Source organism: Pseudoclavibacter soli DSM 23366, from assembly GCF_000423505.1.
GTDB classification, from domain to species: Bacteria; Actinomycetota; Actinomycetes; order Actinomycetales; family Microbacteriaceae; genus Pseudoclavibacter_A; species Pseudoclavibacter_A soli.
Window position 1 is genome coordinate 343913 of sequence record NZ_AUIC01000004.1, and the last position, 112493, is coordinate 456405.

A 112493-nucleotide genomic window follows, 5' to 3' on the forward strand; every position below is an offset into this window, starting at 1 on the left:
GCCGGACTTGCGCACGATCTCGTGTTCGACGCCGAAGTCGAGCAGAGACCCTTCACGAGAGATGCCCTCGCCATAGAGAATGTCGAACTCGGCCTGCTTGAATGGCGGAGCCATCTTGTTTTTGACAACTTTGACACGAGTACGGTTGCCCACAGCATTGCCACTGTCTTTGAGGGTCTCGATGCGCCGGATGTCGAGTCGCACAGAGGCGTAGAACTTCAGCGCTTTGCCACCAGAGGTGGTCTCCGGGCTGCCGAAGAACACCCCGACCTTCTCGCGCAGCTGATTGATGAAGATCGCAGTGGTCTTGGATTGAGCCAAAGCGCCGGTGAGCTTACGCAACGCCTGGCTCATCAGACGAGCCTGAAGCCCAACGTGCGAATCGCCCATGTCGCCTTCGAGTTCTGCGCGCGGTACCAAGGCTGCGACCGAGTCGATGACGATCACGTCGATGGAGCCGGAGCGGATCAGCATGTCGGCGATCTCGAGTGCCTGCTCACCGGTGTCAGGCTGAGCGACCAGCAGCTGATCGATATCGACACCCAGCTTGCGTGCATACTCAGGGTCGAGTGCGTGCTCGGCATCGACGAATGCGGCGATGCCGCCAGCCTTCTGCGCATTGGCCAGAGCATGCAGCGCAACGGTGGTCTTGCCTGATGACTCGGGGCCGTAGATCTCGACGATGCGCCCTCGCGGGAGACCTCCGATGCCCAATGCTGCATCGAGTGCGATCGAACCAGTCGGGATCACCTCGACAGGCGCGCGCTCATCACTGCCCAGTCGCATGACTGAGCCTTTGCCGAACTGGCGGTCGATCTGCGCCAGCGCCGTCTCGAGGGATTTCTCACGGTCGTTCACTGCCATTGCTCTTCCTCACCGTAGATGGAACATGTGTTGCTCATCACGCTAGAGCCAACCACCGACACACACCTGAGATTCGTGCTGCCTGTGGAGAAATTTGCGTCTCTTCTCGGCTCTGTAGAAACAGTAGCAGAGCATTCGAACATTTGTTCGATCAGTGACGGGTGTGTTTGATCTGCGGCTTGCCGTTCCAACGCTCTCGCGGAACCTCGACCGCCTCGCAGATCGCCAGCCACACCTCTCGCGGATCGTCACCGCGGCGCAGAGCCTCTGAACCTGTAACGTCGCCTCGGGCAGTGAGTACAAGGTCATCGACCAACACTCGCCCATAGGCGTCGCCAAACTCATCAGCCACAAACTGCCAAAACTGGCTCAGGCGCACAAATGCCTCAGCGTACGGTGCGAGACAGCGGAGCGACGGTCTTGAGCAGATCATCGGGAATGGTGTCGGGAATGCCGGAGACCTCATCGAACGGCGTCTCGGCCATACCCTCGAGTGTGGCCATACGATCGCTCACCTGGCGCATGATGCGCGAGACCGGCACATCGAGCGCCTCAGCGACTGACGCGAGAATTTCGCTCGATGCCTCTTTCTGCCCGCGCTCAACCTCTGAGAGATACCCCAAGGCAACACTGGCGCGACCGGCAACCTGACGGAGCGTGTGACCGCGCTGCTGACGGAGATCACGAAGCACGTCGCCAAGCTCCTGACGAAGCAACACCATTCAGATCTCCTCTCTGGCCGGATACCCGACCTGAACGACACTCCCCACACGAGAGCGCTGCTCTCAGCGTAGTCGAAGACGCCTGTGCGAAGACTGTGCCGCTCTTGTGGCGTCACATCTGCCCATCGCGTCTCACAAGAGTGCAACGACCGATACCGTGACGCTATTCCCGAAGCGTCAGTGACGGTGTTCGGCTGCAGTCTGGAAAGCGATGCGCCCGTGTGCGAACGCGCCTCCAGCTCGCAGCGCCGCCGCAATCCATGCAGTCTCAGCAAGCTCCTGATCGCTTGCACCCGCATCAACAGCCAGTGCCGTGTGCCCTTCGATGCAGAACTGGCACTGCGTGGTCAGCCCCACCGCCAAAGCGATCAGCTCTTGATATTTGCGCGGAATCTCACGATCTTTCGAGAACACCGCATCGTTGAAGGCACCGAACGCCTTGAGTACGTCGGCGGTCTGCTCACGGTAGACCTTGCCATAGGCCTTGCTGGGATGCTGTTCTGCCATCATCTGCCTCTCTGATCGAATTCGTCTCAGTGTAGACAGAATCAGAGATTCAGATGAGGGTACAACCTTTGGCGCCGAGTCTCAGGGCCGATCACCGGTGGCTACTGGCAGCTCTCGGTGATTCGACCACTGGCTCCACGAGCCGGGGAACAACGTTGGCGAGAAGCCCGCCTGTGTCAGGGCGAAGACGGTGTGCGTGGCTGTCACCCCGGACCCGCAGTATGCCGCAACCGGAGCATCCGGCGCAGCCCCGAGCGCTTCGAACCGCGCACGAAGCTCGGCAGGCGAGCGAAAGAGCCCCTGCTCATCGAGGTTCGCACCCGTTGGCGCACTCACCGCACCGGGCACATGCCCTGCTCGCGGGTCAACTGGTTCATGCTCGCCGCGATAGCGGTCGGGTGTGCGGATGTCGAACAGCGTGTGATCTCGCGCAAACGATGCGACCTCTTCAAGGGAAAGCCTGGGAAGATGCCCGAATTCCACGGCGAAGTCGCCATCGCCTGGCGCCGCTGTCTCACCTGTCTCAAGCGCACCGCCGGCCCGCTGCCAAGCCGCAATACCGCCGTCGAGCAGACGCACGTCTTCGAAGCCGGCATCGCGCAGCAGCCACCACGCTCGCGTGGCGACCACTCCCCCGACCCCGTCGTAGACCACGACGGTGTCGCCCTGGTGCAAACCCCAGCGACGCACCGCGGCGCCAAAGAGCTCAGCTGAGGGCAGCGGATGCCGACCGAGCGCAGGGGCGGGCAGATCGGCCAACTCAGCGTCGAGGTCGACAAAGATCGCGCCTGGCAGATGACCGCTGAGATAGTCGTCATGGGTGTGGTCATTCCCCAGCTCCCACCGCACGTCAAGCAGCCGAAGCCCGGGCTCGTCGCTGCGTGCGGCCAGCTCTGCCGCACTGATCAGATCACTCATCTGCTCTCTGCTCTCTGCTCATCACCGGTCAATGGATGCCCGCGCCGTCAGCGCAGGTGCAGATCGACGTGTTCCCACAGGTGCTCGAGCGCCGCTGCGACCGTGGCCTCTCTGATGGCCTGACGCCCGCCACCGAAGTGGTGCGCGAAGTGCGTCACCCCCGACTGCGAGGCGAGCCCGATGAACACGGTGCCCGGCGGCTGATCGTCTTGCCAGTCGGGGCCTGCAACACCGGTCGTCGATATGCCGACCGTCGACACCAACGGGCCTTGAGCCAGACGCTCGCGAACGCCCAATGCCATCTCTTCAGCCACCTGCCCGTCGACCGCGCCGCGTTCTTCGAGCAGCGCCTTGCTCACGCCGAGCAGCCGGTGCTTCAGCGGCGTCTGGTAGGCCACAATGCCGCCCGCCAGCACTTTGGAGGCACCCGGAACATCGGCGATGGCCGCGGTGACGAGCCCTGCAGTGAGCGACTCGGCCACGGCGATGCTCAGCCCAGACCGCGCATACCGGTCGACGATGATGCTCTGCCGGGTGACCCGGGGTTCTTCTGCCATCATGAGTGGCTCCCTTCAGTGAGCGTACGGGCGCGGTGCTCTCGCACGCCGTCGACGACATACGCCGCCCCGCTGTAGACCGTCAGCACCAGTGCCAGCCCGATCAGCACCCACGTGGTCACGGCGAACCAGTGCAGCTGCAACACCAATGGCGCCAGCGCACAGGCGATGGCCACAGACTGCACCACCGTTTTGATTTTGCCGGCACGGCCGGCTGGCAGCACGAGGTGATGCCGCAACGCCACGAATCGATAAACGGTGATACCAACTTCGCGCAGCAGAATCAGTGCGGTGACCCACCACCAGATTTCACCCAGCAGACTCAGGCCGATGAGTGCGAGGCCAGTCATGCCTTTATCGGCGATGGGATCGGCCAGCTTACCGAAGTCGGTGATCTGCCCCCAGGCTCGAGCCAGGTGCCCGTCGATGCCGTCGGAGGCCATTGCAACAATGAACAGCACCGTGGCCCACCAGCGTGCGGCTCCGCCCTGCGAGGCGTCGGCCAGCAGCAGCCACAGCACAGCAGGTGCGAAAAGTATGCGCACTACGGTGATTGCGTTGGGCAGGTTCCAAGGTGAGGGCTCGTTCATCGGCCGGTCAGCTGCCATGCGTCCTCTCCGCTCTCGCCACGGCCGTCGTCGAGATCGTCGAGGTCGTTGGGGATCACCGGCGTGCGCGGGTCGACCCCGCGCTCGTCGGAGGAGTCATGCCCGATGACGGGCTCATGGAACCCCGACGTGGCCGGCACCGACTGATCGTCGGAGGCCGACGTTGCTGGGGCATCCTCAGTGTCATCGTAGATGCCCGCGCGTTCACCGCGCAGGAAGGCCAGCACATTGGGCAGTTGATCGGCTGGCACCAGCACGTCACGGGCTTTGGCACCCTCAGATGGCCCCACAATGTCGCGCGACTCGAGCAGGTCCATGAGTCGACCGGCTTTGGCAAACCCCACTCGCAGCTTGCGCTGCAGCATCGAGGTGGAGCCGAATTGATTCGACACCACAAGCTCAGCTGCCGCGAGCAGGTCTTCGAGATCGTTGCCGATATCGGCATCTATCTGCTTCTTCTCGGGTGCAGCGGTGACGTCTTCGCGATACTGCGGATTGGCCTGCTGGCGCACGTGCTCGACGATCGCATGAATCTCGCTTTCTTCGACCCACGCGCCCTGCACACGTGCGGGCTTATTCGAGCCCATCGGCGAGAAGAGCGCATCGCCCTGACCGATGAGCTTGTCGGCACCAGCCTGGTCGAGAATGACTCGCGAGTCGGTGACGCTGGTCACCGCGAAGGCCAGGCGCGAGGGCACGTTCGCCTTGATGAGACCGGTGACCACGTCGACGCTCGGGCGCTGCGTGGCCAGTACCAGATGGATGCCGCTAGCACGAGCCAGCTGCGTGATGCGCACGATCGAGTCTTCGACGTCTTTGGGCGCAACCATCATCAGATCGGCGAGCTCATCGACCACCACGAGCAGATACGGGTAGGGGCGCAGCACCCGTTTTGAGCCAGCCGGAGGCTGCACCTCACCGGCGACGACCGCGCGGTTGAAGTCATCGATGTGCTTGTACCCGAAGCCGGCCAGGTCGTCGTAGCGCTGGTCCATTTCTTTGACCACCCATTGCAGCGCGTCGGCGGCTCGCTTGGGGTTGGTGATGATGGGAGTGATCAGATGCGGCACACCGGCATAGTTGGAAAGCTCAACGCGTTTGGGGTCGACCAGCACCAGACGCACCTGCTCGGGCGTGGCCCGTAACAGAATCGAGGTGATCATCGAGTTGACGAAGCTCGATTTACCCGAGCCGGTAGAACCGGCCACCAGCAGGTGCGGCATCTTGGCCAGGTTCGCCAGCACAAACCCGCCCTCGACGTCTTTGCCCACCCCGATCGTCAGTGGGTGGTGACTCTTCTGAGCGGCGGGCGAGCGCAGAATGTCGCCCAGATGCACGGTCTCGCGATCCCGGTTGGGAATCTCGACGCCGATGGCTGACTTTCCGGGAATGGGTGAGAGGATGCGCACGTCGGCACTGGCCACCTGATAGGCGATGTTCTTGCTCAGCGCCGTGAACCGCTCGACCTTGACCCCCGGCCCGAGCTCGATCTCGTAACGAGTGACCGTTGGGCCGCGGCTGAAGCCGGTGACCTTGCCATCAACACCGAACTGCTGCATCACGTCGGTCAGCTGCGCGATGACCTCGTCGTTGACCGGTGTGCGCGCCTGCGCGGGGGCACCGTGGCTCAACAGCTCTGGGCTCGGCAGCACATACGGGTGCTCAGGGTCATGCGCCGCCTGCGGCTGAGGCACGAAGTCGTCGGGCTCGTCCGGGTCGGCGGCCACCTCGGTCACGCCTTCGCTGAGCACCTCAGTGTGCGAGGCATCGGCTGCGTGCACCGTGGCCGCGGGTTCGTCAGGAATATCGAACAGTGCAGCCACGTCGGCAGCAGTGCTCTGCTCGTCATCGCGTGCACGGCGGGATGCTCGGGCTGGTTTGGCAGCCTTCGTCTTCGGCTGGCGTTCAGCGCGCGTGGTCGGCACCACACGAGTCTGCCCATCGTGCTCGCCGGTGGGTTCGACCCCGAACATATACCCGTAAAAGCCCCGCAGCCGTTCAAGGATCTTGGTCGGCGGAGTCTTGGTCATAATCAACAGAGCCAAGCCGACCAGTGCAATGAGCACCGGTACAGCAAACCATGCCGTGAGCAGCATGGGCAGATACGCCATGGTGTAGCCGATGACCCCACCGGCCGACGCGAGCGCCTGCAGCCCGTCTTGTGCCGGGCTCGGGTTGCCACCGAATACCTGCCAGACACCGGCCAGTGCGGCCATGAGCAGCGCGAGACCGATGCCGATGCGCCCCGAGTCGCTTCCGCGAGCGGGGTGGTGAAAGAGCCAGAGGCTCAACAGGCCAAAGATGATCGGCAGCACAACGGCGCTGCCGCCGAAAGCTGCACCAAAGGTGAAAGTGTGCAGCCTCTGCCCCACCGTATTCGTGGGCAGAAACCACTCGACGACGATACCTGCGATGGCCAGCACGAACAGCGCGAACGGAAACCCATCGCGACGATCTTCTGCGGCCACCTTATCGGGTGCGAACGCTCGCGCGGCCGCACCGACCCCATGCGCACACGCGGTGAGCAGCCGAACCATTCCCGGGCCGAACCCTTGGGCAGTGTCGTCGACTCGCTTCGGCGTCGTTTTCGACGACGTGCCTTTGGGCGTGCTGGAGGACTGACGAGCCATGCAGTCCACGCTACCGGCGGCAGCCGCTCAGCGCACGCGCACACACGGAGGTGACGATTATTGCTCGCGGTCAGTCGCTCTCGATGGCGCGTTCGACGTCATCAACGGTTTCTGCCGGCAGCACGATGGGCACGATCATCGGCTTGCGACGCAGACGCTGACTGACCCAACGCCCAAGTGTGCGGCGCACGATCTGCTGCAGGGTATGAGTGTTGCGCTCTCCGTCGGCATAGGCATCGGCGATAGCACGCTCAATCTTCGGCACCACGTCGTCGAACACGTTGTCGTCTTCAGCCAGACCGCGAGCTTGCAGCTCCGGACCAACCACGAGCTTGCCGTTGGCCAGGTCAATGCCGACGATCGCCGTAATGAACCCTTCGTTGCTCAGCGTGCGGCGGTCGCGCAGATCGTCTTCGGTGATCTCTCCAACAGACTGTCCGTCGACGAAGATGTGGTCGTTGCGGTACTGCCCGGTGACTTTGACCCCGTTCTTCGACAGATCGACGACGGTGCCGCATTTGGCCACCACGACTTCGGCCGGGTCGACGCCGGTGTCGATGGCCAACTGCGCGTTGGCACTCAAGTGACGGAACTCGCCGTGCACCGGCATGGCGCGCTCGGGCAACACCACGTTGTAGAACTGCAGCAGCTCGCCAGAGTTGCCGTGGCCGCTGACGTGCACGTGGGCGTTGCCCTTGTGCACCACATGCGCGCCTTTCTCAGAGAGGCGGTTGATCAGCTGGAAGACCGAGGCCTCATTGCCTGGAATCAGCGAGGAGGCCAACAGCACGGTATCTCCCTCACCCACCTCGATCTGCGGGTGGGCACCGTTGGCGATGCGCGACAACGCGGCCAGTGACTCGCCCTGCGAGCCGGTGCAGACGTAGAGCACGCGATCACGCGGCAGCGAGCCGGCTTTCTTGAGGTCGACGAGGGTGTTGCGCGGAATGTGCAGATAGCCGAGCTCTTCGGCAATGCCCAAGTTGCGCACCATTGAGCGCCCCACGAACACCACCTTGCGCTTGGCTTTGACCGCCGCGTTGACAATCTGCTGCACACGATGCACGTGTGACGAGAAGGTCGAGACGATGACCTGACCGGTGGCGGCGAGCACTGTCTGCTCGATGGCCGGACCGACGCTGCGCTCTGACTCGGAGTGCCCGGGCACGTCGGCATTGGTCGAATCCATCAGCAGCAGGTCGACGCCTTCGGCACCGAGTCGACCCAACCCTTGGAAGTCGGTGACCCGACCGTCGATCGGTGTCTGGTCGACCTTGATATCACCGGTGTGCAATACCGTGCCGGCCGGGGTATGGATGGCCACAGCCAGGCAGTCGGGAATCGAATGCGTCACGGTGAAGAATTCGAGTACGAACTCACCGACAGTGAGGCGGTCACGAGCCTCCACCACGATTGACTCCGGTTTGATGCGGTGTTCTTTGAGCTTGGCCTCGGTGAGCCCCAACGTCAGGCGTGAGCCGATCAACGGAATATCGTCGCGCAACTTCAGCAGGTAGGGCACGGCACCAATGTGGTCTTCGTGACCATGGGTGAGCACGAGCGCCTCGACATCGTCGAGTCGATCGGCGATAGCTGAGAAATCGGGCAGGATCAGATCGACACCGGGCTGCGAGTCTTCGGGAAAGAGCACGCCACAGTCGACGATGAGGATGCGGCCGTTGAGCTCGAACGCCGTCATATTGCGCCCCACCTCGCCCAGCCCGCCCAGCGGGATGATGCGCAGTGTGTCTTTGGCGAGTTTGGGTGGCTGCTGAATCACAATTGCAGACATAGATCACCTTCCATGAGGTCTCTTCACAGACCTCTGATTGCGCAGGCGCCCAGGCGCCCGCTTTCTTCTCTCGATCATCCGCCGGGGATGATCTGTACAGCTGAGTCGCCTGTTGTGCGTCGGTGCGCGGTGCGCGCCCGGCGCTCAGGCGTTTCGTCGCGCAGCTCCGGGGATGCGCGGCAGCGCGCCGCCGGCCGCGGCGTTGCGGTCGGGGCGGAAGTCGCTGAAGTCAACACCTGGAATGGCAGTGACCGCGTCGATGTCGCGCTCGATCAGCGCAGCCTCGGCGTCTTCGGGGCCGACCAGCGGCAGACGCACCCGCGGACTGCCAATGCGACCGAGCCCATGCAAGATGTATTTGGTCGAGACGGTGCCCGGAATGTGCGTCATGGTGGCCCGCACTAGCGGCTCGAGTGCTCGATGGACAGCAAGTGCTCGGGCGAAGTCGTTGTCATTGACTGCGTCGAACAGTTCGCGGTAGGCCGCCGCAGCGATATTCGCGGTCACACTCACCACACCGGTGGCACCGATGGCGGCATGCGCCAGCGCATGTGTGTCATCACCGGAGTAGTAGGCCAAATCGGTCTCGTTGAGCACGCGTGATGCCTGCGCGAAGTCGCCCTTGGCATCTTTGACTGCCACGACGTTAGGGTGCTTGGCTGCGCGCAGAATGGTCTCGTAGGCCAGCGGGATGCCCGCGCGGCCCGGGATGTCATAGAGCATGACTGGCAGGTCGGTTGCGTCGGCCACCAGACGAATGTGTGTCAGCACACCCGCCTGTGTCGGCTTGAGATAGTACGGAGTGACCAGCAGGATGCCGTCGGCTCCGGCTTGTGCCGAGAGCTGCGCCAGTTGGATCGCGTGCGCGGTCTCATTGCTCGGCCCGCCAGAGATGATCTTGGCACGACCGCCAGCGACCTGTTTGGCGACGCGCACCAGCTGGATTTTCTCGTCGTCGGTGAGCGTCGAGGTCTCGCCGGTGGTGCCGCTGACCACGATGCCGTCGGCGCCCTGACTCACGCAGTCGTCGATGAGTGATTCGACTCCAGCCCAGTCGACTTCGCCGTCGGCGCGCATAGGAGTGACCACGGCGACGAGCACCTGGCCCAAACGATCGATGATCTGAGTATCTGGCATCGCCTTAGCTTACCTCAGCCCTGCTCGGCCCGGGCCATGCGAATCGCGCCAGTGATCGCCCGCCGCCCGTCAGAACGATGCCCGGCGGCGTCTTGCATGAGCCCCAGTCGCAGCAGCGACCGCCAGTTGGGGTCGGCCTCGGCTGCCTCGATCAGTCCAGGCACTCGCTGCTCGGCGACGTCTCGATCGGCTCGGCCGCTCGGGCGCACCGGGAGATCGTCGGTGGGCAGGCCTTCTTCGGCGGCCAGCTGCCCGATGAGCTTGTTCGCACCTCGCGCAAACGACACTTCCGCCCAGATCGTGTAGAGCCCCAGCAGCGGAAACAGCAGCAGCACGATGCCCATGACGCGGGCCACCCAGTCGTCGAGCGAGACCAGCACGATCGCATGCTGAAACAGGCTGAAAATGTAGACGAGCAGAAAGGCGATGATCACCAGCGCCCAGATCAGCGACCGCCGCTGCAGCTTTGCATCCATGTTCTAGAGGCCGATCACGTCGGCTAACCCGACGGTCAGCCCGGTGTGCTCACGAGCGAAGAGCACCGAGCGCACGATGCCATCGCGATAGGCGTCAATGCTGATGGTGTCGTGACGAATGGTGAGCGTCTCGGCGGTGCCACCGAAAATCACCGATTGCCAGGCGTCAAGCCCCTGCAGACGCAGCGCGTGCACCGGAATACCCTCGACCACTTGACCGCGGGCAGTCTGGTCGGTGTTGGGCTGATCGTACGGGCCGTGCGCCGCAGCGATCAGCTCGGCGGTGCGCACGGCAGTGCCCGATGGCGAGTCTTTTTTGCGCGCCGGATGCGCCTCGACCACCTCGACCGAGTCGAACAGCGGTGCGGCCAGCTCAGCGAGCTTGGTGCCGAGCGCCGACCCCACCGAGAAGTTGGGAATGATCACCAGTGCAGAACGGTCTGCCAGCGGCGCGACCTCAGCGATGCGCTCGGCGTTCCAGCCGGAGGTGCCCACCAACACGTCGATGCCTGCGGCGAGCGCATGACGAACGATGCGCGCACTGGGCTCATAGTGAGTGAAGTCAACAACGACGTCGGCACCGTCGAGATCGGTCAGTGGGCTGTGTGAGTCGAGTGCTGCGTGCAGCGCGAAACGCTCGTCGTTGTTGATGATGTCTTGCACCAGGCGGCCCATTCGGCCGGTGGCGCCGGTCACTGCGATCTTCACGGTCATGCAGTCAGTCTAGCGACGACCTCTGACAGCTAGCGCAGTGGGTCGACTCGAGCGATCACATCGTCGAGCAGACTCGATGCGCCGAAGCGCAGGTGGTCGGCATCTGCTCGCTGCGTCCCGTTGAGTGCTCTGGCCAAGTGCAGGTACTGCGCCGCCTGCGCCACCGTGCGCACTCCTCCCGAGATTTTGACACCCACATCGAGCCCGGTTTCGTCTCGCCAGTGGGCCACAGCTTGCAGCAGGATGGCCGCAGCCGCCGGCGTCGCACCGTGGCGACCCTTGCCAGTCGAGGTCTTCAGCATGTCGGCACCGCCCAGCAGTGCGATGATCGCAGCACGAAACACCAGATCGTAGGAGGGCAGGTCGCCGCTCTCGAGAATCACTTTGAGACGTGCACGAGTGCCATCTGGGCGCTGAACAAGCCTGCGGGCCAGCGCCACCCAGTCGTAGACCTCAGCCCATCGCCCGGCGAGCAGCGCTCCCCGATCAATCACGATATCGACTTCGTCGGCACCGGCAGTCACCACATGAGACATCTCGGCGGCACGCACGGCGAGCGGCGACCTGCCGTGCGGAAAGGCTCCGGCGACTGCAGCGAGAGCCACCTGCCCGGCGTCGGGCAGCGTCGCCAACTCGCCCTGTGCATCCAGCGCCTGACGCGCAGTCGACACGAGGTCGGCATGCACACACACCGCTGCCGTCGACGGCAGACCGTGCCCAGGGGCAACGGCTTTGGCGACAAGCGCCTGCACTGACTCTGGAGTGTCTTCGGGACTGAGCGAGGTGAGGTCGATGAGTGCGGCGATCACGGCAAGGTCTTGCGGGCAGAGATCGTCACTAACTTCGGCAATACGTGCGGCGACCCACGGATCGAGCTCAGCCGCACGTACCTTCGGCAGGGTGTCGAGCAATGCCCCGATGTGGGCATCGTCTGCCGGGCCGTCGAGCAGCCGCAGCGCGATCGCGGCGGGGTCATGAGGGATGTCCGAGGCAGGCGCTTGGGTGAACATGCCGTCAGTCTATCGACCTCACCCCGGTACCATTGAGGGCATGCCCAGCTCATCAGTGCCGCTCAAGTACGAGCGCATCGCCCGCGCCCTGGCCGCTGACATCGCCAACGGCGTGTTTCCCATCGACGAACCGCTGCCCAGCGAGGCCGCGCTCGTGCAGCGTTTCTCGGCCAGCCGCAATACCGTCAGGCAAGCACTTGCGGCCCTGGCCGACCAAGGCCTGATCGTGACCAGACCCGGCGTAGGGTCGTTCGTCGCCTTTCAAGCTGTTGAAGTCGAAGACGAGCTCGGCTGGGCTCAGGCGATTCAGCAGCATGGTGTAGTCAACCGAGTGCGCCTGCTCGGCATCACCCAGGCGCCAATCGAGTCGCTCCCCGCTGAGATCCGTGCCACCACACGCACCGAGTCGTCACATCTGTGGCTGATCGAGCGGGTGCGCCAAGTCGTCGGTGACCGAGTCATCTCCCTCGAACGGTCGCTGGTGCCCGCGGTGCCCACCCTCGGCGATCTGCCTTTGCGGGGCTTACGCGATGATTCCATCCTGCGCACGCTCGACGACGCTGGTCTCGCGGCCGCCGAGGGCGAGCAGTGGGTTGAAGTCGGGCAGCTTGCCGCCGCTGATGCCGAGGTGTTCGGCCAGCCCGCCGGCGATACAGTGCTGGTGTCACGATGCGTGACGCACACCAGCGAGGGAACGCTCGCTGAATATGCCGTCTCGGTGATGGATCCAGGCTTCTTCAGGCTGCATCTGACGTTCTGATCAGCGCCCCCCGCCCGGCACGCAGCAGCGCGGCTGCCTGCGCAGCGGTCTCGCGAAGCCTCTGCGCAGCGGTGTCGCGAAGCTGATCAAGCGTCGCTGGCCCGCCCGCGATTGACAGCGCCGCAGTCAACCCCGATCGTCGCACTGCCGCAGCGTCGAGCTCGACGCTGCCGGCCAACGCGATGACCGGGGTGCCGACGTCTACGGTGCGCGTCACATAGTCAATAACTTTGCCATCGAGCGACTGAGCGTCGAGACGGCCTTCACCGGTAAAGACGAGATCTGCTCGGGCGAGCGAACTGTCGAGACCAATGATCTGAGCCACCAGTTGCGCGCCGGGCTGCAGCTCGGCCGCACGCACGCTCACCAGAGCCAGTGGCAGCCCGCCGGCAGCGCCCAGTCCTGGACGCTCGCCGAAGGTGTCGTCAGCAGAGAGCAGTGCAGCTGCTCGGCGCAGCCCGGCATCAAGCTGCCGAATGTCTGACGCGTTAGCACCTTTCTGCGGCCCGAAGACCGCGGCCGCGCCCTGTGGGCCGGCCAGGGGATTCGTCACATCGACGGCGGCCACCCATTCGGCGGCCAGCGCACGCTCGTCAAGCCCGGAAAGGTCGACCGTGGCGAGATGCTGCAGCGCGCCGCCGCCCTCAGGCAGCGTGTTGCCAGCTGCATCGAAGAATCGCGCGCCGAGCGCACGCAGCAGCCCCACACCCCCATCGGTGGTTGCCGAGCCACCGAGGGTGAGCACGATGCGGTGCACACCGCGGGCCAGTGCATCCAACGCGAGCGTGCCCACGCCGGCAGTGGTCGCCTCAAGCGGACGAAGAGCGACATCGCTGACTGCCGGCAGGCCGTTAGCCTGCGCCGCTTCGATAAGCGCAGTCTGGCCGTCGGCACTGATGGCATATTGTGCCTCGCAGGGCCGCCCAATCGCGTCGGTGTTCTTGACCCGAATCGGCTCGACCTGCCACTGATCGAGCACCGCGTCGAGTGTGCCCTCACCGCCGTCGGCGAATGCGAACGAGTCGATCACGAGATCTGCGTCAGCCGCACCCCACCCGGCACGCACTCCGGCAGCAATGGCCTGCGCAGCCTCGCGGGCGCTCAGACTGCCCTTGAATGAGTCTGGTGCGATCACAATGCGTGTCATGCGGATACCCTACCTGCTTACCCTCGAACAGCCTGCGGCTGCTCGTCTGACACCAACCAACCCGCAACTTCACCACGTAGACTGCCAGATATGAGCACTCCATTCCCAGACCAGCCCCCGACCAACCCGCAGACGAACGGTTCCCCGTACTCCACCAGTCAGTCCGCCAGCGGCCCACAGTATGGCAATGGCAGCTATGGCAATGGCCAGTATCCGCCAAACGGGTATCCGCAGCAGCAGCCCTACGGTGGCCCTGGTGCGACCGACCAGCGCAGCCGAGTCGCCGCAGGTGTGCTGGGCATCCTCCTCGGCTCGCTCGGCGTGCACAATTTCTACCTTGGCAAGATCGGCATCGCCGTCGCGCAGTTGCTGATCACTGTGCTCTCGCTAGGAGTGCTCTCATTCGTGTCGGGCGTCTGGGGCCTGATCGAGGGCATCCTGATTCTCACCGGCTCGCCAAACTATCGCACTGATGGGCGGGGCATCCCGCTGCGCGACTGAGCCTGCGTCGTGGCGGCGCCTACACTGGAACAGTGTGAGGCGGGTCGACCGATCCGCAGCTGTGCGGGAACCGTTGAAGGCCTGCGTGCGTGCTGGGGTGAGCCGGGCTCATTCACCGCTGAGACGCTCACTTCGTCGAAGAACGCCACGGTGCAGCAGGTCAAAGTCGTCAAGGCGTACATTCCGGCCAGCCCCACCGACCCCGACGCCCAGCCCTGAGCCCTCAGGCCTGCAGCGCGGCAACCCGATCGATGGCTACCGCGTCGAGGCGCTGCGTGGTCCATTCACTCATCGGCTGTGCCCCCATCGCCCGGTAGAAGCGAATCGACGGCTCATTCCAGTCGAGCACCGTCCATTCCAGACGCCCATACCCATTGAGCTGGGCAACGCGTGCCAGCGACACCAGCAGAGCGCGCCCGTAGCCACTGCCTCGATGTTCAGGCAGCACGAAGAGGTCTTCGAGCCAGATGCCGGTCAGCCCCGTCCAAGTGGAATACGACCGAAACCAGAGCGCAATGCCGACCACCGCATCCTGCTGCTCGACCACATGGCAGAACGCGACGCTGTCGTCGGCGAACAGCGCCTGTTCGAGCAGTTCGGGGGTGTTCTCGACGGCGTCGGGCTCGCGCTCGTAGTCAGCCAACGCCTGAATCAGCGCAAGGATGGCCGGGATGTCTTGGTCGGTCGCCGTGCGCACCAGCGCGCCGTCGGCCAGAGTCAGTGGCTCGAGTGTGTGCATAGTGCGAGCGTAGCGACGTTGTCGCCTGCTGGCGAACTCAAGACCGCAGCGTGCGGTTGACTGAGGCCTCGGTGCCCGGCTCGACCGTCACAAACTGCCCCATCATGCCCTCGTCTTCGTGACGCAGCATGTGGCAGTGGTACATGTACGGATGCTCCGCGTCGGCCTCGTCGACCAGCTGCACGGCCAGGCGAACGCTCGTGCCCTGGGCGACCAAAACAGTGTCTTTAGGCCCCTGCTGCCAAGCCGGCGGCTGCTTGCCGTTGATCTCGAGCACACGAAACGAACAGCCGTGGGCATGAAAGTTGTGCGGCATCACCGTATTCGTCACCCGCCACTCTTCTACCGCACCGGCGGCCATCACCTCGTCGATACGCGACATGTCCATCATGACGCCGTTGATCGACATATCGTTGCCGAATTGGAAATCACGCACTGTCGGCGGCGACGGCAGCACTGGGGCCGCCGACCCGGGCAGCGTCTGCGCCACCTCGGGCGAGGTGGCCAGCGATGATGCCGCGCGCAATCGCAGAATATTCATCTCTTGGTTGTCGAGCACATCGTTGGTGCCCTTGGCGCTGCGCAGCATGATCTGCTCGTCGGCGCTCATGCGCACCACGATCTCGATGCGCTCACCGTTGCTCAGAGTGACCGTGTTGGCGGTCACTGGCGCACTGAGCGCCCCGGTGTCGGTCGCAATCACTTGGAACTCGCGTTGATCGTCGAACTCAAGGTGCAGAATACGCGCGTTGCAGGCATTGAGCAGGCGCAGATGCACTGCCTCGGTGGTGACGTCGAGGGCCGCGAGCGCTCGGCCGTTGACCACCATGGTGTCGCCAAGGATGCCGTATGTCGCGTTGAGACCCGCCAGATCGAGATCGCCGCTGCCAGTGAGATTGCGGTCCTGCATGATCACCGGGATGTCGTCGACGCCATAGGTGGAGGGCACACCGGCTTCGGTCAGCGCGGCGTCGTCGATGAGGAAGAGGCCGCCCAGCCCTCGGTAGACCTGCTCAGCGGTCTGCCCCATCACGTGCGGGTGGTACCAGAGCGTGGCAGCGGGCTGCACAATCTCCCACTCCGGGTTCCAGGTGTTACCCGGCTCGACCGTCTGGTGCGGGCCCCCGTCGTACTTCGCTGGCAGCAGCATGCCGTGCCAGTGCAGCGTGGTCACCTCGTCGAGTGCGTTGGTGAATTCGACGCGCACTCGGTCACCCTGCCGGGCACGCAGGGTCGGCCCAAGATAGGCCCCGTTGTAGCCGAAGCCGTTGGCCGTTTGCCCGGGAATCAGCTCTGTGGTGCCGGCCTGAGCGCTCAGGGTGAATACCAGGGTGTCTCCGTCAACCCGAGGAGACAGCTCTGGGGGAATGGGCAGTGCATTGACGAAGCTGTCGGGGTCGGCTGGCTGCGTGGTGCAGCCGGCGAGCGCAAGACCGACACCACTCACCCCCACTGCGGTCAGCAGCGCCCGTCGTGAGATCTGCCTGGCGTGAAGAGGTTCGAGTGCTCCGCTCACGTCAGCGCTCCAGATCATCGATGCGCACGATCTGCTTGCCGAGTGGTGCCAGCGAGACCGGCACCATTTTGAAATCGGCGATACCCATCGGAATGCCGATGATGGTGATGCACAGCGCCAGCCCGGAGACGACGTGCCCGATGGCCAGCCAGAGCCCGGCCAGCAAGAACCAGATCACGTTGCCCAGAAACGAGCCGACGCCGGCCGTGGGTTTGGCGACCACGGTGTACCCGAACGGCCACAGCGCATAGCTCGCTATGCGGAAAGAGGCGATGCCCCAGGGAATACCGATGATGGTCACAGACAGCAGCAGCCCGGCGATCATGTACCCCAGCCAGAGCCAGAGCCCGGCGAAGAACAACCAGATGATGTTCAGCAGTGTGCGCATGCCTTCATTGTCTCGCACGTGCTCAGGCCGCGCAGCGCATCAACCGTGAAGTGCCTCCTCGTCAACCGGCCCGACGGCAGCCACATGCTGGGGTGAGGTCGCGAACAGCTGTGCCAGCTGCTGCACGTCAGATGCGCTCACCTGCCGCAACCGGGCAATGCTGGCCGGCAGATCCCACAGCTCGCCCAGACCGATCTCAGACTTGCCAAGACGTGTCATATGCTGCGACGAGTCTTCGAACCCCAAAGTGATCGCACCCGAAAGCTGGCCGTGGGCGCGGGCGAGCTCGGCATCCGTCGGCCCCTCGTCAGCGAACCTGGCAAGCACATCGCGCAGCAGGCCGGCAACTTGACCAGCCGTCTCGGGCCGGGTGCCCGCATACATGCCGAATGTGCCGGCATCGGCATATGTGCCACCGAATGAGTACACCGAATATGCCAAGCCGCGCTTCTCACGCACTTCTTGGAACAACCTGGAGCTCATGCCACCACCGAGAATGGCGTTGAGCACGCTGAGTGAGAATCGGCGATCGTCAGAGGCGGGAATTCCTCGCGTGCCGATAATCAGATTCACCTGCTCTGCGTCGCGGCTCACCACCTGCGCCGACTGCTGTGCCGGAGTGGGCAGCAACTCGTGTGAACGGCGAGCATGTAATGGGCCGTGGCTCGCCGCATCCCAGCCCTGTTGCGCGAACGCGTGGTGCAGCTGCTCGAGCAGGCGACTGTGATCAACCGCTCCGGCAACCGCAACCACGATGTCTTCGGGACGATAGTTGGCCCGGTAGTGCTCCCAGACCGCATCGCGCTGCACCGCACCGATCGACTCGCGGGTACCGCCGATGGGTCGGCCGAGCGCCTGACCGGCATATGCCAACGAGCCGAACAGCTCGTGCACCACGTCGGTGGGGTCGTCTTCGCTCATGGCCAGCTCTTCGAGGATCACCTGGCGCTCGCGGTCGAACTCCTCGGTATCGAGCAGCGAACCGACGACCATGTCGGTGAGCACCTCAGTTGCCATGGGAAGGTCGGCGTCGCGCACCTTGGCGTAGTAGCAGGTGTACTCTTTGCCGGTCAGCGCGTTCGATTCTCCGCCGACTTCGTCGAAAGCAATGGCGATGTCGAGTGCCGTACGTGCGGCCGTGCCTTTGAACAGCAGGTGTTCGAGAAAGTGCGTGGAGCCAAACTGACCCTCATGTTCGTCACGCGAGCCCACCGGCACCCAGAACCCGATCGATGCCGAGTGGGCACCGGGAATGTGCTCGCTGATCACGCGCACACCGTTGGGCAGCACGGTGCGGTGAACCTGCGCGCCTCCGTCGAGTTCGAGGGTGAGGTCATCGACCTCGAGCGGCAGCGGCAGCGGAGAGGTCGTGGGTGATGCAGTGCTCATTCGCTCAACTGTAGTGCACCTGCACACGGTGGCACGGTCGAGTTCGGCGACTCAGGCTGACGCGGAATAGCACTCTCAGCGCCCCCGTTGCATCAGGTGTGACTCAGAACACCTCAACGCTGCCCGGGCACGTTCCCGTGGCGGTCATCGGCGCCGGTCAGGCCGGTCTCGCCGTCGCCTATCACCTCAAGCATTCTGGGCTGCGCCCCGGTGTCGATTTCGTTGTGCTCGACCGCGATCCGGATGCCGGTGGCGCCTGGCAGCATCGCTGGCACTCACTGCGGCTCGATGACGCCCATCGCGTAAGTGATCTGCCCGGCATGCGTCGCGACCTCGGCATCAGCTTCGAGACAGCGCCCGGCGATCAGCCCGCCGGCGAGGTGGTGAGCGACTACTACCGTCGCTATGAGCGCTTTCACAACCTGCAGGTGCACCATCGACATGCCGTCACCGCAGTCTCTCGAGTTGAGGCTGCCGACACCGCCGAAGGCAGGTACCGGCTCGATGCGCAGACTCCGGGTGGTGCAAAGACGCTGTTCGCCGACGTGGTGATCAATGCGTCCGGCACGTGGGGTGCGCCCAATGTCCCTTATCTGCCGGGCATCGAGCGCTTCGCCGGTCGCCAGTTGCATACCCAGCAGTATGTGCGAGCCGATGAGTTCGCCGGGCAGCGAGTCGCGATCGTCGGCGGCGGCACCTCGGCGATCGGCTTCGTCGTCGAGCTGCACGACGTGGCGCGCAGCGTGCACTGGTTCACCCGGCGACCGGTGCACTTCATCGATCAGCCTTCGCTGGGCTTCGAGGGCGGTCGAGCCTCCGTTGCCGCACAAGACGCCGCCGCTCGGGCAGGGCTGCCCCTGCCCAGCATTGTGAGCACAACGGATGTTCCAGTCACGAACAACATGCGCGCCCTGTACCAGCGTGGTGAGCTGGTGCGCCAGCCGATGTTTTCGCGCATCGACACGTCGGGCGTGGTGCTCGCCGATGGCTCGCACCTCGACCTCGACGCCATCATCTGGGCCACCGGCTTTCGCCCAGACGTCGCACATCTGCAGCCGTTGGGCCTGCGCGAACCAGCCGGGGGCATTGCCGTCGTCGACGGGGTCGCCCAACGCGACCCGCACATCCTGCTGGCCGGCTATGGGCCCCAGGCGAGCACCATCAGCTCAGCCCGTGGTGCTCGCTTGGTCGCGCGACACGCGATTGACGCGCTGGCGCGGCACACATCGGCCAGTTAACTGCGAAAGCGGGGAGCCCAAGACACTGTCTCGGACTCCCCGCTTGTGCTGGAGCTGAATGACTACTCGGCAGACTCGCCTTCAGCGGCCGCAGCCTCGTCTTCTTCGATGACCGGCACCAGCGACAGCTTGCCGCGGTCATCGACCTTCGAGATCTCGACCTGGATCTTCTGACCCACGCTCACGACCTCGCTGACTTCGCTGACGCGCTTGCCACCGTTGAGCTTGCGCAGCTCAGAGATGTGCAGCAGGCCATCGCGACCGGGCACCAGCGAGACGAAGGCGCCGAAGTCGGCCAGCTTCACCACGGTGCCGAGGTAGCGCTCGCCCACCTCGGGCACGGTCGGGTTGGCGATGGCGTTGACCGCCGCACGAGCTGCCTCAGCCGAAGGACCATCGGCGCTGGCGATGTAGACGGTGCCATCGTCTTCGATCGAGATGTCGGCACCGGTCTCTTCTTGGATCTGGTTGATGATCTTGCCCTTGGGGCCGATGACCTCACCGATCTTCGACACCGGCACCTGCACCGTGATGATGCGCGGGGCGGTGTCTGCCAGCGGGTCGGGGCCCGAGATGGCCTGGTTGAGCACGCCCAGAATCGTGAGGCGCGCCTCTTTGGCCTGTGTCAGTGCGCCGGCCAGCACCGAAGCAGGAATGCCATCGAGCTTGGTGTCGAGCTGAATCGCGGTGATGAACTCGGCAGTGCCGGCCACCTTGAAGTCCATGTCGCCGAGCGCATCTTCAGCACCCAGGATGTCGGTGAGCACGGCGTACTCAGTGCGATCGCCCTCTTTGTGGCTGATCAGGCCCGAGGCGATGCCAGCGACCGGAGCGCGCAGCGGCACACCGGCGTTCTGCAACGCCAGGGTCGAGGCGCAGACCGAACCCATTGACGTTGAACCGTTCGAGCCCAGTGCCTCAGAGACCTCGCGAATTGCGTAGGGGAACTCTTCGACGCTCGGCAGCACCGGCACCAGAGCGCGCTCGGCGAGTGCACCATGACCGATCTCACGACGCTTCGGGCTACCCACGCGGCCGGTCTCACCAGTCGAGTAGGGCGGGAAGTTGTAGTGGTGGATGTAGCGCTTGCTCTTGACCGGCGACAGCGAGTCGATCTGCTGCTCCATCTTGAGCGTGTTCAGCGTGGTCACACCCAGAATCTGAGTCTCACCGCGCTGGAACAGTGCCGAGCCATGCACGCGCGGCAGCACGCCCACCTCGGCGTCGAGGGCACGGATCTCGCGCGGGCCACGGCCGTCGATGCGGATGCCCTCGGAGATGATGCGACCACGGACGATCTTCTTGGTGACCGACTTGTAGGCGGCACCGATCTGGTTGTACTCGTCTTCGGTGAGCACCGCAGCCAGCGACTCCTTCACGCGTGCCTTCAGCGCATCGTCAGCGTCTTGACGCTCAAGCTTGTCGGCGATCTGGTAGACCGACTTGAGCTCTTCTTCGGCCAGCTCGGCAACCTTGTCGTACACGTTTGCGGTGTAGGGCGGGAAGAGCGTGAACTCGGCAACCGGCTTGGCCGACTGGCGAGCCAGCTCTTCTTGAGCCTCGATCAGCTGACGGATGAACGGCTTCGCCGCTTCGAGGCCGCCAGCGACAACCTCTTCGTCGGGCTTGATGGCGCCAGCATGGATCAGATCCCAGCTGTTCTCGCCAGCCTCAGCCTCGACCATCATGATCGCGATGTCGGGCTCGCCAGCCTCGTTGATGACCTTGCGGCCGGCCACGGCGATGTCGAAGACCGCCTTCTCGAGCTGGCTCTGCGTGGGGAATGCCACCCACTGGCCGTCGATGAGCGCGATGCGCACGCCGCCGATAGGCCCCGAGAACGGCAGGCCGCCGATCTGGGTGGATGCGCTGGCTGCGTTGATCGCGACGGTGTCGTAGCGCACATCGGGAGCGATGGTCAGCACGGTGATGACCACCTGCACCTCGTTACGCAGGCCCTCGGCGAACGACGGGCGCAGCGGGCGGTCGATCAGACGCGCGGTGAGGATGGCGTCAGTTGAGGGGCGCCCCTCACGACGGAAGAACGAGCCGGGGATGCGGCCCGCGGCGTACATGCGCTCTTCGACGTCAACAGTCAGTGGGAAGAAGTCGAAGTCTTCCTTCGGCTTCTTCGACACGGCAGTGGTCGACAGCAGCGTGGTCTCGTCATCGAGCGTGACGAGCACTGCGCCGGCGGCCTGCTGGGCGAGGCGGCCGGTCTCGAAGCGGATCTTGCGCGTGCCGAAAGCACCGTTGTCGAGAACGGTCTCGGCGTATTTGATCTCTGGACCCTCCAAGGGGTTCTCCTTTACCTGATTCGTGCAGGCAGGCAGAGCGGGCATGAGCAACATATGGAGCTGATCAACAGTAGAAAACCTCGGACCTCACGCAAACACGCGGCTTCCGAAACTCACCACCGAAGATCAGCGCCTGAACGGCTCACCTGCACGGTTTTCATTTGTGAGTGGTTCATGATGAACCGTTCCACAGTCTAGCAGAGGGCAACCCTGTCGCCTCAGAGACTCGGCCCTGCTGAGCGGCGTGCAGCAGCAGGTCACGACGAGAGTCGTGGCCTGCTCCCGATCTGGCAGGCCCGGACCGTATGTGGGAATCACCACCGTGGTGCGCATGCGGGTCGCCCTAGTCGCGCAGTGGCAACAGCACGTCAGAGATGCCGGGAACCTCTTCGCGTAGCACTCTGAGCGCCACAGCGATGGCGAACTCGTTCAGCGGCTCGGTCTGAGTCTCATCGATGGCATACCCGGGTTCAACAGCCCCCTGGGGGTCTGCGCTACACACGCGGCTGGCGAAGCTGACGCCCTCGCCATCGTCATAGAGCAGCACGTTCACCAAACGCTCTTGCGCCGTCGCCGACACAGACTCGTCGAGGTCATGCTCCGCACCAGGGAGCGGCTTGATGCGTGCTTCGATGAAGAGGTCGCCCTCTTCGACGACGCCAGCATCGTGCAGAGCATCGGATGCAGGCTCATCGCCGGGGCGCAGGATCGTCACTTCGCTCAGTGATTCACGTCGTGCTGCGGCGACGAAGAGGTCTTGCGGGGCCTGCCCCACGACAATGCCCGCGAGGTATTGCAGGAGGACTGATCTTGGTGGTGATGTCTTCATGCTCTTCACTCTGCCGCACCGTTCGACGGTGCACCGAGCCATCGCAGCGAAAATCGATTTCTGTGGATAACTCGTCCCGTAGCGGGTTCGCGGCAGCAGCATCGCTGCGAGATTCCGGGGCTATAGGCCAGATTCTGCGTCGAAAACGGTGCCAAATCTCAACGATGCCTACCGATACGACGCTCAAACGCCACAAATGCCACGGTAAAAGACGGGCACCCACAAAAACCACCGTACAGGCAACGCCGCGCCGCGCCCAGACAGCAAAAAGCCCCGCCGAAGCGGGGCTTTTCAGCACAGTGGTCGAGATTATCGGCGCAGGCCGAGGCGCTCAATGAGCTTGCGGTAGCGCTCAATATCAACATCTTGCAGGTAGCCGAGCAGGCGACGACGCTGGCCGACGAGCAGCAGCAGGCCACGACGTGAGTGGTGATCGTGCTTGTGCTCTTTCAGGTGCTCGGTGAGATCGGCGATGCGGCGGCTGAGCAGCGCGACCTGCACCTCGGGTGAGCCGGTGTCGCCCTCGTGGGTGGCGTATTCGTTGATAATCTGCTGCTTGACGTCGGTGGGCAGTGCCATGGGCGTGTTCCTCTCACTCATTGCGCGGTGCTGCACTCCTGGTGAATACAGCGCTCTGGATCCGCGGCCGATCGAACGGCGAACGATCTATAGTAGCACGCACGCGCTGCCCACCGTCACCTCAGCTCAGTAGCCGAGCACCTCAGTTGGGTTGGTGCGAATGCTCTGCTCGATCTCATCAGCCGAGAGCTCTTTAGTGCAGTAGAACCAGTCGACGCACTCAACTCCCTCGACCTCGCCGTCCATGCGCTCTTTGGCAACGCCGCAGGAGCCAGCGGTGGGCACGATCACGCGCTCACCAGGCACCCAGTCGGCGGGCGTCGCCACATTGAACTGGTCGGCGGTTTGCAGCGCCTTGAGAATGCGCAGAATCTCCTGCATGTTGCGCCCGGTGCTCATGGGGTAATACATGATCGTGCGAAGAATGCCCTTGGGGTCGACGATGAACACCGCGCGCACCGCCTGGGTGTCGCCTTCGCCGGGCTGCACCATGCCGTACTTGTGTGCGATCTCCATCTTGATGTCTTCGATCAACGGGAACTTGACCTCGACATCCTTCCATCCCCGGAACTCCATGCGGTCTTTGATCAGACGCAGCCACGCGATGTGGCCATACAAGCTGTCGATCGACAGGCCGAGCAGCTTGGTGTTGTACTCGGCGAACTCCTTCTCCATATGCGCGAAGGTCATGAATTCGCTGGTGCACACAGGCGTGAAATCGGCCGGATGGCTGAAGAACACAACCCAATGCCCCGCGAAGTCAGCCGGGAAGTTCACCTCGCCCTGAGTGGTGACGGCAGTGAACGCGGGCGCGGGCTCATTCAGGCGCGGCAATGATGTGACCTCCTTCGGCGACTGCTCTGTGGTAACGACATCGACGTTCTGTGCGGCCATGACTGTGCTTCCCTTCTGATGCGATTATTACCCTTGGGGGTATATAAGAATCACACTAGTCTTGATCCATTCAAATTGCCAGTGTCTGCGCTGCCGGGGCGCGAATCAGCGCCGGGGTGCTGACGGCGAAGCAGCATCGTGCTGCAGCGCCTCACGAGCGTCATCGACATCTTGACGCATCTGTTCAATGAGCGGCTCGAGCCCGGTATAGGCCACCATGCCGCGCAGGCGTTGCACGAACACGACCCGCGCCCAGTGCCCGTACAGGTCAAAATGCGTGACATCATCATCGTCACGATCGATCACATGTGCCTCGACCGTGCGCGGTACACCGTCAAATGTGGGGTTGGTGCCCACTGAGATCGCGGCAGGATGCCGTCGCACAGCCCCAGCCTCAACCCCCGTTGCATCACCCGCATACACATCGAGCCAGCCGGCGTACACGCCGTCTGCCGGTACGAACCCCTCCACCTCGCGGTGCTCACCAGTGACCGGGTCGTCGCCCGGGCCCAGGTTCGCCGTGGGAAACCCCAGCTCGCGGCCACGCTTGGCGCCGTGCACCACGAACCCGCTGACATCGTGGTGGCGCCCGAGCACCGCCTCGACGGTGTCGAGATCACCGCGGGCAAGCGCGTCACGCACCGTCGATGATGAGAACTTCGGGGCGTTGTCGTCTGGTCGCAGGGTCGGTGCCACAACCACCTCGATCCCTGTTTTGGCTCCGAGCTCGCGCAGCGTGTCGATGGTGCCCGCACCCCGGTGTCCAAAAGTGAAGTCTTCTCCCACGAGCACCAGTTTGGCCTGCAGCTGCCCGACAAGCACGTCTGTGACAAACTCCTGCGGTGTCAGGGAGGCGAAGTCTCGCGTAAAGGCCAGCACGGCAACGGCATCGACACCGGTCGCCTCAAACAGCTCGGTCTGACGCCGCGGGCTGACCAAAGGCTGCGGGCAGTGGGCCGGAGCGAGCACCGACAGCGGGTGTCGGTCGAACGTCGCCACCACCGACACCAGCCCGCGTTGGTCGGCCAGCTCGCGCAGACGTTCGATCACCCCTTGGTGCCCGAGATGCAGCCCGCCGAACTTGCCGATGGCCACCGCTGACGGGCCCAAGTCATAGTGCTCGTGTTCGAGCCGAAACACCCGCATCAGCGCGCCTCGCCGCTCGCCGCGGTCTCCACTGCCTGTGTTCCCGGGCGATGCTTGGCCAGCCACCACAGACCGAGCAGCGGCAGCACGAGCGGCACAAAGCCGTAGTCGCGACCGAACAGCGCCCACACCGTGCTCTCGGGGCGGCCACCAGGCGTGTCGGCCGAGACGAACAGCTCGGGCGCGAACAGGGTCAGCGCCCCGACGACGAGCACGCCGACCAATTCGAAGCCGATGGCCCACACCGCGACCCGGTGCCATCCTTTGTGATGGTGCCGCACCAGCGCGACCGTCGCCAGGATGTACACCACAGCGGCGAGCGCACTGAGGCCGTATGCGAGGGGGGCATGCGAGAACTTCATGCCGATCTGAAAGACTGATCGGCCGGTCGCGGCGAGCGCGAGAATGGCGTAGACCACGACCAACAGGCGGCCCGGACCGCTCAGGCGCGGCGATTCGTCATCGCTGGCCTGCGCATCGTGCGTGCTCAGCGGAGTCTTGGGTGCGAACGAGTTCATGACGCAATAATCCTAGTTGGCGCAGGCGTGTCAAGCGGTCAGAAACCAGATCTGATCCATGCGCCAGATCAGCACCGCATTGGTGAGTGCCGCAGCGCCCAGAATGATCGTCGACCACTTGCTGCGTTCGAGCAGCCCCCAAAGCCCCGCTGCCGGCGGCACGATCAGAGCGGTGAACAGGTAGCCCGCGAATTCGAGCCCGTCACCCCGCGAGCCATGGCCAGACACTGCCAGCACGATGCTCACGACCAGCTGCACCACCAGCAGCGCCTCGACCACGATGAGCGAGCCCACCGACAGATCATCGGGCGCCCGCCCGATTGCTGCAAGCACGAAGCAGAACAGCGCCGCTCCGAGGCTCATGGTGATCTGGGTCCAGGTCAGCCAGTCGAGCATCTCAGCCCTCTCTTTTGTTGCCGCGCGGAGCGTCATCGATGGGCAGCACCAGCACAGACCGCGCCTGGCCGGCACGGTTCGTCAGGATGCCACGCAGGCGACCAGCCGCATCTACCGCAGCGGTGAGCCCCGGTTGTGCACTCGCGCGAAGTCGTTTGCCGTGACCGAGATCAATCACCTCTTGATCGTCGAGCGCACGCACCGGAAAGACCCGACCGGCCGCGTCGGCGAGTGTCAGCGTAGGGGGTGCCACGATCTGGTCGACGGGCACCTCACGACCCGGCAGCGTGCCAGCCTCGTCAACCGAGAACGGCCCCACCGAGATGCGGCGCAGTGCGGTCAGATGTCCGCCGACGCCGGCAAGCTGCCCAAGATCGCGTGCCAGCGCACGAATGTAGGTGCCAGAGCTGCAGTGCACCCGAGCCTCGACGTCGAGAAACCCCGCTGGGGTGCGTCGCACCGCCGTAATCTCGAACGTGTAAATCGTGATTGCGCGGGCCTTCAGCTCGACCTGCTGCCCCGAACGCACTCGAGCGTAAGAGCGCACCCCATCGACCTTGATCGCGCTGACCGCGGAGGGCACCTGATCGATCTCACCGGTCAGATGTGCGTCGACCAGCTCGCGGACACGCTGCTCGTCGAGCGCTGCAAGTGCCTCAGCCGAAGCTGTCTCAGTCACCTCGCCCTCGGCGTCATCAGTGATCGTGGTTTGCCCGAGGCGAATAGTCGCGCTATACACCTTGTCGAGACCGACCAAGTGTGTGAGCAGCTTGGTGCCCCGCTCAATGCCCAGAATAAGCAGCCCTGTGGCCATCGGGTCGAGGGTGCCGGCATGTCCGACTCGGCGGGTGCCGAAGACCCGCCGGGCGCGGGCGACCACGTCGTGACTCGTCCAGTGGGCGGGCTTGTCGACAAGCACGATCGCGTCGTCGGGCACGCTGCGACCGGCGGCGTTCGTGGGTTCGGGCATGGGCTCCATTCTGCCACAGCGCATAGAATCTCAGCATGCACGACGACGTCACTGAAGACTCCTCCCCCGCCTTGAACTCGGCCGCTCGCCTCGAGTCTGACCCCATCGACATCGCGGTCATCGGCGCAGGAGCCATCGGCGGCTCAATCGCAGCTCGACTCGACGCCGTGGGCCACCATGTGACCATCACCGCACGTGGGGCGCATCTCGAGGCGATTCGGGCATCCGGTCTGCGCCTGACTGGTGCGCTCGGCGAACATACCGCACGGGTGACTGCCGAGCTCACGCTGCATCGGCGCCCCACGCTGGCGATCGTCACGACAAAGGCGCAGGATGCCCCGGCCGCGATCGCGGCAAACGAACGTTGGCTGCGTGACACCACGGTACTCGTGGTGCAGAACGGCTTGAATGGCGCTCGTGACGCGCAGGTCGCGCTGCCGCACGCACATGTGCTCAGCGGCACCACCTCGATCGGGGCGAATGTGCCTGAGCCCGGGCACATTGAGGTGACCACTCCCGGCGCCACCTTGGTGGGTGCACTCAACGGCGCCGAGCAGAGCACGGCAGCAGCGCTGGTATCTCTGCTGCAGCCGGCTGTGCCGGCCGAGCTCTGCCCTGATACACAGGGCGTACTGTGGAGCAAACTGATGGTCAACCAAGTCAATGCGCTGCCGGCGATCACGGGGCTGCCCATCCAGGCGACCATCGCCGATCCGCGGCTGCGCCGGGTGCTCACCCTGTCGCTGCGCGAGGGCGTGCAGGTAGCTCGCGCACACGGGGTGCATTTCGCCGCAGTGCAGGCGCTCAACGATGCGCTGCTGAGTGTGCTCGCCGAGGCGTCGCTGGCCACGGCAGAGTTCGTACCGCTGCTAATGGCACACAATATGGGTGACACTCCGAACACAGGGTCGACGCTACAGTCGGTGCGCACCGGGCGGCCGACCGAAATCGACTACCTCAATGGGGCAGTTGTTCAGGCCGCTGAAGAAGTTGGGCTGCAGGCACCGGTCAACGCAGCGCTCGTGCAGATGGTGCATGAGGTGGAGCGTTCAGCTGAAACGTCGGCGCCAGCGTTTCAGAGCCCAGAGGCAGTGGTCAGCGATGCAAGGCTGGCCCCTTACGTGCAGCTCTAGCGCACAGTTTGCGGGCACTCGCCAAGATGCGCGAAACCGAACTCAGTCTTGTGGCGCCTCGCCAATGGCTTCGTCAGCGTCTTCATCTTCGTCTTCGGCACGGCGGTACGGGTCGGCGTCGCCGGCGAAGGTTGCTGACTCGGCTGCCTTCTGCGCCTCTTTGTCACGCCGCCGAGCTGTAGCCAACAGGTCTTCGATATGCGCTGCGTTCTCGGGAATCGCATCGAGAATGAACTCGAGCGACGGGGTCAGACGTGCCGAGATATTGCGACCGACCTCGGTGCGCAGCAGCCCCGTGGCGCTCTTCAGCGCAGCGGCGGTGTCTGCCCGCTCTTCGTCGGCGCCCAACACCGTATAGAAGATGCTGGCGTGCTGCAGGTCACCCGTCACCTTGACGTCGGTGATGGTGACGAAACCGAGGCGGGGGTCGCGCAGCCCGCGTTCGAGCCGCTTGGCCACAATGACCTTGATGCGGTCGGCCAGTCGGGCCGCGCGTCCTCCGTTGTCAGCCATAGCTGATGCCTCGTCTTTCGTCAGTGCCTGTGGCACATGCCGGCGCTAGTCGCGCGGCTTCTCTCGGATCTCGTAGGTCTCGATCTCGTCGCCGACCTGGATGTCGTTGTACGAGCCCAGACCGATACCACATTCGTAGCCCTGCTTGACCTCGGTGACGTCGTCTTTGAAGCGACGCAGCGACTCGATCGAGAGATTGTCGCCGTGCACCACGCCGTTGCGCAGCACGCGAGCCTTCGAGTTACGGGTCACACCGCCCGACTTGACCAGTGCACCGGCGATGTTGCCGAACTTCGAGGAGCGGAACACCTCGCGCACCTCGGCGGTGCCAGTGTGCACCTCTTCGTACTCGGGCTTGAGCAGACCCTTGAGCGCGTTCTCGATGTCGTCGATCGCGTCGTAGATCACCGAATAGAACCGGATATCGATGCCCTCGCGCTGTGCCGCCTCACGAGCCTTGCCGTCGGGGCGCACGTTGAAGCCGATCACGATGGCGTTGTCGACCGTAGCCAGGTTCACGTCAGACTCGGTGATGGCGCCCACACCACGGTGAATGATGCGCAGCTGCACCGAATCGTCGATCTCGATCTTGAGCAGGGACTCTTCGAGAGCCTCGACGGCACCAGACACATCGCCCTTGATAACCAAGTTGAGCGTTTCGACCTTGCCCTCTTCGAGTGCCTTGGTGAAGTCTTCGAGGCTGATGCGCTTGCGGCTCTTGGCCAGCAAGGCGTTGCGCTGTGCAGCCTCGCGCTTCTCAGCGATCTGACGCGCAGTGCGATCGTCTTCGGTGACCAAGATGTTATCGCCAGCGCGAGGCACCGACGTCAGACCGAGCACCTGCACCGGACGCGACGGACCAGCCGCCTCCACGTTCTCGCCGTTCTCGTCGAACATAGCGCGAACACGACCGTACGCGGTGCCCGCCACGATGGCGTCGCCGACGTGCAGGGTGCCGTTCTGCACCAGCACAGTGGCAACCGCACCACGACCCTTATCGAGGTTGGCTTCGATGGCCACACCGCGAGCGTCGCGATCAGGGTTCGCCACCAGCTCGAGCCCGGCATCTGCCGTCAGCAGAATCGCCTCGAGCAGCTTGTCGATGCCGATGTTGTTCTTCGCCGACACGTCGACGAACATCGTGTCGCCGCCATACTCTTCGGCGACCAGGCCGAACTCGGTCAGCTGCTGACGGATCTTCGCCGGATTGGCGTCGGGCTTGTCTACCTTGTTGACCGCCACCACGATCGGCACACCAGCAGCCTGGGCGTGGTTCAAGGCCTCAATCGTCTGCGGCATCACACCGTCATCGGCGGCAACCACAAGCACGGCGATATCGGTGACCTTCGCACCACGAGCACGCATGGCGGTGAACGCCTCGTGACCCGGGGTGTCGATGAAGGTGATGGCGCGTTCGACGCCTTCGTGCTCTGCCTGCACCTGGTAGGCACCGATGTGCTGGGTGATGCCACCGGCCTCACCGGCGACCACCTTGGTGTGTCGAATGGCATCGAGCAGTCGAGTCTTACCGTGATCGACGTGACCCATGACGGTGACCACCGGAGGACGAACTACGAGTGCATCGGGATCGTCTTCATCTTCGAGGTCGATGTCGAACTGCTCGAGCAGCTCTTTGTCTTCGTCTTCGGGGCTGACGATCTGGATCTTGAAGCCCAGCTCGGCGCCGAGCAGCTGGAAGGTGTCTTCGTCGAGCGACTCGGTGGCCGTGGCCATCTCGCCGAGGTGGAAGAGCACCGTCACCAGTGATGCCGGGTTGGCGCCGATCTTGTCGGCGAAATCGGTGAGCGAAGCACCACGGCGCAGACGGATAACGCTCTCGCCGTTGCCGCGGGGTACCGAGACACCGCCGAGGGTCGGAGCCTCCATCTGCTCGAACTCTTGACGTTTCGCCCGCTTCGACTTGCGCGACTTGCCACGGCCTCCACCGCGCCCGAAGGCGCCTGCTGTGCCGCCGCGTCCGCGGCCGCCGGGGCCCGGACGACCACCGCCGCCCGCGAAACCACCGCGCTGACCGCCAGGACCGCCAGCAGCACCTTGGCCGCCGAAGCCGCCGGGTCGCTGGAACCCGCCGCCCTGACCTGGACGAGGCCGAGCGCCACCGCCCTGACCGACACGGTTGGGACCGCCTGCGCGACCGCCGTGCGAGCCGGGGCCGGGCCGGGCGCCACCGGGGCGCGGCGTGAAGGGGTTGTTCGCCACACGTGGTGCGTGCGGGCGCGGGCCATTGTGCTTGGGCGAGAAGGGATTGTTCGCCGGGCGCGGTGCGCGCGGACGCGGAATCATGCTGGCCGGCGACGGATGCGCCGCACCACCGTCAGCAGGCTTCGGCGTGGGCGTTGCACCGGGCTTCGGTGTCGCCGACTCGGCGGGTTTGCTGGGCGCGGGTGCGCTGGGTGCCGACTCGCTCGCAGCGGCCTTGGCCGCGGCGGGTTTGGGCGCAGCAGGCTTGGTCTCGGCGGGTTTCGGTGTTGCAGCGCCGGATGCGGCACCCGGCTTGGGTGCGCCCGGCACGGGTGCGCTGGGGGTCGCCGTGCTCTTCGGCGCGGCCTTCTTGGGTGCTGCGGCCTCAGCAGGCTTCTGGGCCGGGATGGCCTCTTTCAGCTTGCGAATGACTGGCGGCTCGAGGGTTGACGATGGGCCCTTGACGAATTCGCCCATGTCGTTGAGCTTCGCCAGCAGCTCTTTGCTCGTGAGGCCAAGCTCCTTGGCCACTTCGTGTACGCGTGGTTTCGCCACAATTCTCCTGTCTCAGGCCTGCACCCGAGCATGGGAGCAGGCGTTACTTCTGACGTCTCATTTCGAGCCGTTCATTATGCGTCCATCAGCCGATCAACCTGTTCTGTCGGAAGAGATGCATGCGCGTCGAAGCACATGCCTCAGCCATCTTAGCGCGTCAGCTCGGTCAGGGCGACCGGCCAACCCGCGAGTCTGCCTATGCCCGGTCGGGCTGGATGTCGATCTTGGCACCAGTGAGCTTGGCCGCCAAGCGAGCGTTCTGCCCTTCTTTGCCGATCGCCAGGGAGAGCTGCGACTCGGGCACGAATGCACGCACAGCCTTAAGCTCTTCGCTAACCACCTCGGTGCGAGTCACCTTGGCCGGTGACAGCGCACTGGCCACGAACGTCGCCAAGTCTTCGCTGTAGTCGACGATGTCGATCTTCTCGTCGCCGAGTTCAGACGTGACGGCGCGAACACGCGAGCCCAGCTCACCGATGGCCGCACCCTTGGCGTTGATGCCCGGCTGCAGCGCACGCACGGCGATCTTGGTGCGATGACCCGCTTCACGGGCGGTCGAGGCGATCTCGACCAAGTGATTGTGAATCTCGGGAACCTCGAGCTCGAACAGCCCGCGCACCAGCCCTGGGTGCGTACGGCTGACGATCACGCTCGGCCCCTTGTTGCCGCGTTCAACCTTGGTGATGAACACTCGCAGGCGATCACCATGACGGTACTGCTCGCCCGGAGTCTGCTCTTCTGGCGGCAGCACTGCCTCAATGGTGCCCAGATCAACCTGCACCAGACGCGGGTCGGTGCCCTGCTGAATGACACCGGCGGCGATCGTGCCCTCGCGGTCTTTGTACTCACCGAGCAACGTGTCATCGGCGAGCGCGCGCAGCCGCTGGTTGATCACCTGTCGAGCCGCCAGCGCAGCAACACGACCGAAGTCGTCGGGAGTGACGTCGGCCTCACCGAGCTCGTTGCCCTCGTCGTCAGTCTCGACTTCGAGAATGTTGAGCTCGCCGGTCTTGCGGTTGATCTGCGCGCGGGCCTCGGAGTCGTGCCCGACGTGCTTGTGGTAGGCGGTGAGAATGGCCTGCTCGATGATCACGACGAGTTCGTCGAAGGGAATCTCGCGTTCGCTCTCGAGAAGACGCAGCGCACCCAGATCGATTTTCATGCCGTCTCCTGTATTCACATGTGGCCTCGGCGCTGGCTCGCACCGAGCGTCTTCAACTCGAACAACTGCGTCTAGGGTAGCACCCGGCGGCGCCGCCGCCCCGGGGCCTCGGCTGATCAGTCGAGATCGAGACGATGCAGCAGCGTACGCGTGGCGTCTTGGCGCGCGATCTGGTCTTTGGCCCCCGCACGACGATCCCACAGCTCAACTTGGCCGTCGGCGAGCCCCTTGCCAACCACCAGCACATGCGGCACGCCGATCAGCTCGGCATCTTTGAACTTCACCCCGGGTGAGACCTTCTGACGGTCGTCGAAGAGTACCTCGACGCCTCGAGCCTCAAGCTCGTCAGCGATCTCGGCTCCCACCTCGTAGACCTGCTCGTCTTTGCCCGTCGCCACCACGTGCACCTGGAACGGAGCGACCTCGTCGGGCCAGAGCAGTCCGCGGTCGTCGCGGTAGGCCTCGGCGAGCACTGCGATCAGGCGGGTGACGCCAATGCCGTATGAGCCCATAGTCACCGTGGCGAGCTTGCCGTTGCGATCGAGCACCTTGAGGTCGAGTGCCTCGGCGTATTTGCGGCCGAGCTGGAAGACGTGGCCGATCTCGATGCCACGTGCCGTGCGCAGCGGCCCTGAGCCGTCGGGAGCCGGGTCGCCCTCACGCACCTCGGCGATGTCAGCCAAGCCGTCGGCGACGAAGTCGCGGCCAGCGACCACACCCAGTGCGTGACGCTGTGGCTGATTGGCACCAGTGACCCACACCGTGCCGTCGCCCACGCGGGGGTCGACGAGATAGCGGATACCCGAGGCTGACTGCTCGCCGAGCAGCTGCGGCTGCCCTGCCGCGCCCTGCGGGCCGATGTAGCCTTTGACCAGTTCAGGATGCGCGGCGAAGTCGGCCTCAGTCGCCGGCTCTACCTCGGCGGGCGCGAAGGCCACCTCAGCGCGTTTGAGATCGACTTCGCGGTCTCCGGGTACGCCCACGATCACCAGCTCGGTCTCGCCGTCGAGATGCGTCAGGCGCAGCACGACATTCTTGAGCGTGTCGGCCGCACTCCACTGCCCCTCGCGGCGATCGGCGAAGCCCTCGTTGAGCACCGCGACCAGCGCCTCGATAGTGGTCGCAGACGGAGTGTCGACAACCTCAGCTGGGCCAGCCGCAGCGGCATCGATTGGCGCGGCCGGCGCGGTGGTCACCGCTTCGACGTTGGCCGCGTACCCGGCATCGGTGTAGACGAACGTGTCTTCGCCGATCGGTGAGGGTGAGAGAAACTCTTCTGACTTCGACCCGCCCATTGCGCCGGCGTCGGCCTTCACAATGACGTACTCGACGCCGAGCCGCTCGAAAATGCGCTCGTAAGCGTCACGCATCAGCTGGTAGCTCACGTCGAGGCCGGCATCGTCGATGTCGAACGAATAGGCGTCTTTCATCACGAACTCGCGCCCGCGCAGCAGACCGGCGCGGGGCCTCGCCTCATCGCGGTATTTGGTCTGCACCTGGTAGAGCGTGACCGGAAGATCTTTGTACGACGAATAGAGATCTTTGACCAGCAGGGTGAAGACCTCTTCGTGGGTGGGCGCCAGCAGATAGTCGGCGTCTTTGCGATCTTTCAGCGTGAAGAGGTTGTCGCCGTACTCCTCCCAGCGACCGGTGGCCTCATAGGGCTCACGCGGCAGTAGCCCGGGAAAGTGCACCTCTTGAGCGCCGGCCGCCTCCATCTCGGCACGCACGACCGCCTCGACCTTGCGCAGCACCCGCAGCCCGAGCGGCAGCCAGGCGAAGATACCGGGCGCCTCACGGCGGATGTACCCGGCGCGCACCAGCAGACGGTGGCCGGCAACTTCGGCGTCGTTGGGGTCTTCGCGAAGCGTACGCAGAAACAGGGTCGACATGCGGGTGGGCACAGGTTCATCCTTCACAGATTCGGGTGAGACCATCGTATACCGCACACCGCGCTGCGCTGATCAGAGAAAGCGGTCGGGCAGATTGTCTGGGTCGGGCTCAGGGGGCGGCCCGGCGAATCGCCAGGCAGCCGCGAGCAGCGCCACGATTGAAATGCCGTCAACAACCCACCACAGCACCTGGTTGACGTCGTACCAGATCGGCAGAAATACCACAGCGACAGCAGCCAGCAGGATGCCCCAGCCCCGCTGCGAGATTCTGAAGCAGTTGACGGCCAGAAACACCGCCGCCGCAGCAACACCCACAGTCAGCAGACGTCGCCAGACGAGACCGGCTCCCTCGAAATCGACGAACAGCAGCACCACCGCGGCCAGCGCTGAGACGATGGCGATGGGACGAAACGCGCGCATCGCATCCGGCAGCTGCGGTTCGTTTGATGAGGTGCTCATGCGGTGATCACCTCGACGTGGGCATCGTCGCTGGCGGGCAGATCTGCGGCCAGCCGGTTGGCCTCGGCGATGAGCGTCGCCACGATCTCGCTTTCGGGCACGGTCTTGACGACCTCGCCCTTGACGAAGATCTGCCCCTTGCCGTTGCCGCTGGCCACGCCGAGATCTGCATCGCGAGCTTCGCCAGGCCCATTGACCACACAGCCCATCACGGCCACTCGCAGCGGCACCTTCATGCCCTCGAGCCCTGCGGTGACGTCTTCGGCCAAGGTGTACACATCGACCTGGGCGCGGCCGCACGACGGGCATGAGACGATCTCAAGCTTGCGTTCGCGCAGGTTCAACGATTCGAGAATCTTCAGCCCAACACGCACCTCTTCGATGGGTGGAGCCGAGAGTGACACACGGATGGTGTCGCCGATGCCCTCGGCCAGCAGCACGCCGAAGGCCACCGAAGACTTGATGGTGCCCTGAAAGGCAGGGCCGGCTTCGGTGACGCCCAGGTGCAGCGGCCAGTCACCTCGCGCCGAGAGCTGGCGGTAGGTCTCGATCATCACCACCGGGTCGTGGTGTTTGACCGAGATCGCGAAATCGTGAAAGCCGACGTCTTCGAACAGCGAGGCCTCCCAGACGGCCGACTCGACCATCGCCTCGGGAGTGGCTCGGCCGTATTTCTCGAGCAGGCGCTTATCGAGCGAGCCGGCGTTGACACCGATGCGCAGCGCCACACCGTGGTCGGAGGCGGCCTTCGCGATATCGGCGATCTGATCGTCAAACTTGCGGATATTTCCGGGGTTGACGCGCACGCCAGCGCATCCGGCTTCGATGGCCTGAAACACGTAGCGCGGCTGAAAGTGAATGTCTGCGACAACGGGGATGTTCGAGTGGCTGGCGATCGCCGGCAGCGCGTCGGCATCGTCTTGGCTCGGCACCGCCACACGCACGATATCGCAGCCCGCGGCGGTGAGTTCGGCAATCTGCTGCAACGTGGCACCGATGTCGGTGGTCTTGGTGGTGCACATCGACTGCACACTCACCGGAGCGTCGCCGCCGACCGCGACGCTGCCAACCTGGATCTGCCTGGTCTTGCGCCGCGGCGCGAGCACCTGCTGCGGTGCCTGCGGCATGCCGAGATTCACTGCTGCCACGATGTCTCCTCTGTGCCCTTGTACTGGGCGCTCAGCGGTGCTGCGATGCACCGCGCAACTCAAGTCTAGTGACGCCGACCTCAGCCGAAGATTTGGATCGGTTTGACCAGATCGGCGTAGATGAGCATGCCGCCGGTTGCCAGCAGCACTGCGAACACCACCACCGTCAGCGGCATCAGACGTGCGGCGTCGAACGGGCCTGGATCTCTGCGGCCGGTCATGCGGGCAACCGCGCGGCGCAGCCCCTCCCAGAGTGCGCCGAAGATGTGCCCGCCGTCGAGGGGCATCAGCGGGATCATGTTGAAGGCGAACAGCGCCACGTTCAGCGAAGCGGCCAGACCGATCAGTGACGCCACCTTCTCGCTCAATGAGATCTGGTCACTCGCCGTGAGCTCACCGGCCACTCGCCCGACACCGACCACGCTCATCGGCCCATCGGGGTCGCGAGCCTGATCGCTGAATGCGGCCTGTGTGGCGGCCACCACTTTCTGCGGCAGGCTGATGATGCCCTCGGCCGCCAGCTGCAGGTTGTCTCCGACGGCAGTGAATGCCGCAGTGATGGGTTGCCGCACGCGCGTCGAGGTCGGCGAGATGCCGATGAACCCTACCGTCTCGGTCTGCTTTGTGCCATCGGCGTTGGTTTGCACCCGCCCGAACTTGTCGTAGACATAGCGCGTGCTGGCCTGCGGGGTGAGATCGAGTGAGACCACCGCGTTGTCGCGCAGCACCTGCACCGTCACCGTCTGACCTGCCAGCGGCTGCACGATGGTCTGCACATCGCTCCACTGGTTGACGTCTTCGCCGCCGATCGACAGCACCTGGTCACCCGGCAGAAGCCCCGCTGCAGCCCCCGGCGACAGTGGGTCAGAGTCGGTGCACTCGGTCTGCGTGCTGTCGGCCGCAATCACGCACTGCGACACCGTGGCCAGCGTGGTCGTGGACTGCACCGTTCCGAAGCCCATGACGAGCACGGCATAGCAGACCAGCGCGATCAGCAGGTTCATCACCGGGCCGCCGAGCATCACGAGCAGACGCTTCCAGACCGGCTGCCGGTAGAAGGTGCGGTGCTCGTCGCCCGGGGCGATCGTGTCAGCACTCGCGCGCCGAGCGTTGCGCACCATCTGCGCCAGGCGGCGGCGCGATACGGTGATCAGCCCCGGCTTGGTGCCGTCTTTCTGCGCAGACTCCTCACTGGCGTCAACCGCCTCATCAGGCGGAAACATGCCGATCATCGAGATGTAGCCGCCCAGCGGAAAGGCCTTGAACCCGTATTCAGTCTCACCGCGGCGCCAAGAGATCAGGGTGGGGCCGAACCCGATCATGTACTGCTCGACTTTGATGCCGAAACGCTTAGCCCAAAACAGGTGCCCCAGCTCATGCAGGGCGATCGAGACCGCGATGACAAACGCGATCGCGATGATGCCGACGATGTACCAGAGGATGTCCATGATCTCCGATGCTATTCCGTAATGCTGTGTGCTGCCTGATCGGCTGCTGTCCGAGCCCATTGGTCGGCGGCGAGCACACCACGCAACGTCACGGGCTGCTGCGACCGCTCGTCGGCCGCCCAAAGGTCGAGCGTCGCCCGAATTCCGGCGACGATGTCAGCGAAGGCGATATTACCGGCATGAAACAGCGCCACCAGGCGTTCGTTGGCACCGTTGAACACCGCCGGCCAGCTCCCCGCTCGCGTGCCGGCTTCGCGCGCGAGCGCCACCGCACCGAACACTGACTCATCGATGGGTTCGAACTGCCACTGCCATGCGCGGCTCCAGTCGACCGCAGCCGTGGCCTTCGGCACTCGGTTCGGCCAGTCGAGAGCCAAGCTGATCGGCAGACGCATGTCGGGCGGCGACACTTGGGCGATCGTGCTGCCGTCGACGAATTGCACCATCGAATGCACCATCGACTGCGGATGCACGACCGCGTCGATGCGATCGTAGGGCACATCGAACAGATAGTGCGCCTCGATGATCTCGAGCCCCTTATTGACCAAGGTGGCCGAATTCGTGGTGACCAGCGGCCCCATCTGCCAAGTCGGGTGGTTCAGCGCCTCGGCTGGTGTCACAGCGGCCAGACGCTCTTTCGTATACCCGCGAAACGGCCCGCCCGACGCCGTCAACACTAGGCGATCTACCTCAGCGCGCTGCCCGGAGGCGAGGCACTGCGCAATGGCCGAGTGCTCTGAGTCAACCGGCACGATTTGACCGGGAGCTGCCAGTGCGCGCACCAAGTCTCCGCCGATCACCAGGCTCTCTTTATTGGCCAGAGCCAAGGATGCCCCACTTTCGAGGGCCGCAACGGTCGCCTCGAGACCCGCCGAGCCGCTGATCGCATTGAGCACGACATCCGCTGAGGTGGTGCGCACCAGCTCGGCCGCAGCGCTGGCACCCAGCGCAAGTTGAGCATCCGGCACGCCGAATCGAGCCGCCTGTGCTCGCAGCTGGGCTTGGTCAGAGCCAGCAGCCAAGCCGACGACCGCAAAACGATCGGGATTGCGCGCGATGATGTCAAGGGCCTGCGTGCCGATAGAGCCGGTGCTGCCCAGCACGATCACCCGACGAGTCAATGCGACTCCTCGGCAGCGTTTTCTGCCGTCTCGACCTCGGTGTCGACGACAATGACGCTGACGTTGTCGCGGCCGCCGTGCTCGAGGGCACGCGTCACCAGCTCACGAGCGGCCTCGAATGCGCCGGGATGCTCGCTGAGCACCTGTTCGATCTCGCTGTCGTGCAGCTCTTTGGTCAGGCCGTCAGAGCACACGAGCAGTCGCAGCGGCCAAGCCAGGCCGATGTGCCACAGGTCGGGCCGTGGATCCATATTGAAGCCGACCGCACGAGTGATCGAGTTGCGCGCGGGATGAATCTCGGCGTCTTCGGGTGCCAACTGCCCAGAGTCGATCAGATCTTGCACCACGGAATGGTCTCTGGTGATCTGCCGCAGGGCCAAGTCGTAGTAGGCATAGACCCGCGAATCGCCGATGTTGAACACCAGCCACCCGACATCGTCGTGCTCTGCGCTGAACGCCACGCCCGTGATGGTCGACCCCGACTGCCCATGTGCCTGGGCAGAGATCTCTTCGACTTCACGGCTGGCCGACACCAGCGCATCATAGAGCTGGCGACCGGTGAAGTCTTCGCTGAGGTGGCTGAGCCCGGTCACGATTGCCGATGATGCACGATCGCCCGCCTCGTGACCACCCATGCCGTCGGCCACGGCGAACAGTGCTGGCGTGGCAATGAGGCTGTCTTCGTTGCGCTCACGACGGTGCCCGGTGTCGCTGAGCGCGCCCCATTCGATCACCACGTTGCGGCCGTCATCAAGCTCACGCCGCAGACTGCCTCGGTCTGTTCCGATCACGGTCATGTGGTGTTCCGCCCTTTCAGATGCACCTCCCGGTGAATGCCCGGTCGTCTTCGGCGCATGACTGGTCACAAGTCTACGGCCCGAGAGCGGTACACCCATCACGGCGCGCGCCGCGAAGGCAGACATTCAGGCTGTACTTTTCAGGGTCGCCTAACTTAGACTGGATGAACTATGAACATCGAGTACTCAGCCAGTGCTTGGCATCCGTCGCAGTCCCGGCGTTTCATGATGGCCGGTGACGAAACCGACCTCCCCATGATCCAGCTCATGCTTTCCGCGCTGCCCGAGCGCGCACATGGCCAGGTGTTCATCGAGTATCGCCCTGAGCAGACCACTCCGGTGGCCCTCCATGCTCCAACGCGGGTGAGCGTACATTGGCTGCCCACCATTGAAGAGCATCACGGCGAGGTGTTGGCTCAGGCCATCGATCTGTGGCGCAGCGAGTTCCTCACCGCTCCCGACTTCGACGACCCCGGCGAGTTCCAAGTCTGGATCGGCTGCGCCTCATGCCCCATCGTCGCTGAGCTCAATCGCACCATCGCGTCACAGGCACAGCCTCTGTAGCACTCCCCCTCATTTGAGCCTCATAGAGCTCAAATGATCAGCTGCGCAGACCCCGGTGCGCCAAGCTCGAATTCTGCACCGAACGTCGCAGCCGCAGCACGCACATCGCTCCAGACATCGCCGTTGGCCGGCGCATCCTTGTCACCGTGCTCGGCCAAGGCCCGCACCAACTGCCCCTTGGCCTGTTTGTTGAAGTGGTTGAGCGCTCGAGTGGCACCATCAGCACTGCGAGTGACCACCTCGACCCACACGGCATGCTCGTGGTGCGGCAACGGAGCCAGCGCTGCGTAGGCCTTCGACCGCAGATCGAGCACACCGCGACCAGCTGCAAGTGAGTCAGCCAGTACCGCGCTACCGACCTCATGCCACACTGCGCCAAGGTCGAGTGCCGATTTTTTGAGCCCGGCAGACAAGCGGTACTCCGGAATGCTGTCGCCCACCGAGATGATGCCCCAAAGCGCTGATTGCACGTAGACATGCGCTGCGCTCCATGAGCGTGCGGTGGCAGACAGGTCATCAGCATGCAGTGCCGAGTAAAGCACGCCGGTATACCGCTCGAGCGCGAGCATCGTGCGTGCATCGGTCAGCTCAGCGTTCGCATGGATGGCCTCAGCCTGTTTCGCTGTCAGCCCAAGCACCTGCCGGGCTCGGTCGTGGTTTTTGCACAGCGTTTCGAGCCAGGTGGTCACCTGCTCGCGTGCTGCGCGCTGTTGGTCGGCAAATGCCAGATCGTCGAGATCAACGGGCGGCAGTTCGCCACCGCGAGTTTTGGTCTCAGAGGGTGGCAACAGCACCATCAGGTCACTCATAGACTTATCCAATCGTGTTTCACGGTGCGTGAAGGCAGCTGATTTGCTGCAGCAACGCGACAAGGCGCCCACCCGAAGGTGGACGCCTTGTCGACACAGAGAAGAACACGCCGAAGCGCGTCGTGGAGACTACGCAGCCAGTTCGGCCTGCCGAGCGACGACACGCACGGCATCACGCTCGACCGACAGGAAGCCGTCTGCAGCGGTCAGTGCGAGCACCGACCCGTCGGCCAGCGTGACCCGCACTGGGCCATCGCCAAGCACGGCGAGCAGCGGCTCGTGACCGGCGAGCACGCCGATCTCACCGTCGACGGTGCGAGCAACCACCTGGGTGGCCTTGCCCGACCAGACGAGCTGTTCTGCCGAGACGATCTCGACGTCGAAAGGCTGTGCCATGACTTACTCCCCGAGGCTCTTCTTGATCTCGGCCCACTTCTTGAACACATCGTCGAGCGGCCCGACGTTGTAGAAGGCCTGCACCGGGATGTTGTCGACCTCGCCATCGCAGATGGCCTTGAAGCCTTCGATAGTGTCTTTGATCGACACCGTCGAGCCCTCGACGCCAGTGAACTTCACGGCGGTGTAGGTGTTCTGCGAGAGGAACTGCTCGATACGTCGAGCGCGCTCGACGACGATCTTGTCTTCTTCGGAGAGCTCGTCCACACCGAGGATCGCGATGATCTCTTGCAGCTCTTTGTTCTTCTGCAGAATCTGCTTGACGCGAATCGCAGTGTCGTAGTGATCCTGGCCCACATACTGCGCATCAAGGATGCGCGAGGTCGAGGCCAGCGGATCAACGGCCGGATACAGACCACGGCTGGCGAGGTCACGAGTCAGGTTCGTGGTCGCATCGAGGTGCGCGAACGTCGTGGCCGGAGCCGGGTCGGTGTAGTCATCGGCGGGCACATAAATGGCCTGCAGCGAGGTGATCGAGTGACCGCGTGTCGAGGTGATGCGCTCCTGCAGCTGCCCCATCTCGTCGGCCAGGTTGGGCTGGTAGCCCACGGCTGAAGGCATACGACCCAGCAGGGTCGAGACCTCAGAGCCGGCCTGGGTGAAACGGAAAATGTTGTCGATGAACAACAGCACGTCTTGCTGCTGCTCATCGCGGAAGTACTCCGCCATGGTCAGCGCAGACAGTGCCACACGAAGGCGCACGCCCGGCGGCTCGTCCATCTGGCCGAACACCAAGGCGGTCTTGTCGAGCACCCCAGCGTCGTCCATCTCGTGGATCAGGTCGTTACCCTCACGGGTGCGCTCGCCGACGCCAGCGAACACTGACACGCCATCGTGGTCTTTGGCCACACGGGCGATCATCTCTTGAATAAGAACCGTCTTGCCCACACCAGCACCACCGAACAGGCCGATCTTGCCGCCCTGCACGTACGGGGTGAGAAGGTCGATGACCTTGATGCCGGTCTGGAACTGCGTGGTCTTCGACTCGAGCTGGTCGAAGCGCGGCGGCTCGCGGTGGATCGACCACCGGGTGTCGAAGGTGACCTCTTCGCCTTCAGGAGCGTTGAGCACGTCACCAGTCACGTTGAACACGCGGCCCTTGGTGGCGTCGCCGACCGGCACCGTGATGGGTGAGCCGGTGTCAGTGACCGCCTGACCGCGCACGAGGCCGTCAGTCGGCTTCAGCGCGATGGCGCGCACAAGGTCGTCACCGAGGTGCTGAGCAACCTCGAAGGTGATCTTGAGCGAGCTGCCGGCGACCGTGACCTCGGTCTCCAGAGCATTGTTGATTGGCGGCAGTGCGTCGTGTGCGAACTCGATGTCCACGACAGGACCGGTCACGCGCACGATGCGGCCGACGTTGGTGGTCGCCGTGTCGGCGGCCTCCGTCTTGGTTGCAGTAGCCATGTCTCTCTTCTCTTCTGTGTCGTCGTCTAGTTGGCGAGTGCGTCGGCGCCACCGACGATCTCGCTGATCTGCTGGGTGATCTCGGCCTGACGGGCGTTGTTCATCAACGTCGAGTAGGTCTTGATCAGCTTGTCGGCATTGTCGGAGGCAGCCTTCATCGCGCGCTGGCGGCTGGCCTGCTCACTGGCAGCTGACTCCAGACGCGAGTGGTAGATGCGCGATTCGATGTACCGCGGCAGCAGCAGATCGAGCACCTCGTCGGTCTCCGGCTCAAACTCGTAGAGCGGAGTGGCATCGGATGCCGGGGCAGCTTGGCCTTCGACCACCTGCAACGGCAGCAGACGCAGCACGTCGGGCTTCTGGGTGACACGATTGACGAACTTGGTGTAAACGAGATGAATCTCGTCAACACCGCCGTCTGCGCCACCCTTCAGGTACGACTCCACGACCTTCTCGCCGATTTCGTGAGCAACCTCGGCACTGGGCTTCTCGGTGTCACCAGTCCAGCTGGCCACGAAGGGCCGATTGCGGAACTGGTAGTAGTTCACCGCCTTGCGGCCCACCAGGTAGAAGTCGACTTCTCCTCCGCGGTCACGCAGCAGGTTGGCCAGCTGGTCAGCCTCTTTAAGCACGGCAGACGAGAACGCACCCGCCAGACCGCGATCCGAGGCGAACACCACGATCGCCGAGCGACGAACCTGATCACGCTCCCGCAGCAGCGGGTGATCGATGTTCGTTGACAGCGCCGAGACCGCGGCGACGGCGCGAGTGATCGCTTCGTCGTATGGTTTCGCGGCTGCGGTGCGCTGCTGTGCCTTCTGGATGCGTGAGGCGGCGATCAGCTCCATGGCGCGGGTGATCTTCTTGGTCGTCTGAGCAGACTTAATCTTCTGCTTATAGACGCGAAGTTGCGCTCCCATGTCTGTTCCTCCTTATCGTCTCAGGCTTACTTGCTGTTCTTAACGAGCTTGGCCTGATCGATCTTGTCGGCATCAAGAGCGGAGTCGTCTTCGGCGCCCGGCTCGGCGAGGCCCTTGACCTCTTTCTCGACGAAGTTCTTCTTGAACTCAGCGACCGAGGATTCGAGCTTGGCGACGGTTTCGTCTTCGAGCTTGCCCGAGTCACGCAGCACATCGAGCACGTCGGTGTTGCGCTTCAGGTAGTCGAGGAACTCGTGCTCGAAACGCAGCACGTTGTCGACGGCGACATCGTCGAGTTTGCCGGTGGTGCCCAGCCAGATCGAGACGACCTGATCCTCGACGGGGTACGGGCTGTACTGCGGCTGCTTGAGCAGCTCAGTCAGACGAGCACCGCGCTGCAGCTGCTGCTTCGACGCCGCGTCCAGGTCTGAGGCAAACATGGCGAATGCTTCGAGCGAGCGGTACGAGGCAAGTTCGAGCTTGAGCGTGCCAGACACCTTCTTGATGTGCTTGCGCTGCGCGTCGCCGCCCACACGCGAAACCGAGATGCCCACGTCGATGGCGGGGCGCTGGTTGGCGTTGAACAAGTCGGACTGCAGGAAGATCTGACCGTCAGTGATCGAGATCACGTTGGTCGGGATGAAGGCCGAGACGTCGTTTGCCTTGGTCTCGATGATCGGCAGAGCGGTCACCGAACCGCCGCCCAGCTCGTCAGAGAGCTTGGCCGCACGCTCCAGCAGGCGGGAGTGTAAGTAGAACACGTCGCCGGGGTAAGCTTCGCGGCCCGGCGGACGACGCAGCAGCAGCGACACGGCACGGTAGGCCTCAGCCTGCTTTGACAGGTCGTCATAGACGATGACGGTGTGCTTACCCTGGTACATCCAGTGCTGGCTGAGCGCCGAGCCGGTGTACGCCGACAGGTACTTGAAGCCAGCCGGATCTGATGCCGGCGAAGCCACGATGGTGGTGTATTCGAGAGCGCCGGCCTCTTCAAGAGCAGCCTTCACGCTGGCGATGGTCGAGCCCTTCTGGCCGATGGCGACATAGATCGCACGCACCTGCTGCTTCGGGTCGCCGGTCTCCCAGTTCTTGCGCTGGTTGATGATGGTGTCGATGGCAATGGCGGTCTTGCCTGTCTGGCGGTCACCAATGATCAGCTGGCGCTGCCCGCGACCGACGGGGATCATGGCGTCGATTGCCTTGATACCGGTCTGGAGTGGCTCATCGACGCTCTTGCGGCTCATCACGTTGGGGGCCTGCAGCTCGAGCTCACGACGGGTCTCAGCCTCGATCGGGCCCAAGCCGTCGATCGGATTGCCGAGCGGGTCGATCACACGGCCGAGGAAGGCGTCGCCGACAGGCACCGAGAGAATCTCGCCGGTGCGCTCGACGCGCTGGCCTTCGGCGATGCCGACGTACTCACCGAGCACGACAACGCCGATCTCGTGCTCTTCGAGGTTCTGAGCCATGCCCAGCACGCCGTTCTCGAAGCGAACCAGCTCGTTGGCCTGCACACTGGGGAGGCCTTCGACATGCGCGATGCCGTCAGCCGCGCTGATCACATACCCCACCTCGGCCTTCGTCGAGGAAGCCGGCTGATACTCATCAGCGAACTCCTTCAGGGCACCCCGGATGTCTTCGGGGCTGATTGTCACTTCTGCCATCATGTTCCTTCGATTTGTTGGGGCATGCACCCCGATGTACACCTGTTCAGTTCTCGCGAGAGCGGCTAGGCGATGGCCTGGCGCAGCTGCTCGAGTTTCGTCTTTGCGGATGAGTCGATGAGCGTGTCACCGAGGCGCACCACGACGCCGCCGATGAGGGTGGGATCGACTGCGACGTTCACATGCACCGGGCCGCCGGCCTCGGTGGTGAGCGCCTTGGCCAGAGCTGACCGCTGCTGGTCGGTGAGCGCAGTCGCCGAGCGCACCTGGGCGACTTTGCGCCCTACGAACCCGGAGACGACCGCGGCGATCTCGTCGAGACGACGAGACACCTTGGAGCCACGCACCTGCGCGACTGCACGCTCGGTCAGTGCGATCGCCTCGGGGCTGACCTGTGTGCCGAACAGCCGCTGAATCAGCGCTGACTCGGCCTCGCGGTGCTCACCGGGGTTGGTGAGCGTGAGCTGCAGCTCGCGGGAGCCGCTGAAGACCTGGGCAATTTCGAACAATTCACGCTCGAGCTGCTCGATCGTGTTGTTCTTGGATGCCGTCTTGGCCACCGAGAGCACGCCCAGCGTGTCGACGGAGGACACCAGCTCGTCGGGAGTAGACCACCGCAGCGCGGCGATCTTTTCGACGAACGTGAGCACAGCGGCCGGCACATGACCGCTGAAGATCTTGGTGATCACCGCCGAACGCTCGGCTGGTTCGGTGGAGGGGTCGGCGACGACACCACGCAGCTGGGCGCTCTCACCGAGTGTGTCGGCGACGGTGAACAGTGCCGAGGCGTAGTCGAGAGTGCCCGAGACCGTGCTGCGCGTGAGCGTGGCCCGTGCCTCTTTGAATGACTGTGTGGTGGCGTTGCCCATGCTTACTTCGCCCCTGCCTGGTTGTCGCTGTCGGACTTCTCAAGGTCGGCCAGGAAGCGATCGACCACAGCCTTGGCCTGATCGTCAGCGCTGAGCGACTGACCGACGACCTGCCCGGCGAGATCGACTGAAAGCACGCCGATCTCGCTCTTGAGCTGCTGGAAGGCCGACGTGCGGTCTGCCTCGATCTGGGCCTGAGCCTGCTCTGAAATGCGCTGCGCCTCAGCCGTAGCCTGAGCCTTCAGCTCTGCAACGATCTGCGCACCCTCGGCACGAGCATCGTCACGGATCTGCTGGGCCTCGACACGAGCCTCTGCCAGCTGTGCGTTATAAGACTCGAGCGCAGCAGATGCCTCCGCCTGTGCCTTCTGAGCCTGCTCGATGCCACCTTCGATCTTCTCTGAGCGCTCGTCGAGTGTCTTCTGCAGTTTAGGAACCACAGACTTCCATACGAATACGAGCAGCACCAAGAAGATGATGAGTGACAGCAACCAGTCATAGATGGCCGGTGCGAGGATGTTGTGCTCCTCCTCGGCGGCCACAGTGACCGCTGACAGAGCTGCGAATTGCGCCATGTGTGTGCCTTACGTCTGGAGAGAACGGTTTAGGAGAAGATGAAGCCTGCAGCCAGACCGATCAGAGCCAGGGCCTCGGTGAAGGCCACAGCGAGGAAGAAGGTGGTCTGGAGACGGCCAGCGAGCTCAGGCTGGCGAGCGATAGCCTCGACGGTCTTGCCACCGGCGATGCCGATGCCGATGCCGGGGCCGATAGCAGCCAGGCCGTAACCGATGGTGTTGAGGTTGCCGCTGATGTCAGCAAGTGAGTTGATGTCCACGGTATGTGTTTCCTTCCATAGTGTGACCGGAGGTTTCCGGTCGCTTAGTGCTCTTCTGCCAGTGACGACTGAATGTAGGCGGTTGTCAGAAGAGTGAAGATGTATGCCTGCAGCACTGCGACCAGCAGCTCGAACAGGGTGAAAGCGAAGCCGAAGGCGAACGTGACCGGGGCGATCAGCGTGAACAGGCCGCCGGCACTGAACAGGAAGAACCAGGTTGCGCTGAAGCAGAGCACCAAGATGAGGTGACCGGCCACCATGTTCATCAGCAGTCGGAGGGTCAGCGAAACGGGACGGATGATGAAGGTCGAGAGGAACTCGATGGGGGTGACCAGCACGTACATCAGCTTGGGCACGCCGGCGGGGAACAGCGCGGCTTTGAAGTAGCCGAGGCCGTTCTTTTTGATGCCTGCGTAGATGAAGACGATGTAGGCGACCACGGCCAACACGAGCGGGAAGCCGATCGTGGAGGAAACCGCGATGTTGAAGCCCGGGATGATACCGGTGATGTTGAACCCGAGGGTGACCACGAAGATAGTGAACAGCAGCGGCACGAAGCGCTGGCCGTCTTTCTTGCCCAGCATGTCTTCGGCGATGTTCACGCGGATGAAGTCGTAGAGCAGCTCGAGCAGGCTCTGCCCGCGACCCGGCACCAGCTTGAGCTTGCGGGTGCCCAGCCACAGCACCAGAACGATGGCGATGGCCACCACGATGCGGATGAGGCCGATGCGGTTGAGTTCGAAGGGAGTGCCGGCGAAGAACACGGCATCAGGGAAGAACTCGCTGATGCTCGGCGCGTGGAATTCCCCGTCTGCCGCTACGAACGATGTGGTCAGCGGTGTCAGCGCGTGAGTCAAAAGATCATTCTCCTGAACGATGGCCGCAGTGAGCACTACGGAGCGTAACGGATGCTTTGGCGATCATGGTACTTCTGAACCGCCACGTAGCATTGTAGCAATGATCCCACGCTGTGAGCGAACCGAACGGCGATTGGTCGCTCATTCGTGTGCAGAATCGTCGTCAACGTATGGCACACGGGTGCGCATCGCTGCGTAGGTGTCGGCAGCGAGTGAGCCCAAGATCGCCGCCACGATGCTGCCGAAGAGCACCGGTTTCACCACGAATGAGGCCTGTGCGACCAGCGCGAGCAGCCCCATGAACACCACGATCTTCACAAGCCATCCGCCCATCACGATGCCCAAGAATGAGACTCCGCCGAAACGCGACCCCAGCCAGAGACTGAGCGCGGTGATCACCGCGAACACGACGGCCAAGCCCGCACCGACCAGGGCGCTGAGCAGGCCATCCACCGACCGATCGGGAGCACCGACGAACCAGCCGATCACTCCCCCGACCACGGCGACGACGGCGCCGAGAATCACGGTGAGCGTGGCGGATTTGCGCACGACTGCGGTGAGCGCGGGATTCGCGCGTCGAACCACGGGTACGGGCTGTTGGGGTGCGTCGATCATTGGGCGTCCTCGTTTCGGGGTGGGAATCGTCGGGCGGCGAGCTGCAATTCGTTGGGGATGCGGGGCCCCCACCCCAGCGCTGGCTGCAGCACCGGCCAAAAAGTCAGCAGCGTACACACCAGCACGCCGATGACAAAGAAACCGACCACCCACCACCAGCTCCAGAGCATGAACAGGAAGCAGGAAAGCGAGAGCACGAGCGTCCAGCTGTAGAAGACCAAGACGGCGGTATAGGTGTTATGACCGAGGTTCAGCAGCCGGTGGTGCAGGTGCCGCCGATCTGGGCTGAACGGAGATTTGCCTGCTGCGACTCGGCGCACGACCGCGAGCATGAAGTCGATGAACGGCAGGGTGAACACGACAACGGGCACCAGCAGTGGCAGCCAGACACTCGAATCGGCCATGATCTCGGGGTCGATCTGCCCGGTGACCGAGACCGCAGATGCGGCCAACAGCATACCGAGTAGCAGCGCACCGGAGTCACCCATGAAGATGCGCGCCGGATGCCAGTTCCAAGGCAGAAACCCGATACAGCCACCGATGATCAGTGAGGTGACCAGCGTTGCGGTATTGAAGTAGTCGGTCGGCGATGTGCGGATGGTGAGCAGATACACGTAGAAGAAAAAGACTGTGGCTGCGATGAGCATCACCCCAGAGACCAGCCCGTCGAGACCGTCGATGAAGTTCACCGCGTTCATGGCCGCGACGATAAACAGCGTGGTGACTATTGCGCTGACCAGACCCGAGCCGATGAGTGTGCCGCCGATCGGCAGCGACACGATTTGAAACCCCTGCCAGACCAGGATGCCGGCCGCGAGAAACTGCCCGGCCAGCTTCGAATACCACTCCATGTCCCAGAGGTCGTCGAACACCCCGATGAACACAATGAGCAGGCTGGCCAGGGCAAGCGCGGCAATGGATCCGCGGTGCCGAAATACCTCGTCGAACCAGCTGAGGCGCCCGGCTGCTGCGAGGCCCAACATGATGCCGCCGAAGATGGCGATGCCGCCGATACGCGGCGTGGGTCTGGTGTGCACGTCTCGCGCACGGATGGCCGGGTAGATATGAAAACGCAGTGCGACGCGCAGCACCACCCAAGTCAGGCAGTACGTTGACAACGCCGCGATGAATGCGACGAGAAAGTACCCTCTCACGCCACCGTGACCTTGTCTGCGCCGATGACCTCGGCGAGCTGCTCGACCGTGACCCCGCCCTGGCGCACCACGCTCACCGAGCCGGTGGTCTTGAGCAGGGTGGTGTCGACAATGGTCGATGAGACTCCGCTGGCACTGGTGCCGTTGTCGAGGTAGACCAACACGTCGTTGCCCAGCTGCTCTTGGGCCTCGGCAGCCGTGGTAGCTGCCGGTTGACCGTGTTTGTTGGCGCTGGAGACCGCGAGCGGCCCGTTGTCGTCGAGCACAGCACGCGCCACCGCTTCGTCGGGCACACGCACGGCAACGGTGCCCTGCGTGTCACCGAGATCCCAGTTCAGGCTGCCCCGTGCGTTGACAATGAGCGTGAGCGCTCCGGGCCAGAAGGCCTTGGCGAGTCGTTCGACCTCGTCGGGTACCTCTTCGGCCAGCGCGTTGAGGCCGGCAATCGAGCCGATGAGCACCGGCGGCGGCGACTGCCGGGTGCGGCCTTTCGCCTTGAGCAGCTCGTTGACCGCACTGGGCGAAAACGCATCTGCGGCGATGCCATACACCGTGTCGGTGGGCAGCACAACCAAGCCGTCACGTTTGAGCGCGACCTTGGTGCGACGCAGCCCCTCGAGCAGCTGTGACGCGTCGTGACAGTCGAATACTTCACTCATCGCGGTCTGATCCCATCGCTCGGTCGTGCGCTCTCACCCGAGTCAGTCTAGTCGGCGCTTGGTCGAGCCGTGGTGAATCGAACTCTGCCGGTCAGGTCTCGGTGGGTGCACACGCTGTGCCATCCGGCGGCGCGCAGGATGCCCGCGACAGCTTCACCCTGCTGCTCGCCGTGTTCGAGTGCGAGCAGCCCGTCTGAGGCGATGGCAGCGCGGGCCGGCTGCGCAACGGCTCGAATGAAGTCGAGCCCGTCGTCACCAGAGAACAATGCAATCGCCGGGTCGTGCAGGGCATCGCTGTCGATCAGAGGTTGTGCGAGAGGCACATAAGGCGGGTTCGAGACGATGATCGACCACTGCTCGCCGGCCTGGTCACGCAGGTCGTCCAGCGCGTCACCGGCGATCAGAGTGACCCGAGATCTCGGCTCGAGCGGCGCCAGCGCCGCGATGTTGCGCTCGGCCCAAGCCAAGGCCTGCGGGTCGCGCTCGACAGTTCGCACCTGCGCGCCGGGATGTTCGAGTGCCACGGAGAGGGCAATGGCCGCGCTGCCCGTGCACGCCTCGTATACCCGCACCGGTGCATCGAGCTCTGAGACTGCGCTCAGATGCTCGAGCACGAGCTGCACGAGCAGTTCGGTTTCGGGGCGGGGCACGAAGACTCCGGGGCCAACCGCCAGGGTGTGCCCGCGAAAGTCAGCCTGGCCCAACACGTGCTGCAGAGGCTGCCCGCCGGCACGCTGAGAGGTGAGAGCGTGGACTGTGGCGACCACGGCATCCGTCGTCTCATCACCCAGCAGAGCGTGCAGATCGAGCCAGGCGAGATCGCAGTCTGCGGCGTGCGCCACGATGAGCCTGGCCTCGGCTTGCGGTGACTTCACCTCAGCCGCGCTCAGCGTGGCGGCAGTTTGAGCGAGCAGGTCGCTGAGCCGCATGGGCTCAGTCGTCGCTTTCGGCCAGCGCCGCCAGTCGGTGTGCTTCGTCGGCTTGGATGGCCGAGTCGATCACCGGGTCGAGGTCGCCGCCAAGCACGTGGTCGAGGTTGTAGGCCTTGAACCCAGTGCGGTGGTCGGCGATGCGGTTCTCTGGGAAGTTGTAGGTACGGATGCGCTCAGAGCGATCCATGGTGCGGATCTGGCTCTTGCGTGCAGCTGACGCCGCCTCATCGAGCTCTTCTTGCTGCTTGGCGAGCAGACGCGCACGCAGCACGCGCATCGCGGCTTCGCGGTTCTGAATCTGCGACTTCTCGTTCTGCATCGACACCACGATGCCCGTGGGAATATGCGTGATGCGCACGGCAGAGTCGGTGGTGTTGACCGACTGACCGCCCGGCCCTGATGAGCGATAGACGTCGATGCGCAGATCGTTCTGATTGATCTCGACCTCTTCGGGCTCGTCAACTTCAGGGAACACCAGCACGCCAGTGGTCGACGTATGGATGCGCCCCTGGCTTTCGGTCACCGGCACACGCTGCACGCGGTGCACGCCACCCTCGTACTTCAGGTGTGCCCACACGCCATCAGCTGGGTTGTTCGAACGCCCCTTGATGGCCACAGACACATCTTTGTAGCCGCCCAGATCAGACTCGGTCTTGTCGAGCAGCTCGACTTTCCACCCCTTCGACTCGGCATAGTGGGTGTACATGCGCAGCAGGTCAGCGGCGAACAGCGCTGACTCCTCGCCGCCTTCACCGCCCTTGATCTCGAGGATGACATCGCGGCCGTCGTCGGGATCACGCGGAATCAGCAGACGGCGCAGCTTCTCGGCCGCCTCGTCGTGCGAGGCCTCGAGCGCAGGCACCTCGGCTGCGAATGACTCGTCTTCGTGCGCAAGCTCACGCGCAGCCTCGAGGTCTTCACCCGTGCTCTGAAACTGCTCGTAGGCCACCTTGATGGCGTTGAGCTCGTTGTAGCGACGGTTGAGTTTCTTGGACAGCGCCGGATTGGTCACGACATCAGGGTCGGCCAGGCGAGACTGCAGCTCGGTGTGCTCGTCGAGCAGACGGCCGACCGAGTCGAACGTGGAACTCACTGCGGTGACGGCTTACTTGTCGTGACCGGTGACCGGCGACTTCTGCATGCGCATCAAGAACTCGACGTTCGACTTGGTCTCTTTGAGGCCGTTGAACACGATTTCGATGGCCTGCTGGGCCTCGAGGCCAGCCAGCGCGCGGCGCAGCTTCCAGACGATCTTGAGTTCGTCTGCCGGCAGCAGCAGCTCTTCGCGACGAGTGCCCGAGGCGTTGATGTCAACCGCCGGGAAGATGCGCTTGTCGGCCAGCTGGCGTGACAGGCGAAGCTCCATGTTGCCCGTGCCCTTGAACTCCTCGAAAATGACTTCGTCCATCTTGGAGCCGGTCTCGACCAGCGCCGAGGCAATGATCGTCAGCGAGCCACCGTTCTCGATATTGCGAGCCGCACCGAAGAAGCGCTTCGGCGGGTAGAGCGCCGAGGCGTCGACACCACCTGAGAGAATGCGCCCCGATGCCGGAGTGGAGAGGTTGTAGGCGCGCCCCAGACGAGTGATCGAGTCGAGCAGCACCACCACGTCGTGCCCGAGCTCAACCAGACGCTTTGCACGCTCGATGGCGAGCTCGGCAACCGTGGTGTGGTCATCGGCCGGGCGGTCGAAGGTCGAGGCGATGACCTCACCCTTGACCGTGCGCTGCATGTCGGTGACCTCTTCGGGACGCTCGTCGACGAGCACGACCATGAGGTGCACCTCGGGGTTGTTTGTGGTGATCGCGTTGGCGATCTGCTGCATGATGATGGTCTTGCCGGCCTTCGGCGGGGCCACGATCAGGCCGCGCTGCCCCTTGCCAATCGGCGACACCAGGTCAATGACACGACCGGTGATCTTCTGCGGTTCGGTCTCGAGGCGCAGGCGCTCCTGGGGGTAGAGCGGGGTCAGCTTCGAGAACTCGACGCGCTTGAGTGCCTCTTCAACGGTCTGGCCGTTGACCGAATCGACGCGCACCAGCGCGTTGTACTTCTGACGTGAGCTACCGTTGTCGCCGTCTTTGGGCTCTTTGATGGCGCCAACCACGGCGTCGCCCTTGCGCAGACCATACCGCTTGACCTGACCGAGCGAGACGTAGACATCGCTGGGGCCGGGCAGGTAGCCGCTGGTGCGCACGAATGCGTAGTTGTCGAGCACCTCGAGCACGCCAGCGACGGGCAGCAGGGTGTCGTTTTCGTTGATCTCGGGCTCTTCGTCACGGCCACCGCGACGCTTGTTGCGATCACGGTTGCGGTTGCGGTTGCGGTTGCGCCCGCGACGCCCCTCGCCCTCGCCCTGACCGTCGTCGTGCTGGTGACCGCGGTCGCCGCCTTCGTGGCGATCGCCCTTGTCTGACTTCTCGTTTTTGTCGGCTTTGTCAGACTTCTCAGACTTGTCGTTCTTGCTCGACTGCTCGCCCTGCTCGTCGTGCTCGTCGGTGTTGCCGTTGCCGTTGCCGTTGCCGCGCCCACCGCGGCCTCGACCGCGGTTGCGACGCCCCTCAGAGCGGTTCGCCTCGCTCTGTTCGTCGGTGCCGGCCTCACCCTGCCCTGCAGGTGCAGCCTCAACGGCTGCGGTCTGTGCTTCGCCAGACTGGGCTTCGGCAGATTCAGTGTTGGTCTGCTCTGCGGCACGACGCGGAGCACGAGTGCTCTTGGGCTGCTCGGCAGCAGCCTCAGCGGCTGGCTCCGTCGTCGACTGCGTGGCGGCCGGCGCCTCAGCGGCAGCTTCGGCCACATCGGTGGTGGGAAGGGTTGCGCGACGCGAGCGGCGCGGCGCGGAGGCTGCGGGCTCTTCGGTGTTCGCAGCCGCGCTCGGGGTGCTGGCGGCGGTACCGGCACGATGGGCGGTGATCGCCTCGACCAGTTCGCTCTTGCGCAGCTTGACACCCGAGATGCCCAGCTCGGCGGCCAGGCTCTGCAGCTCGGCGACGCGCAGCGAGCTCAGCTTCGGGGATTCGTTGGTGTTGTTGACGTCAGTCACAGAGATTTTCCTCTCGCCCTGCCAAATGGCCAAGGAGATTCGATGATCGACATTCGATCGTCATATCAGATGGACACACGAGAAAGTGAGCTTCGGTGCCACAGGGGTAGATGACCGAGAGGATCACCTCTCAAAGTCACAACTCCACCCTAGCACCTTGTGTCGCGATCGGCAGCCGATGCATGCTCCAGTGCACGCCGGGAGTGTCGAGCGGGTACTGCTGCACAGCGTCGGCCTCAGCAGCGTCGCGGGCCAGCACCAGTACTGTAGGTCCGGCTCCGCTGAGCACTGCGGCGTGCCCGCGCGAGCGCAGACCGGAGATGAGCTTGGCCGTGGCAGGCATCGCCTCAGCTCGATAGGGCTGATGCAGGCGGTCTTCGGTGGCCTCGAACAAGTTCTCGGGTGCTCCCTGCAGCGCCTGCACGAGCAGCGCCGCGCGAGAGACGTTGAACACCGCATCGGCCAAGGGCACCTGGTCAGGTTGCAACAGCCGGATGGCGTTGGTCGCGGCGGCATAGTCGGGTACGAAGATGACCGGGGTGATGTCTGCAGCGATCTCGATGCGAGCCGCGGCTGGAGCACCGGCCGCGTCAAGGTACGCCACTGTCGCACCGCCGTAGACCGCAGGAGCAGCATTGTCGGGGTGCCCTTCGATGCGAGCCGCGTGAGCGAACACCTCATCGGGGTTCGGCACCCTTCCGGTGGCCAGAGCCAGTGCCGCCGCCAGTGAGGCGATCACCGCTGATGCTGACGACCCCAGCCCGCCCGACTGCGGGATATCGTTGATCGCCCGCACTCGCAGCCCGCCAGGCCGCACGCCCAGATGCTCGAGCGTGTCAAGCAGCACACGCACCACCAGATTGGTCTCGTCGCGAGGCAGCTCGTCTGCTCCCGTGCCCTCGATCTCGAGGGTGACTCCTTGGCCGTCGACCGGGGTGACCTCGACGGTGTTCCAACGGTCGAGCGCCAACCCCAACGTGTCGAAGCCCGGCCCCAGATTGGCCGCAGTTGCGGGCACCGACACGCTCACGCGTGAGATCGAAGTGCGCATGTCGTCAGGCATCAGTGTGCTCCCCTGTCTCAGATTCCCTCGACGCGGATGACCCCCGCGACCTCATGCACAGCGGCGATCGAGCCGAGCTCGGCGACCGTGCGCTGCAGACGACCCTCATGAGCGGGGTGAGTGATGATGATCAGACGCGCGGTGCCGGTGGCTGCCTCGCGGGCATCCGGGCCGGCTGCAACCTGGCTGAGATCGCGCACCGAGACCTCGTTGCGACTGAGTACTGCGGCAACCTGCTCGAGCACCCCGGGCAGATCAGCCACATGCAGCGTGATCTGCCAGCTCGAGGTGACCTCGCTGATGTCTGCCACGCGCAGGTTGGCGTCAAAGGTGACGTATTCAGCGGGAGCCCCGCGCACAATGCGGCGTGCGGCCAGAACGAAGTCGCTCAGCACCGTCGATGAGGTCTCGACACCGCCGGCACCTGCCCCATAAAACATGAGATCACCGGCGTCGAGCGCCTCGACGAAGATGGCGTTCTTGCCGCCATGCACGGCTGCGAGCGGATGACTGACCGGCACCAGCGCCGGATAGACCCGGACGTTGACAGCCTCGGACTCGCCCGGCTCGACCTGCAGCCGCTCGGCGATGGCCAGCAGCTTGACGACAAATCCGCCCTCTTTGGCCGCGGTGAGCTGTTCGGTCGTGAGCTTGGTGATGCCCTCGGTGTACACGGCATCGCGCGGCACGTGGGTGTGGAAGGCGAGCCCGGCCAGAATGGTCGCCTTAGCGGCCGCGTCATGCCCTTCGACATCGGCGGTGGGGTCGGCTTCGAGATAGCCCAGATCGCTCGCCTCTTTGAGCGCTTCGTCGAGGGTGATCCCAGCCTGATCGATGCGATCGAGCACGTAGTTGGTGCTGCCGTTGACGATACCCAGCACCCGGTTGATGCGGTCGCCCACCAGCGAGTCCTGCAACGGCCGGATGATCGGGATCGCTGCGGCAGCTGCGGCCTCATAGTAGGTCTCTGCTCCGCCGGCCCGCCCGACCTCGAAGAGCTCAACCTGGTGCGCAGCAAGCAGCGCCTTATTCGCGGTGACCACGTCTTTGCCCTGACGCAGCGCTCGTTCGATGTAGGTGCGTGCCGGCTCGATGCCGCCGATCAGCTCGATGACGATGTCGGCACGGTCGATGAGCCCCTCGGCATCGGTGGTGAACAGTTCGGCGGGCAACTCGACGTCACGCCGCCCGGCCGGGTTGCGCACGGCAATGCCGATCAGTTCGAAGTCTGCGCCGATGCGCTGCGCGAGCTCGGCACGTCGCTCGATCAGCTGCCGCGCGGTCTGCGCCCCAACCGATCCGGCGCCCAGCAGCGCGACCTTCAATGTGCGTTCAGTCATCTTCTTTGCTCCAGCTCTCCGGCCAGCTGACCGGGTGTTCACAATACGTTTCGATCAGGGTCAGATACCGGTGAGGCCGGCATCGCGAGCAAGCAGGGTCTCGATACTCTCGCCGTGCACCAGCACCCGCGCCTCGCCGTCTTCGACGGCCACGATGGCCGGTCGCGGCAGCATGTTGTAGTTCGACGACAGCGAGAAGCAGTATGCCCCGGTGTCGGCCACCGCAAGCAGGTCGCCACGGCGCACGTCGGCGGGCAGGTAGTCGTCGTTGACGACGATGTCGCCTGATTCACAGTGCTTGCCCACCACTCGCACCAGCTGCGAGTCAGCTTCACTGCGGCGCGACACCAACGCGGCGTGGTAGTCGGCACCGTAAAGCTCTGGGCGCGGGTTGTCACTCATGCCGCCGTCGACTGACACGTACCGACGCACATTGTCGACACCCTCACCCACCTGCACGTCTTTGAGTGTGCCCACTTCGTAGAGGGTGACCCCTGAACGACCCACGATGAGCCGACCGGGCTCGATCGCGATGCGCGGCACCGGCACCCCGAACCGAGCCGCTGCACTCGCCAGCGCCTGAGCGATATCGGTGGCGATGGTCTCGATAGAACGGGGCTGGTCGGCCTCGGTGTAGGCGATGCCGAAGCCACCGCCGATGTTCAGCTCTGGCACCGGCCCAGTCTCGGCGAGCCGCGCATGCACCTCGAGCAGACGCCCGATGGCCTGATCGAACCCGGCGGCATCAAAGATCTGCGAGCCGATATGTGAGTGCAGCCCCACGAACTCGAGGTGTTCTTCAGCGCGAATGGCCGCCACTGCCTCGTCGACGTCGGCGAGCGCAACACCGAACTTCTGATCTTCACGTGCCGTGGCCAGAAACTCATGCGTGGAGGCGTGCACGCCGGTGGTCACGCGCAGGCGCACTCGCTGGCGATCGGCGATGGGATGCAGGGCATCGGCTTCAGCGTGGGCGTCGGTGAGTGCCGCTGAGAGCAGTCGCAGCTCGTCGAGTGAGTCGACGACGATAGTGCCGACCCCGATGCCGATGGCCGCACGCAGCTCGGCGTAAGACTTGTTGTTGCCGTGCAGGCCGATGCGCGCGGGATCGATGCCCGCCGCAATGGCGATCGCGAGCTCCCCACCAGTCGAGACGTCGATGTTGTACCCGGCGTCACGCATCCAGCGCACCACATCTGCAGTGAGCAGGGCTTTGCTCGCGTAATACGGAGTGAGCTCGGCATCCACCGTGGCCAAAGCCTGGCTGAAGGCCTCGCGCACCCGGCGCGCCTGCGCAACCACTGTGGCACGGTCGATCACATACAGCGGAGTGCCATACTGCTCGGCAAGCTCGAGCACTGAAACTCCCCCGATGCGCACCGCGCCATCGTCTTCTCGGGCAGTGGTGTCGGGCCAAAGCGCCACGTCGAGAGCATTGACGTCTTGAGGCGGCAGCAACCAGTCGGGGGCAAGAGGATTCGCGCGGGTGTTCACCGCATCAGTCTAACCGGCTGGCCCGGGTGTAGCCTTGTGCGCAACGACGACCGCCCCTCCCCCTGAGGCACGGCCGCATCGCACCCGTGATTATCAATGGCGATAGCGAAAGGTTGTTCCGTCATGTCCTCCCCCAACTCCACATCTGGCCCCTCGGCGAATACCGGCCGCCACCCGTCGGTCGCCGGCAACGTGATCCGCGGCTCGCTCGGCAACCTGATCGAGTGGTACGACTGGTACATCTACACCGCCTTCAGTGTGTACTTCTCCGCCTCGTTCTTTCCCGACTCTGACCCCACGGTCGAGCTGCTGCAGACCATGGCGGTCTTCTCACTGGGCTTCATCATGCGCCCGATCGGCGGTTGGTTCTTCGGGCGCTACGCCGACCGCCACGGCCGACGCTCCGCACTGACGCTCAGCGTCGTGCTGATGGCCGGCGGCTCGCTGATCATCACGATCACCCCCGACTATCAGACGATCGGCGTGGTTGCGCCGATTCTGCTGCTATTGGCTCGCGTGGCACAGGGCTTTTCGGTGGGCGGCGAATACGGCACCTCGGCCACGTATCTCTCTGAGGTTGCCACCCCGGGGCGCCGCGGCTACTACTCGAGTTTCGCCTACGTCACGCTGATCTCAGGCCAGCTGATCGCTCTGCTGGTGCAGATCGTGCTGCAGCAGTTGATCAGTGAGGATGCGATGCACACGTGGGGTTGGCGGGTGCCGTTTGCGATCGGCGCGCTTGGTGCGATCGCCGTGATGCTGTTGCGTCGTGGCATGAGTGAGACCATTGCAGTAGCCGACGCTGCCACCGAAAAGAAGGGTGAGAAGGCTGGGTCGCTGGCCTTGCTGTTCAAGTACCCCAAGCAGTTCTTCATCGTGCTGGGGCTCACCTTCGGCGGCACGATCGCCTTTTACACCTACACCACCTACATGCAGCAGTTCATGGTGAACACCTCGAAGATCGACAAGCCGACGGTGACGTTGATCAACTTCTTCGCGCTGCTGATCTTCGTGGTGCTGCAGCCGGTCTATGGCTGGATCTCTGACCACATCGGCCGCAAACCCCTGCTGATTTTCTTCGGCGTGGGCGGCACGCTGTTCACGGTGCCGATTCTGTCGACGCTGGCCGGCGTGCACGACCCGTTCGGCGCCTTTGCCCTGATGCTCGGCGCGCTGGTGATCGTCGGCGGCTACACCTCGATCAACGCAGTGGTCAAGGCAGAACTGTTCCCGGCAAAGGTGCGCGCGCTCGGTGTGGGGCTGCCCTATGCGCTGGCCAATGCCCTGTTCGGCGGCACGGCCCCCACTGTGGCGCTGTGGCTGAAGAGCATCGGCCATGAGAACTGGTTCTACTGGTACGTCACCGTTGCGATCTTCGTGTCGCTGCTGGTCTACGTGTGGGGTCTCACCGATCACCGCAAGGTGGCCACCGAGCTCGATCGGGATCAGGCCGAACGCGACGCGCAGATTCGAGCCGGGGCCTGAAGGCCTCCGCTCAGCTGTTGAGCTCTTCGTACACGGCGCTCGACAGCTGAGCGATCTCGCTCTCGAGCGCGCCCTCAGAGCCCAGCACTGTGATGATGTAGGTGCTCGACTCCCCCCAGACCAGGGCGGCGTCGCTCTGTGTCCAGCCGCTCTCGATCTCAAGCCATCCCGGCTTGTCGGCGACCACCACACCATCTGGCAGGCCGGCTGGCACACGAGTGCGCCATACCTGCGCCTTCATGTGGTCAAGCAGCAGCGTGGTGGATGCGTCAGACAGCGCCGTGCCCGCATACAGACGCTGCAGCAGCGCAGCCTGATCGTTCGTGCTGGTCTGTTTGCCGTCGTAGCCGCCCGACGAGTCGAGTAGCACCTCGGTGTTGGTGTACCCGGCTTCGGCCCACATCGAGTTGATGCGGTCGTTGCCGACGACCAGACGCAGATACACCGAGCAGTCGTTGTCAGACTGCTCGATCATCTTCGTCAGACACCCCGAGACCGTCTGCCCAGTGCTGAGAGTTTTGTTCAACGAGATCACGCCCTCGTCGACTAGCTGCAGGGTGGCCCAGGCGATGAACAGTTTGATGGTGCGCCACATCTGGCGCACAGGCGCCATGTGTCACATGCGCTGCGGCGCCGAGACTCCCAACAGTTCGAGGCCGTTGCGCAGCACCTGGCCAGCCGCATTGTTGAGCACCAGCCGGCTGGCGTGCACGGGTTCGACCTCTTCGCCGCGCAGTGGGATGACGCGGCAGTTGTCGTACCACCGGTGGAAGTCTGCGGCGAGCTCTTCAAGGTAGCGCGCCACACGATGCGGTTCGCGCAGTTCGGCGGCCAGCGCCACCATCTGCGGGAACTGCGTGATGCGAGCGATCAGCTGAGTCTCGGTAGCATGCGTGAGTGTTGCCGGGTCGAAGCCGTCGGTGGTGATGCCTGCCTGCGCGGCGTTGGCCGCCACGTTGTGCGTGCGTGCGTGCGCGTACTGCACGTAGAACACCGGGTTGTCGTTGGTGCGGCTGCGCAGCTTCTCGCCGTCGAGGTTCAGCGGCGAATCGGCCGGGTAGCGGGCCAGCCAGTAACGCAGCGCGTCAGAGCCGAGCCACTCGAGCAGGTCGTCGAGCTCGATGATGTTGCCGGCGCGCTTCGAGAGCTTGGCACCATTGAGGTTGACCAGCTGCCCGATGAGCACGCTGATGTTGGTCTCCGGGTCGTCACCTGCGGCAGCCACAATCGCCTTCAGGCGATTCACGTAGCCGTGGTGGTCGGCGCCCAAGAAGTAGATGGCCTGCTCGTAGCCGCGAGCGCGCTTGTCGAGATAATAGGCGGCGTCGGCAGCGAAGTACGTCTGCTCACCGTTACTGCGCACGACCACACGGTCTTTGTCGTCACCGAAGTCAGAGGTGCGCACCCACGTGGCGCCCTCGTGCTCGAACACGCGACCTTGATCGCGCAAATGGGCCACGGCATCCTCAATGGCGCTCGTGCCAGTCGAGGGGTCGACTGCGTGCAGCTGACGCTCTGAGAACCACACGTCGAAGTGCACGTTGAACGCGTCGAGCGAGTGCTTGATCTCGTCGAGCTGCTTAGCGTATGCGAGTTCGCGGGCGGTGGCCAGCTGCTCGTCGGCCGGCAGGTCGAGAATGTCGGGGCGCTCGGCCTTGACGTAGCCGGCGAGGTCTTGAATGTACTGCCCCGGGTAGCCTCCCTCGGGCGTGGGCTCGCCCTTGATTGCGGCGAGCACTGATGCTGCGAAGCGATCCATCTGGGTGCCGGCATCGTTGATGTAGTACTCGCTGACCACGGTAGCGCCGGATGCGCGCAGCAGTCGCGCGATTGAGTCGCCCAGTGCCGCCCAGCGTGTGTGACCGATGTGCAGCGGTCCGGTGGGGTTGGCCGACACGAACTCGAGGTTGATCGAGTGGCCGGCGAGCGTGGCGTTGTCGCCGTAATGCGCGCCCTGCTCGAGCACGGCGGGCAGAATGCTCGCGCCGGCAGCTGCATCGAGGGTGACGTTGATGAAGCCGGGGCCAGCCACATCGACCACGGCGATGCCGTCGACGTCGCGCAGACGCCCAGCGATGTGCTCGGCGAGTTCGCGGGGGTTGAGACCGACCCGTTTGGCGTGCTGCAGGGCGACGTTGGTGGCCCAGTCTCCGTGGTCGCGGCTCTTGGGGCGTTCGATGCGCGGGGCGTCGATCTCGGCAAGCTCAGCGGGCACCGTGCCATCGGCCGCCAGGCCAGCGAGCACGTCGACGATTTTCTGGGAGAGGTCTTCTGGAGTCACGGATGCAATCCTAGCCGTTTGGGCACTGGTCAACCTGCGGCAGGACTGATGTCTGGTCGCCGTGATCTTCGTGCACGTGGCGCGGAGCGTCTCACGCGAAGCGCATGATGCGCAGCATGCCCTGCGGTATGGGGTGATGCTTGGGGTGGTACTCTTGAGATCGCGCTTTCGCGCACTGCGCCCGTAGCTCAGCTGGATAGAGCGTTGGTTTCCGGTATCAAAGGCCGGGGGTTCGAATCCCCCCGGGCGCACCACTCATCCGTCCGCACGCGAGATACACTTCTGCGCACCACACAGGTGTCACGAAAAGCGAGTTTCACCCCACACACACGCAAGGCACGCGCAGCACGCAACACAGGTGTCACGAGATGCGAGTTGCCTTGTGAGCGCACCACACGTGTCACGAGATGCGAGTTTCACTCCGCATAACCACACTTCGCGACACCTGTGCGGTGGGCAAAGCGCATCTGGAGATACCTGAAACGTAAGAATCGAGCATCCTGCGACTGCCCGCGCAACGACCACGCGCATCCGCACCTCGAACAACACGCCGCGAACTCGCCAAAGCACGCAGACAGATCTGCTTCGCGATGCGGCCCGCCACCGGCTACCATGGGTCGCAGCGCCTCTGCGGCATCCAGCCGACGTGAGCAGAGGCAAGACAGAAGGCAGCAGCGCAATGATCGCAACAGGTTCCAGCATTTACTGCTGACCTTGTTCCGAGCGCTCGCGCACCGGTCTCGTGTCAGCCCCACTGACATTTGGAGACCTCTATGCGCACCTCACACCCCAACACACCACATTCCGCCGACCCGTCGGTCACGCTGCACGACGTGAGTTTTACCTGGCCAGACGGCCGCAGCATCCTTGTGCATGCGAATGCCGCGTTCGGCCGCACGCGAACTGGGCTCGTGGGCGACAACGGGGTGGGCAAATCCACCGTGCTCGCGCTGCTCGCCGGGCAGTTGCAGCCAACGGATGGCCGAATCACCCGAGCCGGAACCATCGTGTTGTTGCCGCAGCGGCTCGATGTCACTCGATCCGTCGCTGATCTGCTGGGTGTTCGCGGCGTGCTCGACGCCATCAGTGAAGTGGAGTCTGGAGCACTCGACCCGGCCCTGTTCGAACGCATCGGGAATGACTGGGATATCGAGGCCCGTGCGGTCGCCGCGCTCGTCGGCGTGCAGCTAGCCGCGGCCGACATCACTCTGCTCGACGAGCCCACGAACAATCTCGACGCGGAGGCCCGCACCCAAGTGCTGCGCCTGATCGACAACTGGCGAGGCGCACTCGTGGTGGTCAGCCACGATCGCGAGCTGCTCGAGCACGTCGATGCGATCGCCGAGCTGCGCGCCGGCACGCTTACCATCTTCGGCGGCGCGTTCAGCGAGCATGAGGCCCAGGTCGAGCGCGAGCAGCTGGCGGCAGAACGAGCGCTACGTGGTGCTGAGCAGACCCTGCGCACAGAGCGTCGACAGCGGGCGCAGGCGGAGCAGCGCATCGCGCACTCCGAGCGACAAGGGCGCACTGATGTGGCGAATCGAAAGTACGTCAAGGCCGTGGTCAACGACCGCCGGAACTCAGCGCAGAAGGCGCAGGCGAGCCGACGGCATCAGCTCGATGACCGGCTCGCCACTGCGCAGCGCAGTATTGATGCCGCGGATGCGCGCGTGCGAGACGACGAACACATCGTGATCGATCTGCCCGCCCCTGCGGTACCCGCGGGGCGCCGCATCGCACGCTTTGTGGGGGCAGACGGTCGCGAGTTCGTGGTGAACGGTGCCGAGCGGGTGGCGATCACCGGGCGCAACGGCGTCGGCAAGTCGACACTGCTCGCGCAGCTGCTGCGCGGGGCCGACTCTGAGATGCGGCCCGGCGTGCTGCCCGACCCGCCACGGCGAGCGAGCGGCGAGCTGTTCGTTGGGCACGTGGGGTATCTGTCGCAGAGCCTCGACAACTTGCACGACGAAGAGACGGTCTTCGAGAACGTGGCGCGCACAGCCTCCGGGCTTGAAGACCGAGTGCTGCGCAATCAGCTTGCTCGACTGCTGTTGCGTGGGCGCATGATGGATGCTCCGGTCGCCTCCCTCTCTGGAGGCCAGCGCTTTCGTGTCGCACTGGCGCAACTGCTGCTGGCCACTCCCCCGGTGCAGGCGCTCGTGCTCGACGAGCCGACGAACAGCCTCGATATGGCGAGCGTCGACCAGCTCGTCGAGGCGCTGAGCGCATATCGGGGTGCGGTGATCGTGGTGAGCCACGATCACGATTTCTTGAGCCGGGTGAGCCCTGATCTCGAGTTGCACCTCGAACCGGATGGAGTGCTGACGCAGCGCTGATGGGGGCGCGCTACGTGCACCACGGGTGTCACGGGGTGCGGGGTTGCCTCAAGGCACGCCACAGGTGTCACGAAAAGCGAGTTTCACCCCACACACACGCAAGGCACGCGCAGCACGCAACACAGGTGTCACGAGATGCGGATTAGACCCCGCATACCCACATTCCGCGACACCTGAACGTCGAGCCGGGCGCATCCATCACCCCCACGCATGCCACGTGCACCACAGGTGTCACGAAGTGCGGGTTTCACCTCGCATAACAACATTCCGCGACACCTCTGTGGCGGCAAAGCGCATTCCGCGACACCTGAACGGCGAGCCGGGCCAATCCTTCACCCCACGCGGACGCATTCTTCATCGCCCCGCGCCAAAGAGTGCATCGTTACCATGAGATTCATGCACGAGAACGATCTGCCCGCGCAGCCCGCGCCAGAGGTGAGCGCGCTGGCGGTGAATGTGGTGATTCCGGTCGAGCTGCGCTGGATCGACACTCGACGTAGTCAAGACTTTGAGATGCAGACGCTCAACATCCGTCTGCTGCCCGACGGCACGCTGGCCACCAAGGCGTATGGACGCCCCGTGGCCGGCGGACGCGGCGGATACACCCCATTCACCGTGCCCGATCGCCCCGAGCTGCACGCGCTCATCGCCGCAGCAGCCGACCGAGCGGGGCAGCTATGGAGCACCCGAACGCAACAGTGACGTGTCCCAAGCCAGTCAGGCTCGACGCCAGCCGAGCGGCTGCAAGACGGCCTCGATGCGGTCGAACACGGCACCTGTGTCGAATTTGACTGAGACGATGCCGTCCCAGGTCAGGTGTTTGCCCCACTCCTTGCGGCGGTAGATGCCTCGGAAGGTCTCGGCCTGCATCGAGAACCCGCTGGTCTCGAACGATCTGCCGCTGAATCGGTAGGTTGCTGAGGTCTGGTCAAGACTCACGAACACCTCGACCTCGAGGGCGAACGTCAGCGGCAGCAGCATCACGCCGCGCTTCGCTTTCACACTGAAGACCTCAAATCGCACCGTGTTCGCGTTCGCACGCTCGACGCGCAGGCCCGGCCCCGCCAGCTGCAACAGCGCCTGCACTGCCTGTTCAGTGAACATCGTGGCCTCCCCATGGTCACCAGAGCCGCCCGGCGCAGTCATCAACAATGATGACCCGCACCGCACGATTCATGAGCATTCGCCCACATGACTGATCGCGCGCCTGTGCACCTGTGCGCCGCCGGAGGCTCGTCCCTATTCTTCAGCGACTCTACCCGAAGCGTGTGCGCTCTGAGTGTGTCTTGGCGCGGGTGTTCGGGGGCGCGGCACCAGCTACTCAGGCATCCTCATGGCAGCGTTGGTCAGGCGTCATCCCGGCGGTTCGAGGCCAGGTTGACGAAGCGCTCGACGAACGCCTCGAGGCGCTGAAGCACCCGCTCCTTCATGCGACGGCGCTGCCCGTCAGGCGTGAACCGTGAGACCGAGGGCAGTACACCGATGATGGCGGTGCCGAACTCGTTGACCTCGCCGTCGCGAAACGCGGTCTCGACGAAGGCACGAGTCGCCTCGGCATGAAGGTTCTCAGACGAGATGATGGCCTCGAGCTCAGCCTCGCGCCTCTGCGCGATATATGCCTGCCACTCCTCGTCGATTCTGCCGTCTGCCGTCACGGAGTCGACGAACCCCTCGATCAGATCTCGCTTGTCGTGCAGGCTCGGGCTGGCGTTGACCGCACGGGTGATCTCCGCGCGAATCTCCTTGTCATCACCATCGCCATGGTCGGAGCGATATTTCTCGACAAGCATGAGAATGTAGTCCACATTGATCTCGACCTGCTTGACCAGTTCGATCTCGAAGACCACGTCATCGTTGATCTGCTCTTTGTCGGCGGTCCGCTCTTTCTTGAACTCCTCGTACAGCCCGACGTAGATGCCCAGGTAGTCCTGGCTCTGGCGTGCGGTGAGAATCTCATTGCCAGCGAAGTCGTCGAACGACGCCAGGATGTTCTGCAGCCGCAGGATCGCCCCGAACTGCGCGATGAAGTCTTTCTGTGCCTGCTCCCCCTCAATGCGCCGCCCGATCGGGAAGCGCTCGAGCAGTTCCTGAACCTTCTCGCTGTATTCGCTGTGGTACTCGCCATAGGGTTTGAGCAGCACAATGCCCTTGGCGTCTTTGTTGCCGAAGCGGGCGATGGCCTCGTTTGTCTCGTCTTCAAGATTTCTGAATGAGACGATGTTGCCGTAGGTCTTCACCGAGTTCAGGATGCGGTTGGTGCGGGAGAAGGCCTGGATCAGCCCGTGCATCCGCAGTCGTTTGTCGACCCACAGCGTGTTGAGAGTCGTCGCATCGAACCCGGTCAAGAACATGTTCACCACGATGACCATGTCGAGCTCGCGGTTCTTCATGCGCAGCGACAGGTCTTTGTAATAGTTCTGAAATCGGTCGGCGCTGGTGTCGTAGCTCGTGCCGAACATGTCGTTGTAATCCTGGATGGCCTCTTCGAGGAATCCCCGGGCATCGTTGCTCAGCGCATCCGTGTCGAACGACTCCTCGTCGATGATGCCGTCCGGAGCGGCATCATTCGCCCCATACGAATAGATGAGGCCGATCTTGAGCCGTTGTGCAGCAGGCACGTGCTGCTGCTGACGTTGAAACTGCGAGTAGTAGCGCCTCGCGGCATCAATCGAGGCAGTTGCGAAGATCGAGTTGAAGCCGTTGACGCGGCGCCCGACCTTCTCCTCCTCAACCTTGTTGCGGCCGGCGGCCACCTGCGACACGTTGGTGATCACACCGTGTACATAGCTGTCTGAACGTCGGGTCTTCTGATCGAAATGCTCCAAGATATAGGCCACGACCTGCTTGATGCGTTCGGGGGCGAGCAGCACCTTCTCGGTGTCGATGCCCGAGACCTGCTTGTCGGCAACGGCACCGACCTTGATCGTGTTCACATAGTCCACGCGGAAAGGCAGCACGTTCTTGTCGCTGATGGCATCGACGATCGTGTAGCTATGCAATTGATCGCCGAAGGCCTGTTCCGTGGTCTTCAGCGCGGGGTTGCCGCCCGAGCCGGCGTTGTCGGCGAAGATCGGCGTGCCGGTGAACCCGAAGAGGTTGTATCGCTTGAAAGCCTTGGTGATCGCCGTGTGCATATCGCCGAACTGCGATCGATGGCACTCGTCGAAGATGATGACCACGTGCCCGTCATAGATGCGGTGCCCCTGGTTGCCGGCGATGAACGTCGAGAGCTTCTGGATCGTGGTGATGATGATTCGAGCACTCGGGTCTTCGAGCTGCCGTTTGAGCACTCTCGTGGAGGTGTTCGAGTTCGCAGCACCCTTCTCGAACCGGTCGTACTCGCGCATCGTCTGGTAGTCGAGGTCTTTGCGGTCGACGACGAACAGCACCTTGTCGACGTCCTCAAGCCTTGCCGCCAGCTGAGCGACTTTGAAGCTCGTGAGCGTCTTGCCCGAGCCTGTCGTGTGCCAGACGTATCCGCCGGCTGCCAGCGTGCCCAGCTGCCGATAGTTGGTCGAGACCTCGATGCGCTGCAGGATGCGCTCAGCCGCGACGATCTGGTACGGGCGCATCACCAGCAGCAGGCGGTCTGCGGTCAGCACGCAATACCTCGTGAGGATGTTCAACAGCGTGTGTTTCGCGAAGAACGTCTTGGCGAAGGCCGTCAGATCTTGAATGGGCCGGTTCTCGGCGTCTGCCCACCACGAGGTGAACTCGAAGCTATTGGAGGTCTTGCTCTGCCGCCTCTTCCTGGTGCCAGCATTGACATGAGCGTTACGCGTGGTGTTCGAGTAGTACTTGGTATGGGTGCCGTTGCTGATAACGAACAGCTGCACGTATTCGAACAGTCCGTTTGCCGACCAGAAGGAATCACGCTGATATCGGTCGATCTGGTTGAAGGCCTCGCGGATGTCGACTCCGCGACGCTTCAGCTCGATGTGCACCATGGGCAGGCCGTTGACCAGCACGGTCACGTCGTACCTGTTGGAGTACCGGGCATCGCCACCTTCTGCTGCGCCCGGCGCCTCGTATTGGTTGATCACCTGCAGCCGGTTGTTGTGGATGTTCGTCTTGTCGAGCAGCGTGATGTTCTTGGTCGTGCCATCATCTCGTTTCAACAGCTGCACGTGATCTTCTTGAATGCGCACGGTCTTCTCGACGATGCCGTCATTCGCCCCAGCGATGCAGTCGGAGAAGAATCGCTGCCACTCTGCATCAGAGAAGGTGACGTGGTTCACGATCTCGAGCTGGGCACGCAGGTTTGCCACCAACTGGGCTACCGATGTGATCGGCAGGTATTCGTACGCCTGCGACTGCAGGCGTTCGATGAACTCCCGCTCCAGCTGAGCCTCAGACTGATAGCTCTCGTCTGTCGCCGCATCTGCCACGTACTCGGCGACGACCGTGCTCTCAGACGACACTGCGATCGGGTCGTACTTACGTGGAGTCATATCACTCATGCCGGCAGCTCCTTGAAGGTCAAGAGTTTGTCGCGGTAGTACTCGTACTGTTTGCGGCGTGCGTTGAGCTCGGCAGGAAGGCCGACGCTCAAGTCGTTCACCAGAGCATCGAACTTATCGAGAGCGGCCGCAATATCCCGTTGGCGATCACGTGCTGGAATCGGCACCAAAACCTTCGCAAGCCGTGACTTCGACACGTTGAACCGCGTCACACCAGACGCCGTTGCGACCAGTTGCTTACGCAACTCGCTTGACCGGAACAAGTGTTTGGAGAACTCAGGATCGAGTAACGCGGCATCTGTCGGTCGGAAACCGATACTGAAACTATTCAGATAGGTCGGCTCTTCAGGCTCCGACGTCACGACGGACGACATCGCCACTTCACCCACAGTCTCGGACGACCCTGTGAAAAGGATGTCCCCGCGCGCCAATGCTCGCTGCTTCTCGCCACGATCAACGCGAACACGATCATCGCGATGCAGATCGACAGCGATGTTGTTGAACACGTTGGTGTATGCAATAAATCGCGCGTTCCCGTCGGTGAAATCAGCCTTCGACTTACCAGTGAGACCACCAAAGACCGTGCCGAACTCACCCATTGGAATCCACCGGACCCCCCCCGCTTCGCGGAAGGTCAAGAGTTGATCACGATAGTACTCATACTGGCGGCGTCGGGCTTCCAGCTCCGCTTCCAGCTCCGCTTCCAGCTGAGTGAACTGGTCCAATATTCTCACGATCTCCCGCTGCACCTCGAGAGGCGGCACTGGAATCCGAATTGTTGACAACTGCTTCGCCGAGACATCAATCACTTTTGTACCCGTTGCAAGCTTTCGCTTCTGTATAGAAAAGTTCACCGATGCGAACCAGTAGGCAAGGTACTTCGGATTCTGACTGTGCTTGATGACGGTGGCATGGCCACCCGTGACGATCGTCTCAGCACCGAGCCAAGCAACTGCCTTTCCAACATCTTCGATGTTTTCACTCGTGTTCGTGATGATGATGTCGCCCGGATCTACCTTGGCGAGCTTTGCTGCCTTCTCCGAGGTGACGAATGACAGCGTCTCGGTCGCCCAAACCCCGTAGCGCGTATATATCTGCCCGTAGTGAATTGCACCCACACCTTCACTAACAAGATCAGCCTTCGGCATACCGTTGCCACGGACAAGCGAGGCAAATTCGCCCAGCGTCTTAAACTCAACGCCTTTCGGGCAGTACTGCGTGATCAGCTCGTCGATACGGCTCACTTTGTGCCCTCCAGGTCAGCGACGATCGCGTCGATCGAGGTGCGGAGTTCTTGCTGACGTGCGACGATGCGTGCGATCTCAGCGTTGAGCTCGTGGATGTCGACCTGCTCGCGGGTATCTTCTTTCTCGACGTAGCTGGACACGGCGATGTTGTACTCGTTCTGCCCGATCTGCTCGTTGGGCACCAGCGTTGCGAAGTACTGCTGGTCTGCACGCGCGGTGAACGCGTCGAGCACGTGCTGCTGGTTCTCTGCAGTGAGCTTGTTCTTGTTGCCGCTGCGCACGAACTCAGCTGACGCGTCGATGAAGAGCACGGAGTTGTCGGTCTTCGACTTCTTGAGCACGATGATGCAGGTCGCGATCGTGGTGCCGAAGAAGAGATCGGGTGGCAGCTGAATCACTGCGTCGATGTAGTTGTTGTCGATCAGGTATTTGCGGATCTTGCGCTCTGCACCGCCCCGATAGAGCACGCCCGGAAACTCGACGATCGCAGCCGTGCCATTGACGGCCAGCCACGACAGAATGTGCATCGTGAACGCCAGGTCTGCCTTCGACTTCGGTGCGAGCACACCCGCTGGCGCGAAGCGCGGATCGTTGATCAGCAGCGGGTTGGCATCGCCCTCCCAATGGATCGAATAGGGTGGGTTGGAGACGATCGCCTCGAACGGTTCGTCGTCCCAGTGCGCAGGATCGATGAGGGTATCGCCCAGGGCGATGTCGAACTTCTCGTAGTTCACATCGTGAAGGAACATGTTGATCCGCGCCAGGTTGTACGTGGTCAGGTTGATCTCCTGCCCGTAGAAGCCTTGACGCACGTTCTCTTTGCCCAGGACCTTCGCGAACTTCAGCAGCAGCGACCCAGAGCCCACCGCGGGGTCGTAGACCTTGTTCACGCTCGTCTTGCCGACCACGGTGATACGAGCAAGCAGTTCAGAGACCTCTTGCGGCGTGTAGTATTCGCCACCAGACTTGCCCGCGCTTGAGGCATACATCTGCATGAGAAACTCATATGCATCGCCGAACAGGTCGATGGTGTTGTCGGCGAAATCGCCGAGTGGAAGGTTGCCGATCTCGTCGAGCAGCTTGACCAGTTTCTCGTTGCGTTTGGCCACGGTGGCACCGAGCTTGGAGCTGTTCACGTCGAAATCGTCGAACAGCCCCTTGAGGTCGTCTTCACTGCCGGTGCCGACGGCAGACCCCTCGATGTTGGCGAATACCCGTTCGAGGGTCTCATTGAGGTTCGGGTCGCGCGGGGCACGCCTGCGCACATTCTCGAATAGCTCTGAGGGAAGGATGTAGAAGCCCTTCTCGGCAACGGTATCGGCCCGCCCGAACTCAGCACGGGCGTCGTCGAGAGTTGCGTAGTCGAAGTCGGGGTTGCCCGCCTTGCGCTCTTCGGCACGGATGAAGTTCGAAAGGTTCTCGGAGATGAACCGATAGAAGAGCGTGCCCAGCACATAGCTCTTGAAATCCCACCCGTCGACACTGCCTCGCAGGTCGTTGGCAATACGCCAGATGGTCTTGTGCAGCTCGGCCCGCTGCTGTTCTTTCTCGGTGTCAGCCACCTGGGCCCCTCCTGTGATCTCTGAGATCGGACATCGACGCACTGCCGCGCCCGGTACCACGACACTAAACCGCACCACTGACAGCACTTGTGACGTCTGACACGCGTCACCAATTCACTGCGTATTCGCGGCAATGTACGCTGGCAAAGCGCATCCTCGGCGAGCATATCGCCACAGACAGAGTTTGCCCGGTAGGACACCCCTGAGCAGAGCGCCCTCAGAGCACCTTCGACAGGAACGTCTGCAGCCGCGGGCTCTTGGGCGAACCAAACAGCTCTTCTGGCGTGCCCTCTTCTTCGATCACGCCGGCATCGAGAAACAGCACACGACTCGAGACCTCGCGCGCAAACCCCATCTCGTGAGTCACCAGCACCAAGGTCATGCCCTCGCTGGCGAGGTCACGGATCACCTGCAGCACCTCGCCGACCATCTCGGGATCGAGCGCACTGGTGGCCTCGTCGAAGAGCATGATGTCGGGCTTCATCGCCAGCGCACGAGCGATGGCCACGCGCTGCTTCTGCCCGCCCGACAGCGATGAGGGTCGTGCATCGGCTTTATCGGCCAGCCCCACGCGGTCAAGGAGGCCGACAGCCAGCTCGCGTGCAGCATCCTTGCTGATGTGATGAATCTCTCGCGGGGCCAGCTCGATGTTCTCGGCCACCGTCATGTTGGGAAACAGGTTGAAGTGCTGAAACACCATGCCCACCTGCCGGCGCACCTCGTCGATGTTGACCTTCGGGCCGAACACATCATGGCCGTTGATGCGCACCGAGCCGGTCGTTGGCGTCTCGAGGCCGTTCAGGCACCGCAAGAACGTCGATTTGCCCGAGCCGGATGCGCCAATCACGCTGACCACGTCGCCGCTGTGTACCTGAGTGGTCACCCCGCGCAGCACCTCGTTGTCGCCGAAGCGCTTGGTCAGATCGCGCACGTCGATGCGCACTTTGCGGGTGTCGTCAGTGCTGGTGGTACTCATCGGTTGATCCTCCGATCGACGACGTTGGCCAGCCAGGTCAGCAGGCTGATGGCCACGAAATAGATGATGGCGACCAACAGCAGCGTCTCAGTGACCCTGAAGTTGGCTGCGTAGATCTGCTGCCCTTGGTAGAGCAGCTCGCCGAAGCCGATGGCCAGCAGCAGCGACGAGTCTTTGAGCATGATCACCAGCTGGTTGATCAGCGACGGGGTGGCGATCTTCACCGCCTGCGGCAGCACCACCCGCTGCATCGACTTGCCGTAGCCCAGGCCGAGCGAGCGGGCCGCCTCAAGCTGACCTGGATCGACGGATTTGACTGCACCGCGCACGATCTCGGTGATGTAGGCCCCGGAGTTGAGCGCAAGCGTGAGCACGCCAGCGACCCAGATGTTCACCGGCCGCCCGATCAGTTGCGGCACACCGAAGTAGAAGAAGAACGCCCACACCAGCAGCGGCGTGCCGCGGAAGACGGCCACGAACACTTTGGCCACGCCGTTGAGCAACCGAGACTTGCCAACGCGCAGCAGGCCGAAGGCGAACCCCAGCACCATGGCGACTGCGAAGCTGACCGCCGTGATGACCAAGGTATTGCGCAGGCCGATCATCAGCGCCGGGAACGCCTGCTGCGCCAGCTGCAAGAAGCTGCCCTGACCAGAGGCGTTCGCCGACGGGTCGGCGAGGTACTTATCGAGGATGCTCTGGTAGGTGCCGTCGGCTTTGAGTGATGCGAGGCCGGCATTGAACGCGGTCACGAAGTCGGCGTTCATGCCCTTGTTCACGGCCACACCGTAGTCGCCGCCCGGCACTTTGTCGGTGACGGTCTTCAGCCCGTTGTTCTGCGCGATGCCGTAGGCGAGCACCGGGTAGTCGTCGATGACGGCCACAGCGTTGCCTGACTTGACTGTCTCGTACATCGTGGATGATTGGTCGACCGAGTCGACCTCGAAACCGTACTGCGCTTGAATCGACTTGGCGTAGGTCTCGCCCTCGGACCCTGTCTTGACCACGACTGTTTTGCCAGCCAGATCGTCGTACGAAGTGATCTCGGTGTTGTCTTTGGCGATGGCCCTCTGCACACCGCTCTGGAAATACGAATCGGTGAAGTCGTAGACCTGCTTGCGGGCGTCAGTGATCGACATGCCTGCGATGACGGCATCTACCTGATTGGCCGAGAGCGCCTGCAGTGCGGCGTTGAACCCGAGCGACTGAATCTGCACCGTGAAGCCCTCGCGCTCGGCGATCGCGCGCATCAGGTCTATGTCGATGCCGATCATCTCGCCGGTCGAGTCGCGAAACTCGAATGGCGCGAAGGTGGTGTCGGTGGCGATGCGGAACGTCTGGCCGGCCACCGGGCTGTTTGCGTCGGTGTTCTCATCAGCGTGCACCGAGCCTGCCGGCAGCACTGTGGCCAGCGCTGTGATCAGCGTCAGCATGAGTGCGAGCAGCGCAGCCCACCGTGGCGACTTAGCCACCGGCAGCACTCTGCTGCGCAAAGGTTCTGGGGTCTTTCTCTCCCGATGTCATACGCCGATCTGCGCATGGGTCGCCAGTCTAGTCTGCACCCCCGACGCAGCTGTCAACATGCTTTCATCGGCAGGATGCGGTGCTCCCGTTCCAGCCACCACATCGTGGCTCTCGGGGCGGGTGGTCTGCCTCGCATTCGCCGACTGGCAACACCCCTGCTGGCGAGGCGAATCTCACCGCCGAACACCGGTTGGTCTGCCGCGTCGTCGGCGATGAGATTCGCATCGCGCAGTGCCGGTACCCCTACGAGCAGGCGCCGCGCCTCACGCCCAGTTTTTGTGCGCCGAGGTGCCACCGATGCCCGGGTTGAAGGTGTTGGTGGGGTCGAGCTCTTTGAAGTGCTCCACCATTGACTCGGGCAGATGGTACAAGCGCCCGTAGTTGTGCTCGGCCGGCAGCTTCGCACCGCGCTCTTCGAGCAGGTGCTGAATGTCGTCATGTAGCTTCTCTGGGTCGACGCCCTTCTTGGCGACGTAGTCCTGATGCATCACATGGCAGAAGAAGTGGCCGTAGTACGCGGTGACCTCAAGCTGATCGGCGATCTCTTTGGGCAGCACCTCGAGCCAGTCCCAGTCATCGCGCCGCAGAGCGACGTCGATCGGAATCAGCCCGCTGATGTGCCGACGCTTCATGTTGGCATAGCGAGTTGCTGCACTGGCCGCACCGAAGCGGTTGAGCGTCGCACTCTTCTCCTCGTCTGCCGTGCACACGAAAAAGTCGCCCTCATGGTCGGCCTCAGCGAAGAACGCCTTGAGCATCTTCTCGGTGGCTTCGATCTCGTGCTCACCCACCGTTAGCAGAAGGTGGTGCTCGAAGCGGTTGCGGTACTCCATCATGCGCTTCGGCAGCTGGTTGGGCACCAAGTCGAAGGCCACCTGCGAAACAGTGTCGGCGAAGGTGGGGCCGATGCCCGGAATCTTGCCGAACACGCCGTTGGCCCAGGTCTTGAACGAGAACATGCGGGTCTGCAGCTTCGCGCTCATGAACTTCAAGAAGACAAAGGTGTCTTTGCCGTACTTCTCTGCCAGATCGAAGGCTGACCGCCCCATGTACTCGCCCGAGATAGGCAGTTGCATATCGGCTTCGAGAAACAGCCGACGGATGGCCTCAAGCTCGCGTGGGCTATTGGTGCCGATGTAGAACATCTTGGCATTCTCTTCACGGGGGAATGTGCGGGTGCGCACCGCGAACACCATCAGCTTGCCTGCCGAGCCAGAGGCCTCATACAGGTACTCGGGGTTGGCGTTGTAGCGCGCCGGCGAGGGCACGATCTGCCGCAGGTGCTCGGCGTACTCGGTCTCGCGGCTGTCTTCTGGCGCAGCCGTGACGTCGGCCGGCGCCCAGTCTCCGCGCTGCAACCGATCGAGAGCCTGCTCAGGATCGTCGCCCAGCGAGATGCCGAGATGGTTGACCAGCTCGACCTTGCCCTGCTCGTTGACCCGGGCAAAGATCGCCTCGCGAGTGAAGGCCGGCCCCTTGCGAATCTGGCTGCCGCCCGAGTTGTTCGAGATGCCGCCGATCACCGAGGCCCCGATAGAGGTCGACCCGATCACCGAGTGCGGCTCGCGGTGATGCGGCGCGAGCACCTCAGTCAGGTGCGTCAGCGTGGCTCCCGCGAGCGAAATCGCTTCGCGCGCGTCGTTGATCAGATGCACCTGGTTGATGCGGTGCGTCGAAATGATCACGATTGGGCGGTCATAGTCTTGGAAGCCCGGTCCTGACCCACCGGTCAGACCAGTGTTCGACGCCTGCGGAATCACGGCCAGGTTGTGATCAACACACACCTGCAGCGCGCGCCACATTTCGACCAGCGACTCGGGCTGCACCACTGCAAAGACGGGCCCGCCGCCAAAGCGGTACCCCTTGCTGAACGGATGCGTCGTACGCTCCGAGGTCAGCACATGGTCACGCCCCACGATCTGCTCGAAGGCCTCGATCGCCGAATGGTCGACGCTGCCTGCTGATACTGACTGCCGGGGGTGAGACATCTCTAGCCTTCCTAAGTGCTCTGGCGGGCGCTGCACACTTTGCAGATCACCCGCACCCATGTGGTCATACCTCAGGTACGACCCGCTGCAATCTTCCGACGCGCTTGCCCGAGTGTCAAGGTGACGCACCCGCCCGCGCACCCGCGCATCCCACCGCCCCGCTCACCTGACGGCGTTTGTGCGCGCGAAATGCAGCCAAATCGGCGCCCACGCTGCACGAACGACGCAAAAACCCGCGGCCCCGCCCGAGACAAGGACCACACTCGCCCATATACCTGATGGGGTATTCTAGGGGCTAGATCGCCCGATCAGCGGGCGACCGAGAGGAGCTCTCATGAAGGCCTTGGTCACGTTCATGTCTACCGCTGGCGGTCGCTGGCTGCGCATCATCGTCGGTGCAGCACTCATCGCAGTGGGCATCATGCTCGGTGGAGGCTGGTGGGCGCTGGCAGCCGTCGGTGCGGTTTTCGTGTTGGTCGGCGCGTTCAATGTGTGCCTGCTCGCACCTCTGGCTGGGCTCCCTGTCAGCGGCAGCGCACTGCGTCGCTGAGCTGCGCACTCAGCGCGCGCACAGCATCCTGCCGCTCACACCACAGCCTGCCAGCGCATGCTGGCGCCATGGCAGGCATCTCGCGAAGCATCGCACGCACTGACTCCACGCAGGCGACATCGCCCAGCGTTGAGCTGGTGATCCCCGTGCACAATGAACAGCAGTGTCTCGAGCGCACAGTCGCGACAACGCGAGCATTCCTCGATGAGTCGTTCGCGTATCCCACGGTCATCACCATCGTCGACAACGCCTCGACAGATGACACGTGGCAGATTGCGGCGCATCTCGCTCGCCATGTTCCAGGCGTGCGCGCACGGCACCTCGAACGCAAGGGCCGCGGACTCGCCCTGTCGACTGCATGGGCGGAGGCTGCCGACCGAGCCACCGTGCTCGCTTACATAGACGTCGACCTGTCGACCGACCTGCACTCGCTGACCCCGTTGATCGCCTCGCTCGTGACCGGTCGAGCCGATATCGCGATCGGCACCCGACTCAACCGCGCCTCACAGGTGCAGCGGGGTGCGCGCCGCGAACTGATCTCACGCAGCTACAACCTGCTGCTGCACGGGCTGCTCGGCGCGCGCTTCTCCGACGCACAATGCGGGTTCAACGCGATCACCGCCACCGCTGCCCGTGTGCTGCTGCCGCATGTACAAGACACGCAGTGGTTCTTCGACACCGAGCTGCTCACGCTCGCGCAGCGCGCCGGGCTACGCATTCACGAGGTGCCGGTGGCGTGGATCGACGACCCCGACTCGCGCGTCGACATCCCGGTGACCGCAGCTCAAGACCTCGCGGGCATCCTGCGGCTGCGCCATGATCTCGCGCGCCGACGCATTCCACTCGATGCGATCAGTGAAGCCGTGGCTCAGAGCCGCAGTGTGCAGGATGCCTCGCTCACTCAAGCCGTGCCCGTCGCCTCCCCCACTGCACCCGCCACTGCACCCGCAGTGCACCGGAGAAGCGCGTGAGTGCTGCAACACCCGCACCAGAACGCACCCGCCCGCGCTGGGAGACACCGGCGTTCATCGCGCTGCTCGTGCTGCTGCTGACCATCGCCGCTGCATTGGTGCTGCGCGGCATCGAGGATGGCCGGGTGCGGTGGATGGCGCTGGCAGGCGTCGCACTCGGCTTCGCGTTCTTGACCAAGCAGCTGCAGGCACTGGTGATCGTCCCGGGTCTCGCGGTGGTCTATCTGTGCGCCGCGGATGCACCGCTGAAGCGTCGCCTGCGCAATGCACTGGTGACCCTCGGCGCATTCGTGGTGAGCGCGGGATGGTGGGTGGCGCTCGTCGAGCTGGTGCCCGCTGACTGGCGCCCGTACATCGGTGGCTCGCAGAACAACTCGTTTCTCGAGCTGACCTTCGGGTACAACGGCCTTGGGCGCATCACCGGCGAAGAGACTGGGGCGGTGGGCGCAGGCCAGTGGGGCGCGACGGGGCTGACCAGGCTGTTCGACGGCGAGTATGGCGGGCAGGCGGCGTGGCTGTTGCCCGCAGCACTCATTTTCGCCGTTGTGCTCATCGTGCGCACGTGGCGCCGGCCTCGCACCGACGCCCTGCGCGCGCAGACGCTCGTGTGGGGCAGTTGGCTCGTGGTGACCGGCCTGGTATTCAGCTTCATGTCGGGCATCTTTCACGCGTATTACACCGTGGCCCTCGCCCCGGCCATCGCTGCACTGGTGGGTATAGGCGTCGGCGAACTGTGGGCGCGCCGCAACGCGGCAGATCTGGTTGTGCTGGGCGCGACCACAGCCGTGACCGGTGCGTGGGGGTGGATGCTACTGATGCGCACCTCAAGCCTGCTGGCGTGGCCCGTGCTCGTGATCGGGGTGCTCGCCGGGCTCGCTCTCGCGCTGTCACCATGGCTGGCCGACCACCGTCGGCAGATCGCGGTCTGTGCTGCGCTGAGCGGGCTCGCTGCAGGTCTCGCCGGCCCGGTCAGCTATACCGCGATCACCCTGCAGGATGCCCACACCGGCTCCATCGTGACGGCCGGCCCCAGCCTGACCGGCTCGAGTTCCAGGCTGAGCCCCGGCAGCGGGAGGCTGCCCTCATCGATGAACTCTCGCTCGCGCGGTGGCGAGAGTGAACGCTCCACCGACAGTCAACGCGGCAACGGGTTGCTCAGCGGCATGACGGCGTCTGACGAGCTGGTCGATCTCTTGCGGAACTCGGGCGATGTGCGCTGGGCCGCGGCCGTGACCGGGTCGCAGAATGCCGCATCCCTGCAGCTGGCCAGCAATGCCTCGGTGATGCCGATCGGAGGGTTCAACGCCTCTGACTCCTCGCCCACACTGGAGCAGTTCGAGGCCTACGTTGCCGCCGGAGAGATTCGGTATTACGTATTGGGATCGATCATCGGCCGCTCGAATGGTGGGTCAGACGCAGCCACTGCGATCGCGGAGTGGGTGGAAGCCCACTTCACCGCGACCACGGTGGCCGGCACCACGGTTTATGATCTCAGCTCAGGTGCGAGCGACGACGCTCAACAATAAGCTTATTGATTGTGGCTACAACTTTTCTTTGCTAGGCTCAGCTGCATCCGCAGATTGCGGGCACACAGATTGCGGGCACACAGAGGGAGCACCAGATGACCACCCTGCAAAGCCAAGCGCAGGCACCGACGCCCCTCGCGCATCCGGCGACCGATGAACAAGTGATCAACGCGGCTGCCCACATGGAGGCGGTCACGCTGCGCGTCGGCGATCTCGAGCAGATGTCGGGCTACTATGCCGATGCCCTCGCCCTCGAGCCGTTGGCGGAGCGCAGTCAAGGCGCCGAAGTACACCGAGTGCTGGGGCGCGGCGACACTCCCTTGGTGCGCTTGATCCACACCCCGAATCTGCCTCAAGTCGACCCGAGGCAGGCCGGCCTCTTTCACACGGCCTTTCTGCTCGACACCCCGAAGAGCCTGGCGGCCACCGTGTATCGCGCGGCGAAGCATCCGCTCAGCCGCTTCGTGGGCTCGAGCGACCACAGCGTCAGCGAGGCGTTCTACTTCACCGACCCCGAGGGCAACGGCATCGAGCTGTACACCGACCGGCCGCGCGAGCAGTGGCAGCACGAGCGCGGTCAGATCATGATGAACACCATTTGGCTCGACCCCAACGCCTACCTGCAGCGCCACCTCACGCCGGAGGCCGTCGATGCCGGGGCGACTCTCGCCGCCAGCGTCGGCCACGTGCACCTGCAGGTGGGCGACCTCAAGACGGCGCAGGAGTTCTACACCGAGGCGATCGGCTTCGAGACCACGTTGCACGAGTACTCGGGCGCGCTGTTCGCCTCAGCTGGCGGCTACCATCACCACGTGGCCATGAACATCTGGAACAGCCAGGGCGCTGGCCCGAGAGCCGCATCGCTCGGCCTCGGCCTCGTCGAGATCTCGGTGCCTACCCGCGACGATCTCGACGCGCTGGCCGCCCGGCTGCGTGATCGGCACCTGCCCTTCAACGACGACGGCCGCACCGTCACCGCCACCGACCCGTGGGGCACCGCCGTCGCGGTGTCTCTGACCAACGCCACCACCGAGGAAGTTCTCAACTCATGACCGCTACTGCTCCCACCATCCACACCGCTCAGACCGGCGGGCCGATCGGCACCGCCGAGACCGTGATCGTGCTGCTGCACGGCTTTGGCTCACACGAAGGCGACCTGCCCTCGCTCGTGCCGCTGATCGCCGAACAGCTCGGCGGCGACGTCGCCTGGGCGTCACTTCGCGCACCCTTCGATCTGCCGACCGGCGGCGCGGCATGGTTTCCGATCACCACCCCCGGTGTGCCCGATGTCGAGCCAGTGCTGCAGGCCACCGAGGCAATCTGGCAGTGGGTTGACGCCAACCTCTCGCCCACCGCGCGCATTGTGCCGATCGGCTTCTCGCAGGGCGGCCTGATGGCCACACAGCTGCTGCGCACACGCCCGGATCGCGTGGTTGCGACGGTCGTGTTCGGCGGCTTCGTGCTGCAGGGCTCGCAGGCTCTCGACAACGCACTCGCCGAGAACCGCCCGGCAGTGTTCTGGGGTCGCGGCGGCGATGACCAGGTCATCGCCCGTGTCGCGATCGAACGCACTGAGCAGTGGCTGCCCGAGCACAGTGCCCTTGAGGCGCACGTGTACCCGGGCCTCACTCATGCGATCAGCCGCGAAGAGCTGGCCGATGCCACCGCGTTCATCGCAGCGCACACTGACCTGGGTGGCGATCAGGCATGACCGAGACGCGCCAGCCTGCGTTCGAGCTCGGCGTCTTCACCTTCGGCGAGCTCACTCGCGATGCCGACGGGCACCCCATCAGCCCGGCCCGTCGGCTCGACGACCTGCTCACCTGGGCACAGGCTGCTGATGCTGCGGGCCTCGACGTGTTCGGCGTCGGTGAGCACCACCGCCCCGACTTTGCCGTCTCGTCACCGCAGATGGTGCTGGCCGCGGCAGCCGAGCGCACCGAGAGCATCCGGCTGACCAGCACGGTCAGCGTGCTCTCAAGCACCGACCCGGTGCGTCTGCACGAAGACTTCGCGACGCTCGATCTGCTGAGCCACGGCCGTGCCGAGATCACCGCAGGTCGCGGCGCGTATATCGAGTCGTTTCCATTGTTCGGTCAAGAGCTCGACCGCTACGACGAGTACTTCGATGATCGCCTCGACCTGCTGCTGCGCATCCGCGATGAGAACCCGGTGAGCTGGCAGGGCACCACTCGCCCATCGCTGCATGGCGCCGGCGTGTGGCCGCGCCCTGAGCAAGACCAGTTGCCCGTGTGGATCGCCGTTGGCGGCACACCGAGCTCTGCCGAGCGCGCCGGGCGCCTGGGGCTGCCAATGTACCTGGCCATCCTCGGGTCGCCGCAGCGATTCACCGGGCTTGCCGAGCTGCACCGGGCCGCAGCGCAGCAGGCCGGGCACGCGACACCGCAGCTCGGGGTCACCTCTCATGTGTTCGTCTCGCGCACCTCTCAGCAGGCACGCGACACCGCGTACCCCTACTACGCCTCGTACATCGAGCAGAACATGCCGCGCACCGGTCGACTCACCCGACCCGCGTTCGAGGCCTGGGCCGGTCCGCACGACGCCCTGTTCTGCGGCAGCCCCGCTGAGATCGTCGACAAGATCCTCTGGGAGCACGAGCTGCTCGGGCACACACGTTTTCTGGCACAGATCGGCTTGGGCGGTTTGCCGTTGGCCGATACGCTCGAGACCATCGAGCTGCTCGCCACAGAGGTGCTACCCGAGGTGCGTCGCGCCCTCGGCTGAAGCGTCAGGGCAGGCGGTAGAGCCACTCGTCGGTGGCGAACTTGTCGGCGACCAGCTGCTGGGCGGCTGCGAGGTCTTCGTCGCGCAGGGCAGAGTCGCTCAGCCCATGCTCGCGACGAAAAACGTCGACCATGTGATCGATGATCTGCTCACGTTCGAGCCCGGTCTGAGCTTTCAGGGGGTCAACGCGCTTCTTGGCCGAGGCGATGCCTTTGTCACTGAGCTTCTCGCGCCCGATGCGCAGCACTTGGGTCATGCGGTCAGCATCGATGTCGTAGCTCATGGTCACGTGATGCAGAATGCCGCCGTTCGCCAGCCGTTTCTGGGCAGCACCGCCAATCTTTCCACCGGCGCTGGTGATGTCGTTGAGCCCCTGATACCAGGCGTCGACGCCCAGCTCACGCAGCGCATCCACCGCCCACGCGTCGAGATAGCGGTACGAGTCTTCGAAGCTCATGCCCGCGACCAGCTCGGCGGGCGCGTAGAGCGACCACGTCACCACGTTGCCGGCCTCCATGAACATGGCACCGCCGCCAGACACCCGGCGCACCACGGGGATGTCGAAACGTTGCGCCGCCTCCATATCGACCTCGTTGCGCACTGACTGGAACGACCCGATCACCACGGCAGGGCTGTTCCAGTTCCAGATGCGCAGGGTGGGCTTGATGCGACCGTCACCCACCGCTCGAGTGAGCACCTCGTCGAGAGCGAGGTGCACGCGCGGCGGCAGCGGCTCGGTGCGGATCAGCTGCCAGTCGTGATCACGCCAGCCGGTTGCCTGCCCGATCGCCCGGCGCACCGCGGTGGCGACGGCCTCTGGGCTGAAGCCGACAAACGCAACCTCGGGGCCGACTGCCTGGTGAATGGCACGCGCGATCTGCTCGTTGGTGCTGGATGCTGGCAGCCCTTCAACGGCTCGGCGCACATCGTCGAGGGCCTCGCCAGGTTCGATGAAGAAATCGCCGGAGAGGTGGAAATGCGCGATGCGCGCAGGGTCTCCATCGAGTTCGAGATCGACGACGACCAGCTTGCCTCCGGGCACTTTGAACTCACCATGCATGCCCGCCAGTCTACGACTGCGCACGTCGGTGCGGGCAGGTAGCATGTGGGCAGATCCGTGACGAAGGAGACCAGATGACCGCCGCATCCACCATCGAAGAGCTGCTCGACGACGCGCTGCTCGCGCGCATCCGCGAGCGCACGCCGCAGCACGACGCCGAGGCGACGTTTGACGACGAGTCGTTCGCCGAGCTGCGCGAGCGCGGCTACCTGGCAGCACTGGTGCCCGCCGAGTTCGGCGGTCTGGGCTGGGGGTTTGCACAGACGGCTCAGGCACAGTCGCGACTGGCCACCGCCGACGCCTCACTCGCGTTGGCGGTCAACATGCACCTGGTCTGGACTGGCGTGGCACGCTTCATGCACGACCGCGGCGACAGTGCGCTTGATTTCGTGCTGACCGATGCCGCAGCCGGCGAGGTGTTCGCCTTCGGTGTGTCTGAAGCCGGCAACGACTTGGTGCTGCTGGGGTCGAGCACGGTGGCGAACACCCAGCCCGACGGCTCGGTGCAGTACACCGGCACCAAGATCTTCACTTCGCTGTCGACGCAATGGAGCTGGCTGGGCACCTTCGGTCTCGATGCCGACGACCCTGATGGCCCGCGCATCGTCTATGGGTTTGTGCGTCGCCACCCCGGGGTGCGCACCCTCGACGACTGGCACCCGCTCGGCATGCGCGGCACGGCCAGCCGCACCACCGTGCTTGAAGGGGCTGTTGCCCCATCCGACCGCGTGGTGCGCCGACTGGCACCGGGCCCCTCGGTCGATCCGATCGTGGTGGGCATCTTCGTGTCGTTCTCGCTGCTGACCTCATCGGTCTACGTGGGCATCGCCGAGCGCGCACTGCAGCTGGCCATTGAGGCAGCGAAACGACGCACATCGCTGAAGACCGGCCTGCCCTACGACAAAGATCCCGACATCCGCTGGCGCGTCGCAGAGATCGGCGTGATCGTCGACGGCCTGCGCAACGACCGCGACTTCGTCACCGGCCTGGTCGACTCGGGCGCCGACCTCGGTGCCGCCTGGTTCGCCAAGGTCGCGGGCGTCAAACACCGCACCACCTTCGCTGCCAAGCGTGCCGTCGACGAGGCTCTGCTGGCCAGCGGAGGCGGGGCGTTCCAGCGCAATGGTGATCTGGCCCGGTTGGCGCGCGATGTGCAGGCCGGGGTGTTTCACCCGTCAGACCCCGAATCGGTGCATGCCACCTTTGCTCAGGGGCTGCTCGGGTCGCTCTGACGCTGAGGCCACCACTGGTCAGCGCTGCGGCACAATGGATGCATGAACGCTCACCCCGCCCGCATCGGCATCTCGTTTGCCGATGGCTCTCCTACCGTGCCGGCCGACTTCAGCAGGATGCTCACCGGCCTCACCACGACGGTGGCCGAGGCCTTCACGTCGGCTGGCGCCCAGGTGCACATCATCGATGCGGTGTCAGAGTCTCCGTCGATCGCCGACTTCGACGCGATCGTGATCATGGGCGGCGCCGATGTTGACCCGGCGCTCTACGGGGCCGAACCGCATGCCACGGTGCGCGGGTACAACCGCCGAGTCGATGACACCGAGGCTGCGCTGGTGCGCGCTGCGGTGGCCGAGGGTCGACCGGTGTTCGGCATCTGCCGCGGGCTGCAGCTGATCAACGTCGCCTTGGGCGGTACGCTCGTGCAGCACCTCGGCGACGACGGCCCGCACCGCGATGCCGTGGTGCCTAACTCGTTCAGCGACCACGAGGTGAATCTCGAGCCCGGCAGCGCTGTGGCCGAGGCGTTGGGGCGAACGCGAGTGGGCATCCGTTCGGCTCACCATCAGGCAGCCGACGCAATTGCCCCAGGCCTGAGCGTGACGGCCCGGGCCGATGACGGGGTCGTCGAGGCCCTCGAGCAGGCCTCGCCGTGGGTGTTGGCCGTGCAATGGCACCCTGAGGCCCCCGGTGCCGACCCCGCGCAGCTGACCGCCCTGGTGCGCGCGGTGCTCGACGAGGTGTCGCCGACCTTGGGTGAGCCTCAGAATTAGCTCGGCGCCGAGCGGCCCACGCGCCAGTATCCCGAGAAGGTCACATCGCCTTTGGGCACGTCGCGTTCGCGAACAAGGTGACGCCTTACTCCTGCAGCGAGCGCCTGCTCGCCCACGGCAAAGGCCGACACCCGCCCCGGCAGAAAACTCAGCTGCTGCACCGCGGGCAGCGCCAGCGACCCGGGCGCCTCGCCGCCCGAGCGTGCCAGCCAATGCACCTGCACCCCACGGGGTGCGCCAGTGGGCTGGCGGTCGCGCTCATCGAGCACTTCGATGAAGGCGTGCCCCACCGCGTCGCGGGGCAGATCGCGCAGAATGCCTGCCACAGCAGGCAGGCCGCTCTCGTCGGCGACCAGCAGCACCCAGTCGGCAGGGCGCTGATCGGGCCAGCCATGCCCCTGATCGATGAGCGCGACTGCATCGCCGGGTTTGGCCGCGGCCGCCCACGGGCCGGCGATGCCCTGATCGCCATGCACCACGAAGTCGATGTCGAGTTCTGGCAGAGCCGCGGCGTCGGTGGCCGGCCGAAAACTGCGCACCGTGTAGTTGCGAATCACCGGCCTGGTCTGCTTGGGCAGGCGCAGGTAGCGCAGGTAGCCGCCGATGCCGAACGAGTCGGGCAGATCGGCCAGGCTCGAACCGTCGTCGCGCACCGGAATAGCCAGCCGGAACCACTGGTCGAACCCGGTGAACACGAAGCGGCGCAGATCATCGCCGCTCAGCGTGACCCGCACCATGTGCGGGGTGACCAGCTCGCGGCGCACGACCTCGGCATGAACCAGCCCGGATTCGGCATTCGTGATCGAGGTATTGCTCATGGTGCACTGAGCTTAGCCTCACCTCACCCGACAGCTCAATACCTCTGCGAGCGCGTGGGCAAACCCGTCCGCCTGCGCTGCGGTAGCCTCGCGCGGCAGGGTGACTCGCAGCGCGCCGAGAGCCGCCTGTGCATCGATGCCGAGCGCGAGCAGTGTCGGGCTCGGTTCGTCGCGCCCTGCGGCGCACGCTGAGCCCGAGCTGCACAGAAACCCCCGCGCTTCGAGGTCGACCAGCAGACTCTCTCCGCTGACGCCGGGCACGCACCACGACAGGTGTCTGGGCAGCCGCTGGATGCCCGGGTCGCCAGTCAGCATCGCCTGCGGCACGAGGCGGCCCACCTCGTCGATCAGACGGTCGCGCAGGGCAGATGACTGCTCGATCGGCTGCGCCGCCTGCTCGGCAACCGCGAGCTCTACTGCGGCGGCCAGCCCGATCGCCGCCGCGACATCCTGCGTGCCGGCCCGCAGCCCATCTTGCTGCCCACCACCGTGCAGTTGCGCCTCAATGGGGGTTGACCAGCGGGTGATCAGTGCGCCCGCGCCCACCGGGCCGCCGAGTTTATGCGCGCTGAGGGTGAGCGCGTCGACCCCGAGCTCGTCGAAGCGCACCGGCACGCTGCCGACGGCCTGCACCGCGTCGGTGTGCACCACCGCACCACGCGCATGAGCGATCGCGGCGATCTGCGGCACCTGCTGCACTGTGCCGATCTCGGCGCTGGCCAACCCCACGCTGACCAGACCGGTGTGCTCGGTGACCAAGTCGACCAGCGCATCCTGCCGCAGATGACCGGCAGCATCGACCGGGCAGATCGACACCTCGACACCGTGGTGACCGAGCCAGGCCGCCGATTCGCGCACGGCAGAGTGCTCGACCGCCGAGATCACTACGTGCGAGCGCCCGGCGGCGACCTGTGCGGCCATGATGCCCTTGATGGCGAGGTTGTCGGCCTCGGTCGCCCCCGAGGTGATGGTGATGCGCTGCCCGGCCGCGCCGAGCGCGGCACCCACGCGTTCGACGGCGTCATCCCACGTCGCCCGAGCGGCACGCCCGAGCTCGTGCACGCTCGACGGGTTGCCACCAGCACCGGTGAGCCAGGGCCACATCTGCTGCAGCACCTCGCGACGCAGCGGCTGCCCCGCTGCGGCGTCGAACACGACCAGCCCGGCGCCCTCGCTCATGAGACCACATCGAGGCCGAGGTCGAGCGCCGTGGCGCTGTGTGTGAGCGCGCCCACCGAGATCAGATCAACCCCGGTCTCGGCGATCTCGCGCACTCGATCGAGGCTGACCCCGCCGCTGGCCTCAGTGCGGGCGCGGTGTGCCACGATGTCGACTGCCTGGCGCAACTGGTCGCAGCTCATGTTGTCGAGCAGCACGGTGTCGGCTCCGCCTGCGATAACTGGTTCGACTTGGTCGATGCGGTCGACCTCCACCTCAAGGTGCACGGTGTGGCCGAGTCGGGCGCGCACCGCAGCAACGGCTCGGGTGAGGCCGGCGTGGTCGTCGGGGCCGGCAACGCCCAGGGCCTGCAGGTGGTTGTCTTTGAGCATCACAGCGTCAGAGAGGCCGGTGCGGTGATTCACCCCGCCGCCGGCGCGTACGGCCTCGCGCTGCAGCAGACGCAGCCCCGGCGTGGTTTTGCGGGTGTCGACAATGTGCACGCCGGTGCCCGCGACCGCATCGACGAAGCGCCTGGTCAGCGTCGCCGTGGCACTCAACCGCTGCACCAGGTTCAGCGCAACCCGTTCGCCGGTGAGCACACCGCGTGCCGGGCCGTCGATTTCGGCCAACACCGCGCCGGCGGCAAAGCGGTCGCCGTCTGCTGCCGCTACGTGCACATGGATGCCCGCTCCGGTCTGCGCAAACACCTCGCGCAACACCCGGGTGCCGGCGAGCACACCGGGTTCGCGTGCCACCAGCTGCGTGCGAATACTCAGGTCGGGCGGCAGCAGTTGAGCAGAGAGATCTCCCCACGGCGCGTCTTCGTGCAGGGCGCGCGCCACCAGCTCGCTCAGTTCGTGCTCTGGCAGCACTGGCCCGATCACTGTGTCGCTCATATCCCACTCGCTTTCGTGAAGACGCGTGAGTGCGCCTGGGCCGGATCAGTCTCAGGAAAGTCGGTGCGCCGGTGAGCACCACGCGACTCGGTGCGAGCGATCGCCGCGGTTACCACGAGGCGGCCGACCAAGGCGAGGCTGCGGTCTTCAAGCGCGCGGGCATCCATCGTGTCGTCGACGTCGACCGGGGCTGCGGCCAGCGTGTCGGCCAGCTGTTCGAGACCGGCCTGGTCGCGGATCGGCCCCGCGCCCTGCCACAGCGCACGCTGCAGCTCGCTGCGACTGAACGGGCCAGGCTGGGGCTGAGCGAGCGAGACCGGGGTGCCTGATTCGAGGTGCGCGGGCTCGTCGGGGGCCTCAGCCACGCGCGCGCCCATCACGAGCCCTTCGAGCAGCGAGTTCGAGGCCAGACGATTGGCGCCGTGCAGCCCGGTGCGGGCACACTCCCCTGCCGCGTACAGCCCCGGCACGCTGGTGCACCCCCAGTCGTCGGTAACGATGCCACCCATCAGATAGTGTGCGGCCGGCGACACCGGCACCGGTTCGCGCGACCAGTCGAGCCCGGCTGCGGTGCAGGCCGCCGAGATGGTCGGAAAACGCTGGGCGAGCCACTGCGCTCGGGGCTGCCCGTCGGTGTCGATCGTGGTGGTGTCGAGCAGCACCGGCTGGCCGTCTTGTGTGGCGATCACTTCGGCGCAGGCGTGCGCCACCACGTCGCGAGGTGCGAGCTCGGCGCGCGCGTCGCGCTGCGGCATGAAGCGGTGGCCGTCGGCGTCACGCAGCACGGCCCCGGCGCCGCGCACTGCCTCTGAGACGAGCGTGCGCGCACCCACAGCCAGCACGGTCGGGTGAAACTGCACGAACTCGAGATCGGCCACTGCCGCCCCGGCTCGCCAGGCTGCCGCAATGCCGTCGCCGGTGCTGACCACCGGGTTCGAAGTCACCGGGTACAGCTGGCCGGCGCCGCCTGTGGCGAGCACGATGCGAGTGTCGTCGAAGTGACGCACGAGGCCTGCCACGCGGGCATCCACCCCAGCTGCCCGACCGTCGCGTGTGCACACGCGAATGAGCGCGGCATCGGTGAATACCGTGACTCGGCCACGCCCGTCAGCGTCGCGCAGCCGGTCGAGGGCGGCAAGCAGGGCACGCTCGATTTCGTGACCAGTCGCGTCGCCTCCGGCGTGCAGGATGCGAGGCCGACGATGAGCTGCCTCGAGCCCACGTGCCAGCCCACCCGCCTCGTCGCGATCGAAGACGCACCCTGCGGCGACCAGTCGCAGCACTGCGGCCGGGCCTTCGGCGGTGATCAACTCGACCATCCGCCGGCTGCTGACGCCGCAGCCGACGGCCAGCGTGTCGGCGGCGTGCTCGGCAGCACTGTCGTCGGCACCGAGTGCCACGGCAATGCCGCCTTGGGCGCGGTCGGTTGCCGAGTCTTCGAGGCGCTGTTTGGTCAGCAGCACGATGGGCTCGTCACCCGGCGCGAGCAGTGCAGTGATCACGGCGCTCAGCCCGGCGACGCCACTGCCGACGACGATCACGGGCGCGCGGCGAGCATGCGTTCGAGCGCCAGCCCGGCGTCGGCACGCACACTCTGGTCGACCTGCACGCGGTTGACCACCTCGCCGTCGACCAGCCGTTCGAGCACCCACGCCAAGTAGCCGGGGTGAATGCGATACATGGTCGAGCACGGGCACACCACCGGGTCGAGGCAGGTGATCTCAAGGTCGGGGCGCGACTCGGCCAGGCGGTGCACCAGTGTCACCTCGGTGCCGATCGCCAGGCTTGCACCGGGCGGGGCCTGCTCGACGCGGCGGCGAATGTAGTCGGTGGATCCGGCGCCGTCAGCGGCGTCGACGACATCAGCGGGACATTCAGGATGCACGATCACCTCGACGTCGGGGCGGCGGGAACGGGCTTCGGCGATCTGTGCCGTGGTGAACCGGCGATGCACCGAGCAGTAGCCGTTCCAAAGGATGATGCGGGCATTCTGCAGTGTCTCACTGCTGTTGCCACCCAGCGGCTGGCGGGGATTCCACAGCGGCATCTGCTCATCGCTGATGCCGAAGGCGTGCCCGGTGTTGCGACCGAGGTGCTGATCGGGCAGAAAAATGACCCGCTGGGCGCGCTGCAGCGCCCACTCGAGCACGGTCGCCGCGTTCGACGAGGTGCACACGATGCCGCCGTGTGCACCGCAGAAGGCTTTGATTGCTGCAGACGAGTTCATGTAGGTGATCGGCAGCAGCGGCACGCGGCCCTGCGCATCGGGTTCGGTGCCGAGCGACTGCTCGAGCTGCTCCCAAGCAGAACGCAGCTGCGCGAATGTGGCCATGTCGGCCATCGAGCAGCCCGCGTTGAGGTTCGGCAGCAGCACGGCCTGATCGGGCTTCGAGAGGATATCGGCGGTCTCCGCCATGAAGTGCACGCCACAGAACACGATCGCCTCAGCCTCGGGATGTTCGGTGGTGCGCTGCGCCAGCTGAAACGAGTCGCCCACGAAGTCGGCATGCTGCACGATCTCGTCACGCTGGTAGAAGTGGCCGAGCACCAGCACGCGAGTGCCGAGCGTGCGGCGGGCGGTCTCAATGCGCTCGGCCAACTCTGCGGCGGATGCGCTGCGATAGCGCTCGGGCAGCGGCTGTTGGCCACCGGCGCGTATGTGCCCGCTGTCGTGCACCGAAGCCCCCGGCCCGTAGCCGGTTCGGGTATCGGTGACCCACGGGTCGAGAACGAGATCACGGTCGCACAGCTGCACAGGGGTTGCCATGAGACTCATGCTAGCCCCGTTGAGTGAACATGTCCATTCCTGTACTTTCTGGGTGGATGCACGCGTCGCGCCCACACCAGTCGCGCCATCCCGGTACCCTTGAAACATCGCTGATCTGGAGGACACCGTGACCGCTGCCGTACTCGAGCCCCGTGCGATCACCGCACGCTACCGCGACGAGACCATCGCCCAGGTCGAACAGATCAAAGCCACCGGCCGCGAGGTTCGCGTCGTGGGGCTGCTCGGCCAGACCGAAGGCCCGGCTGCGGTCTACGCGAAGTATGCACGCAAGGGCTTCGAAGCCGCCGGCATCACCCTTGACGTCTGGCAGGTCACCCCAGACGAGGTCGAGCAGGCGATTGCGCGCGCAAACCACGATGACACGGTCGACGGCATCTTCCTCTACTACCCTTTCCGCGACCCTGCGGCCGATCGCTGGCTGCGCGAACTGGTCGACCCCCGCAAAGACGTTGAGGGCATGCACTCGTTCTGGGCGCGCCTGCTCTGGGAGAACCAACGATTCGTCGACCCGACCCACCAGTGGCCGGCCATTCTGCCGTGTACGCCCTTGGCCATCCTCAAGCTGCTACAGCACGCGGTCTCGCCCACCGGCGAAAAGCCACTTCGCGGGCTCACCGCATGCGTCATCAACCGCAGCGACATCGTGGGCAAACCCCTGGCGGCGATGCTCGCCAACGATGGGGTGCGGGTGCACTCGCTCGACGCCGACGGCGCAGTGGTTTTCGAACCTGCCGAGGCTGGGCACACGCACTTCGTGGCCGACTCCGACTACACGCGCGAGCAGGCGCTGGCCGAGGCCGACCTCGTGGTATCAGCGGTTCCGGTTGCTGCGTTCGACCCCATCGAGGCCCACGAACTGCGCGATGGCGCCATCTGCGTGAACGTCTCAGAGCGAGCGAACTTCGCCGACTCTGTGATGGAGCGCGCCAGCGTGTTCGTGCCGCGCGTCGGGCAGCTCACCGTGACGCTGGCCGCACGCAACGCGGCACGTCTGGCCGCACAGCACTAGGTGCCGCAGAAGGTCACGAACTCGAGGTCGGGGCCGGGCTCGGCGAACTTGGCCGGGTGTGCACCGGGAGCCGCGTACGGGTGCCGAACCACTTCGAGCAGCTCTCGGTGCGCGTCGAAATCACCCTGATTGGCAGCCGTGAGCGCTGCGTCGAGCAGGTGGTTGCGCGGAATGAATCGCGGGTTCACCGAGCGAATGATCTCAGGCGACGGTTGCAGCGCGCGCCACTCGGCCAGCCAGGTGTCAAGCAATGCAGACCCGGCCACGCCCTGAGCGGTGAACGCCTCTCGCACTGGTGCTTCGTTGCCCTTGGCCGCGTCGGCAAGGGCCGCCCAGAAGCTCGTGAAGTCGATGCTGTGAGCAGCCAGCAGACGCAGCGCACGCTCGATCAACGGCTGAGCCGGTGAGGTATCGCGCAGCCCGAGCTTCGCAGTGAACGCCTCGAGTCGACGCTCGGCGTACTCGTCGATATACGCCTGCACGGTATCGTCAATCACCTGTTGCGCTTCAGCCGGGGTCTCGCCGAGCAGCGGCGCCAGCGCGTCGCCCAGTCGCGCCAGGTTCCAGGCCATGATCTCAGGTTGGCGTTCATAGGCGTAGCGTGCGTGCTCGTCGATCGAGCTGTACCAGACTGTCGGGTCGTACCGATCAATGAACGCACAAGGCCCGTAGTCGATGGTCTCGCCCGAAATCGTCACATTGTCGGTGCTCAGCACCCCGTGTACAAATCCCAAGCGCATCCAGTCGGCGGTCAGACGAGCGTGCGATGAGGCGATCGAAGCGAACAGTGCGCGGTATGGATGCGCTGCTCGCGCAGCGTCGGGATACAGCCGCTGGATTGCGTGGTCGCCCAGTCGCCGCAGCAGGCCGAGATCGCCGGTGCCGGGCACATACTGAAAGCTGCCAAATCGCAGATGGCTGCGCGCGACTCGGGCGAGCACTGCGCCAGGCAGCTGCACGCCGTCGCGTTCGAGGTGCTGGCCGGTGGCGATCACTGCGAGCGATCGAGTGGTGGGCACACCGAGAGCGTGCATGGCCTCGCTGACCAGGAATTCGCGCAGCATCGGGCCTACGGCCGCCCAACCGTCGACTCTCGAGAGCTGCGTGGGCCCGGTGCCCTTCAGGTGCACGTCGTAACGGCCTTGGGGCGTGTCGATCTCGCCGAGTAACTGTGCTCGACCGTCGCCCAGCACTGGTTTGAACACGCCCCACTGATGGCCGGCGTAGACCTGCGCGACTGGCTGAGCGCCGGCAGGTGTTCGCACGCCGGCGAGCGCCTGCAGCGCTTCGTCGGAGTCGAGCCACCCCGGCGGTAGACCGAGCTCTGCGGCAAGTTCATGATTCAGCTCAATGGCCTGCAGCTCAAACTCGGGCGCCGCGTCATCGACGCGTGGCGACACGCTGAGTTCGGGAAGCAGCGTCGCGAACTCGCTGGTGAAGTGGAGCGTGCGCACGGTCATGCCCCAAACGTAGCCGGAGACATGTCCGTGCGCACCTCAATGCACTGCTGTTCGTCACACTTGTCGCGGCACAGCTCAAGAAGCTCGTGAGCACTCACCGCGCTCGGCTCGCTCGCGCCAGCCCGACCCCGCCGCGCCGGAGGGCATCCGCAATCGCTATGCCGCACCATGTCGCCAGCAGCAGACTGCCCGCACACAGAGCGAAGAACAGCACCTGCGACCACAGTGGCTGCACCCACAGGCCGAAGAACCCGGCCGCCGTCAGCGGGTACACCACGCCTGCGGCCGCAGCACCGACGTAGTGCTGCCACGTGCGCCAGGCACGGTAGCCCGTGGCCAGAAATCCGACCTCAGCGAAGAACGCCCACCAGAGGTTGGTCAACACGCTCGTGAGCCCGAACCTCGAGACGGGCACCAGCACCAACCCGGCGAGCAGCCCCACGAGCAGCCCCGCACCAGGCCGCTGCAGCAACCGCAACGCCACCACCGACGGCAGAATCCACAGCCCGGCCAGTCCGATCGACGCCGTGGGCCACACCGTGAACAGCGCTGTCGACGCCCAGTTCGCCGGCGCCAGCAGCAGCGCTCCGGTCACACCGATGGATGCGCAGGTCAGCAGTTACGTCGTTCCGGCTCGAGGCTTGGCAGTCATGGTCTCCATTGTGCACGTCGGCGCTCTCCCTGCCCAGCAGCGACCAGGTTGTCAGCGATGCCGACAGCACCGTCTACAGCACCGTCTACACCACCCGAGACCATCACCGTCAAGTGCACGATCAACGGCGCTGTTTTCAGGCATCGCTTTCGGGCACGGCCGTTCGAGCATCCTCATCATCGACTGAGCCTCATATGGGCGGAGGGGCATCGTCTTGGGAGATGAACACAGGAGTCTGCAAGGGCGCCTCGGATGGTCGGGCGCGCACCCGCACATCGGCAGATGCCGCGCTCGTCGTGTACCGCGTACCCGACGGACTGGTCCAGAGGAGCGTTGCCTCATCATCGAGGTGATGAACCTTCCAGGCGGAATGATGCTTGACCACGTGGTGCCGTCGGCACAACAGCGCAAGGTTCGTTGCGTCGGTCGGCCCGTTGTATTGCCAGTCAACGGTGTGGTCGATCTCGCACTGACCGGCTGGGGTGTCACACCCCGGAAAACGGCAGGTCTGATCGCGGTCGAGCAGATATGCTGCGAGTTCTTTCGGCGGTCGATATTTTCGCCTGCCGTAAGCAAGCGCAACTCCAGTGACTGGGTCGGTCAGGATGCGGCGCAGATCGCTGCTGCCCGCGGCAAGCCGCAGCGCAGTCACCTCGTCGATCGGTCCGTACCCTTGCAGCCAGGGGTAGATGTCTGCCTCTGGCGCAGAAACACCGGCCGACCCGCTGGGAGCGCTTTCAGCCCCTGCGACGCCACGGCTCAGCGTGAGCATAGGAACAGTGACATTGACGTGAGCGACGATGCCCGCGCCGAGGCCTGTGCCTCGGCCAGCACCAACGCCCGCGCCGTTGTCAGTCGGTGCCTCGTTGACCGCCGTGACGAGTTGCTCGCGAACCTGCCGCACACTTTCGCCGGCCGGCCCGTGATATTCATCGACGCGAGGAGCTTCAGCCGCAGGAATCACTCCATGGATCAGCAAATCGCGCAACACATCGACGTGGAGCTGCCCTCTGGTGCGCGGATCAGTGCGCTTCGAATGCACACTGCCGCCGATCGCCCGAATACGCTGATAGGCCGCACTCGCTTCGACCGCCGGCAACAGCACGCTCAGCCAGGCCATGCCGTCATCTGCCGGGTCAAGTCGCAGATGTCTCTCGTTGCGTGCAGCCTCGTGCCGCTCGAACATTGACTGAGGTTGCTCAGTTTCACGCATCTGCCGTGCCAGTTTGCGCAGCTGCGACGGGGTGAGATTTCTCTGGCGCCGAGCCTCGAGCAGCTGATCGGCGAAGCCCTGCACATCGGCAGATGGAACCCCACCGACTTCAGCCACGATTGCCTCGACGTGCTGGCAGGTCAACGCACCGCTCTCCCACTCGCGCATGACCGAGGGGAGTTGGCGCGCCGCCTGCTCAGCCACGTTCATGCGCCGGCAAACCATACGCTCTGACCAGCCCAGCGCACGTGCGACCTCAGCATGGGCTCCTCGCAGCATGACCCCAGGGTCGACCCGCGCCTCATGGGCCTCGGCCACAACAGCCACGTGCAGATCGGCCAGCCATCGATACTGGCGAGCCAGCACTCGCTCAGCCTCGAACTGCGCGCACTCGATATCGTCGATCACCATGCCTCGCCACGACCATGTGGCGTCTGCCGCTGAAGCATCCGTCGGCGCATCAAAGCCGCGCTGCGCACTGTCGCCCGACCGCGCGTCAGCGTCGTGCTGCTGCCGCGGGTCGAATGCGTGATCTCTGGTCATGGTGCCAGTCTGTCATGACCCACTGACAAGTTTGGAGGCAGGGCGCAGGCGGGGAAAACCGCGGTCTGTCAGCTCCTGCCACGCTTATGGATGCACACTTCAGATCACCGGTCGTCGCACCTTTTCGCGTGCGATTTTTTGCCCCACATTATGCCCGACCTATGCAATGTCAGTGACTGCCGATAGGCTCAAGGCATGACCTCAGACAAAGCCACCACTGCACCAGCTTCCAACGGTGAATCCGTCGCCAGCCGATCGCGGCGGCGTGGCCGTCCATGGCTTCTCGCCTTGGCCTTGGGCCTCTTGTTCGCCATCGGGCTGCCCGTTGCGGCAGTCGCTGCCAGCAGCGACCAGGTTGTTAGCGATGCCGATAGCACCGTCTACACCGCCGGCGAGACCATCACCGTCAAAGGCACGATCAACGGCGATGTGTTCGCCGCAGGCCAACGAGTGGTGGTGACCGGCAAGGTTGAAGGCGATGTCATTGCCGCGGCACAGGAGGTGGTGATCGAAGGCACCGTGACCGGCAGCGTACGCGCAGCAGCGCAGTCGATCGTGATCAGCGGAGACGTCGAGCGCAGTGTGACACTGGCAGGCGAAACCGTGCACATCTCTGACACTGCCACGGTGGGCCAAGATGCCACTCTGGCCGGCAGCACCGTCACCATCGACGGCACACTCAGACGAGATGCCATGGTCGGTGCGGGTGATTTGACTCTGGGCGGCACTATCGGTCGCGATCTGGTTTACGCAGCCGACCACGAGCTGAGCTCCAATGTCCAGCAAAACGTGGGCGGCGACATCTCTTACCACGCGCCGCAGACCACAGCCGAGCCCAGCGCTGGTGAGCAGTTCAGCGCATGGCTGCTCGGCCTGCTCTACGGCCTGCTGGCTCTCACCGCAGCCGCGGCCCTGGTGACCTTCCTGGCTCCGCGCTGGGTACGCAGCACCGCAGCCGTTGGAGTCTCGAGATTCGGCTGGAGCGTACTGGCGGGTCTCATCGTGCTTGCAGCCACACCAATTGCCATCGTGCTCGTCGCACTGACCTACATCGGCCTGCCAATCGCCGCAGGGCTGCTGCTGCTGGCCATACTGCTGGGCTTGCTCGCTCATGTGGTTGTTGCCGCGCTCATCGGGCGGCTCATCCTGCGGCGAGCGAACACCTACGTGCAGATTCTGGTCGGCGCCCCGCTGCTGGCCCTCGCGCTCAGCGTGCCAGTAGCCGGAATCGTGTTCTGGCTGGCGACCCAGCTGATCGGCGTCGGAGCGATCGCCCTCTGGTTCTGGCAGTGGCGGCGCAATCGCGCGCATGGCGCCCCTGAGCGAGGCAATCCGTCGGTGCCGCCCACTCTGCCTCCGTACGCAGGTGCTCAGCCGCCGGCACAATACTCATTCCAGCCAGTCAACAGCGCCGGGCCGGTCTACGTGCCAGGTGCGCCGCCCACCGTTCCTCCAGCTGGCTCTGGCGTCGTGCCGCCAGCAAGCACACCCGGCCCAGAGCAGCGGTGACTCCGACGTCTGCGCACACCTTCACATGAACGCTGCACCTGACGATCAGTCTCAGCGTCTGCGCCAGCTGCTGGCTGAAGCCGACAGCCGTGAGCAGCAGGCGCGCAACCGCCTTGCCGAAGTGCGGTCGCTGCAGCAGGGGCAGTCGGCCGACGACGAGCACGACCCAGACGGCGTACCTGTTTCGTTCGAGTGGTCCAAGGCGCAGGCCATGCTCGAGCAGGCTGTGGCCGAACGCGAGCGGCTGCAGCGCGCCGTCGACGCAGCGGCACGCGGGGCCTATGGCGTCTGCGCCGTCTGCGGGCGCGAGATCGACGCCCGACGCCTCGCCGCACGCCCCGATGCAACACTGTGCATCGAGTGCGCCCGCGCGCAAGAACTGCAGCGGTAGACTCCGTTCACCACGGGGCACGGCGCTCTAGACTCGTACTCATGCACGATGACCCAACCGCACCACAGCCTCCTGACGGCGAGCCCTCGACCGCGCATCTGCTCGACGTGCTCGCCGATCTCACACAGCCCGCCGAACTGCGCCACCAGGCCGCGCTCGAGGTGGGTCGACGCGCTGACTCGACCACCGCATCCACTCTGGTGAAGCTGCTGTGGCTGGAGCCCGAATTCTTCGTACGCGAAACCATTGTCTGGGGGCTCGTGCGCATGGATCGTTCGTGGGTGCCCGCCGTGCTCGGGCAGCTGCACGACGATCGCGCCGTGGTGCGTGAGCAGGCGGTGCACGCCCTCAGCAAAATCGATGGGCGGCCATATGCCGACGCCGTCTGGCCCTTGCTTGACGACCCCTCCCCCAAAGTCGCTGGAAAAGCCCGATGGATGCTCGCGCGCGTGCACGACCCCCGCTTGCTTCCTCGGTTGGTCACCCAGCTCGGCTCTCGCGAGCGCGCAGAGCACGACATGGTCACTCAGCTGCTCTCCGGGTACGAGCAGCAGGGGGTGTCACCGCTGCTCGAGGTGCTGCATGATGACGCTCAACCGCTGACCCATCGTCAGCAGGCGCTCGAGGTGCTTTCGACGATCGGCAGCCCGGCCGCCGACGGGGCAATCGAGCCGCTTCGATCGTTCATTTCGAGCACACCAGACGAGCAGTTGGCGGTGAGCGCGCTGATGGCCCTCACCCAGTTCGACGCGCCTGCGGCCAAAGCGGTCATCACGGATGCCCAAGACGACCAGCGCCCGAAGGTCGCCGAATTGGCGCACCGGCTGGTGGTCGACCCGCCGAAGCTGTCGAGTGCTGCACGTCTACGTGCGCTCAAGCGCCGGCGCGGGCTGGAGTAGCCCGAGCCGCACCGGCTCAGCGTGCGCCGTGCGAGCGCGCGCTGCGCCCTCGTGACCCGGCGAGCTGCCCCACACCGCTGCCCCGGCTCACGCTGGCAGCGCTGCTGCGCTTTGCGCCGCCTGATCGCCCGTTGCCCGAGCGGCCGCTGCCCGAGCGGCTGCTGCGGCTCTGCCCGCCACTGCTCTTGCCCGCGCCGCGGCCACCGTTCTGAGTCTGGCCCTCTCGCTGCTCACGCGCCGCACGCTTGCGCCGCGCGTTGGCGCCCTGGGAGGTGCCGCCGCCACGTTGCGAGGGCTCGGGGGCCTTCGGCTTCACGTAGGGCGCGACCTCGCCGATCAGCTCGGTGACCTCAGGAGAGTCAGCGCTGACCTTGATCGGGGCCGCGGTGATCTTCGCCTTGCGCAGCAGCGCCTGCACGTCACGACGCTGCTCGGGCAGCATGAGCGTGACCACGTCACCGGTGTGCCCGGCGCGCGCGGTGCGACCAGAGCGGTGCAGGTACGCCTTGTGCTCTGCCGGTGGGTCGACGTGGATCACCAGCTCGACTTCGGGCACGTCGATGCCGCGCGCGGCCACATCAGTAGCGACAAGCACATGCACCTCGTCAGACTCGAACAGCGCGAGGTTGCGCTCGCGAGCATTCTGCGAGAGGTTGCCCTGCAGATCGACCGCTGGAATACCCGCCTCAGTCAGCTGCCGGGCGAGCCGCTTGGCGTGGTGCTTGGTGCGCATGAACAGAATGCGGCGCCCCTGCCCAGAGGCGAGCGCCTGCACAACATCCTTCTTGGCGTCTGCGCCAGCCAGCTCGAACACATGGTGCGTCATCGCGGCAACCGGGCTGTTGGCTTCGTCGACTGAGTGCAGCACCGGATCGTGCAGAAAGCGCTTGGCCAGTTTGTCGATGCCGTTGTCGAGCGTGGCCGAGAACAGCAGGCGCTGCCCGTTGCCGGGGGTGGCGGCAAGGATGCGCGTGACCGCAGGCAGAAACCCCAGGTCGGCCATGTGGTCGGCTTCGTCGAGCACGGTGATCTCGATCGCATCGAGGCTGACCTCGCCCTGCTGCATCAGGTCTTCGAGACGACCGGGGCAGGCCACGACGATGTCGACACCAGACCGCAGCGCGTCAACCTGTCGGGTCTGCTTGACCCCGCCGAAGATGGTGGTGGTGCGCAGCCGGTAGGCCTTGGCCAACGGCGCGATGACTTCGGCGATCTGTGTGGCCAGCTCACGCGTCGGGGCGAGCACCAGCGCAAGCGGATGGCCGGGTGTGCGGCGGCCGCCCGAGAGCTCGCCGCCCAAGCGTGCGACCAGCGGCAGCGAGAAGGCGAGGGTTTTGCCCGAGCCGGTCTTGCCGCGACCGAGCACGTCGCGACCGCGCAGGGTGTCGAGCAGGGTGTCGGCCTGAATCGGGAAGGCTGTGGTCTTGCCCTCGGTGGCGAGAGCCTCGACCAGCGGCGCCGGCACGCCGAGTTCGGCGAAGGTCGGCTTCGGGGCAGCTGCCTCGGCGGCAGGGGCAGATGGGGTGACAGACATAGGTACACGATCTCTCTGCGGACACCACGGCCCGCGCATGAGGTGAGTGAGGCGAAGGCGCCGGGTGGCGCATCCGTTCGCCGTATGAAAGAGAAAAGGTCGATCAACGACGCAGGCAGCTCGAACAGCCGCCAACGACCTAGCTTATCAGGCGTGGCACAATAGGCACCATGACGATCACCGCTGCCGCAGACGGCTCCGCACTCGGCAACCCCGGCCCTGCCGGTTGGGCCTGGGTTATCGACGATCAGCGTTGGGCTGCCGGAGGCTGGCCGCACGCCACCAATAATCGCGGTGAGTTGCAGGCGGTGATCGAGCTGCTGCGAGCGACCGCTGCGGCCGACGAACCGCTGCGAGTGCTGTGTGACAGCCAATACGTGATCAACTCGGTGACCAAGTGGATGCCGGGCTGGAAGCGACGCGGCTGGAAGAAATCCGACGGCAAGCCGGTGCTCAACCGCGATTTGCTCGAACAGCTCGACGAGGCGCTGACCGGGCGGCAGGTGCGTTTTGAGTGGGTCAAAGGCCATGCCGGGCATCCGCTGAACGAAGCCGCCGACAGACATGCGCAGGATGCCGCACTCGCCTACCAGCGCAATGCTCCCGTGCCGTCGGGGCCGGGGTTCACCCCCGCCGCTGAGCCCACACCGGTGGCTGAGGCCGCACCCGCCTCACCGGCTGCCGAAGTGGAGTGCTTCTTCGACCCCTCGTGCCCCTGGGCCTGGATGACCTCACGATGGCTGACCGAAGTGGCCGAGGTGCGTGGCCTGGCGGTCACTTGGCGAGTGATGAGCCTCGCCCTGCTGCCGCAGAATCAGCAACCTGATGAGCGGCACGCCCGATTCTTCGAGCGCTCGCAGCAGTATTGTCTGCTGGTCGCGCGGGTGCAGGCCGAGGTCGGGCTCGACGCAGTCAAGGCGCTCTACGACGAGCTCGGGCGGCGCATTCACCATGATCGGCGCCGAGACGTCGAGGCCGTCGCCCGTGAGAGTCTGGCCGCTGCCGGGCTCGATCAGGCGCTGTTCGAGGCTGACCTCACCCGCTATCTGCCGGTGCTCGCTGAGAGCACCACGCTCGGCACCTCACGCGTCGGCGACGACGTCGGCACGCCGATTCTCACCATTGCCGGGCACTCGTTCTTCGGGCCGGTGGTCTCTCCTGCGCCCACCGGAGACGCCGCACTGCGCCTGTTCGACGGCCTAGCGCTGACAGCGAGCGTGCCGGGCTTCTTCGAGTTGAAGCGCACTCGTGACGTCGGGCCGATTTTCGAGGCGTGATGCCTGACACAGCACAGGCCACCGGTTGTACACAGGCTGAGCGTGTGCGAAATCTCTCCACAGTCGGGCCAGCGCTCTTCTCTGCGCAGCGCCCGACTGCGAAACTGAGACCATGACTCAGCCCACCACACTCGCTCATCTGCAGGTCGACTCCCCGCTCGGCCGCCTGCTGCTCATCGCCACCGATCACGGGCTCGTGCGCCTGGCCTTCTCAACCGAGGGCTTCGCGCAGGTGCTCGACACCGTCACCGAATCACTCCAACCCGATGTTGTGCAACCGCTGCCGAACACCGCGACCACAGCGGGGCGCCTGATCGAACAGGCTGCCTCTGAGCTCGACGACTATTTCGCCGGGGCGCTCACCGCGTTCACCGTACCCGTCGACTTCGCGCTGTCTCGCGGGTTCCACCGCGAGGTGCGCGAGCATCTCGCGAGCATCCCCTATGCCAGCACAGTGAGCTACTCGACAATCGCCGAGCACCTCGGCCGCCCACAGGCCGTGCGCGCGGTGGGCACTGGCTGCTCGGGCAATCCGGTGCCCATCGTGGTGCCCTGCCATCGAGTGCTGCGCGCCGATGGCAGCCTCGGCGGCTATCGCGCTGGGGCCGCAGCCAAGGCCATCCTGCTCGATCTTGAGCGCCGCAGCGCTGCGCAGGCCGCCTGACTGCACTTGCCGCAGCTGTGAATGGGCTGTCGTCGCGCAGTATCCTAAAAGAGATGAAGGCCTACACTGCAGCCCAGATCCGCACCGCCGAGCAGCCGCTGATCGCCGCCGGCGTTCCGCTCATGCGCCGTGCCGCAGCCGCCCTCGCCGACGAGATCCGCGGTGTGATCGAAGACCGTGGCACCGCGCTGAGCGACGCACACGTGCTCATGCTGATCGGCCCCGGCGACAACGGCGGCGACGCGCTCTTCGCTGGGCAAGACCTCGCCGACTCCGAGGTGCATGTGCACCTGCTGCCGGTGGCTGACCACGTGCATGAGGCGGGTCTGCAAGCCGCACTCGATGCCGGGGCCACGCTGGCCGCACCCGTTGGCGCCGACACCACCGCGCTACGACAGGCGGCCACTCGACAGACCCACAAAGCCGATGTCATCGTCGATGGCATCTTGGGCACTGGCACCAGGCATGGTGCGCAGGCGGCACTGCGCGGCGGAGCTGCCACCGTCATTGACGCGGTGCTGCGCGCTCGTGGCGACGCACCCGCGAGCACCAGCAGCAGTGACACTCCTAGCACGGGCACACAGCCCCTGCAGGTGCGTGCCCTCGCCGACCCGCTCACTGGCGAAGTGCCGACCACTGCCGGGCGAGCTGAGCTGCGCGCTGCGGTGATCGCCGTCGACCTGCCCAGCGGCATCGACCCCGACTCTGGCGAGGCGCCCTCTGATGTGGTGCTGCCCGCTGATCTCACGGTGACGTTCGGTGCTGCCAAAACCGGACTGCTCCAAGGTGCTGGCCGCCGGCTCGCTGGCGAGTTGAGCGTGATCGACATCGGCCTCGGCCCCCAACTGGCCGACATCGAGCCGGCTCTTGAGGTCGCCGGGCAAGAGTAGTGCTTGGGGCTTGACCCATCACACCCACACAGGTGTCACCAAATGCGACTCACACACCACCAAACCACGTTTCGCGACACCTTGTGCCCACCCCACCAAGAGCATCAACACACCCAACCCACACAGGTGTCACCAAATGCGACTCAGGCACCACCAAAACCACGTTTCACGACACCTGTGCTCGCTTCACCACGCACGAACAACTCCGCTGAGGTCGCCGGGCAAGAGCAATCGAGGCCGCTCAGAAGCTGAACTCGCGAAACCCGTCAGTGGCCTCGACAAGTGAGCGCGCCGTGCCCACCTCGTTCGAGGCATGCCCGGCGTCGGGGGTGATCAGCAGCTGCGAATCGGGCCACGCCTGATGCAGCTCCCAGGCACTGCGCGCCGGGCAGACCACGTCATACCTTCCCTGCACGATCACCCCAGGGATGCCCGCGAGCTTTCCAGCATCCTCAATCAGCTGGTTTTCGCGCATGAACCCACCATTGACGAAGAAGTGATTCTCGATGCGCGCGAAGGTCAGCGCGAAGCGGCGATGCTCAGCCAGCTCGGCAGAGCTGAGCGGCGCGTCATCTGGCACAAGCAGGTGGCTGGTATGCGACTCCCATTCCGTCCACGCGAGGGCCGCATCCTGCGCAAGTGGCGCATCCTGCCCATTGAGCAGTCGGTGGAAGGTCGCGATATGGTCACCGTCGCGCTCGGCCACGGGCAGCACCGACTCGTAGCGGTCGAACAGATCAGGAAAGATGTTCTGCGCTCCACCACGGTTGTAGTACCAATCGAGCTCCCACCGACGCAGCAGAAAAATACCGCGCAGCACTAGGCCGACCACCCGATCGGGATGCGCCTCGGCATAGGCCAGCGACAGCGTCGAGCCCCATGATCCGCCGAACACCAGCCACCGCACGACATCGAGGTGTTCACGGATGCGCTCGAGATCGGCGACCAGACGCGGAGTGTCGATGAGCGACAGATCGGCTCCATCGGCGGCCGATGGCGTGCTCTGCCCGCAGCCGCGCTGATCGAACAGGATGATGCGGTACACCTCGGGGTCGAAGTAGCGGCGCTGCCACGGGCTCGTGCCGCCGCCCGGCCCGCCGTGTACGAAGACCACTGGCCGCCCCTGCGGATTGCCCGACTGCTCGATGTAGAGCTGCTGCCCTTCCCCCACTTCGAGAAGCTCGATGCGGTAGGGCTCGATCGCCGGGTACAGAATCTCGTCCAGCTGCTGTGCGCGTGTGCTCATGCGTCCACGATAGTGCGCGCTCCGCCGCCTCTTGACAGCAGCGCACTCTGACCATAGGTTAGTTACTCAGGTAATGAACCAACGAGGAGGTGCCGATGTTCACCCCAGACCGGCCCATCTTCGTGCAGCTGGCCGAGCGTTTGGCAGAAGATATCGCCTCGGGCGGCTACCCAGAAGAGACCGCGGTGCCCTCAACCAATGAGCTCGCGGCGTTTCACCGCATCAACCCCGCAACCGCCGGCAAAGCACTGAACCTGCTGGTCGAACGCGGGTTGCTCTATAAACGACGTGGCATCGGCATGTTTGTCTCGGCCGGCGCCGTCGCGGCGTTGCGTCAGGATGCCCGGGCCCATTTCGACGACCAACACGTACAGCCACTGCTGCGCGAGGCTCGTCAACTCGGCATGAGTCTGGCCGATGTGCATCAGGCCATCGACCAAGCCTGGCCCGCCCCAACCACCGAAAAGGAGAGGCTATGACCATCCCCGTCATCACCGCTGAGAAGGTCACCCGACGCTTCGGCGACACCACTGCACTCGACCACGTGTCGTTCACCCTCGAACGGCCCGAGATCATCGGGCTGCTCGGCCGCAATGGCGCAGGCAAAACCACGCTGATGTCGCTGATCACTGGACAAGACCGCCCCACCGCGGGCAGCGTGCTCGTGCATGGCGAGAACCCGTTCGAATCTGCGCACACCCAAGATGAGCTGAGTTTCATCCGAGACAATCAGCGCTACCCCGACGACTATCGCCTGCGACATGTGCTGCGCATCGCGCCGTGGTTTCACGCGAATTGGAGCGCCGACCTGGCTGAGCACCTGCTCGAGGTGTTCCGGCTGCCCGAAAAGACCAAGGTCAAATCATTCAGCCGTGGTCAGCTCTCGGCTTTGGGCGTCGTGGTCGGCCTCGCCTCGCGCGCACCGCTCACATTTCTCGACGAACCCTACTTGGGGCTCGATGCAACAGCGCGGCAACTCTTCTACGACACCCTGATCACCGACCACGCCGAGCACCCTCGCACGGTGATCGCATCAACACACCTGATCGACGAGATGGCGCCACTGTTCAGCCGAGTGCTCGTGCTCGACCGCGGAAAACTCGTCATCGATCGAGATGCAGACGATCTGCACGGGTACGCGCACACCGTCAGCGGCATCGCCGCGCGAGTCGCGCCGTTTGTCGCCGGTGCCGACGTGCTCACCACGCATCGCGTCGGCGCTCTGACGAGCATCACCGTGCGGGGGCCGATCGACCCGGCCACCGCATCCCGCGCCGCACACGAAGGCGTCGACATTCAGGCCGCCACACTGCAGCAGGTCGTGAACGCGATCGGCTCGGCACAGCAGCCGTCCGAGACCCTCAAGGAGGCATCATGACCACCCTCACCACGCCCCGTCAGGCGACTCCGCTCAGTCGCGTCGCGAGAGTCACCCGGCTGCAGTTGAACGTGCCGGCTAACAGCGTCGTCACCCCCGCGGCCATCCTGGGGCTGATGTTCGTCATTTCAGCAGTCATCGCGCTGACCATCCAGCGAGCCACCGGAGCTGGAGCTGACAACGCGGAGTACATCGCCGGCATCCGCAGCAACTCTGGCGCAGTCTGGTCGCTGCCGGGGTTTCTCGTGTACTTCGGCGTGCAGTCAGTGGCGACGCAGTTTCCGTTTGCCCTGGCGCTTGGCACCACACGCCGTTCATTTACGTTGGGCACGCTGATCTCGCATGTGGCCGTCGCCGCCTACGTGGCCGTGCTTGGAGCGGTGGGTCTTGGGCTGGAGCTGCTCACCGGTCACTGGTTCGCCGGCATCTACGTCTTCGACACCTATGCGCTCGGCTCTGGCAACGTCGGCCAGCTGCTGCTGACGTTGTTTCTCGGCGCACTCGCATCGATGTCGATCGGTGGGGCATTCGGCGCGGTCTGGGTGCGCTTCGGCGCACGTGGCCCGCTGGTCGTTGCCGTGGTGCTGGCAGTCATCGCCGCTGGCGGACTGCTGCTCTCGGTGCCGGCATGGCCGTGGATCGGCGAGCATTTCGCAATGTGGTGGCTGGTGACTCTGGCACTGATCGCCATCGCAGTCTCAGTCACTGGCGAGCTGCTGGCCCTTCGTCGCACGACGGTGCGCTGACCAACTGCAACAGCCTGCGGTGCACGGTGGTGTCGCCGGTGAGTTCGGGGTGAAAAGCGATGCCGATCACGTTACCCTGCTCAACGGCGACCACCTGCCCGCGGTGCCGAGCCGCCTCGCGCACGCCCTCGCCCACGCGCACGATGCGTGGAGCACGAATGAATGCGGCACGCACCGGCCCCCACACCGTGTCGACGTCAGCCACCTCAGAGTGCACCTGCGACCCAAAAGCGTTGCGGTCGACCGTGACGTCAAGCACCCCTAGACTGGTCTGTCCTGGTGCCGGATTCTCGATCTCGCGGGCGAGCAGAATCAGCCCGGCACAGGTGCCGAGCGTCGGCAGCCCCTGAGCAATGACCTCGCGCAGCGGATTGGTGAGCTCGAAGATACGAGCCAACCGGTCAAGCACGGAGGATTCACCACCCGGCAGCACCAGACCATCCACCCGCACACCGTCGGGGCCGACCAGATCGGCGGGCCGACGAATCGGCACCGGCAGGGCCTGCAGCGCCGCGAGCGCGTCGATATGCTCGCGCACGCCCCCTTGCAGGGCGAGTACGCCGATGCGGGGCACGCCTGGCTGAGCGGTCACCATCCGCGCTCGGCCAGACGATGAGGGGCAGGCAGGTCGGACACATTGATGCCGACCATGGCCTCGCCCAGACCGCGCGACACCTCGGCGATGACCGCCGGGTCGTCGTATTGCGCGGTGGCCTTGACGATTGCCGCTGCGCGCTTGGCTGGCTCGCCCGATTTGAAGATGCCCGAGCCGACGAACACTCCGTCTGAGCCGAGCTGCATCATCAGCGCCGCATCGGCCGGTGTGGCCACACCGCCCGCGGTGAACAGCACCACCGGCAGCTCACCGTGTTCGGCGACATAGCGCACCAGCGGCAGCGGGGCCGCGAGCTCTTTGGCTGCAACGTAGATCTCGTCGGGATTCGACGCCGCGATCGCCTGCAGCCGGGCGATCTCTGAGCGAATGGTGCGGATGTGCTTGGTGGCCTCCGAGACATCACCGGTGCCGGCCTCACCCTTCGAGCGGATCATCGCCGCGCCCTCGCCGATGCGCCGCAGGGCCTCGCCCAGGTTGGTCGCGCCACACACGAACGGCACGGTGAACTGATGCTTGTCGATGTGGTTGACATAGTCGGCCGGGCTCAGCACCTCCGACTCGTCGATGTAGTCGACGCCGAGCTGCTGCAGCACCTGCGCCTCGACGAAATGACCGATGCGGGCCTTGGCCATCACCGGAATCGACACCGCACCGATGATCGCGTCGATCAGGTCGGGGTCGCTCATGCGCGCCACACCGCCTTGGGCGCGAATATCGGCGGGAACGCGCTCGAGAGCCATCACCGCGACGGCGCCGGCATCCTCGGCAATGCGCGCCTGCTCGGGCGTGACAACATCCATGATCACGCCGCCTTTGAGCATGTCAGCGAGCCCCGTTTTGACGAGGGGGCCGCCGATTTCGTTGGTTTCGGACGAAGTCTGCGATGTGCTGTTGAAAGTCATGATTCTCATGCTCGCCCGGCAAGTGGTTGGTTGCAATATCCACAATCTTGCATTTTCAGCAGACCACTTTCGGCAGGATGCGCGAGAATCGGTTCATGCGCAGCACTCTGCCCACAGCCCTCCCGGTCTCGCTCGACCGGGCCAGCGCCACCCCATTGGGTGCGCAGCTCGCCGCGTCGCTGCGCGCACTCATCGAGAACGGCACGCTCGCTGCGGCCGATGCGCTCCCCTCGACGAGGGCTTGGGCGGCCGCGCTCGGCGTCTCCCGCACGACCGTGGTGACCGCCTACGACCAGCTGATCGCCGAGGGGTATCTCACGGCCCGTCGCGGTTCGTCGACCGTGGTCAATGCAGATCTGGCGCGCGTGCATCCGCCGACGGCGAGCAGTGGGCGCCCGACCCGCAGACCACTCACGCACGCCGCGCAACCAGGCCCAGACCGCGCATCCACCATCGATTTCACCCCTGATCGGCCCTCAACCGACGCGCTGATCACCCCCGACTGGCGCCGCGCGTGGCGCCATGCCGCCGAGGTGGTGCCCACCCCGCTGCCCCCGGCCGGTCTGCTCGCGCTGCGGGCAGGCGTCAGCGACCATCTGCGCCGCATGCGCGGACTGCAGCGCCCCGCTGACGATCTGGTGGTGACCGCCGGTGCCCGCGAAGGGCTCGCACTGCTGCTGCGCGCACTCGGCGACCCCACGCAGGCGAGCGTGGGTGTCGAGTCGCCGGGATACCCCTCGCTGCGGCGCGTGGTGACAGCCCTGGGCGGTGCGCTCGTCGAACTGCCGGTTGATGATTCGGGGCTGCTGACCGACGAATTGCCCGAGCCCCCGCTTGCCATGCCCGACGCGGTCATCGTGACGCCGAGCCATCAGTATCCGCTCGGCGGGTCGCTGCCGGTCGACCGACGCCTCTCGCTGCTGCACTGGGCTCGTCGACACCGGGTGCTCGTGATCGAAGACGACTACGACTCAGAGTTGCGACACGTTGGCCAGCCGTTGCCGGCACTGGCTGCGCTCGACGACCCAGGCGATCCGGTGGTTGCCACGTTGGGCACCTATTCGAAGACTGTTGCGCCAGAGGTCGCCGTGGGGTTTGTGATCGTCCCCGCACCGTTGCTGCCGCGTGTGCTCGAGGTGCGCCGTGATCTGGGCTCACCGGTGTCACACGTGGTGCAGCAGGCCTTCGCCGAATACCTCGCGTCGGGTGCCCTCGGTCGTCACACCGCGCGCATGCGGCGACGCTACCGCCAGCGAAGAGATCGTGTGCTCACCGAGCTGGAGTCGGCGCCGGTTCGCGTCGCACCGATGGATGGCGGGCTCTATGCCGCCCTCAACGTCGCTAATGAGCCCGCACTGCTCGCCGCCTGTGCACAACAGCATCTGCGGGTGACGCCGCTGTCATCGTACTGGAGCACCTCGACGGTGAGCTCGCCGCCGATTGGGCAGGGCATTGTGATCGGATATGGTCATCAGAGCGACCCAGAACTCGACGAGGGGCTGCGCCGTCTGCGGCGTGCCCTTGATCTCTCGCAAGGAGGCGACTGATGACGACACATTCTTGGCCTGCACTGGCTGTACCGATCGTGGCGGCGCCGATGGCCGGCGGCCCCTCAACGCCTCAGCTTGTGCATGCCGCGGCCGGCGCCGGAGGCCTCGGATTTCTGGCTGCGGGCTACAAGACCGTCACACAACTCGAGGCGCAGATTGCCGAGACCCGCACGCTCGGTACTGAGCGCTTCGGCGTCAACCTGTTTGTGCCAGAGCCGCACACACCACCAATGGATGCAGTGCTCACCTACCGCGGTCATCTCGCGCCGATATATACCCGGCTCGGCATATCTACCCCGACGCCTCATGACGATGACGACGCCTTTGCCGCCAAGGTGCAGCTGGTGCTCGAGCACCGAGTGCCAGTGGTGTCGTTCACCTTCGGGCTTCCGCAGCAGGAGATCGTCGAGCAGCTGCATCGAAATGGCACCGCAGTGGCGGTCACCGTGACCACACCCGACGAGGCTCGGGCTGCTCTGGCACTCGGCATTGATGCACTCGTGGTGCAGGGCCCTGAGGCCGGCGGGCATCGCGCCACATTTCATGTCGCCGACCAGCCCACGAACACGCCACTGACCGAGCTGTTGGGCACGGTGCTCGCGCTGCCCGAGCTGGAGCGCGACGGTGCGGTGATCGCGGCCGGGGGCATCCATTCGGCTCACCAAGTGCGCGAGCTGCTGAGGCTCGGAGCCGCTGCTGTGCAAGTGGGCACCGCGTTGCTGCGCGCACCGGAGGCCGGTACCAAGCCGGTGCATGCCGATGCCCTGGTTTCGCAGCAGTATGCGCAGACGGTGGTGACCCGAGCGTTCTCGGGGCGGCCGGCGCGCGGGCTGCGCAACGCCTTCATCGACGAGTTCGATGCGGCTGCGCCAGCGGCGTACCCGGAGGTGAACCAGCTGACTGCCCCCATTCGGGCCGCGGCGCTCGACGATGCCTCAGTGCAGGCGATGTGGGCGGGCACGGGTCATGCGTGGACACAGGCGCGCCCGGCAGCTGAGATTATCGCCGAGCTCGCTGGCCCACGCTGAACGCGAACCCGCTCGGAGTGCGACGAGCCTGGCCCTGACCCAAACGATCAGCCTCAGCGTTGGCGCCCGCGCACGAGCTGCGGCGGCCAGAGTTCAGCCGCGTGACCGCCCAGCAGCGCGTCTGCCGCATGCAGCACCCAGTTGGGGTCGTCAAGAGCGGCCCTGCCCACCAACACCACGTCGGCGCGCTCATCGACCAGAATCTGCTCGGCCTGCTCTGGGCGAGTGATCAGTCCGACCGCGCTCACCGGCAACCCTGCGGTGCGCACTGCAGCGGCGGCAGACACCTGGTAGCCGGGGCCGAGCGGGATGTCGGCGAGCACGTTGCCGCCCGTCGATACGTCAATCAGATCGACGCTCGCGGCTTTCAGCAGCTTCGCAAGTTCGATCGACTCGGCGACCGTGAGACCGCCTTCGGCCCAATCTGTGGCGCTGATGCGCACTGTGACCGGCACATCGTCGCCGACGCGAGCCCGCACTGCAGTGACCACTTCGAGGAGCAGTCGGGCACGCCCGGCCAAGTCGCCACCGTACGCGTCGGTGCGATGGTTGCTCAGCGGAGAGAGAAACTCGTGCAGCAGATAGCCATGGGCGGCGTGAATCTGGATGAGGTCGAACCCGACACCGACGGCTCGCTCCGCAGCCGCGGCGAAGGCCGCTGGCAATTGGGCGATCTCATCGAGTTCGAGCGCACGCGGCTGCGCCAATGAGTCGAATGCCACGGCGGATGGCGCGACCGTCTGCCAGGCGCCTTCTTCTGCTGTGAGGCTGGCGCTGCCGTGCCACGGCTGACGCACCGAAGCTTTGCGCCCAGCATGGGCGAGTTGAATGCCGATCGCAGCACCCTGCGCACGCACGGCTTCGACCACGGCGCGCCAGGCCTCGGCTTGTTCGTCATTCCAGATGCCGGCATCTTGGGCTGAGATGCGCCCCACGGGAACCACCGCGGTGGCCTCGGTGTGCAGCAGCCCGAACCCACCGATGGCGCGCGCAGTCAGATGTGCCAGATGCCACGAAGTGACCACGCCGTCGCGTGCCTCGACAGAGTACTGACACATCGCCGGCAGCCACACGCGGTTGCGCACTGTCAGACCGCGCAGCGTGAATGGCTCGAACAGGCGAATGCGTCGGCTCATTCGGCGGCACCGCCGACGCCGCCGATGACGACATTCCACAGCTGCACATGACGCTCCGTGACCAGACCCGCGATGTAGATGGGATCAGCGTCGCTGAGTGCTGCCGCACCCTCAGCATCGTCAGCGTTCACCACGATGAGCGCATCTGCCGGCCCCTCGCCTTCGAGCGGCCCAGACGCGATCAGGATGCCCTGCTCGTTCAAGCTGCGCAGGTGCGCACGATGCTCGGGCTTGGCCGCAGTCACGGCCTCGACGTCGTCGGAATAGGTGTAGGTGATCGCGTACAGGGCCATATGAGTGCTCCTCTTCAGGGGATGCGGACGCGCCCATTCTATGACCGACCGCCGACACTGTGGCGGGAGTACGACATCCTGCGACGCTGTCAGCATACTCAGGCGATTCACATGATTCTCTCAGCCACAGACCGCCCATCGCGCAGCAGCACCAGTAAGATAGGTGGCACCAGATTGAGAAACAGACCGACCTGAGGAGGCCTTGTGGCTCTGGACAACCCCGTTCTCTCGAACAACGCATACTTCAATGGCAAGGCGCCCGCCGTCGGCGAAACTGCCACTGCCCAGCAGCTGCGCGACCTCTACGACCGTCCGGCCGCCGCCGAGCCGGTGCAGGCGCAACCCGCTGCTGCAGGCCAGCAGACGCGCCCTCTGGCAGACTCAGCCGACCGCCTCACCTACGACGGCGTGATCGTCAAGTCGTTCACCCTGTTCGGGGTGCTCATCGCCGGTGCGGTCATCGGCTGGATGATTCCCGCACTTCTTGTGCCCGGCATGATCGTCGGCCTGGTGCTCGGTCTCGTCAACTCGTTCAAGAAGCAGCCCTCTGTGCCGCTGATTCTGCTCTACGGCGCAGCCGAGGGCGTGTTCATCGGTGCCATTTCGGGCGTATTCGAGAGCATCTACCCCGGTGTTGTCGTGCAGGCAGTCATCGCCACCTTCTCGGTGTTCGGCGTGACGCTCGCGCTGTTCGCCAGCGGCAAGGTGCGCGCCTCGGCTCGCGGCGCCAAGATCCTCATGATCGCCATGGTCGGCTACATGGTGTTCAGCCTGATCAACGTCGGCATGATGCTCTTCGGCGGCACCACCTCGGCATTCGGCCT

General features: G+C 64.7%; 107 protein-coding genes and 1 tRNA gene (1 of these 108 cut by a window edge). 31 read left to right on the forward strand and 77 right to left on the reverse strand.

From position 1 onward, the window contains the following. The 13 genes from recA to deoC all read right to left on the reverse strand — a co-directional run. Positions 1-864, reverse strand: the 5' portion of a protein-coding gene (recA, locus tag G557_RS0104520) for a recombinase RecA (protein WP_028245111.1). Its footprint begins 195 nt before the window's first position; 864 of the gene's 1059 nt are visible here — the first part of the coding sequence; the start codon lies at positions 862-864; its stop codon lies off the left edge, out of view. Positions 865-1015: 151 nt separating this feature from the next. Next, positions 1016-1297, reverse strand: coding sequence for a DUF3046 domain-containing protein (locus G557_RS0104525; RefSeq protein WP_051224550.1), 282 nt, complete (start codon positions 1295-1297; stop codon positions 1016-1018). Further along, positions 1251-1586, reverse strand: a complete 336-nt coding sequence (locus G557_RS0104530; protein WP_028245113.1) for a helix-turn-helix domain-containing protein — start codon at positions 1584-1586, stop codon at positions 1251-1253. Before G557_RS0104530 ends, G557_RS0104525 begins: the two co-directional genes overlap by 47 nt. 177 nt (positions 1587-1763) lie before the next feature. Next, entirely contained in the window at positions 1764-2096 is a 333-nt protein-coding gene (locus G557_RS0104535; RefSeq protein ID WP_036961134.1) for a carboxymuconolactone decarboxylase family protein, read from the reverse strand. A gap of 78 nt (positions 2097-2174) precedes the next feature. Next, positions 2175-3011, reverse strand: a complete 837-nt coding sequence (locus G557_RS0104540; RefSeq protein WP_028245115.1) for a sulfurtransferase — start codon at positions 3009-3011, stop codon at positions 2175-2177. Between the two features lie 47 nt (positions 3012-3058). Beyond that, complete coding sequence (locus G557_RS0104545; protein ID WP_028245116.1) at positions 3059-3571, reverse strand: CinA family protein; 513 nt, start codon at positions 3569-3571, stop codon at positions 3059-3061. Then, complete coding sequence (pgsA, locus tag G557_RS0104550) at positions 3568-4176, reverse strand: CDP-diacylglycerol--glycerol-3-phosphate 3-phosphatidyltransferase (RefSeq protein WP_084627000.1); 609 nt, start codon at positions 4174-4176, stop codon at positions 3568-3570. The genes G557_RS0104545 and pgsA overlap by 4 nt, the downstream gene beginning before the upstream one ends. Next, the gene (locus G557_RS0104555) at positions 4155-6806 is read right to left on the reverse strand and encodes a DNA translocase FtsK (RefSeq protein ID WP_028245118.1); all 2652 of its coding nucleotides are present in this window, start codon (positions 6804-6806) and stop codon (positions 4155-4157) included. The genes pgsA and G557_RS0104555 overlap by 22 nt, the downstream gene beginning before the upstream one ends. A 70-nt stretch (positions 6807-6876) precedes the next feature. Further along, positions 6877-8598: a ribonuclease J gene (locus G557_RS0104560; protein ID WP_028245119.1), complete on the reverse strand. Its 1722-nt coding sequence runs from the start codon at positions 8596-8598 to the stop codon at positions 6877-6879. A 144-nt stretch (positions 8599-8742) separates the two neighbouring features. Beyond that, entirely contained in the window at positions 8743-9735 is a 993-nt protein-coding gene (gene dapA / locus G557_RS0104565) for a 4-hydroxy-tetrahydrodipicolinate synthase (protein ID WP_028245120.1), read from the reverse strand. A gap of 14 nt (positions 9736-9749) precedes the next feature. Then, the gene (locus G557_RS0104570; protein WP_051224553.1) at positions 9750-10211 is read right to left on the reverse strand and encodes a hypothetical protein; all 462 of its coding nucleotides are present in this window, start codon (positions 10209-10211) and stop codon (positions 9750-9752) included. A 3-nt stretch (positions 10212-10214) separates the two neighbouring features. Then, complete coding sequence (dapB, locus tag G557_RS0104575) at positions 10215-10925, reverse strand: 4-hydroxy-tetrahydrodipicolinate reductase (RefSeq protein WP_028245122.1); 711 nt, start codon at positions 10923-10925, stop codon at positions 10215-10217. A gap of 29 nt (positions 10926-10954) precedes the next feature. Continuing rightward, complete coding sequence (gene deoC / locus G557_RS11730; protein WP_051224556.1) at positions 10955-11935, reverse strand: deoxyribose-phosphate aldolase; 981 nt, start codon at positions 11933-11935, stop codon at positions 10955-10957. Positions 11936-11975: 40 nt separating this feature from the next. Between deoC and G557_RS0104585 the strand changes: the two genes are divergently transcribed. After that, complete coding sequence (locus G557_RS0104585) at positions 11976-12695, forward strand: GntR family transcriptional regulator (RefSeq protein ID WP_028245123.1); 720 nt, start codon at positions 11976-11978, stop codon at positions 12693-12695. Here G557_RS0104585 and G557_RS11735 read toward each other — a convergent pair. Then, positions 12673-13842, reverse strand: a complete 1170-nt coding sequence (locus G557_RS11735) for a glycerate kinase (RefSeq protein WP_036961137.1) — start codon at positions 13840-13842, stop codon at positions 12673-12675. The two genes, G557_RS0104585 and G557_RS11735, sit on opposite strands and share 23 nt — an antisense overlap. A gap of 90 nt (positions 13843-13932) precedes the next feature. Between G557_RS11735 and G557_RS13685 the strand changes: the two genes are divergently transcribed. Further along, complete coding sequence (locus tag G557_RS13685) at positions 13933-14343, forward strand: TM2 domain-containing protein (RefSeq protein WP_084627001.1); 411 nt, start codon at positions 13933-13935, stop codon at positions 14341-14343. 9 nt (positions 14344-14352) lie between these two features. Further along, the gene (locus tag G557_RS0104600) at positions 14353-14562 is read left to right on the forward strand and encodes a hypothetical protein (protein WP_028245124.1); all 210 of its coding nucleotides are present in this window, start codon (positions 14353-14355) and stop codon (positions 14560-14562) included. Positions 14563-14566: 4 nt separating this feature from the next. Here G557_RS0104600 and G557_RS0104605 read toward each other — a convergent pair whose 3' ends face one another. From G557_RS0104605 to G557_RS0104620, 4 genes are read right to left on the reverse strand one after another with little or no spacing between them, the layout of a single operon-like run. Further along, positions 14567-15082, reverse strand: a complete 516-nt coding sequence (locus G557_RS0104605; RefSeq protein WP_084627002.1) for a GNAT family N-acetyltransferase — start codon at positions 15080-15082, stop codon at positions 14567-14569. 37 nt (positions 15083-15119) lie between these two features. Further along, on the reverse strand, positions 15120-16598 hold the full coding sequence (locus tag G557_RS0104610; RefSeq protein ID WP_245542769.1) for a multicopper oxidase family protein: 1479 nt from the start codon (positions 16596-16598) through the stop codon (positions 15120-15122). Position 16599: 1 nt separating this feature from the next. Continuing rightward, entirely contained in the window at positions 16600-16986 is a 387-nt protein-coding gene (locus tag G557_RS0104615) for a YccF domain-containing protein (protein ID WP_028245127.1), read from the reverse strand. Positions 16987-17025: 39 nt separating this feature from the next. Next, positions 17026-18375, reverse strand: coding sequence for a M16 family metallopeptidase (locus tag G557_RS0104620; RefSeq protein WP_036961141.1), 1350 nt, complete (start codon positions 18373-18375; stop codon positions 17026-17028). 98 nt (positions 18376-18473) lie between these two features. Between G557_RS0104620 and G557_RS0104625 the strand changes: the two genes are divergently transcribed. Beyond that, a complete protein-coding gene (locus tag G557_RS0104625) occupies positions 18474-19613 on the forward strand; it encodes a flavin-containing monooxygenase (RefSeq protein ID WP_051224562.1) in 1140 nt (379 codons plus the stop codon). Positions 19614-19675: 62 nt separating this feature from the next. Here G557_RS0104625 and G557_RS0104630 read toward each other — a convergent pair whose 3' ends face one another. From G557_RS0104630 to truB, 8 genes are all read right to left on the reverse strand, one after another. Then, positions 19676-21910, reverse strand: a complete 2235-nt coding sequence (locus G557_RS0104630) for a polyribonucleotide nucleotidyltransferase (protein ID WP_028245130.1) — start codon at positions 21908-21910, stop codon at positions 19676-19678. Positions 21911-22253: 343 nt separating this feature from the next. Continuing rightward, a complete protein-coding gene (locus tag G557_RS0104635) occupies positions 22254-22739 on the reverse strand; it encodes a hypothetical protein (RefSeq protein WP_028245131.1) in 486 nt (161 codons plus the stop codon). A gap of 309 nt (positions 22740-23048) precedes the next feature. After that, entirely contained in the window at positions 23049-23318 is a 270-nt protein-coding gene (gene rpsO / locus G557_RS0104640; RefSeq protein ID WP_028245132.1) for a 30S ribosomal protein S15, read from the reverse strand. Positions 23319-23444: 126 nt separating this feature from the next. Further along, entirely contained in the window at positions 23445-24212 is a 768-nt protein-coding gene (locus tag G557_RS0104645; RefSeq protein WP_211220516.1) for a peroxiredoxin, read from the reverse strand. Between the two features lie 105 nt (positions 24213-24317). Further along, positions 24318-25358: a bifunctional riboflavin kinase/FAD synthetase gene (locus G557_RS11745; RefSeq protein WP_051224565.1), complete on the reverse strand. Its 1041-nt coding sequence runs from the start codon at positions 25356-25358 to the stop codon at positions 24318-24320. Then, positions 25358-25876 (reverse strand): hypothetical protein, encoded by a 519-nt coding sequence (locus G557_RS0104655; protein WP_425414031.1) that lies wholly within the window; start codon positions 25874-25876, stop codon positions 25358-25360. Before G557_RS0104655 ends, G557_RS11745 begins: the two co-directional genes overlap by 1 nt. Before the next feature lie 30 nt (positions 25877-25906). Beyond that, on the reverse strand, positions 25907-26272 hold the full coding sequence (locus tag G557_RS0104660; RefSeq protein ID WP_028245135.1) for a hypothetical protein: 366 nt from the start codon (positions 26270-26272) through the stop codon (positions 25907-25909). A gap of 1 nt (position 26273) precedes the next feature. Beyond that, positions 26274-27242, reverse strand: a complete 969-nt coding sequence (gene truB / locus G557_RS0104665) for a tRNA pseudouridine(55) synthase TruB (RefSeq protein WP_051224568.1) — start codon at positions 27240-27242, stop codon at positions 26274-26276. 35 nt (positions 27243-27277) lie between these two features. On the opposite strand from truB, the gene G557_RS0104670 reads away from it, so the two are divergent. Continuing rightward, positions 27278-28375, forward strand: coding sequence for a ketopantoate reductase family protein (locus G557_RS0104670; protein WP_245542770.1), 1098 nt, complete (start codon positions 27278-27280; stop codon positions 28373-28375). A gap of 42 nt (positions 28376-28417) precedes the next feature. Here the strand turns inward: G557_RS0104670 and rbfA are convergent, their stop codons facing one another. From rbfA to G557_RS0104715, 9 genes are all read right to left on the reverse strand, one after another. Beyond that, positions 28418-28888 carry a 30S ribosome-binding factor RbfA gene (gene rbfA, locus G557_RS0104675; protein ID WP_028245138.1) on the reverse strand — a complete coding sequence of 157 codons (471 nt, stop codon included), beginning with the start codon at positions 28886-28888 and terminating at the stop codon, positions 28418-28420. 45 nt (positions 28889-28933) lie between these two features. Further along, positions 28934-31645: a translation initiation factor IF-2 gene (gene infB / locus G557_RS0104680; protein ID WP_036961145.1), complete on the reverse strand. Its 2712-nt coding sequence runs from the start codon at positions 31643-31645 to the stop codon at positions 28934-28936. 196 nt (positions 31646-31841) lie between these two features. Continuing rightward, positions 31842-32807, reverse strand: a complete 966-nt coding sequence (nusA, locus tag G557_RS0104685) for a transcription termination factor NusA (RefSeq protein WP_028245140.1) — start codon at positions 32805-32807, stop codon at positions 31842-31844. A 116-nt stretch (positions 32808-32923) separates the two neighbouring features. Continuing rightward, positions 32924-34711: a proline--tRNA ligase gene (locus tag G557_RS11750; RefSeq protein ID WP_211220517.1), complete on the reverse strand. Its 1788-nt coding sequence runs from the start codon at positions 34709-34711 to the stop codon at positions 32924-32926. Between the two features lie 60 nt (positions 34712-34771). Continuing rightward, the gene (locus G557_RS0104695; RefSeq protein WP_028245141.1) at positions 34772-35158 is read right to left on the reverse strand and encodes a hypothetical protein; all 387 of its coding nucleotides are present in this window, start codon (positions 35156-35158) and stop codon (positions 34772-34774) included. Further along, positions 35155-36285 (reverse strand): flavodoxin-dependent (E)-4-hydroxy-3-methylbut-2-enyl-diphosphate synthase, encoded by a 1131-nt coding sequence (ispG, locus tag G557_RS0104700; protein ID WP_036961382.1) that lies wholly within the window; start codon positions 36283-36285, stop codon positions 35155-35157. The genes G557_RS0104695 and ispG overlap by 4 nt, the downstream gene beginning before the upstream one ends. Positions 36286-36386: 101 nt before the next feature. Further along, on the reverse strand, positions 36387-37754 hold the full coding sequence (locus G557_RS0104705; RefSeq protein ID WP_036961148.1) for a M50 family metallopeptidase: 1368 nt from the start codon (positions 37752-37754) through the stop codon (positions 36387-36389). A gap of 11 nt (positions 37755-37765) precedes the next feature. Then, on the reverse strand, positions 37766-38875 hold the full coding sequence (locus G557_RS0104710) for a 1-deoxy-D-xylulose-5-phosphate reductoisomerase (protein WP_028245144.1): 1110 nt from the start codon (positions 38873-38875) through the stop codon (positions 37766-37768). Next, positions 38872-39672: a PP2C family protein-serine/threonine phosphatase gene (locus G557_RS0104715; protein WP_028245145.1), complete on the reverse strand. Its 801-nt coding sequence runs from the start codon at positions 39670-39672 to the stop codon at positions 38872-38874. Before G557_RS0104715 ends, G557_RS0104710 begins: the two co-directional genes overlap by 4 nt. A gap of 171 nt (positions 39673-39843) precedes the next feature. Here G557_RS0104715 and G557_RS11755 point away from each other — a divergent pair, with 171 nt between their 5' ends. After that, positions 39844-40236 (forward strand): SIP domain-containing protein, encoded by a 393-nt coding sequence (locus G557_RS11755; protein WP_051224573.1) that lies wholly within the window; start codon positions 39844-39846, stop codon positions 40234-40236. A 29-nt stretch (positions 40237-40265) separates the two neighbouring features. On the opposite strand, the gene G557_RS0104725 is transcribed toward G557_RS11755, so the two are convergent. The 18 genes from G557_RS0104725 to lysA form a co-directional block, all read right to left on the reverse strand. Next, positions 40266-41045 (reverse strand): YaaA family protein, encoded by a 780-nt coding sequence (locus tag G557_RS0104725; RefSeq protein WP_051224575.1) that lies wholly within the window; start codon positions 41043-41045, stop codon positions 40266-40268. Between the two features lie 129 nt (positions 41046-41174). Further along, complete coding sequence (locus G557_RS0104730; RefSeq protein WP_028245147.1) at positions 41175-41441, reverse strand: F0F1 ATP synthase subunit epsilon; 267 nt, start codon at positions 41439-41441, stop codon at positions 41175-41177. A 3-nt stretch (positions 41442-41444) separates the two neighbouring features. Continuing rightward, positions 41445-42908, reverse strand: coding sequence for a F0F1 ATP synthase subunit beta (gene atpD / locus G557_RS0104735; protein WP_028245148.1), 1464 nt, complete (start codon positions 42906-42908; stop codon positions 41445-41447). A 26-nt stretch (positions 42909-42934) separates the two neighbouring features. Then, the gene (locus G557_RS0104740; RefSeq protein ID WP_028245149.1) at positions 42935-43828 is read right to left on the reverse strand and encodes a F0F1 ATP synthase subunit gamma; all 894 of its coding nucleotides are present in this window, start codon (positions 43826-43828) and stop codon (positions 42935-42937) included. Positions 43829-43854: 26 nt separating this feature from the next. Next, positions 43855-45492 (reverse strand): F0F1 ATP synthase subunit alpha, encoded by a 1638-nt coding sequence (gene atpA / locus G557_RS0104745; RefSeq protein ID WP_028245150.1) that lies wholly within the window; start codon positions 45490-45492, stop codon positions 43855-43857. A 65-nt stretch (positions 45493-45557) separates the two neighbouring features. Next, a complete protein-coding gene (locus tag G557_RS0104750; protein ID WP_028245151.1) occupies positions 45558-46361 on the reverse strand; it encodes a F0F1 ATP synthase subunit delta in 804 nt (267 codons plus the stop codon). Positions 46362-46363: 2 nt separating this feature from the next. Next, complete coding sequence (locus G557_RS0104755; protein WP_051224578.1) at positions 46364-46936, reverse strand: F0F1 ATP synthase subunit B; 573 nt, start codon at positions 46934-46936, stop codon at positions 46364-46366. Between the two features lie 29 nt (positions 46937-46965). Beyond that, positions 46966-47196, reverse strand: a complete 231-nt coding sequence (atpE, locus tag G557_RS0104760; protein WP_028245153.1) for an ATP synthase F0 subunit C — start codon at positions 47194-47196, stop codon at positions 46966-46968. 44 nt (positions 47197-47240) lie between these two features. After that, positions 47241-48053, reverse strand: coding sequence for a F0F1 ATP synthase subunit A (gene atpB, locus G557_RS0104765; RefSeq protein ID WP_245542771.1), 813 nt, complete (start codon positions 48051-48053; stop codon positions 47241-47243). A gap of 141 nt (positions 48054-48194) precedes the next feature. Then, positions 48195-48668, reverse strand: a complete 474-nt coding sequence (locus G557_RS11760) for a Cg1360 family ATP-synthase-associated protein (protein WP_051224580.1) — start codon at positions 48666-48668, stop codon at positions 48195-48197. Continuing rightward, positions 48665-49822 (reverse strand): glycosyltransferase family 4 protein, encoded by a 1158-nt coding sequence (locus G557_RS11765; protein WP_084627004.1) that lies wholly within the window; start codon positions 49820-49822, stop codon positions 48665-48667. Before G557_RS11765 ends, G557_RS11760 begins: the two co-directional genes overlap by 4 nt. Further along, complete coding sequence (locus tag G557_RS0104780; RefSeq protein WP_028245155.1) at positions 49819-50481, reverse strand: L-threonylcarbamoyladenylate synthase; 663 nt, start codon at positions 50479-50481, stop codon at positions 49819-49821. Before G557_RS0104780 ends, G557_RS11765 begins: the two co-directional genes overlap by 4 nt. Positions 50482-50528: 47 nt before the next feature. Continuing rightward, entirely contained in the window at positions 50529-51410 is an 882-nt protein-coding gene (prmC, locus tag G557_RS0104785) for a peptide chain release factor N(5)-glutamine methyltransferase (protein WP_028245156.1), read from the reverse strand. Between the two features lie 4 nt (positions 51411-51414). After that, positions 51415-52506: a peptide chain release factor 1 gene (prfA, locus tag G557_RS0104790; RefSeq protein WP_028245157.1), complete on the reverse strand. Its 1092-nt coding sequence runs from the start codon at positions 52504-52506 to the stop codon at positions 51415-51417. A gap of 12 nt (positions 52507-52518) precedes the next feature. Further along, complete coding sequence (gene rho, locus G557_RS11770) at positions 52519-54456, reverse strand: transcription termination factor Rho (protein ID WP_051224583.1); 1938 nt, start codon at positions 54454-54456, stop codon at positions 52519-52521. A gap of 136 nt (positions 54457-54592) precedes the next feature. Then, on the reverse strand, positions 54593-55519 hold the full coding sequence (gene thrB, locus G557_RS0104800) for a homoserine kinase (protein WP_051224586.1): 927 nt from the start codon (positions 55517-55519) through the stop codon (positions 54593-54595). 17 nt (positions 55520-55536) lie between these two features. Then, positions 55537-56859, reverse strand: coding sequence for a homoserine dehydrogenase (locus G557_RS0104805; RefSeq protein WP_028245159.1), 1323 nt, complete (start codon positions 56857-56859; stop codon positions 55537-55539). 60 nt (positions 56860-56919) lie between these two features. Further along, positions 56920-58353 (reverse strand): diaminopimelate decarboxylase, encoded by a 1434-nt coding sequence (gene lysA, locus G557_RS0104810; protein ID WP_028245160.1) that lies wholly within the window; start codon positions 58351-58353, stop codon positions 56920-56922. A gap of 123 nt (positions 58354-58476) precedes the next feature. Between lysA and G557_RS11775 the strand changes: the two genes are divergently transcribed. After that, a complete protein-coding gene (locus G557_RS11775) occupies positions 58477-59838 on the forward strand; it encodes an MFS transporter (protein WP_036961153.1) in 1362 nt (453 codons plus the stop codon). A 10-nt stretch (positions 59839-59848) separates the two neighbouring features. Here G557_RS11775 and G557_RS0104820 read toward each other — a convergent pair whose 3' ends face one another. Together G557_RS0104820 and G557_RS0104825 are read right to left on the reverse strand one after the other, a co-directional pair. Then, positions 59849-60451 carry a serine hydrolase gene (locus tag G557_RS0104820; protein WP_028245161.1) on the reverse strand — a complete coding sequence of 201 codons (603 nt, stop codon included), beginning with the start codon at positions 60449-60451 and terminating at the stop codon, positions 59849-59851. Between the two features lie 3 nt (positions 60452-60454). Beyond that, the gene (locus G557_RS0104825) at positions 60455-62119 is read right to left on the reverse strand and encodes an arginine--tRNA ligase (RefSeq protein WP_028245162.1); all 1665 of its coding nucleotides are present in this window, start codon (positions 62117-62119) and stop codon (positions 60455-60457) included. A 177-nt stretch (positions 62120-62296) separates the two neighbouring features. Between G557_RS0104825 and G557_RS0104830 the strand changes: the two genes are divergently transcribed. The 3 genes from G557_RS0104830 to G557_RS0104840 all read left to right on the forward strand — a co-directional run bounded on the left by G557_RS0104830 (position 62297) and on the right by G557_RS0104840 (position 65157). After that, a tRNA-Arg gene (locus G557_RS0104830) sits at positions 62297-62373 on the forward strand. Positions 62374-62892: 519 nt separating this feature from the next. After that, entirely contained in the window at positions 62893-64455 is a 1563-nt protein-coding gene (locus G557_RS0104835; protein WP_051224589.1) for an ABC-F family ATP-binding cassette domain-containing protein, read from the forward strand. Positions 64456-64851: 396 nt separating this feature from the next. Continuing rightward, positions 64852-65157 carry a hypothetical protein gene (locus tag G557_RS0104840; protein WP_051224669.1) on the forward strand — a complete coding sequence of 102 codons (306 nt, stop codon included), beginning with the start codon at positions 64852-64854 and terminating at the stop codon, positions 65155-65157. A gap of 15 nt (positions 65158-65172) precedes the next feature. On the opposite strand, the gene G557_RS0104845 is transcribed toward G557_RS0104840, so the two are convergent. From G557_RS0104845 to dld, 7 genes are all read right to left on the reverse strand, one after another. After that, on the reverse strand, positions 65173-65559 hold the full coding sequence (locus G557_RS0104845) for a hypothetical protein (protein ID WP_036961157.1): 387 nt from the start codon (positions 65557-65559) through the stop codon (positions 65173-65175). Positions 65560-65801: 242 nt separating this feature from the next. Further along, positions 65802-68915 (reverse strand): type I restriction endonuclease subunit R, encoded by a 3114-nt coding sequence (locus G557_RS0104850; protein ID WP_028245166.1) that lies wholly within the window; start codon positions 68913-68915, stop codon positions 65802-65804. Further along, complete coding sequence (locus G557_RS0104855; protein WP_028245167.1) at positions 68912-70159, reverse strand: restriction endonuclease subunit S; 1248 nt, start codon at positions 70157-70159, stop codon at positions 68912-68914. The genes G557_RS0104850 and G557_RS0104855 overlap by 4 nt, the downstream gene beginning before the upstream one ends. After that, complete coding sequence (locus tag G557_RS0104860) at positions 70156-71724, reverse strand: type I restriction-modification system subunit M (RefSeq protein WP_028245168.1); 1569 nt, start codon at positions 71722-71724, stop codon at positions 70156-70158. The genes G557_RS0104855 and G557_RS0104860 overlap by 4 nt, the downstream gene beginning before the upstream one ends. Positions 71725-71941: 217 nt before the next feature. Beyond that, complete coding sequence (locus G557_RS0104865) at positions 71942-72700, reverse strand: amino acid ABC transporter ATP-binding protein (RefSeq protein WP_028245169.1); 759 nt, start codon at positions 72698-72700, stop codon at positions 71942-71944. Next, the gene (locus tag G557_RS0104870; RefSeq protein ID WP_425414032.1) at positions 72697-74172 is read right to left on the reverse strand and encodes an amino acid ABC transporter substrate-binding protein/permease; all 1476 of its coding nucleotides are present in this window, start codon (positions 74170-74172) and stop codon (positions 72697-72699) included. Before G557_RS0104870 ends, G557_RS0104865 begins: the two co-directional genes overlap by 4 nt. 315 nt (positions 74173-74487) lie before the next feature. Next, complete coding sequence (gene dld / locus G557_RS0104875) at positions 74488-76212, reverse strand: D-lactate dehydrogenase (RefSeq protein WP_028245171.1); 1725 nt, start codon at positions 76210-76212, stop codon at positions 74488-74490. A 334-nt stretch (positions 76213-76546) separates the two neighbouring features. Between dld and G557_RS0104880 the strand changes: the two genes are divergently transcribed. The 6 genes from G557_RS0104880 (at position 76547) to G557_RS0104905 (ending at position 82004) form a co-directional block, all read left to right on the forward strand. Beyond that, positions 76547-76762: a YgaP-like transmembrane domain gene (locus G557_RS0104880; protein ID WP_028245172.1), complete on the forward strand. Its 216-nt coding sequence runs from the start codon at positions 76547-76549 to the stop codon at positions 76760-76762. 68 nt (positions 76763-76830) lie between these two features. Then, positions 76831-77733, forward strand: a complete 903-nt coding sequence (locus G557_RS11780; RefSeq protein ID WP_051224592.1) for a dolichyl-phosphate beta-glucosyltransferase — start codon at positions 76831-76833, stop codon at positions 77731-77733. Next, positions 77730-79259, forward strand: a complete 1530-nt coding sequence (locus G557_RS11785; protein ID WP_051224595.1) for a mannosyltransferase YkcB-related protein — start codon at positions 77730-77732, stop codon at positions 79257-79259. The genes G557_RS11780 and G557_RS11785 overlap by 4 nt, the downstream gene beginning before the upstream one ends. Positions 79260-79354: 95 nt before the next feature. Beyond that, entirely contained in the window at positions 79355-80311 is a 957-nt protein-coding gene (locus G557_RS0104895; protein ID WP_051224599.1) for a VOC family protein, read from the forward strand. After that, entirely contained in the window at positions 80308-80970 is a 663-nt protein-coding gene (locus tag G557_RS11790) for an alpha/beta hydrolase (RefSeq protein WP_051224602.1), read from the forward strand. The genes G557_RS0104895 and G557_RS11790 overlap by 4 nt, the downstream gene beginning before the upstream one ends. After that, complete coding sequence (locus G557_RS0104905) at positions 80967-82004, forward strand: LLM class flavin-dependent oxidoreductase (RefSeq protein ID WP_028245174.1); 1038 nt, start codon at positions 80967-80969, stop codon at positions 82002-82004. The genes G557_RS11790 and G557_RS0104905 overlap by 4 nt, the downstream gene beginning before the upstream one ends. Before the next feature lie 4 nt (positions 82005-82008). Here the strand turns inward: G557_RS0104905 and lplAB are convergent, their stop codons facing one another. Continuing rightward, positions 82009-83064, reverse strand: coding sequence for a lipoate-protein ligase LplAB (gene lplAB, locus G557_RS0104910; RefSeq protein WP_028245175.1), 1056 nt, complete (start codon positions 83062-83064; stop codon positions 82009-82011). Positions 83065-83138: 74 nt separating this feature from the next. On the opposite strand from lplAB, the gene G557_RS0104915 reads away from it, so the two are divergent. After that, positions 83139-84296 carry an acyl-CoA dehydrogenase family protein gene (locus G557_RS0104915; RefSeq protein ID WP_028245176.1) on the forward strand — a complete coding sequence of 386 codons (1158 nt, stop codon included), beginning with the start codon at positions 83139-83141 and terminating at the stop codon, positions 84294-84296. Positions 84297-84338: 42 nt separating this feature from the next. Continuing rightward, positions 84339-85070, forward strand: a complete 732-nt coding sequence (locus tag G557_RS11795; protein ID WP_051224605.1) for a gamma-glutamyl-gamma-aminobutyrate hydrolase family protein — start codon at positions 84339-84341, stop codon at positions 85068-85070. Here the strand turns inward: G557_RS11795 and G557_RS0104925 are convergent. Genes G557_RS0104925 through nadA form a run of 5 tightly spaced genes read right to left on the reverse strand, consistent with a single transcriptional unit; the run spans position 85067 to position 90712 of the window. Then, a complete protein-coding gene (locus tag G557_RS0104925; RefSeq protein WP_028245177.1) occupies positions 85067-85888 on the reverse strand; it encodes a siderophore-interacting protein in 822 nt (273 codons plus the stop codon). The genes G557_RS11795 and G557_RS0104925 overlap by 4 nt on opposite strands. 18 nt (positions 85889-85906) lie before the next feature. Next, complete coding sequence (locus tag G557_RS0104930; RefSeq protein ID WP_156877074.1) at positions 85907-87067, reverse strand: cysteine desulfurase family protein; 1161 nt, start codon at positions 87065-87067, stop codon at positions 85907-85909. Then, positions 87064-87945 (reverse strand): carboxylating nicotinate-nucleotide diphosphorylase, encoded by an 882-nt coding sequence (gene nadC, locus G557_RS0104935; RefSeq protein ID WP_051224608.1) that lies wholly within the window; start codon positions 87943-87945, stop codon positions 87064-87066. The genes G557_RS0104930 and nadC overlap by 4 nt, the downstream gene beginning before the upstream one ends. Further along, the gene (nadB, locus tag G557_RS0104940; protein WP_028245180.1) at positions 87942-89486 is read right to left on the reverse strand and encodes an L-aspartate oxidase; all 1545 of its coding nucleotides are present in this window, start codon (positions 89484-89486) and stop codon (positions 87942-87944) included. The genes nadC and nadB overlap by 4 nt, the downstream gene beginning before the upstream one ends. Beyond that, entirely contained in the window at positions 89483-90712 is a 1230-nt protein-coding gene (nadA, locus tag G557_RS0104945) for a quinolinate synthase NadA (RefSeq protein WP_425414033.1), read from the reverse strand. Before nadA ends, nadB begins: the two co-directional genes overlap by 4 nt. Before the next feature lie 127 nt (positions 90713-90839). On the opposite strand from nadA, the gene G557_RS0104950 reads away from it, so the two are divergent. Then, positions 90840-91742, forward strand: coding sequence for a bifunctional methylenetetrahydrofolate dehydrogenase/methenyltetrahydrofolate cyclohydrolase (locus tag G557_RS0104950; protein WP_051224611.1), 903 nt, complete (start codon positions 90840-90842; stop codon positions 91740-91742). Here G557_RS0104950 and G557_RS0104955 read toward each other — a convergent pair. The 3 genes from G557_RS0104955 to G557_RS0104965 all read right to left on the reverse strand — a co-directional run bounded on the left by G557_RS0104955 (position 91739) and on the right by G557_RS0104965 (position 95610). Continuing rightward, the gene (locus tag G557_RS0104955; RefSeq protein ID WP_028245183.1) at positions 91739-93202 is read right to left on the reverse strand and encodes a protein adenylyltransferase SelO; all 1464 of its coding nucleotides are present in this window, start codon (positions 93200-93202) and stop codon (positions 91739-91741) included. The two genes, G557_RS0104950 and G557_RS0104955, sit on opposite strands and share 4 nt — an antisense overlap. A 94-nt stretch (positions 93203-93296) precedes the next feature. Continuing rightward, entirely contained in the window at positions 93297-93821 is a 525-nt protein-coding gene (locus G557_RS0104960; protein ID WP_028245184.1) for an ECF transporter S component, read from the reverse strand. Positions 93822-94044: 223 nt separating this feature from the next. Next, entirely contained in the window at positions 94045-95610 is a 1566-nt protein-coding gene (locus tag G557_RS0104965) for an HNH endonuclease signature motif containing protein (RefSeq protein ID WP_028245185.1), read from the reverse strand. A gap of 195 nt (positions 95611-95805) precedes the next feature. Between G557_RS0104965 and G557_RS14095 the strand changes: the two genes are divergently transcribed. From G557_RS14095 to G557_RS11800, 3 genes are read left to right on the forward strand one after another with little or no spacing between them, the layout of a single operon-like run. Then, entirely contained in the window at positions 95806-97119 is a 1314-nt protein-coding gene (locus G557_RS14095) for a bactofilin family protein (RefSeq protein ID WP_028245186.1), read from the forward strand. Positions 97120-97144: 25 nt separating this feature from the next. Further along, complete coding sequence (locus G557_RS14100; protein ID WP_028245187.1) at positions 97145-97510, forward strand: TraR/DksA family transcriptional regulator; 366 nt, start codon at positions 97145-97147, stop codon at positions 97508-97510. A 41-nt stretch (positions 97511-97551) separates the two neighbouring features. Next, entirely contained in the window at positions 97552-98409 is an 858-nt protein-coding gene (locus G557_RS11800) for a HEAT repeat domain-containing protein (RefSeq protein ID WP_051224614.1), read from the forward strand. A 16-nt stretch (positions 98410-98425) separates the two neighbouring features. On the opposite strand, the gene G557_RS11805 is transcribed toward G557_RS11800, so the two are convergent. After that, positions 98426-99943, reverse strand: a complete 1518-nt coding sequence (locus G557_RS11805; protein WP_051224617.1) for a DEAD/DEAH box helicase — start codon at positions 99941-99943, stop codon at positions 98426-98428. Between the two features lie 170 nt (positions 99944-100113). Here G557_RS11805 and G557_RS14370 point away from each other — a divergent pair, with 170 nt between their 5' ends. The 3 genes from G557_RS14370 (at position 100114) to G557_RS11820 (ending at position 102774) form a co-directional block, all read left to right on the forward strand. After that, entirely contained in the window at positions 100114-101220 is a 1107-nt protein-coding gene (locus G557_RS14370; RefSeq protein ID WP_084627007.1) for a mycothiol-dependent nitroreductase Rv2466c family protein, read from the forward strand. A 112-nt stretch (positions 101221-101332) separates the two neighbouring features. Next, complete coding sequence (locus G557_RS11815; RefSeq protein WP_036961162.1) at positions 101333-101884, forward strand: methylated-DNA--[protein]-cysteine S-methyltransferase; 552 nt, start codon at positions 101333-101335, stop codon at positions 101882-101884. A gap of 53 nt (positions 101885-101937) precedes the next feature. Continuing rightward, complete coding sequence (locus G557_RS11820) at positions 101938-102774, forward strand: NAD(P)H-hydrate epimerase (RefSeq protein ID WP_051224619.1); 837 nt, start codon at positions 101938-101940, stop codon at positions 102772-102774. Between the two features lie 241 nt (positions 102775-103015). On the opposite strand, the gene pip is transcribed toward G557_RS11820, so the two are convergent. Continuing rightward, entirely contained in the window at positions 103016-104020 is a 1005-nt protein-coding gene (gene pip, locus G557_RS0105005; RefSeq protein ID WP_051224622.1) for a prolyl aminopeptidase, read from the reverse strand. Positions 104021-104115: 95 nt separating this feature from the next. Between pip and G557_RS0105010 the strand changes: the two genes are divergently transcribed. The 3 genes from G557_RS0105010 to G557_RS0105020 are packed head-to-tail and all read left to right on the forward strand — an operon-like array spanning position 104116 to position 106144. Then, positions 104116-104499: a GntR family transcriptional regulator gene (locus G557_RS0105010; RefSeq protein WP_028245189.1), complete on the forward strand. Its 384-nt coding sequence runs from the start codon at positions 104116-104118 to the stop codon at positions 104497-104499. Beyond that, positions 104496-105398: an ABC transporter ATP-binding protein gene (locus G557_RS0105015; protein WP_028245190.1), complete on the forward strand. Its 903-nt coding sequence runs from the start codon at positions 104496-104498 to the stop codon at positions 105396-105398. Before G557_RS0105010 ends, G557_RS0105015 begins: the two co-directional genes overlap by 4 nt. Next, on the forward strand, positions 105395-106144 hold the full coding sequence (locus tag G557_RS0105020) for a hypothetical protein (RefSeq protein WP_051224625.1): 750 nt from the start codon (positions 105395-105397) through the stop codon (positions 106142-106144). The genes G557_RS0105015 and G557_RS0105020 overlap by 4 nt, the downstream gene beginning before the upstream one ends. On the opposite strand, the gene pdxT is transcribed toward G557_RS0105020, so the two are convergent. After that, the gene (gene pdxT / locus G557_RS11825) at positions 106101-106739 is read right to left on the reverse strand and encodes a pyridoxal 5'-phosphate synthase glutaminase subunit PdxT (RefSeq protein ID WP_051224627.1); all 639 of its coding nucleotides are present in this window, start codon (positions 106737-106739) and stop codon (positions 106101-106103) included. The two genes, G557_RS0105020 and pdxT, sit on opposite strands and share 44 nt — an antisense overlap. After that, a complete protein-coding gene (gene pdxS / locus G557_RS0105030) occupies positions 106733-107662 on the reverse strand; it encodes a pyridoxal 5'-phosphate synthase lyase subunit PdxS (protein ID WP_028245192.1) in 930 nt (309 codons plus the stop codon). The genes pdxT and pdxS overlap by 7 nt, the downstream gene beginning before the upstream one ends. Before the next feature lie 95 nt (positions 107663-107757). Between pdxS and pdxR the strand changes: the two genes are divergently transcribed. Continuing rightward, on the forward strand, positions 107758-109209 hold the full coding sequence (gene pdxR, locus G557_RS0105035; RefSeq protein WP_028245193.1) for a MocR-like pyridoxine biosynthesis transcription factor PdxR: 1452 nt from the start codon (positions 107758-107760) through the stop codon (positions 109207-109209). Then, positions 109209-110240, forward strand: a complete 1032-nt coding sequence (locus tag G557_RS0105040) for a nitronate monooxygenase (RefSeq protein WP_028245194.1) — start codon at positions 109209-109211, stop codon at positions 110238-110240. Before pdxR ends, G557_RS0105040 begins: the two co-directional genes overlap by 1 nt. Positions 110241-110293: 53 nt before the next feature. Here the strand turns inward: G557_RS0105040 and G557_RS0105045 are convergent, their stop codons facing one another. Beyond that, complete coding sequence (locus G557_RS0105045) at positions 110294-111376, reverse strand: NADH:flavin oxidoreductase/NADH oxidase (RefSeq protein WP_028245195.1); 1083 nt, start codon at positions 111374-111376, stop codon at positions 110294-110296. Continuing rightward, positions 111373-111669, reverse strand: coding sequence for a YciI family protein (locus G557_RS0105050; RefSeq protein ID WP_028245196.1), 297 nt, complete (start codon positions 111667-111669; stop codon positions 111373-111375). Before G557_RS0105050 ends, G557_RS0105045 begins: the two co-directional genes overlap by 4 nt. A 204-nt stretch (positions 111670-111873) precedes the next feature. Here G557_RS0105050 and G557_RS0105055 point away from each other — a divergent pair. Beyond that, the coding region (locus G557_RS0105055) for a Bax inhibitor-1/YccA family protein (RefSeq protein WP_036961166.1) at positions 111874-112493 on the forward strand (620 nt) is incomplete at its 3' end.

Coding starts and splice junctions, on each gene's coding strand:
- G557_RS0104525 (WP_051224550.1), bottom strand. CDS start 1,297: ATGATCTGCTCAAGACCGTCGCTCCGCTGTCTCGCACCGTACGCTGAG.
- G557_RS0104530 (WP_028245113.1), bottom strand. CDS start 1,586: ATGGTGTTGCTTCGTCAGGAGCTTGGCGACGTGCTTCGTGATCTCCGT.
- G557_RS0104535 (WP_036961134.1), bottom strand. CDS start 2,096: ATGATGGCAGAACAGCATCCCAGCAAGGCCTATGGCAAGGTCTACCGT.
- G557_RS0104540 (WP_028245115.1), bottom strand. CDS start 3,011: ATGAGTGATCTGATCAGTGCGGCAGAGCTGGCCGCACGCAGCGACGAG.
- G557_RS0104545 (WP_028245116.1), bottom strand. CDS start 3,571: ATGATGGCAGAAGAACCCCGGGTCACCCGGCAGAGCATCATCGTCGAC.
- pgsA (WP_084627000.1), bottom strand. CDS start 4,176: ATGGCAGCTGACCGGCCGATGAACGAGCCCTCACCTTGGAACCTGCCC.
- G557_RS0104555 (WP_028245118.1), bottom strand. CDS start 6,806: ATGGCTCGTCAGTCCTCCAGCACGCCCAAAGGCACGTCGTCGAAAACG.
- G557_RS0104560 (WP_028245119.1), bottom strand. CDS start 8,598: ATGTCTGCAATTGTGATTCAGCAGCCACCCAAACTCGCCAAAGACACA.
- dapA (WP_028245120.1), bottom strand. CDS start 9,735: ATGCCAGATACTCAGATCATCGATCGTTTGGGCCAGGTGCTCGTCGCC.
- G557_RS0104570 (WP_051224553.1), bottom strand. CDS start 10,211: ATGGATGCAAAGCTGCAGCGGCGGTCGCTGATCTGGGCGCTGGTGATC.
- dapB (WP_028245122.1), bottom strand. CDS start 10,925: ATGACCGTGAAGATCGCAGTGACCGGCGCCACCGGCCGAATGGGCCGC.
- deoC (WP_051224556.1), bottom strand. CDS start 11,935: ATGTTCACCCAAGCGCCTGCCTCGGACATCCCTCATGACCCCGCCGCG.
- G557_RS0104585 (WP_028245123.1), top strand. CDS start 11,976: ATGCCCAGCTCATCAGTGCCGCTCAAGTACGAGCGCATCGCCCGCGCC.
- G557_RS11735 (WP_036961137.1), bottom strand. CDS start 13,842: ATGACACGCATTGTGATCGCACCAGACTCATTCAAGGGCAGTCTGAGC.
- G557_RS13685 (WP_084627001.1), top strand. CDS start 13,933: ATGAGCACTCCATTCCCAGACCAGCCCCCGACCAACCCGCAGACGAAC.
- G557_RS0104605 (WP_084627002.1), bottom strand. CDS start 15,082: ATGCACACACTCGAGCCACTGACTCTGGCCGACGGCGCGCTGGTGCGC.
- G557_RS0104615 (WP_028245127.1), bottom strand. CDS start 16,986: ATGCGCACACTGCTGAACATCATCTGGTTGTTCTTCGCCGGGCTCTGG.
- G557_RS0104620 (WP_036961141.1), bottom strand. CDS start 18,375: ATGAGCACTGCATCACCCACGACCTCTCCGCTGCCGCTGCCGCTCGAG.
- G557_RS0104635 (WP_028245131.1), bottom strand. CDS start 22,739: ATGAAGACATCACCACCAAGATCAGTCCTCCTGCAATACCTCGCGGGC.
- rpsO (WP_028245132.1), bottom strand. CDS start 23,318: ATGGCACTGCCCACCGACGTCAAGCAGCAGATTATCAACGAATACGCC.
- G557_RS0104645 (WP_211220516.1), bottom strand. CDS start 24,212: ATGGCCGCACAGAACGTCGATGTCGTTACCACAGAGCAGTCGCCGAAG.
- G557_RS11745 (WP_051224565.1), bottom strand. CDS start 25,358: ATGCGGGTGTTTCGGCTCGAACACGAGCACTATGACTTGGGCCCGTCA.
- G557_RS0104655 (WP_425414031.1), bottom strand. CDS start 25,876: ATGAACTCGTTCGCACCCAAGACTCCGCTGAGCACGCACGATGCGCAG.
- G557_RS0104660 (WP_028245135.1), bottom strand. CDS start 26,272: ATGCTCGACTGGCTGACCTGGACCCAGATCACCATGAGCCTCGGAGCG.
- truB (WP_051224568.1), bottom strand. CDS start 27,242: ATGCCCGAACCCACGAACGCCGCCGGTCGCAGCGTGCCCGACGACGCG.
- G557_RS0104670 (WP_245542770.1), top strand. CDS start 27,278: ATGCACGACGACGTCACTGAAGACTCCTCCCCCGCCTTGAACTCGGCC.
- rbfA (WP_028245138.1), bottom strand. CDS start 28,888: ATGGCTGACAACGGAGGACGCGCGGCCCGACTGGCCGACCGCATCAAG.
- nusA (WP_028245140.1), bottom strand. CDS start 32,807: ATGAAAATCGATCTGGGTGCGCTGCGTCTTCTCGAGAGCGAACGCGAG.
- G557_RS0104695 (WP_028245141.1), bottom strand. CDS start 35,158: ATGAGCACCTCATCAAACGAACCGCAGCTGCCGGATGCGATGCGCGCG.
- ispG (WP_036961382.1), bottom strand. CDS start 36,285: ATGCCGCAGGCACCGCAGCAGGTGCTCGCGCCGCGGCGCAAGACCAGG.
- G557_RS0104705 (WP_036961148.1), bottom strand. CDS start 37,754: ATGGACATCCTCTGGTACATCGTCGGCATCATCGCGATCGCGTTTGTC.
- G557_RS0104715 (WP_028245145.1), bottom strand. CDS start 39,672: ATGACCGTGATCGGAACAGACCGAGGCAGTCTGCGGCGTGAGCTTGAT.
- G557_RS11755 (WP_051224573.1), top strand. CDS start 39,844: ATGAACATCGAGTACTCAGCCAGTGCTTGGCATCCGTCGCAGTCCCGG.
- G557_RS0104725 (WP_051224575.1), bottom strand. CDS start 41,045: ATGAGTGACCTGATGGTGCTGTTGCCACCCTCTGAGACCAAAACTCGC.
- G557_RS0104730 (WP_028245147.1), bottom strand. CDS start 41,441: ATGGCACAGCCTTTCGACGTCGAGATCGTCTCGGCAGAACAGCTCGTC.
- atpD (WP_028245148.1), bottom strand. CDS start 42,908: ATGGCTACTGCAACCAAGACGGAGGCCGCCGACACGGCGACCACCAAC.
- G557_RS0104740 (WP_028245149.1), bottom strand. CDS start 43,828: ATGGGAGCGCAACTTCGCGTCTATAAGCAGAAGATTAAGTCTGCTCAG.
- atpA (WP_028245150.1), bottom strand. CDS start 45,492: ATGGCAGAAGTGACAATCAGCCCCGAAGACATCCGGGGTGCCCTGAAG.
- G557_RS0104750 (WP_028245151.1), bottom strand. CDS start 46,361: ATGGGCAACGCCACCACACAGTCATTCAAAGAGGCACGGGCCACGCTC.
- G557_RS0104755 (WP_051224578.1), bottom strand. CDS start 46,936: ATGGCGCAATTCGCAGCTCTGTCAGCGGTCACTGTGGCCGCCGAGGAG.
- G557_RS11760 (WP_051224580.1), bottom strand. CDS start 48,668: ATGATCGACGCACCCCAACAGCCCGTACCCGTGGTTCGACGCGCGAAT.
- G557_RS0104780 (WP_028245155.1), bottom strand. CDS start 50,481: ATGAGTGAAGTATTCGACTGTCACGACGCGTCACAGCTGCTCGAGGGG.
- prmC (WP_028245156.1), bottom strand. CDS start 51,410: ATGCGGCTCAGCGACCTGCTCGCTCAAACTGCCGCCACGCTGAGCGCG.
- thrB (WP_051224586.1), bottom strand. CDS start 55,519: ATGCCTGACGACATGCGCACTTCGATCTCACGCGTGAGCGTGTCGGTG.
- G557_RS0104805 (WP_028245159.1), bottom strand. CDS start 56,859: ATGACTGAACGCACATTGAAGGTCGCGCTGCTGGGCGCCGGATCGGTT.
- G557_RS11775 (WP_036961153.1), top strand. CDS start 58,477: ATGTCCTCCCCCAACTCCACATCTGGCCCCTCGGCGAATACCGGCCGC.
- G557_RS0104820 (WP_028245161.1), bottom strand. CDS start 60,451: ATGGCGCCTGTGCGCCAGATGTGGCGCACCATCAAACTGTTCATCGCC.
- G557_RS0104835 (WP_051224589.1), top strand. CDS start 62,893: ATGCGCACCTCACACCCCAACACACCACATTCCGCCGACCCGTCGGTC.
- G557_RS0104840 (WP_051224669.1), top strand. CDS start 64,852: ATGCACGAGAACGATCTGCCCGCGCAGCCCGCGCCAGAGGTGAGCGCG.
- G557_RS0104845 (WP_036961157.1), bottom strand. CDS start 65,559: ATGTTCACTGAACAGGCAGTGCAGGCGCTGTTGCAGCTGGCGGGGCCG.
- G557_RS0104850 (WP_028245166.1), bottom strand. CDS start 68,915: ATGAGTGATATGACTCCACGTAAGTACGACCCGATCGCAGTGTCGTCT.
- G557_RS0104865 (WP_028245169.1), bottom strand. CDS start 72,700: ATGAGTACCACCAGCACTGACGACACCCGCAAAGTGCGCATCGACGTG.
- dld (WP_028245171.1), bottom strand. CDS start 76,212: ATGTCTCACCCCCGGCAGTCAGTATCAGCAGGCAGCGTCGACCATTCG.
- G557_RS0104880 (WP_028245172.1), top strand. CDS start 76,547: ATGAAGGCCTTGGTCACGTTCATGTCTACCGCTGGCGGTCGCTGGCTG.
- G557_RS11780 (WP_051224592.1), top strand. CDS start 76,831: ATGGCAGGCATCTCGCGAAGCATCGCACGCACTGACTCCACGCAGGCG.
- G557_RS0104895 (WP_051224599.1), top strand. CDS start 79,355: ATGACCACCCTGCAAAGCCAAGCGCAGGCACCGACGCCCCTCGCGCAT.
- G557_RS11790 (WP_051224602.1), top strand. CDS start 80,308: ATGACCGCTACTGCTCCCACCATCCACACCGCTCAGACCGGCGGGCCG.
- G557_RS0104905 (WP_028245174.1), top strand. CDS start 80,967: ATGACCGAGACGCGCCAGCCTGCGTTCGAGCTCGGCGTCTTCACCTTC.
- lplAB (WP_028245175.1), bottom strand. CDS start 83,064: ATGCATGGTGAGTTCAAAGTGCCCGGAGGCAAGCTGGTCGTCGTCGAT.
- G557_RS0104915 (WP_028245176.1), top strand. CDS start 83,139: ATGACCGCCGCATCCACCATCGAAGAGCTGCTCGACGACGCGCTGCTC.
- G557_RS11795 (WP_051224605.1), top strand. CDS start 84,339: ATGAACGCTCACCCCGCCCGCATCGGCATCTCGTTTGCCGATGGCTCT.
- G557_RS0104925 (WP_028245177.1), bottom strand. CDS start 85,888: ATGAGCAATACCTCGATCACGAATGCCGAATCCGGGCTGGTTCATGCC.
- G557_RS0104930 (WP_156877074.1), bottom strand. CDS start 87,067: ATGAGCGAGGGCGCCGGGCTGGTCGTGTTCGACGCCGCAGCGGGGCAG.
- nadC (WP_051224608.1), bottom strand. CDS start 87,945: ATGAGCGACACAGTGATCGGGCCAGTGCTGCCAGAGCACGAACTGAGC.
- nadA (WP_425414033.1), bottom strand. CDS start 90,712: ATGGCAACCCCTGTGCAGCTGTGCGACCGTGATCTCGTTCTCGACCCG.
- G557_RS0104955 (WP_028245183.1), bottom strand. CDS start 93,202: ATGACCGTGCGCACGCTCCACTTCACCAGCGAGTTCGCGACGCTGCTT.
- G557_RS0104965 (WP_028245185.1), bottom strand. CDS start 95,610: ATGACCAGAGATCACGCATTCGACCCGCGGCAGCAGCACGACGCTGAC.
- G557_RS14095 (WP_028245186.1), top strand. CDS start 95,806: ATGACCTCAGACAAAGCCACCACTGCACCAGCTTCCAACGGTGAATCC.
- G557_RS14100 (WP_028245187.1), top strand. CDS start 97,145: ATGAACGCTGCACCTGACGATCAGTCTCAGCGTCTGCGCCAGCTGCTG.
- G557_RS11800 (WP_051224614.1), top strand. CDS start 97,552: ATGCACGATGACCCAACCGCACCACAGCCTCCTGACGGCGAGCCCTCG.
- G557_RS11805 (WP_051224617.1), bottom strand. CDS start 99,943: ATGTCTGTCACCCCATCTGCCCCTGCCGCCGAGGCAGCTGCCCCGAAG.
- G557_RS14370 (WP_084627007.1), top strand. CDS start 100,114: ATGACGATCACCGCTGCCGCAGACGGCTCCGCACTCGGCAACCCCGGC.
- G557_RS11815 (WP_036961162.1), top strand. CDS start 101,333: ATGACTCAGCCCACCACACTCGCTCATCTGCAGGTCGACTCCCCGCTC.
- G557_RS11820 (WP_051224619.1), top strand. CDS start 101,938: ATGAAGGCCTACACTGCAGCCCAGATCCGCACCGCCGAGCAGCCGCTG.
- pip (WP_051224622.1), bottom strand. CDS start 104,020: ATGAGCACACGCGCACAGCAGCTGGACGAGATTCTGTACCCGGCGATC.
- G557_RS0105010 (WP_028245189.1), top strand. CDS start 104,116: ATGTTCACCCCAGACCGGCCCATCTTCGTGCAGCTGGCCGAGCGTTTG.
- G557_RS0105015 (WP_028245190.1), top strand. CDS start 104,496: ATGACCATCCCCGTCATCACCGCTGAGAAGGTCACCCGACGCTTCGGC.
- G557_RS0105020 (WP_051224625.1), top strand. CDS start 105,395: ATGACCACCCTCACCACGCCCCGTCAGGCGACTCCGCTCAGTCGCGTC.
- pdxT (WP_051224627.1), bottom strand. CDS start 106,739: ATGGTGACCGCTCAGCCAGGCGTGCCCCGCATCGGCGTACTCGCCCTG.
- pdxS (WP_028245192.1), bottom strand. CDS start 107,662: ATGACTTTCAACAGCACATCGCAGACTTCGTCCGAAACCAACGAAATC.
- pdxR (WP_028245193.1), top strand. CDS start 107,758: ATGCGCAGCACTCTGCCCACAGCCCTCCCGGTCTCGCTCGACCGGGCC.
- G557_RS0105040 (WP_028245194.1), top strand. CDS start 109,209: ATGACGACACATTCTTGGCCTGCACTGGCTGTACCGATCGTGGCGGCG.
- G557_RS0105045 (WP_028245195.1), bottom strand. CDS start 111,376: ATGAGCCGACGCATTCGCCTGTTCGAGCCATTCACGCTGCGCGGTCTG.
- G557_RS0105050 (WP_028245196.1), bottom strand. CDS start 111,669: ATGGCCCTGTACGCGATCACCTACACCTATTCCGACGACGTCGAGGCC.